Consider the following 115,343-nt stretch of genomic DNA (forward strand, 5'->3'; position numbering starts at 1 on the left):
GGTTACTAAAATGGACGGCGTATTGAAAGTTAATGTTAATTTAGCAACTGAAAAAGGAAGGGTAATGTTTGATCCTAATCAAACAAGCAAACTTATTATCCTTAATAAAATAAAAAAAGTTGGATTTGAACCGAGTATTTCTAGAAATACAAGCTATTCCACTGAATCAAAAAGAAAAGAAATGATTCGTTTAACATGGAAATTTAGCATTTCTGCGATTTTTTCGTTACCATTAATTTGGACAATGTTTTCACATATGAATCTATCACTTATACCCATTCCTGAGATTTTTCTAAATCCATTATTTCAACTAGCACTTGCCACACCTATCCAATTTATTATTGCCTATCCATTTTATGAAGGGGCATGGAGTGCAATTAAGAATCGACAGGCAAATATGGATGTATTGGTTGTCTTAAGCACCTCTGCCGCTTATTTTTATAGTCACTATTTAACTTTTACTACGACGAATAATAATGGACTTCATTATGAAACAAGTGTTTTAATCATTACATTTGTTTTATTAGGAAAATTAATGGAGGCAAAAACAAAAAGAAAGACGATGGATGCAATAAAAAAGTTGAATCAATTACAAGTAAAGTCAGCGATAAAGTTCGAGAATGGGAAAGAATCAGAAACGTTCATCCATCAAATTGTTCCAGGTGATGTACTACTCGTCAAACCGGGTGAAAAGATTCCTATTGATGGACAAGTTATTGAAGGAACATCCACAGTAAATGAAGCAATGTTAACAGGGGAAAGTATTCCCGTTGAAAAAAGTATCGGTAATAAGGTTTATTCAGGCACCATCAATGAAAACGGATTATTGAAAATTAAAGCAACGAAAAAAGAATCAGAAACATTTCTATCAAAAATTATAGGAATTGTAGAAGAAGCCCAAATTTCCAAGCCGCCAATTCAGCATATTGCAGATAAATTCACAGGAATTTTTGTTCCTATCGTAATTATTATTGCGTTGGCAACCTTCTTATTATGGTACATAAATTTAAATCCTGGCCAGGTGGGTGATGCAATAGAGAAGGCGATTGCAGTATTGATTATTTCTTGTCCATGTGCATTAGGATTGGCAACTCCAACATCGATTATGGTTGGTAGCGGAAGGGCTGCTCAATTAGGTATCCTTTTTAAAGAAGGGAAAATGATTGAACTCCTTTCAAAAAACAACATGGTTGTTCTTGATAAGACAGGTACGATTACGAAAGGTGAACCTGCGGTAACAGATATAATGGTACGAAATTTAGAAGAAAAATTATTTCTTCAATTAATTGGAGCAATTGAGAAAAACACCAATCACCCAATTGCAAAAGCGATTGTAAAAGAGGTCGAAAAACGGGTGGATGTAATCCCGAATATTGGTAGCGCAATAACGATTCCAGGTCATGGAATTAAAGCAACTGTTAATGAAAAACGAATAGTCATTGCGAACCCCTCCTATTTTAAAAAACAAGCTAATATTTCTTTAAAGGGTATTGAAAAGGAGGTCAAAAGACTAGAAGAAGAAGGGAAAACAGTAGTCCTTGTTTCAGTGGAGGACCAACTCCAAGGAATGATTGCAGTTGCGGATGAAATCAAGGAAACTTCTGAAAAGGCAATAGCAAGATTGAAAAAGCTGGGAATTTCCGTTTCTATGTTGTCTGGTGACAATAAGAATACTGCACAATTAGTAGCGAATAAAGCAGGCATTGATCATTTTCAAGCTGAAGTTACACCTCAAATGAAAGCGGAGTTAATCAAAAATTATCAGAATAAAGGACAAGGGGTAATTATGGTAGGTGATGGAATTAATGATGCACCTGCACTTACGGTTGCAAATATAGGGATGGCAATGGGAAATGGTTCAGATATTGCTGTTGATTCCGGTGATATTACGCTGTTAAACAACGATTTAAATCGAATTGCCGATTCGATTATTATTAGCAAAAAAACAATGTTAAATGTAAAGCAAAATTTTGTATGGGCGTTTATTTATAATATAATCAGTATCCCACTTGCTATAACGGGTGTATTGCCTCCATGGTTTGCAAGTGCAACGATGGCTTTCAGCTCTGTTTCCGTTGTTTTAAATTCACTTAGGTTAAGGAATATAAGAATTTAAGCCATGTAGGAACATGAATAACAAAGAAAGTTGTGGGAAATTTAAAATAGAAAGCTATTTCCTCAATGAAATAATCATAAAGCCGATTATTTCCTGTTGCAATATCGTACCGGATGTAAAATCCTAATGTTATTTAACTTCGGGGCATATTTTCGTAAGAAATTTTTACTATCTTAAATTAAAAGACTAGTTAGATAAATGTTTTCATTCAAAATAACAAAGTTTACGAAAATAACCTAAATCAAATAATTAGCATAACAAAAAGAACGATGTTATACTTGCGTTAGAATTTGTAATATTAGTTTTCATAGGAGGTTGTAATTCAATGGCAATTACACATGCAACTGATCAAAACTTTTCTTCAGAGGTTTCTGAAGGTTTAGTACTAACAGATTTTTGGGCTACATGGTGTGGACCTTGTAAAATGATTGCACCAGTTCTTGAAGAATTAGATAGTGAAATGGGAGATAAAGTCAAAATCGTTAAACTTGATGTTGACGAAAACCAAGAAACTGCAAGTAAATATGGTGTAATGAGTATCCCGACACTCATCCTAATGAAAGACGGCCAAGAAGTGGATAAAGTAATCGGCTACCAACCAAAAGAAGCATTAGTTGAATTAGTGAACAAACATCTTTAATAAGTCGCTTTGTTAAAATTCAGTTTTGGTATTGACGACAGGTTGATTGGAGTGGAAGGTACGAGACTCCTGCGGGATCAGCTGGGCAGATGAGACCCCGCAAGAGCGTAGCGATGAGGAGTTAGAAAAGTAGAGGCGGCTTGTTTATCGACGTACAAACTGGAGGGCAGCGACTGAGATAAAGGAATCACGATGAACCCAAAGGGTGAATCGATGATGACTTATCGTAAGGAGGTGACCGGAAGTTTGCTAGTCGATAGCCGCCGGAACTAGACAGGCTCATCGCCAGCCTCGTGGAAAGCGAGTACCTGTAGCGGAAATCAACAACCAAGTTTAACAAAGCTAATAAATATAATCCGAGTCTACAATGACTCGGATTTTTTAAACAATTTCTCCCCTCCAATTCCACATTCCAAAAATAACCCATCGATATTGTAATGCTGTGAAAAAGTATAATATTGTTTTTCACTATGTTGATTGGAGCGGAAGGCACGAGACTCCTGCGGGAAAAACGGTAAACGGGAGACCCCTCGTGCTAAGGTACGAGCGAGGAGGCTCCCGAACCGCCCGCGGAAAGCGAGTGCCTGCAGCGGAAATCAACATCCATGTTTAGCATTGATTTTGAAAAAGGGGTATAAGGTATGAATGAAAGAATAAAAAATAAATTAGCGATCCTTCCTGATCAGCCGGGTTGTTATTTAATGAAAGACAGACAAGGCACAATCATCTATGTTGGAAAAGCGAAAATACTAAAAAACCGTGTTAGATCCTATTTTACTGGCTCACATGATGGGAAGACCCAAAGGCTTGTTAGTGAAATTGAAGACTTTGAATATATTATTACTTCGTCTAATATTGAGGCACTCATCTTAGAAATCAATCTGATTAAAAAGCATGACCCAAAATATAATGTCATGTTAAAGGATGATAAAAGTTATCCCTATATTAAGCTTACACATGAACGACATCCAAAATTGATAACAACAAGAAAAGTAAAACGCGATAAAGGCAAATACTTCGGACCTTATCCGAATGTTCAAGCAGCAAATGAAACAAAAAAATTATTAGATCGTATTTATCCTCTCAGAAAATGTTCAACACTGCCAGATCGGGTTTGTCTGTATTACCATTTAGGACAATGTCTTGCACCGTGTGTGAATGAAGTAAAGGAAGAAACATACAAAGAAATAGTGGACGATATTGCTCGATTTTTAAATGGTGGTTATAAAGAAATTAAACAAAAGCTTACGAAAAAGATGGAAGACGCAGCAGAAAACTTAGAATTTGAACGGGCTAAAGAATATCGAGACCAAATCATAAATATTGAAACTACGATGGAAAAACAAAAAATCACCATGAATGATTACACAGATAGGGATGTATTTGGTTATGCAGTTGATAAAGGTTGGATGTGTGTACAAGTCTTTTTTATCCGCCAAGGAAAGCTAATTGAACGGGATGTTTCGATGTTTCCCTTTTATGATGAACCAGAAGAGGAATTTTTATCCTTCCTTGGTCAATTTTATTTAATGCCGAATCACTTTAAGCCTAAGGAGGTTTTACTACCAGAAAAAGTAGATTCGGATTTAGCAAATCAATTATTAGTAACAAAAGTGATTCAACCAAAAAGGGGTCAAAAAAGAGAATTAATTAAGCTTGCCGAGAAAAATGCAGCTGTAGCTTTAAAAGAAAAGTTTGCCTTGATCGAACGTGATGAAGAACGGACAATCAAAGCGGTTGAGAATCTTGGAGAAGCAATGGGAATTTATACACCACATCGGATTGAGGCATTTGATAATTCGAATATTCAAGGAACAAATCCAGTTTCTGCAATGGTCGTATTTGTTGATGGAAAGCCGGAAAAGAAAGAGTATCGGAAGTATAAAATAAAAACGGTTCAAGGCCCAGATGACTATGAATCGATGAGAGAAGTAGTTAGAAGAAGATATGGCAGGGCATTGCGTGAGGAGCTGCCGCTTCCTGATTTAATTATTATTGACGGTGGTAAGGGTCAAATAGAAGCCGCACGGGATATTCTGGAGAATGAACTTGGGTTAATGATTCCGCTTGCTGGATTGGCAAAGGATGAAAAACATAAAACATCTCAGCTATTGTCTGGGAATCCATTGGAGATTGTTCCGCTTGCAAGAAACAGTCAGGAATTCTATCTTTTACAAAGAATACAAGATGAAGTGCATCGATTTGCCATTACATTCCATCGTCAGCTTAGAGGGAAAAATGCTTTTCAATCGATGTTGGATGACATTGCCGGTATCGGTCCAAAAAGGAAGAAGCAGTTACTTCGGCACTTCGGTTCGATGAAAAAAATGAAAGAGGCATCAATCGAAGAGTTTATAGAACTTGGCATTCCACAATCAGCAGCGAAAGCATTGAAAGAAAAGCTAGATTCAAAATAGTTTTGTGACAATAATCCGAAAACAGTGGGAATTAAGTATAGTCAGGTAGATTTTATTATGATATAATAACTGAAAATTAAATCTAACTTTTATTTTAAAATAAGGGTAGAGGTGCGAAACTAAAGAGTAGAGGCTTGGAGAAGTATGAGATTCTATGAAGAGCTTTGAAAGGGAGTTTTGCCGAAGTGAAAACAAGGCTCATTCCTGTTTTTGCTGGTCTATGCATTTAAGAAATGCTGGACTGTCAAGGTGGATGATTCATCTTGGAGAGCTATCTCGCACAAGGCTATTCGTAATCTCTATATTACGTCTCCTAAAGCAATGAGGTAGGTATCTCATTGCTTTTTATTATGCAAAAAGCGCGGGTAGCAGTAAAAACATAATTATGAAAGAAGGCGAAATTAGTGGCACGAATAGTACTTAAATTTGGTGGAACGTCAGTTGGGGATACAGATCGAATTAAAAATACAGCAAACCGCATTATAGATGAAAAAAAGAAAGGAAATCAAGTAGTTGTTGTTGTCTCGGCAATGGGGAAGACAACGGATCAGCTTGTGAACCTCTCTAAAGAAATTTCGGCCTATCCAAGTAAAAGAGAAATGGATATGTTACTTTCGACAGGTGAACAAATTACTATTTCTCTGTTGTCAATGGCTCTTGCTGAACAGGGACATCCTGCTATATCCTTCACTGGTTGGCAGGCAAATATCCAAACAGAAAATATACATGGCAATGCTCGAATCATTGATATTAACCCGAAAAAAATTACAAATCATTTGCAAAATGATCAAATAGTTATTGTAGCAGGATTTCAAGGTGTCACGAATGATAGCGAAATTACCACATTGGGAAGAGGGGGATCAGACACGACAGCAGTTGCATTAGCTGCTGCTCTCAAAGCAGATAAATGTGTAATATATACGGATGTGACTGGGGTGTATACTTCTGATCCACGATATATTCCTCATGCTCGAAAATTGGGGGCAATTTCCTATGACGAAATGTTAGAACTCGCAAACCTTGGAGCGGGGGTTTTGCATGCTAGAGCCGTAGAATTTGCTAAAAATTATCAAATACCGTTAGAAGTTTGTTCAAGCTTAGTAAGAGAATCTGGAACAATCATTGAGGAGGAAGTAACAGTGGAAAAAAGTTTAATTGTTCGTGGTGTAGCTTTTGAAGATCAGATTACAAGAATCACTATTTTTGGGTTGAAAAATGGATTTAAAAATTTGTCATCAATTTTTACAAAATTAGCTAAACAAAATATTAATGTAGATATTATTATTCAAAATCAAACGGAAGGGGAAAATACCTATCTTTCGTTTTCAATAAAAAACGATGATTTACGAGATACGATTGAGATATTGGAGCAAAATCAAGAATCTTTAGGTTTTGATAATTTTGAATATGAATCCGGTCTTGCAAAGGTATCAATCATTGGTTCAGGGATGATTTCAAATCCAGGAGTGGCAGCTAAAATGTTTGACATTTTATCCATGAATAATATTGAAATTAAAATGGTCAGTACGTCGGAAATTAAAGTATCTACGGTAATAGAAGAAAAATATATGATTCAAGCGTCACAAGTTTTACATACCGCATTTGAACTTGATAAAGTTGAACTAGATGTAAAATAATTAGAAAAGCCTAGGAACTCAGGTCCTAGGCTTTTCTTAAATATCGGTATCTTTTAGATCCCATTGCACGATAATTTTAATTTTTTTATGGCGTTTTACGATTTCCTCATATGCTTCTGTTCTTACTTTTCTTTGTGATTGGATTTGTTCAGCCAGAAAACCTGCCTCAAGTTTAAAACTTGATTCTGTTTTCAATTCAAATTGCCGGCTAATTAATGGACTGGTTAATTCCAATTCCATTCCTTTTTTTTCTTCTTTTATTATGCGAAGGTCGCCCCAACCAGCTTCATCAAAAAAAGATATGATTTCATTTAATGACATTAATGGAAATTTTCTAGCTAGAAGCTTTCCTGACCAATATAAAATATCTGGAGTTTCTTTCCCTAATATTTCAGGTAATAATATATCACGAATCAATTCATATCCGAATGCTGGAATGGAAAGTTCACTGTTTTCGGTATTTACTTCTAATTCTGCAGAAGATTTCACGTAATTCCCCTCTTTCTCTATAGCTTTATTATATACAAAATTTAGTTTCAGTTTAATATAAATTTTGGTAAGTTACCTGATTTAAATTTTTTCGGAAAATTTGAGACAAACTATATATTAGAGAAATTTAATGCATTATCAATGATTTATATGTTTTAAACAGCAAAAAAGCATCTCTGTTTTTGTCGAATTTATGTATCCGTTTCCTTGACGCTTACCTAGAGCGGGAGTAAAATGGATATGTCACATAAATGTTATAAAATTTGCATGGTGTTCAAAATCTTATTTTGAATAATTTTGCTATGCACACGCTTTTATTATTAAGGGGGGTAAAATGTGGCCGGAAATCGTGAGTTTTTAAATCGCAGATTGCATTCATTACTAGGTGTTGTGCCAATTGGAATCTTTCTAATTGTCCACTTAGTTGTGAACCATTTTGCTACAGGCGGAGAGGAATCATTTAACAATGCCGTAGGCTTTATGGAAAGTCTTCCATTCCTTATTTTTGTTGAAATTATTGTTATTTATTTACCTTTGCTGTTCCACGCAATTTATGGATTATACATTGCATTCACAGCAAAAAACAATACGAGTCGATTAGGTTATTTTCGAAATTGGATGTTTTTATTCCAACGAATTTCTGGTGTAATTGTTTTGATCTTCCTTGCATGGCACGTTTATGAAACTAGAATTCAAGCAGCTTTAGGAAATGCTTCTCTTGATTTTAGTTTAATGGAGAGTGTTTTCTCTAATCCTTGGATGATCGCATTTTACATAATTGGCCTAATTGCAACAACATTCCATTTCTCTAATGGATTATGGTCTTTCTGTGTTAGCTGGGGAATTACCCAATCACCACGTTCACAACAAATAGCATCATATGTCGTGTTAGTTGTATTTGTTGTACTATCAGTAATCGGTATTCGTGCAATCTTCGCTTTTGTTTAAGACAAAAGCGAAACAATCATGTTCGTAAACATGTTTAAAGAAGGAGTGAGTCTTGAGTGAGTAAAGGAAAAATCATCGTAGTCGGTGGAGGCTTAGCCGGCTTGATGTCAACTATAAAAGTAGCAGAAGCAGGAAAACAAGTGGACTTATTTTCATTGGTACCAGTAAAACGTTCTCACTCTGTTTGTGCACAAGGTGGAATTAATGGTGCAGTGAATACGAAAGGTGAAGGAGATTCACCATGGATTCACTTTGATGATACAGTTTATGGTGGGGATTTCTTAGCAAACCAACCGCCGGTTAAAGCTATGTGCGATGCTGCACCAGGAATCATTCATTTATTTGACCGAATGGGTGTAATGTTTAACCGTACACCAGAAGGTTTACTTGATTTCCGTCGTTTCGGTGGAACACAACATCACCGTACTGCATTTGCTGGTGCAACGACTGGACAACAATTATTATATGCACTTGATGAACAGGTTCGTCGCCATGAAGTAGCTGGACTTGTTAATAAGTTTGAAGGCTGGGAATTCTTAGGTATTGTTCAGGATGACGAAGGAGTTTGCCGCGGAATTGTAGCGCAAAATCTTACTTCCATGGAAATTAAATCTTTTGAAGCTGACGCGGTTATTATTGCTTCAGGTGGTCCTGGAATCATCTTTGGTAAATCGACTAACTCTATTATAAATACTGGATCAGCTGCATCTATTGTTTACCAACAAGGTGCAACATATGCAAATGGTGAATTCATTCAAATCCACCCAACAGCCATTCCTGGTGATGACAAACTACGCTTAATGAGTGAGTCTGCACGTGGTGAAGGTGGACGTGTTTGGACATACAAAGATGGTAAGCCATGGTATTTCTTAGAAGAAAGATATCCTGCTTACGGAAATCTAGTACCTCGTGATATCGCTACACGTGAAATATTTAACGTATGTGTAGATATGAAACTTGGTATTAATGGTGAAAATATGGTTTATCTTGATCTTTCTCATAAAGATCCGCATGAGCTTGATGTAAAACTTGGTGGAATCATTGAAATTTACGAAAAATTCGTTGGTGAAGATCCACATAAAGTACCGATGAAAATCTTCCCAGCAGTTCACTACTCAATGGGCGGATTATGGGTTGACTATAAACAACATACAAAAATCCAAGGACTATTTGCAGCGGGTGAGTGTGATTATTCACAACACGGGGGTAACCGTTTAGGTGCAAACTCATTATTATCTGCTATATATGGCGGAATGGTTGCTGGTCCTGAAGCAGTTAATTACATTGATGGATTAGAAAAAAGCACAGATAGCTTATCTTCTTCAATTTTCGATAATGCTGTTAAAAAAGAAGAAGATAAATGGAATAATGTTTTATCCTTAAATGGTACGGAAAATGCATATCTTCTTCATAAAGAGCTTGGGGAATGGATGACGGATAATGTAACGGTTGTTCGTTACAATGATCGTCTTCAAAAAACTGATGATAAAATCCTTGAATTAATGGAACGTTACAATAATATTAACGTAAATGATACGGCAAAATGGAGTAACCAAGCGGCAACATTTACTCGCCAATTGAAAAATATGCTTCATCTTGCTCGTGTAATTACGATTGGAGCATTGAATCGTAATGAAAGCCGTGGTGCCCACTACAAACCTGATTTCGCTAAACGTAATGATGAAGAATGGTTAAAAACTACAATGGCTGACTTCGATGCTTCGACTAACACTCCTAAATTCAGCTACGAGGATGTTGATGTATCGTTAATTAAACCACGTGAACGTGACTATACTAAGAAGCATTAATAATTAATGTTGACCTTATAAGCCTCGTTAACTCAATAATACTTAAAAGGAAAGAGGAGAAATAAGGATGAGTGAACAAAAAACGGTAACTTTTATTATTACTCGTCAAGATAATCCAAATTCTTCTCCCTATGAAGAAGAATTTACATTACCTTATCGACCAAATATGAATGTTATTTCATCGTTAATGGAAATTCGCCGTAACCCAGTAAATTCAAAAGGCGAAAAAACAACTGCAGTGACTTGGGACATGAACTGTTTAGAAGAAGTTTGTGGCGCATGTTCTATGGTTATTAATGGGAAACCAAGACAATCATGTTCTGCACTAGTTGATAAATTAGAACAGCCGATTCGTCTTGCTCCGATGCGTACATTCCCGGTAATCCGTGATCTTCAAGTAGACCGAAGCCGTATGTTTGACTCTTTGAAAAAGGTCAAAGCATGGATTCCAATCGATGGAACATATGATCTAGGTGAAGGACCACGTATGCCTGAGAAAAAACGTCAATGGGCATATGAACTATCTAAATGTATGACATGTGGGGTTTGTTTAGAAGCTTGCCCAAATGTTAACAGTAAATCTAACTTCATTGGTCCTGCACCACTTTCACAAGTTCGTTTATTCAATAGCCATCCAACAGGTGCGATGAATAAGGATGAACGTTTAGAAGCAATTATGGGTGATGGCGGACTTGCAAACTGTGGAAACTCACAAAACTGTGTACAGTCTTGTCCAAAAGGTATACCTTTGACAACATCAATTGCGTCTTTAAACAGAGCAACGACATTCCAAATGTTCAAAAACTTCTTCGGAAGCGACCATATGGTGGACTAATTGTTAAGAAAAGCCTTCAATCTAATGATTGAAGGCTTTTCTTTTTAAATTTCTTTTAACTATTTTATATTCTCGGTATAATAGAAGGGGGATGAATGATCATTCATTTTTGGAAGGGGGAAAATTGTATGAAAAAAACTTCTTATATTGAAAATTTCCATGATTGGCAAAGGGGTTTTTCCTTTTATCATCCAGTTAAAGTTCGTTTTTCTGAAACAGATATGTATGGCCATTTAAATAATACCGTTCCATTTACATATTTTGAGGAAGCACGAATTGAATTTTTGAAAGAAATTGAATTTATGCAAGACTGGCTAAAAGAAGAAAATGAAACAATTCCAGTAGTTGCTGATTTACAATGTGATTACATTCGTCAAGTGTTTTTTGATGAGAAACTTAAAGTGTTTGTTAAAGCGAATAAAATTGGTACATCTTCGGTTGATCTTCATTATATGGCAACTAATGAGCAAAATGATGTTTGCTTTGTTGGACGGGGAGTAATGGTTCAAATATCTAAGAAAACCGGCAAATGGGTTGCCTGGTCAGAGGATGAAAAAGAAAAATTAATTCCAAATGGATATGCAACAGAAAGCTAATTGGATTCATTTATGTATAAATAACGGCAATTATATAAATAATTTGCACATTTTTGATGTTTTCTTCACTTCCTTGCCAATACGATGTCACTCTACTTATTTCTTTCACATATGATAATTTGACAATCAAAATACCCATCCCCGCGGTTTAAAGCTGGCGAAGGCAAGGAGGGTTACAATAGTTGAAGGACAACGAATTCACACACAAACCGCTGCTTACAAAAAGAGAAAGAGAAGTTTTCGAGCTGTTAGTTCAAGATAAAACGACAAAAGAAATTGCAAGCGAATTGTTTATTAGTGAAAAAACGGTTCGAAATCATATTTCCAACGCCATGCAAAAGCTTGGAGTCAAGGGGCGTTCTCAAGCTGTGGTTGAACTTCTTCGCATGGGAGAGTTAAAGCTTTAGCCGGAAACCGACTGCTATATAAGCAGTCGGTTTTGTCATACTTAATAAGATTATTATTATTGCAAAACAAATCATGCTTGAATTTTTTATAAAAAAAGGTGACAATATTTTTAGTGGACTTAAAATAAAACCATCGTATAAATTTAAGAGGCCAATGAAGTTAGATTTTTCTTTTAAGAAATATGAGAAATTGGATTTCGCCATTTTCTTCAAATCCAACCTCTAACCTCTGACTTCTAACTGATAGGGGGTTCTTCATTAATGAATAATGAAGGAAATGTACAACTGCACGCAGCAGAGGATGTAGCAGCTATCGAAAAAGATTTGCGGTATATAGCAGCTATCGTCAAACAAAAAGGAAGAGAACTTTTAAGCGAATATACAATTACACCTCCTCAATTTGTCGCTCTTCAATGGTTATTTGAGGAAGGGGATATGACCATTGGTGAGTTGTCTAATAAAATGTATTTAGCTTTTAGCACGACTACTGATTTGATTGACCGTATGGAAAAAAATGAACTGGTTGTTCGTGTAAAAGATCCACATGATCGAAGAGTAGTACGAATTCACCTATTGGCAAAGGGCGAAAAAATGATTGAAGAGGTCATTCAAAAACGACAAGGATACTTGCAAGACATACTAATAAATTTTTCGAATGATGAGGTTATTCATTTAAAGAAAAGCCTTGTTAAATTACATCAAGAAATGAAAGCAGAATGAGGCGAGATTGTTGAACCAACCAATAGGTATTATTGATTCAGGTGTAGGGGGACTAACGGTTGTAAAGGAAGTGCTGAAACAATTGCCGAATGAAAGCATTATATATGTCGGTGATACTGCCCGTTGTCCATATGGCCCAAGACCTGTTGATGAAGTAAAGGCATATACATGGCAAATGACAAGATTTTTGTTAAAACGAAATATAAAAATGTTAGTCATTGCATGTAATACTGCGACTGCTGTTGTTTTGGATGAAATTCGCACAGAATTAAAAATTCCCGTGCTAGGTGTTATCTATCCAGGCGCAAGAGCAGCATTAAAAAGTACTAAAGGATTTAATATCGGTGTGTTAGGGACGATTGGTACAATTAAAAGTGGTGCATATGAAAAAGCTTTAAAATCAATAAATAGGAAAGTAAATATTACATCATTAGCCTGTCCGAAATTTGTCCCACTTGTGGAGAGCGGAGAGTACAAAAGCGCCATTGCCAAAAAAATTGTTGCCGAATCATTAGCCCCAATCCAAAAAAGTGGTATTGACACTTTGATTCTAGGCTGCACCCATTATCCTTTATTAGAAGGTTTAATAAAAAATGTTATGGGTAATAACGTGAAGGTCATTAGTTCCGGAGATGAAACGGCTCGTGAAATAAGTACCATTTTATATTTTCGCCATATAATGAGTACAGACAATGCATGTCCGAAACATCAATTTTTTACAACCGGTTCGAGCAGTATGTTTTCTCAAATTGCTACTGCCTGGCTTGAGCAAGAGATTGTGAATACAGAAACCATTTATTTAGGAGACGAATAACTCCTACATAAATGGTTTTTTTTATGCAAAGAAAAAACGGTCTATTTTTTAATGAAGGCTCGTATAGATAGTAGTACAAACTGTCTTAGGAGGGTACAAAATGTCTAAAAAAACAAAGGTGACAGTAGCAGTAACTATGCTTGCATCAAGCGTGTATTTGTCGGGTTGTGGTTTATTTGGTGGTGACAAAACAGAAAAAATTGATCCGCCGAAAACGGTAAGCTCATTAAAGAAAGGGGAATCATTAACAGGAGATAAAGATAAACAAGCAAACGCTGTAGATGAAAAGAATTCGATTATGACTGAATTATATTTAATTGATAATAATGGCTATGTTGTTTCGCAAGCATTGCCGTTGCCAAATGAAAAAGGCATTGCAACAAAGGCGTTAGAATACTTAGTCGTGGATGGGCCAGGTCAAAATATAATTCCGAATGGATTTAGAGCAGTCCTGCCTGCAGATACGAAAATAAGTGTAAATGTGAAAAAAGACGGAACAGCAGCAGTTGATTTTTCAAAGGAATTTAATGATTATGATAAAAAAGACGAAGAGAAAATTTTGCAATCAATCACATGGACATTAACACAATTCGATTCAATTAAACGTGTGACATTAAGTGTGAATGGGCATCCATTAAAAGAAATGCCTGCTAATAAAACACCGATTAATCAAGAAGGCTTAACTAGGGCGAATGGAATAAATACTGATCTTACTGGCGTAATTGATATTACGAATACCCATTCGTTAACAGTTTATTATTTAGATGAAAATGATGGCAAGTCTTATTATGTTCCTGTTACGAAACGAATAAGTAATACGGAAACAAATGATGTAAAAGCAGTAGTAAATGAGTTAGTAAAAGGTCCAAATCCAAAATCGCCGCTTGTTAGTGCGTTTCAATCAGAAGTGGCATTGTTAGACGATCCGGTTATCGAAGATGGAAAAGTGACGTTGAATTTTAATGAAAATATTCTTGGAAGCTTTGAGGGGAATACGATTTCGGAAAATGTTTTAAAACCACTCGTATATTCATTAACAGAGCAAAAAGATATTAAGAGTGTCGCTATTGAAGTCAACGGTAGTACAAAGCTGTTAAACGAGGAAGGAAAACCATTATCGGAACCTGTTACTCGTCCTGAAAAGGTAAACACAGGTAGTTTTTAATAAGTAAAATTTGATATACTATAAATAATACAATTAAGAGGTAGGCTCGTATAGATGAGCCACCTCTTCTTTCTTGGCATTAAAAAGGAGGTTTACGAATGAGAGTTGACGATAGAGAAGCATTACAATTAAGACCAATACATATAGAAACAGAATACTTAAAACATCCAGAAGGATCTGTTCTCATTACCGTTGGAGATACGAAGGTAATTTGTACAGCTAGTATTGAAGATCGAGTTCCTCCGTTTATGCGAGGCAGTGGAAAGGGCTGGATAACAGCAGAGTATTCCATGCTTCCACGTGCAACTGAGCAACGTAATATACGCGAATCCTCTAAGGGAAAAGTGACTGGAAGAACGATGGAAATCCAACGATTAATCGGACGTGCTTTGCGTGCTGTCGTACAATTAGATCAAATCGGGGAAAGAACGATATGGATAGACTGCGATGTAATACAAGCGGATGGAGGAACAAGAACAGCTTCCATTACAGGTGCATTTATTGCAATGGCACAAGCTCTTTCCAAACTACATGAAAATAAAGGAATTAAAAACTTTCCAATTACAGATTATTTAGCTGCGACTAGTGTAGGCATTATACAAGATGCAGGTACCGTTCTCGATTTAAACTATGTTGAAGATAGTCAAGCATTAGTAGACATGAATGTGGTTATGACGGGAGAAGGAAAATTTGTCGAATTGCAAGGAACAGGGGAAGAAGCTACGTTTTCTCCGGAAGAGTTGCAACAATTAATAAACGCTGCTAAGCAAGGATTAGACAAGTTGTTCAGTCTTCAAAAACAAGCTTTAGGTGAAATCTCATCAAAAATAGAAAATAATCGTCGTGAGGATTAGGAATATGGAAAAACAAGTGATCATTGCAACCAAAAATAAAGGCAAGGCGAAAGAATTTGAAAAAATGTTTTCAACATTTCATATTAAGGTGAAAACGTTACTAGATTTTCCTGAAGCAATTGATGTAGAAGAGACTGGAAGCACGTTTGAGGAAAATGCAATCTTAAAAGCAGAAACGATTTCACAACAATATAATATAATGACGATTGCAGATGATAGCGGATTAGTTATCGATGCCTTAGATGGCAGACCAGGTATCTATTCTGCAAGATATGCAGGAGAAGAAAAAAATGATGAGGCAAATATAGATAAGGTTTTAGCCGAAATGATCGATATACCGAATGATGATCGAAGTGCCAAATTTTATTGTGCATTGGCTATCGCTATTCCTGGTAAAGAAACGATTACTGTTTCGGGTACATGTGAAGGTGAAATACTTCGAGAACGCAAAGGGAATAATGGTTTCGGCTATGATCCGATATTTTTTATTAAAGACAAGGGACAAACAATGGCAGAATTGCCATCAGAAGAAAAAAACCGAATCAGTCATCGTGCGAAAGCCGTAGATAAACTTCCTTCAATTTTACAAAATTTATTTTTTTTAGGTGATCAAAAATGAAGTTACTAATCGTTAGTGATAGTCATGGGTTACGGGAAGAATTAAAACGGCTGAAAGAAGAATATGAAACTAAAGTCGATGCGATGATTCATTGCGGTGATTCAGAACTTATGGCAAATGATGAAGAAATAAACGGGTTTTTAGTCGTCAGAGGAAATTGTGATTATGACCGACAATTTCCGCTAGATATTAAAGAAAAAATTGATGGAAATAAAATATTTGTTACACATGGTCACCATTATAATGTGAAAATGACGCTTATGAATCTTTCATATAAAGCAAAAGAAGTGGATGCGGATTTTGTCTTTTTTGGTCATTCGCATATGCTCGGTGCTGAGATGATTAATGGCACCTTATTCTTAAATCCTGGTAGCTTTCTAATGCCGCGAGGTCGTAAAGAAAAAACATATGCCATCGTTGAAAAAAATAATCATTCGATCACAACGAAATTCTTTTCAGATCTTCATGAAGAATTGGTTGACTTGCGTCAAACATTTACATTGTAGGTATTTTAAATTGCAGTCTAACTTCAGACTGCAATTTAAAATAAAAAAACAAAAAACTGTTGACAGAGTAAAACAACCCATATATAATTAAAAATGTCCTCGATGAACGAAGCGATTCATTAAATCGAGAATACATAAATAATGTCCCAGTAGCTCAGCTGGATAGAGCAACAGCCTTCTAAGCTGTGGGTCGGGGGTTCGAATCCCTCCTGGGACGTCATACAAAAACAAAAAGCTTACATTCGTGTAAGTTTTTTTGTTTTTTCACTAGTTAATGAACGAATCACTAGTGTTTTTGTTTTGGAAATAAAAACATGCTAAACTTAAACTTGTCATTACTTCATGTTGGCTTAGAAACACATCGGAAAAGGCGGACTTATGATGGAGAAAAACAAAAAAGAGAATAGTGATCAAAAAATTGTGCTTTTTCCTGGGGTAAAGGATCGTCTCATGGAAATGGGAATAGCTCATCTAGATAACCATCAATTTGCTGAAGCAGTGAATTTTTTAGGCCAAGCGAATGAAATAGATCCCGAAAATCCCGAAATTGGCACAGCATATTTAATTGCATTATATGAAAGTGGCAATTATGAAAAGGCGAAAGAAGTATGTCATTATTTATTGCATCAAGGTATAGGGAACTATTTTGAAATTATTGATGTATACTTAATGATTTTGATACAACTTAGTAATCATGAAGAAATCATACATACAATTACTACTTTAATAGATGAAAATGAAGTTCCTTTAGAAAAAATTGAGCATTACAAAAAACTACTGCAATTTAGCCAAAATAGAGTTGGGACAGAAAACCAGCAGCCAGTACTGAAAATGGATGAGCCAAAGACTCCATTATTTTCATCGGAAGATATAAAAGAAAACATATACAAACTTGCACAGCTTTCTAATCAAAATATATATCCATATATGGATGAACTAATAAAATACATAGGGAAAAGGGAAGCCCACCCATTTTTAAAAACGATGATTGTGAATATTTTAAGTGAACATGGTGTTGAAAAAGAAATTCATTTAGAAAAATTTAATAATAATGGGACTTTTATCCCGGTAAAGTTACCATCCATTTTTGAAACATCTTTTTATATAGTATTACTTGAAACATTAAAAAACGAGTTAGAAAACAATAATCCGACATTATATCAACAAATGAAAGATATAGTGGATCGCCATTTTTTCTTACTCTATCCCTTTGAACTTATGCCAGAGAATCCCAGATTATGGTCTTTAGCCTATCAATGTTTTGGACAAGAGTTATACGGAGAAACAGTAGATTTAGAAAAAATAGCTATAGAGAATCAAGTAAATATTGCAAGTCTAGTAAAAGCTATTAACTTTCTAAAAAAACTCGAAGAAATTTCTTTACCGATTATATAGCTCCTTCTTGAAACAGAAAAAACGTATGTTATAATGAAAGGGTTGTAATGTGTTTTTATTTAAATTAGTAATGGCAATCATTAAAAGTGTTATCTATTACATCTGTTCATTACACTATCAAAATATAGATTGTTGGAGGGAAAGGTATGTCAGCAAAATGGGAAAAGCTTGAAGGAAATCAAGGAGTATTAACAGTAGAAGTTGATGCTGAAACTGTAAAAACTGCTTTGGATGGTGCCTTCAAAAAAGTTGTAAAACAAGTAAATGTTCCAGGCTTCCGTAAAGGTAAAATGCCACGTGGTATGTTCGAACAACGTTTTGGTGTAGAATCTTTATACCAAGATGCATTGGATATTCTTCTTCCAGATGCATATGCACAAGCAATTGAAGAAACTGGAATTGATCCAGTAGATCGTCCAGAAATTGATATTGAGCAAATGGAAAAAGGAAAAGAGCTTATCTTCAAAGCTACAATTACTGTTAAGCCTGAAGTTAAACTTGGGGAATACAAAGGTTTAGAAGTTGAAAAGTTCAATACTGAAGTAACAGATGAAGATGTTGAAAATGAATTAAAAACATTACAAGAACGTCATGCAGAGCTAGTTTTAAAAGAAAACGGAGCTGCTGAAAATGATGACACAGTTGTAATCGATTTTGAAGGTTTTGTTAATGGCGAAGCATTCGAAGGCGGTAAAGCAGACAACTATTCACTAGTTCTTGGATCTAATAGCTTCATTCCTGGTTTTGAAGAACAATTGGTTGGCGCAAAGGCTGGCGAAGAAAAAGATGTAGAAGTTACATTCCCAGAAGAATATCATGCTGCTGAATTAGCGGGTCAACCAGCTACATTTAAAGTAACTGTACATGAAATCAAAACAAAAGAGCTTCCTGAATTAGATGATGAATTTGCAAAAGATGTAGATAGTGAAGTAGAAACAATCGCAGAACTAAAAGAAAAAACAAAAGCGAACTTAAAGCATTCTAAAGAGCATGAAGCAGAACATGCGATTCAAGATGCTGTTGTAGAAAAAGCTTCTGAAAATGCTGAAATCGATATTCCTGAAGCGATGATCAATACTGAAGTGGATCGTATGATGCAAGAATTCGAACAACGTTTACAAATGCAAGGAATGAATCTTGAATTGTACTTCCAATTCTCAGGTCAAGACGAACAAGCACTTCGCGACCAAATGAAGGAAGATGCAGCGAAACGAGTTCGTATGAATCTAACTTTAGAAGCTATTGCTGAAACTGAAAAAATTGAAGTATCAGACGAAGAAGCTGAAGAAGAAATTAATAAAATGACTACAATGTATAATATGTCTGCGGACGATATTAAACAAGCACTTGGCGGATTAGACACAGTTAAAAGAGACGTAAAAATTCGCAAAGCAGTTGAATTTCTTGTGCAAAACAGCAAGACTATAGAATAAAATAAAATAATAGATATAAAAATAAAACAAGGCACGACTTATTCGTGTCTTGTTTTATAAAATACATAACTTTTTAAGACAAAATAAAAAAATATATACATATGAAGAATATAAAACTTATTTTCGGGAAAGTCTTGAGTAAGTAGGAAAATAAACAATCCATGGCGAAATAAATATGTAAGCTTTAAAATTTCCTGTCCAACATAGAAATATGTTACAATCCAATACATAACAATTTTTTAAGTGTTCCGACATAGCCAATTTCTTGAAAAGTATTAAATTAATGGTTTTGTCCTTCGGTGTAGGGTAAAACAATTGATAAAAGGATTTTTTTGCAAAAGATAGAATGTCTTTACTTAATCTTTTTTTTTGAAATTGCGGTCAATTATTCGAAAGTTTTTAATAAGGGGTGAATCTCATTGTTTAAATTCAACGATGAAAAACAACAATTAAAATGTTCGTTTTGTGGTAAAACACAAGATCAGGTTCGTAAATTAGTAGCAGGACCAGGTGTTTATATATGTGATGAATGTATTGAACTTTGTACAGAAATTGTAGAAGAAGAGCTCGGTACAGAAGAAGAGGTTGAATTTAAAGATATTCCAAAACCATTGGAAATTAGGGAAATATTAAAAGAATATGTTATTGGACAGGATCAAGCTAAGAAGTCACTGGCAGTTGCTGTGTATAACCACTATAAACGCATCAATTCTAACAGTAAAATTGATGACGTCGAACTGGCAAAAAGTAATATTTGTTTAATTGGACCTACAGGAAGCGGAAAAACACTGCTTGCACAAACATTAGCACGGATTTTAAATGTACCATTTGCAATTGCAGATGCTACTTCATTAACTGAAGCAGGGTATGTAGGGGAAGATGTTGAAAACATCTTATTAAAATTAATACAAGCTGCAGATTATGATGTAGAGAAAGCAGAAAAAGGAATTATCTATATTGATGAGATTGACAAAGTGGCACGTAAATCTGAAAATCCATCGATTACTAGAGATGTATCTGGAGAAGGTGTCCAACAGGCCCTATTAAAAATCCTAGAGGGAACTGTTGCCAGTGTTCCTCCACAAGGTGGACGGAAACATCCACATCAAGAATTTATTCAAATTGATACGACAAATATTTTATTTATTTGTGGTGGTGCATTTGATGGGGTTGAACAAATTATTAAACGTCGTCTTGGCCAAAAAGTAATTGGATTTGGCGGTGAGAACAAAGGCGCAGATATCGATGATAAAAAACTGCTATCTAAAATATTGCCAGAAGACTTACTTAGATTTGGCTTAATTCCAGAGTTTATCGGTCGTCTTCCGGTTATTGCAAGCCTTGAACCACTTGACGAAGAAGCACTTGTTGAAATTTTAACGAAACCAAAAAATGCTCTTGTTAAACAATATCGAAAAATGCTTGAGTTGGATGAGGTGGATTTAGAATTTGAAGAGGATGCCTTAAGAGAAATTGCAAAACGTGCAATTGAAAGAAAAACAGGTGCCCGTGGCTTACGTTCAATTATTGAAAGTTTAATGTTGGATGTGATGTTCGAACTTCCATCACGAGATGATATTAAAAAGTGCATTGTTACGAAGGAAGCTGTTCTTAACAATGAACCGCCAAAATTGGTTTTAGAAGATGGAACCATTATCGAGGGAGACGAGCAATCGAAAACTGCTTGACCTTTAAAGCCTAGTAGACATGTCTTGTCTACTAGGCTTTTGAAATTTCTGAGTGCTATTTGCTCTCTTAGGGCATGGGCCTTCCACAAAAAAATGGTTTATTCCCTTTAACTCCAGGAGATACTAAATTTATAATGAATCAAGCATCTTGGAGGGAATTCGATGAGTTGGACAGGGATAGCATTATTAATTCAATTATTTTTTGGAGTGATTATCGGTTTATATTTTTGGAATCTGCTTAAAGGGCAGAAAACGCAAAAAGTATCTATAGACCGAGAATCTCGTAAAGAAATGGAACAATTAAGGAAAATGCGTTCCATTAAATTAACAGAACCACTTGCAGAACGTGTACGTCCATCGAACTTTCAAGATATTGTTGGGCAAGAAGATGGTATTAAGTCATTGAAAGCAGCCCTTTGTGGACCTAATCCACAACATGTTATTGTTTATGGACCACCAGGAGTGGGGAAGACTGCTGCAGCAAGATTAGTATTAGAAGAGGCTAAAAAGAATAGCAAATCACCTTTTAAGCAGACATCTGTATTCATAGAGCTAGATGCAACGACAGCGAGATTTGATGAACGTGGGATTGCTGATCCACTTATTGGCTCTGTACATGATCCAATTTATCAAGGAGCGGGAGCAATGGGACAAGCAGGTATCCCACAACCAAAACAAGGTGCTGTTACAAATGCACACGGTGGTGTTCTTTTTATTGATGAGATTGGTGAACTACACCCGATACAAATGAACAAGCTTTTAAAAGTGTTGGAGGATCGTAAAGTATTTTTAGATAGTGCGTACTATAGTGCCGAAAATTCTCAAATTCCTTCGCATATTCATGACATTTTCCAAAATGGATTACCCGCTGATTTTCGCTTAATTGGCGCAACTACTAGAACACCTAATGAAATTCCGCCCGCAATTCGATCAAGATGCATGGAAGTATTTTTCCGGGATCTTGAGCAAGAGGAAATTGCTAAGGTTGCCAAAAAGGCCGCTGAAAAAGTAAGTTTAACTCTTTCAGACTCAGGAACGCATATTTTAGCTTCCTATGCGAGGAATGGTCGTGAGGCGGTAAATATGGTCCAAATAGCTGCGGGGCTTGCGATTCAAGAAGAGCGCTCCTTTATTAGTGATGCAGATATTGAATGGATTATTCAATCAAGTCAATTAACACCAAGGCTTGAAAGGAAAATCGGTGAGAAAGCTACTGTAGGGCTAGTAAATGGTTTAGCTGTGACAGGTCCAAATAGTGGAATACTGCTTGAAATTGAAGTAACCGTAATTCCTGCTAAGGAGAAAGGATCCATTAATATTACGGGAATTGTCGAAGAGGAAAGTATTGGCGGACAAGGAAAATCGATTCGCAGAAAAAGTATGGCAAGGGGATCCATTGAAAATGTTATAACGGTTTTAAGAACAATGGGTGTGCCAGCGGATCAATATGATATACATGTGAATTTTCCGGGTGGGATTCCTATAGACGGACCATCTGCGGGAATTGCCATGGCAACAGGGATTTACTCGGCGATATACAAAATTCCAGTTGATCATTCCGTTGCAATGACAGGGGAAATAAGCATTCACGGAAATGTTAAACCGGTTGGCGGCGTGTTTGCTAAAGTGAAGGCAGCAAAACAAGCGGGTGTGAAAACGGTTATTATTCCGGCAGAAAATATGCAATCGATATTAAATGAAATAGATGGCATTACGATTATACCCATTCATCAATTTGAAAACGCAATTGAGTTAGCATTAATAAATCATTTCGAAGAGGAATCACCTTTTGCCACTCCAATCGAAGAAATGGACAAAAAAAGTGTATAATAATCTAATCTGAATCGATTTGGTTCATACCAAATCGATTTCTTAAATAGGTTTAATAGTATAAAAATGTGATTAACGTATTCTACAAAATGGACACGATTATTTAAATACGTTAGAATTGAAAAAAGATTCGACGTTTCGCATTATATTTGTGAATAGTTCTTTACTTGTCATTTTTTGGAGGTGCACGATATTGACAAAGAAAATAGAGAACACCGTTCCTCTGTTACCACTCAGAGGATTGCTTGTGTACCCTACGATGGTCCTGCATCTTGATGTAGGACGCGAACATTCTGTTCAAGCATTGGAACAAGCAATGATGAACGATCATCTCATCTTTTTAACAACACAAAAGGATGAAAGTATAAATGAACCAAACGAAGATGACCTTTTCCGTATGGGAACTCTTACACGGGTAAAACAAATGCTTAAATTGCCAAACGGAACGATCCGAGTATTAGTTGAAGGGTTACATCGGGCAGAAATAGAAAACTTTTATGATAAAGAATCTTATTATGCAGTTTCTTTAAAGTCGTATGAAGGTAATGAACAAACTGACGTTGAGACCGAAGCATTAATGAGAACGATGCTTGAATACTTCGAACAATACATAAAGCTTTCTAAGAAAATTTCTGCGGAAAACTATGAAACGGTGGCAGATATTGAAGAACCGGGAAGAATGGCTGACATAATCGCTTCACATTTACCATTGAAATTAACACATAAACAAGAAGTTCTAGAAACAGTTGACATTAAGCAACGTTTAAATAAAGTCATTGAAATCATTCATAATGAAAAAGAAGTGCTTAATTTAGAAAAGAAAATCGGTCAACGTGTTAAAAAATCAATGGAACGAACACAAAAAGAATACTATTTACGTGAACAAATGAGGGCGATTCAGAAGGAGCTTGGAGATAAAGAAGGTAAAACTGGTGAAGTAGCTGATTTCTCTGAGAAAATAGAAAACGCTGGAATGCCAGAACATGTAAAGAATACCGCTTTAAAAGAATTAGATCGTTATGAAAAAGTCCCAACCACCTCTGCGGAAAGTTCGGTCATTCGCAACTATTTGGATTGGCTCATCTCCCTTCCATGGACAAAAGCAACAGATGATGATTTAGATATTATAAAAGCCGAAAAAATATTAAATCGAGACCATTATGGACTGGAAAAGGTGAAGGAACGTGTACTTGAATATTTAGCAGTGCAAAAATTGACCCAAGTTCTAAGGGGACCAATTCTTTGTCTTGCCGGACCTCCCGGAGTCGGAAAAACAAGTTTAGCTCGATCGATTGCTGAATCGTTAGGGAGAAAGTTTGTAAGAATTTCACTAGGTGGCGTTCGGGATGAATCCGAAATACGTGGACATCGAAGGACATATGTCGGTGCAATGCCAGGCAGAATTATTCAAGGGATGAAAAAAGCGGGGACTGTTAACCCTGTATTTTTACTCGATGAAATAGACAAAATGTCTAACGATTTTCGAGGAGATCCTTCTGCAGCCATGCTTGAAGTGTTGGATCCAGAACAAAACCATAATTTTAGTGATCATTATATTGAAGAAACCTATGATCTTTCCAAAGTCATGTTTATTACAACCGCCAACGATCTTTCATCCATTCCGGGACCTTTACGGGATCGAATGGAGATTATTTCTATACCTGGCTATACCGAACTTGAAAAAATTCATATAGCAAAGGATCATTTACTGCAAAAAGAAATGCAAGAGCATGGCTTGTCAAAAGGACAATTACAAGTAAGGGATGATGCATTCCAATCCATCGTCCGGTATTATACACGTGAAGCGGGAGTAAGAAGTTTAGAACGAGAAATTGCATCGATTTGCAGAAAAACGGCAAAAATGATTGTTTCCTCTGAAAGAAAACGTCTTATCGTTACCGAAAAAAATCTCGAAGAATTTCTAGGTAAGAAACGATTCCGTTACGGCCTAGCAGAAGTGGAAGATCAAATCGGTGTTGCTACTGGATTAGCCTATACAACCGTTGGTGGCGATACATTACAAATTGAAGTTTCCCTTTCTCCAGGTAAAGGCAAGCTCGTCTTAACGGGTAAATTAGGAGACGTGATGAAGGAGTCCGCTCAAACTGCATTTAGTTTTGTGCGATCTAAAGCTACAGAATTAAAATTGGAAGAAAATTTTCACGAAAAATATGATATACACATCCACGTTCCGGAAGGGGCCGTACCGAAGGATGGGCCATCAGCAGGTATTACGATTGCCACTGCCTTAACTTCAGCCTTAACCGGCATCCCTATTCGTAAAGAAGTTGGTATGACAGGAGAAATAACACTACGGGGCAGGGTCCTGCCAATCGGCGGTTTAAAAGAAAAAACATTAAGTGCCCATAGAGCCGGGCTAACAACAATTATTTTACCTAAAGACAATGAAAAGGATATTGATGACATTCCTGAAAGTGTAAGAAATGATTTGAAGTTAATACCTGTTTCACATATGGACGAAGTCTTAAAGGTAGCATTAAGCAGGTGAAATCGGAATGAAAGTAAATAATGCAGAACTAGTGATAAGTGCAGTTAGGCAAGAACAATACCCTGATGAACGATTACCGGAATTTGCTTTAGCAGGTCGTTCGAATGTAGGGAAGTCTTCTTTTATTAATAAAATGATTAATCGAAAAGCGTTAGCAAGGACCTCTTCCAAACCGGGAAAAACACAAACACTTAATTTTTACAAAATTGAAGAGTCACTATTCTTTGTCGATGTTCCGGGATATGGATTTGCAAAAGTGTCGAAAACTGAGCGCGAAGCATGGGGGAAAATGATTGAAACGTATATTACAACTAGGGAACAGCTTTGCGCTGTCATCCAAATTGTTGATTTACGTCATCCTCCTACGAAAGATGATGTATTGATGTATGATTTTTTAAAGCATTATCAAATTCCTTGTGTAATTATCGCAACGAAAGCAGATAAAATTCCTAAAGGAAAATGGCAAAAACATTTGAAAATTACAAAAGAAACACTAAATTTTGATCCTCAAGACGATATTGTTGTATTCTCATCAGAAACTGGTGAAGGAAAAGACAAAGTATGGGGAATATTAAAAAAGTGGATGTAAATATTAAGACCCATAATGAATTTGTTCATTAATGGGTCTTTTTCTATTTACGTTTGAAAAACAATAAATACAATCCAAGTGCAATCAATAGAAAGGGCCAAAAATTTATAATCGAAGCAGCTCGATTTTCCAATAAACCCATCCATTTTAATACTTCATCATAGAATAGAAGAATAATAGAAATGAATAGAAAGAGAATTCCGTGGAACAAGCCATTTCCAGTTTTTTGATAACGTAATAGAAAACCTAATGAAATAATTAAAATAAAAACTCCTATATGATCTGGCCATATGGAAAGTTTCCCTGAAATATGAAAATGGAGACCAAATCCAACGAGAATTACACCAGGTAAAATGGATTCAGCATTCTTTCCGCCGTAACCCTGCCCCAAAAAGGCGATTCCCACAATAATTAATAATGTTGGCCATGTTAAGTATTCTTTAAACATTGTGACATGATTATTCTGTGTCAGAAAAAAATACAAACCAAAACCAAGTAAAATAATTCCCGGGAATATTTTTTGATTTTTCATAAACAACCTACTTTCAAACCGTATACTTGATTCCCCGTCCTTTTTTTGTTAATGTACTTATGGACTATTAATTTGATGCCTAATTTATAATTAATATAACATAAGTTTCATTATCTTTTCACATTTATTAAGAGTAGATGAAATTGGACATGATATAATAAGAAATAGGGAAAGAAATTCGAAAGGGAATTCTTTTTTATTAATTTTGGGGGTGCCATCTTAAAATGTACATCATAGCTGTTGGTTTAAATTATAAAACAGCCCCTGTAGAGATACGTGAAAGGCTGTCTTTTAATGAAGCGGATTTATCCGATGCAATGGCAGCGTTAAAAAATAAAAAAAGCATTTTAGAAAATGTGATTGTTTCTACATGTAATCGCACAGAGGTATATGCAGTTGTTGATCAATTGCATACAGGACGGTATTATATTAAAGATTTTTTATCTGAATGGTTTCAAATCGATAAAGATGAGTTTACATCTTATTTGTCAATTTTTGAGCAAGATGGAGCGATTGAACATTTATTTAAAGTTGTTTGTGGATTGAATTCAATGGTTCTCGGAGAAACTCAAATTTTAGGACAAGTGAAACATAGTTTCTTTATTGGTCAAGAAGTTGGTTCAACCGGCACGATCTTCAATCAGCTCTTTAAACAAGCAATTACAACTGCAAAAAAGGCTCACTCCGAAACAGAAATCGGATCGAACGCGGTTTCAGTCAGTTATGCTGCTGTAGAACTGGCAAAGAAAGTGTTAGGGAACTTGAAAAATAAACATGTCCTCGTTGTGGGCGCCGGAAAAATGGGGAAACTAGCGATTGAAAACTTATATGGAAGTGGAGCAACGAAAGTTTCTGTTATAAATCGTACGTTCAAAAAAGCACAAGATTTGGCAAAAGAATTTAACGGCCAAGCAAAGACATTACAAGAACTTCAATGTGCAATCGTTGAAGCGGATATATTAATAAGTTCTACAGGTGCAAAAGGCTACGTTATTACAAAAGAAATGATGATTGATATTGAGGCGATGAGAAAGAAACGACCATTATTTATGGTTGATATTGCGGTTCCACGAGACCTAGATCCTAAAATCGCAGAGCTTGAAAGCGTCTTTTTATATGATATTGATGACTTAGAAGGCATAGTTGAAGCCAATTTGGCAGAACGTAAAAAAGCTGCTGAAAAAATTATGATAAATATTGAAATGGAAATGGTTCATTTTAATGAATGGCTAAATATGTTAGGTGTCATTCCTGTCATTACAGCTTTACGTGAAAAAGCGTTATCGATACAAGAAGAAACAATGAAAAGCATCGAACGAAAAATGCCTAGTCTTTCAGAGCGGGAACGGAAAATTTTAAGTAAACATACAAAAAGTATCGTCAATCAATTATTGAAGGATCCAATTTCACAAGTGAAAGAAATTGCGGCACAGCCGAATGCGGCTGAACAAATTGACTTATTTAAGAAAATTTTTAATGTGGAAACTGAAATAGAGCAGCAAGTAAAGATAAACAAAAAAACTCCTTCTGTTCAATTGAATGTTCAGCCTATATAAATATATAGAAATAATTTTTATTCGTAGGAAAAAGGTGGGAAATGAATATTTTTCCACCTGAAATTCTTACCTTTTTAGAGAGGTTGAATGTTCACATGTTCGATATTGTCATGTCTAGGCTGCATGAGGTAATGATTGTTTTATACGCAATAAGTATTTTATTATATTTTATCGATTTCTTACATCAAAATAAGAAAGCAAATCAATTCGCTTTTTGGTTACTTGCAATTGTTTGGGTTCTTCAAACAATTTTTTTGTTTATGTATGTATTTCAAACAGGAAGATTTCCAGTACTCACATTATTTGAAGGTCTTTATTTTTATGCATGGGTATTAATTACACTTTCACTTGCCATAAATAAAATTTTAAGAGTTGATTTCACCGTTTTTTTTACCAATATCATCGGCTTTATTTTTATGGCAATTCATACATTTGCTCCAGTTCAAATGTCGAATGTGGCAATGTCGGAAAGATTAATTTCTGAGTTGTTATTTATACATATTACGATGGCAATCCTATCCTACGCAGCCTTTTCACTATCATTCGTCTTTTCATTAATGTATTTACTGCAATATACATTACTTAAGAAAAAAAGGTGGGGCCATCGTCTTTGGAGGTTGAATGATTTATCTAAACTTGAAAAGATATCTTATGTATTAAATGCCATTGGTGTACCCATGCTGTTGCTAAGTTTAATCTTAGGATTGCAATGGGCATTAATTAAATTATCAACATTCCATTGGTATGATTCGAAAATAATCAGTTCATTTATCCTTTTAATTGTTTATAGTCTAATTCTCTACCTTCGAAACAAGAAAAGTATGTTCGGAAAATCATTAGCCTTATGGAATATTGGAGCATTTCTAGTTGTTTTAATTAATTTCTTTTTATTTAGTCGTCTATCGGCGTTTCATTTTTGGTATTCGTAGGAGGGTATTTCAGTGAGAAAAATAATAATCGGTTCAAGAAGAAGTAAACTAGCGTTAACACAAACAAATTGGGTGGCAGATCAATTAAAAAAATTAGGCGTACCTTTTGAATTTGAAGTGAAAGAGATTGTGACAAAAGGCGATAAAATCTTAGATGTCACTTTATCAAAAGTTGGCGGAAAAGGTCTTTTTGTAAAAGAAATCGAACAAGCCCTATTAAATAAAGAAATTGATATGGCTGTACATAGTATGAAAGATATGCCTGCAATCCTTCCACAGGGACTTACAATTGGCTGTATTCCACCGCGAGAAGACTATAGAGACGTCATTATATCAAAAGGGCATATGACATTAAGGGATCTTCCTAAAGGTGCTAAAGTTGGAACAAGCAGTTTACGCCGAAGTGCCCAAATTCTTGCTGAATGTCCTGATTTAGATATTAAATGGATTCGAGGTAATATCGATACTCGATTGCAAAAGTTGGAAAGTGAAGATTATGATGCCATCGTTTTGGCAGCAGCAGGACTTTCACGCATGGGCTGGAGCAGTGATGTCGTGACAGAATACTTGGAACCGCAAATTTGTCTACCTGCTGTCGGCCAAGGTGCATTAGCGATTGAATGTCGCGAAGATGACAAAGAACTATTAGAACAATTAGCTAAGTTAACTTGTGAAGAAACAAAAGAAACAGTGACTGCGGAAAGAGCATTCCTTCATAAAATGGAAGGCGGCTGCCAAGTGCCAATAGCAGGTTTTGCTAAATTAACTGATGATAAACAAATCTCATTAACAGCGTTAGTTGCTGATCCAAATGGGAAACAGATTTTTAAAGAAACAGTCATTGGAAAAGATCCGATGATCGTTGGTGAGCAAGCAGCTGATTTGCTGACACAACAAGGTGCAAAAGAACTAATTGATCGTGTTAAGCGGGAGTTAGATGAATCATGATTGAACATTTGCCATTAGATGGCAAAAAAAGGCATTTACCATTAGATGGCAAAAAAGAGCATTTGCCATTGGATGGCAAAAAAGGGCATTTGCCATTAGATGGCAAACATGTGTTAGTTACACGTGGTGGGGAAAAAGGAAAAAAACTTGCCGGGGAAATTATTGATTTAGGTGGGGTTTCATATGTTACTCCTCTAATCGATTTCCAAGAAAATGAGGATTCGAATGCACAAACCTATGTGGAAAAATTGCATGAATACGAATGGATCATCTTTACAAGCCAAAATGGTGTTGATTATTTTTTCAAAGAGTTAAATAGATTGAAGCCAAAACTTAAACTTGAAAACCTGACAAATCGTATTGCTGCTGTTGGAAGTAAAACGAAAGAGGCAATTGAAAAATACAATATAAAGGTAGAGTTTTTTCCAAAACAATTCAGTGCTACTGATTTTATTGAGGAATTTATAAAAGAAAAGGAAGTAGCTGGTCCCGTTTTGCTTCCAAAAGGAAATCTAGCAAGCAAAACGATTGCAAAGGGTTTAGAAGAAAAACGAATCCATGTAGATGAATGGATTATTTATCAAACCTTCTTGCCGCCGAAAAGCGTTGATAAACTAGTCACAATCGTGAACGAAAATGAATTGGATTACGCAATGTTTACTAGTCCGTCTTCATTTCATCATTTTATGAACATCGTCAAAGACTATTCTTTGCAAAATAAAATACAAAAAATTGAGTTAGTTACAATTGGTGATGTAACGAAGAAAGCAGTAGAGGAATATGGATATAAGGTTGTAGCTAGTCCTGCAATCTATACGATTGAATGTATGCTTGAAAGCTTGTGCAAGCTACAGATCGCGAAGGAGGAACCAAAATGAAAGATTTACAATTTAAACGTCATAGAAGATTACGTAATTCTGCGAACATGAGAGCTCTAGTTCGAGAAACACATTTACATGTAGAAGATTTTATTTACCCGATCTTTGTTGCTGAAGGTCAAAATATTAAAAATCCTATTGCATCAATGCCCGGGATCTATCAATTATCCCTCGATCAATTAAAGGTCGAAATGGATGAAGTAGTAGAATTAGGCATTAAATCAGTTCTTTTATTTGGAATTCCTTTACATAAAGATGCGGAAGGGTCAGGTGCATTCCATAACCATGGTATCGTCCAAGAGGCTACCCGATTTATTAAAAAAAATTATCCAGAAATAATTATTATTGCAGATACTTGCCTTTGTGAATATACGGATCATGGACATTGTGGTGTGATTGAATCTGGAAAAATTTTAAATGATCCGAGTCTTGAATTATTAGCAAAAACAGCAGTAAGTCAGGCGGAAGCCGGTGCAGATATTATTGCCCCATCTAATATGATGGACGGCTTTGTGGCAGCCATTCGTAAAGGATTAGATGAGGCGGGATTTGAAGATATTCCAATTATGTCTTATGCGGTTAAATATTCCTCCGCTTTCTATGGCCCGTTCCGTGATGCGGCAGGAAGTGCCCCACAATTTGGCGATCGTAAAACCTATCAAATGGATCCGGCAAACCGTCTTGAGGCTTTTAGAGAAGCACAGTCAGATGTTGATGAAGGTGCAGATTTCTTAATTGTTAAACCGACTTTATCTTATCTTGATATTGTACGGGATGTAAAAAATGAATTTAATTTACCTGTTGTCGCTTACAATGTAAGCGGTGAGTATTCAATGGTGAAGGCGGCTGCACAAAATGGGTGGATTGATGAAAAATCAATTGTTCTAGAAATGTTAACGAGTATGAAAAGAGCAGGTTCTGATTTAATTATTACTTATTTTGCTAAAGATGCAGCTAAATGGATCGCTGAATAAAAAATTATTTAATCTATCATTAAGAATATAACCTTATGGGGGTTGTTAAAATGCGTTCATATGAAAAATCTAAAAAGGCATTTCAAGAAGCGCTAAGCTTGATGCCAGGTGGAGTTAATAGCCCAGTACGTGCCTTTAAATCAGTAAATATGGATCCAATCTTTATGGAAAGAGGAAAAGGCTCTAAAATTTATGATATTGATGGAAATGAATATATCGATTATGTATTATCGTGGGGACCGCTAATTTTAGGTCATACCAATGAGCAAGTTGTAAATGCCTTAAAAAAAGTGGCTGAAAATGGGACGAGTTTTGGTGCGCCAACACTTGCAGAAAACAAATTGGCAAAGCTTGTACAGGAAAGAGTGCCATCGATTGAAATTATTCGCATGGTTTCGTCAGGCACTGAAGCAACTATGAGTGCATTACGTTTAGCTCGTGGATATACAGGACGCAGTAAAATTTTGAAATTTGAAGGTTGTTACCACGGGCATGGGGATTCCCTTTTAATTAAAGCAGGTTCTGGTGTTGCTACGCTGGGCTTGCCAGACAGTCCTGGTGTTCCTGTTGGTATTGCCAGTAATACAATTGCTGTTCCTTATAATGATTTGGAAAGCGTGAAACTTGCTTTTGAACAATATGGGGAAGATATCGCTTGTATCATAGTCGAACCTGTAGCCGGTAACATGGGAGTTGTACCTCCTCAACCTGGCTTCTTAGAAGGTTTACGTGAAATCACAAGTAATTATGGTTCACTACTAATTTTTGATGAAGTAATGACTGGCTTCCGTGTTGACTATCATTGTGCCCAAGGATATTTTGGAGTAACTCCTGATTTGACATGTCTTGGAAAAGTTATCGGGGGAGGACTTCCAGTGGGTGCTTTCGGTGGGAAAGCAGAAATCATGGAAAAGATTGCACCAAGTGGTCCAATCTATCAAGCTGGAACTTTATCTGGTAATCCATTAGCAATGACTGCCGGATATGAAACATTAGTACAATTAACTCCAGATACGTATAAGGAGTTCATTAAAAAGGCAGATAAGCTAGAAAAAGGATTGCACGAGGCGGCTGTTAAATATAGCATCCCTCATACAATAAATCGTGCCGGTTCGATGATTGGTATTTTCCTAACGAATGAAAAGGTAATTAACTACGAAACAGCAAAAACATCTGATTTAGAACTTTTTGCTGCTTACTACCGCGAAATGGCAAACAACGGGGTATTTCTACCACCATCCCAGTTTGAAGGATTATTCCTATCAACTACGCTTACAGATGAGGACATTGACCATACAATTGAAGCGGTCGAAAAAACATTTAAAACGATTCGCGGATAAACATACTCAACCACACCTAATCTTTTTAGGTGTGGTTTTTTGAATGGTCCGTTCCTTTCCGCTGCAGGAGCTTGCTTTCCGCAGGGAGGAAGTCGAGCCTGTCTAGTTCCGGCGGGCGGCTATCGACTAGCGAACTTCCGGCAGTGAGGCACGAACGAGGAGGCTCACAACTCACCCGCGGAAAGCGTAGTGTATTCAGGCTGCGGGTTCGATTAATTATTAATTACATCTATTAGAAATGTACCTTTGCACAAAGAAAACTAACATAAATTCCTTCCTTTGTTCATAAAGTGTAAATGACATAGTCAGTTTGATTGAAAGGGAGGAATCCACCTTGTCTCAAAGTCAATCGTCCTTACGATTTTCATTAGAAGAGTCCATCTGGTTTAAAAAAGGACAGGAAGTAGATGAACTTCTATCCATTTCATTGGATCCAGAAATTACTATACAAGAGCAAGAACAATACATCCAAATTATCGGGAACTTACAATTGTCTGGAGAATACAAAGGAAAGGAAGAAGTAGAGCAGGAACAAGAACTCGATTTGCATGGAAAATTTGCTCATCATGTTGAATACCGTACAACAGATGAAGTATTTTATTTTGAACATCAGTTTCCAGTTGATGTCACAATTCCGAAAAGCAGAATTGATCAAATTGCAGATATTGATGTAAATATTGATTCCTTTGATTATTTACTGCCTGAAAAAGGAAATTTAAAACTTAACGCGGATCTTTCCATATTGGGGATACGTAACGAAGAAACGTTTACAGAGGAAGAAAAACAAGAAATTCCTATTTCCGTTTCACAAAGAAATTCACTACAAGAAGAAACTTCCGAAGAATCATTCGATAATGTTGATGAAGAGGAGTCTCTTGAATTGTCAGCAGAATTAAATGAGTGGCATTTAGAAAATGACGAAGAGCAGGAATCAGATGATCAAGTACCAAGATTTTTAACAACAACCAATGAATCAACAGAACAGGAATCATCAGTGCAAGAGGAATTCTTTCAACCTTTTACAGTAGAAGCACGTAAAATTCAACCGGAAGAGGAAATTCCAATCAATATAGAAAATAAAAATGATGAACCAACGATAAATCTTCATTCCTACGATGAAGAGGATATAAAAGATGAACTTCTACAGTTTTCTCGTCAAGAGACAGAATCATCAGAGGACATTGAAGTTGAATCACCTGCAGATGTGGACGAAGAACAAGAAGAACAGGAAGTAGAAGAAACGGAAAATAAGAAAAAGAAGAAATTTGGAAAATATGAATCTATCTCATTAGCTGATTTTTTTGCAAGAAAGACAGATGAAAAAGCAGCAAAATTAAAAGTTTGTATTGTCCAGCAAGGGGAAACACTCGATGTTTTAGCTGAAAAATATGACATTAGTGTTCAACAAATTTTAAGGATGAACCATTTAGAAATAAATCAAGATGTATATGAGGGGCAAGTATTATATATTCCATCATATGCAACGACATTAAAAAGTAAAATTGAATAACCGTTGATTGTCTATCTTTCGTACCTATTGAAAAAAGTCAGGAATACAGAATTTAAATTTGGAGGCAGTAAAGGGCACCCAAGCAGGTGATAAGATGGATAAGAGTACACAATCAGAAATAAAAATGATTGTAAAACAATACGGTCTAAAAGTTAATTTTATCGAAAAGTATGGTAAGACCTATAAAATTGTTACGAAAGATGGAAATTTTGCCCTAAAACGAATTTCTCCTCAATTAGGAACAGATTTTGTTCGAAATGTTCAAATGCTCTATCATCGTGGTTATAATCGGATTGTTCCAATCTATCCAACGATGGATGGAAGGTATGCTGTGCTTAATGAGCACTATTTATATTATTTAATGCCATGGCTGCCGAATGAAGAAAAAGAGGATCGCAATGAAAAGCATCAAAAGATGTTCAGAGAATTGGCTCGGCTCCATACATTATCAGTTAAGGACATACCTATAGCAAGCGAAGAAAGAAAGGAACATTTTGAGCTAACGAATACACAATGGGAAAGGGAAACCGAATTTTTTGAGGAATTTCTTGAACGTAGTGAAAAGAAAGTGTATATGTCTCCTTTCGAATTATTATATTGTTCATTTTATCAAGACATCATTCAGGCACTTGATTTTTCAAAGCAGGAGATAAAGCAATGGTATGAAGTATCTAAAGAGCTCGAAAAAGGAAGAACCGTAGTCGTACACGGCAAAATTTCTACGGAACATTTTCTATATGATGAACGTGGGTATGGGTATTTTACAAATTTTGAAGATTCTAAAGTCTCTTCACCGATTCATGATTTGCTTCCTTTCTTGGCAAGGACACTAACTACCTATCCAAAGAGATGGGATGATTGTGTAGATTGGGTCTATACTTATTTATCACATTTCCCATTTAGAGAAGATGAAAAGCATCTATTTCTTAGTTATTTAGCACATCCTGGTCACATGCATAGAATCGTTAAAGAATATTTCCTGAAGAATACGAAGAAGCCGGAAATAAGATATGTAAAGCAATTGCAAAAACAATACTGGCTATTAAAAAATACCGAATATGTCGTCATGCGGATACGCGAAATGGAAAATCAATCTAAAGGTACACAAAACAACGGCCCTTCCTAATAAATTTCGGGAAGGGCTTCTTATTTTTTAAATCCACTCATTCTGGAATGCAAAAGCAATTAAGATAAAGATGGCTAGTAATAAAACATCGAAGGCAGTAGGTAATAAGATCGTTCGTATTGCTTGAAAAATGGTAAATGGAATAATTAGTTGCCTTCCAACACCTTTAAATGTTTTAAACCAAGTTTGTATCGTATATTGATTAAACTTTTTTTTCATTCCTTTCACCTACCTATTCTCTGGATCCTTATATAATAATGTATGGGATATGGGTGAATAGGTGTCAATCCAGCATAAGCCGAATATTTTTTAAAATAATCGGTAATAATGATTGACGAAACGTGTTTATTTTAGATACTATAATAAGTAAATTACATGAAAATAAAATGCAGTGATTGGGAAAAGTACGATGGGATACTGCTTAGATAAGCTGATAAATATTCAAGCTTATATTCAGAGAGGGAAATCAATAGCTGAGAGATTTCCTAAGAGTGAACATTGGAAGGTCGCCCATGAGTAGCTTCTGTGAAACATGTAAATGGAGTAGTTGAAGCCGGTGAAGAGCCGTTATCATATTTAAGTGCCAGACTTTAGTGTAGGTTAAAGCTATTGTCTGTGAAAAAAGGTGGTACCGCGAAAATCGCTCCCTTCGTCCTTTTGACGAGGGGAGTTTTTTATTTGTTTGGCTTTGTTAAAGTTCAGTGTTGATATTAACGCCATGTTGATTGGAGCGGAAAGTGAGTACCTGCAGCGGAAATCAACAACCCAGTTTAACAGAGCCATAATCAGGTATCAAAAGTAAAGTAGGATAATGGAAAGCGAGGAAAATAGAATGGAAACACAAGAAATTCAAATGTCTACAAAATATGATCCGAATACGATTGAAAAAGATCGCTATGATTGGTGGGTAAAAGGGAAGTTTTTTGAAGCGAAAGATGACCCTAAAAAAGAACCTTATACAATTGTTATTCCACCTCCAAATGTAACTGGTAAATTGCATTTAGGTCATGCTTGGGATACGACATTACAAGATATTTTAACAAGAATGAAACGTATGCAAGGCTATGATGTATTATGGTTACCTGGTATGGATCATGCGGGGATTGCCACACAGGCAAAAGTAGAAGCAAAATTACGCGAAGAGGGCATATCAAAATATGATCTAGGCAGGGATAAATTTGTCGAAGAAACATGGAAATGGAAAGAAGAATATGCTGCGTTTATTCGTAAACAGTGGTCGAAAATTGGCTTAGGATTAGATTACTCCCGAGAACGTTTTACTCTTGATGAAGGATTATCAGATGCTGTACGTAAAGTGTTTGTTACCCTTTATAAAAAAGGATTAATCTACCGCGGTGAATATATTATAAACTGGGACCCAGCTACAAAAACTGCTTTATCCGATATTGAGGTAATTTACAAGGATGTTCAAGGTGCATTCTATCATATGAAATATCCGTTAGCTGACGGAACAGGGTCAATTGAAATTGCGACAACTCGCCCAGAAACAATGCTTGGTGACACGGCTGTTGCTGTTCATCCGGAAGATGAAAGATATAAGCATTTAATCGGAAAAACAGTGATTTTACCTATTACTGGTCGTGAAATTCCGATTGTCGGTGATGATTATGTAGATATGGAATTTGGGTCTGGAGCGGTTAAAATTACGCCGGCACACGATCCTAATGACTTTGAAATTGGCAATCGTCATAATTTAGAACGAATATTAGTGATGAATGAAGACGGGACAATGAATGAAAAGAGCGGAAAATATGAAGGCATGGATCGCTTCGAATGCCGCAAGCAAATTGTTAAGGATCTTCAAGAACAAGGTGTATTATTTAAAATAGAAGAACATATGCATTCAGTAGGACATTCAGAAAGAAGTGGTGCGGTAGTTGAACCATATTTATCCACACAATGGTTTGTAAAAATGGCACCATTAGCTGAAGCAGCCGTTTCGATGCAAGGTACAGATGCAGGTGTTCAATTTGTGCCTGATCGATTTGAAAAAACGTATTTACGCTGGATGGAAAATATTCGTGATTGGTGTATTTCCCGTCAGCTATGGTGGGGACATCGTATTCCGGCTTGGTATCATAAAGAAACAGGAGAAATACATGTAGATATCGAACCGCCTAATGATATTGAGAATTGGGAACAAGATAATGATGTATTAGATACTTGGTTTAGTTCTGCTTTATGGCCTTTTTCTACAATGGGTTGGCCAAACACAGACGCAGAAGATTACAAACGATATTATCCAACAAATGCATTAGTTACCGGATATGACATTATCTTCTTCTGGGTAGCACGGATGATTTTCCAAGCGAAGGAATTTACAGGGCAAATTCCTTTTAAAGATGTGCTCATTCATGGTCTTGTGCGTGATGAACAAGGAAGAAAGATGAGTAAATCTCTTGGTAATGGTGTTGATCCAATGGATGTCATCGATAAATATGGTGCAGATTCTTTACGCTATTTCTTATCGACGGGCAGTTCACCTGGGCAAGACTTACGATTTAGTATGGAAAGAGTTGAATCCGTTTGGAACTTTGCAAATAAAATTTGGAATGCTTCCCGCTTTGCCTTGATGAATATGAACGGATTAACATACGAGGAAATTGATTTAACAGGTGAAAAATCTGTAGCGGACAAGTGGATATTAACAAGATTAAATGAAACAATTGAAACAGTTACAAAACTTGCTGATAAATATGAGTTTGGTGAAGTTGGTAGAGCGCTTTATAACTTCATTTGGGATGATTTCTGCGATTGGTATATTGAAATGGCTAAGTTACCGCTATATGGTGATGATGAAGCGGCAAAACTTACGACTCGTTCAATATTAGCTTATGTTTTAGACAACACAATGAGATTACTGCATCCATTTATGCCGTTTATAACCGAAGAAATTTGGCAAAACCTGCCTCATAAAGGGGAATCCATTACTGTTGCGTCTTGGCCAGTAGCAAATAATGAGTTGCATGATGAAGCAGCAGCTGGAGAAATGAAATTATTAGTTGAAATTATTCGTTCAGTACGGAATATTCGCTCAGAGGTAAATACACCACTAAGCAAAAAAATTAAGCTCATGCTAAAAGCAAAAGACAATCAAGTACTGGATTCTCTTAAAAAGAATCAAACTTACATTGAGCGTTTCTGTAATCCAGATGAACTCACCATTGCTACTGACCTAGCTGCACCAGATAAAGCCATGACAGCAGTAGTAACAGGTGTTGAGTTGTTCCTTCCATTAGAAGGTTTAATCAATATTGATGAAGAAATTGCACGACTTGAGAAAGAACTAGAAAAATGGACTAAAGAAGTTGATCGTGTTCAGAAAAAATTAGGAAATGAGAAATTTATAAGTAAAGCACCACAAGCTGTGGTCGATGAAGAACGAGCAAAAGAAACAGATTACTTAGAAAAACAGGCAACTGTTAAAGCAAGAATTGAAGAATTAAAACATCATTAATTAAAAACTATGGGAGGCGAATTCGAATAATGAATTCGTCTTCCTACATAAAGAGGTCATGAAAATGCAAACGTATGAAGATGCAATTAACTGGATTAATTCCAGATTGAAGTTTGGAATCAAGCCTGGGTTGGAACGAATGGAATGGATGATGGAAAAATTAGGGTCACCAGAAAAAAAGTTAAAAGTTATACATATTGGAGGAACCAATGGAAAAGGTTCTACCGTTACTTATTTACGATCGATACTTAATGAAGCCGGATATCGTGTCGGGACATTTACTTCACCATATATCGAAACATTTAATGAACGAATAAGTGTGGATGGTTTTCCGATTACAGATGAAGAAATTGTTCAATTAGTTGCGCACATTCAACCATATGTTGAGGAAATAGAAACGACCAATTTAGGATCTCTGACTGAATTTGAAGTGATAACGGTAATGGCCATTTATTATTTTGCTTATATAAATCCGATGGATATAACAATATTTGAAGTTGGATTAGGTGGTAGATTGGATTCAACAAATATTTTACAGCCTATTTTAAGCATAATCACAAACATTGGAATGGACCATGTAAATATACTTGGCCACACTGTTGCAGAAATAGCTTTTGAAAAAGCAGGAATCATTAAAAATGAGACACCAGTTATTACAGGAGCAAAACAAAGAGAAGCATTAAAGGTAATAACAAACAAATCAAAGGAAATGAACGCGAAACTTTCCATTAGTAAAGATGATTATAGAATTGAAAATGTTCGTACACGTGAACGAGGAGAACAATTTACTTTTTCCTCTGCAGAAGTTCAATTTCAAGATGTAGTTATAAATATGTTAGGGAAGCATCAAATAGAAAACGCGGTTTTAGCAATAGGAGCAGCAATCTTTTTACAAATTGACGAACCGATGATTCGAGAAGGTTTGCGGAAAGCGTCTTGGCCGGGAAGAATGGAAATAGTAAGTGAACAACCATTTGTTATCTTGGATGGTGCACATAATCCAGAAGGAATCACCTCTTTAATTAACACAATTCAAGAACATTTTCCATACAAAAAAAAGAAAATGATATTTGCGGCCTTACATGATAAAGACTTAACGAACATGATCCAGCCTTTAGCGAAATTAGATGCAGAAGTATATTTTACTGAATTTGATTTTCCTAGAGCGGCATCAGCAGAGGAGTTGTTTTCACTCCGTTTACTCCCACACGCGAAAATAAATAAAAATTGGAAAAAACTATTGGGAGAATTGTCACATGCGTTAGAGGAAAATGAAATGCTCATTGTGTCCGGTTCTTTATATTTTATTAGCAATGTAAAATCGTATTTAAAGGAGTTTCCGCAATTCTAAAAAAACTAGTGATTTAGAAAATTTAATAGGAAAAAAGTAATGACAAGAAAATTTTGGTTTGGTAAAATATTTTAGAAGATTATGACTTATTAACTATAATCAGGGGGATTAAAATGGAACATCGTGCTACTAAAATGAAGCTTCTTTTCATATGTTGGTTACTGTTTGTTCCGACAGGAATTATAGTAGCTTATCAGTTTTACCCTTCTGAGCCAATGGTACCTTATTTAATAGTAGCTTTTCTAGTTTTTGCGGGAATTGTCTCATATTTTCCGATTATTATTAATGAAACTCCTATTTTTTTGACTCAATGGATTACATTAGTTGCTTTTTTATTACATGGATTATTTTATGAAATACTCTTTTTACAATTTTCTATCATCATGTTGATGTTTTCGCTAAAAATAAAAAAAGATGAACTATATCGCTATTTTTTAAATTCAGTTATGTTTTTAATCGTCTCCTTAGTAAGTGGGATTACCTTCTATGCTGTTGGAGGGGAAATTGGGAACAATACATTTTCCGATTTGATCGTACCGCTCATTGTTTATCAAATAGTGAATTTTATCGCGAATCAAATACTTTACCACTGGACCGGGATTTTTTTAGGAAAAAAAGAGCGTTTCTTTGCTAAAAATATGCTGTGGGATTTCTTTACTCTAACCATGGTTTTCCCGCTCGGAGTTGGTCTATATTTCTTGTTTAACAATATAGGATATGTTGCCTTTTTAATCATTGGTATTCCTTTTATTAGTTTCGCCTATGTTTTACGAATGTACAATTCTTCCGAAAGAATCAATGAATATTTACAAAGAGCTGCTGAAATAGGGCATCAATTAACAGAACGTTTACAAGTTAATGAAGTGCTTGATTTATTTATCCAGAAAATATCCCAAGTGCTCCCCGTTGATTATGCCTATATTCTCGATGTAATGAACGATGAACTCGTTCTTTTAAGAGGGGTCGAAAAAGGGGAACAAAACTTAGATATCATGCCAGCAATTAAGAGAAACCAAGGAATAAGTGGTGTTGTATGGGGAACGGGAAAGGCCGTTCTCTATAATGAAAAAACGGAATGGGAAAATGAATCATATGGATATATGCCGGAAGGTGCTGAAAGCATTTTATGTGTCCCCATTTTTAGACGGAAAAAGGTAGAAGGTGTTTTATTTTTAGTATCAACTAAAAAAAAGCAATATGAGAAATTTCAGATTCCAATGATTGATATATTATGTTCGTACTTCATTGTAGCTATTCAAAATGCAAAGCATTATGAAAAAACGAAAATGATGAGTGAGCATTGTCAACTAACGAAATTATATAATTACCGCTATTTCGAGGAACTTCTCTCACATGAATTTGATTTATTATCTAAAGGACAGAGAAATGGACTTTCGTTAATAATGCTTGATATTGATTATTTTAAAAGTGTAAACGATACGTATGGACATCAAAGTGGGAATGAAATTCTTGTCCAAATGGCTAAAAGGATTAAAAGTTTAATAGGTAATCGGGGGACCGTTGCACGCTATGGGGGGGAGGAATTTGTTATACTCCTGCCTGATACGAATAAGCAATCAGCACTTCGATTAGCAGAAATCGTCCGCTTAACAATTGCCAATCGTCCATTTGCAACACAAAATTTTTTAGATATAGGTGTCAAGCATGAAAGCATTTCTATTACAGTTAGTATAGGTGTCGCAACCGCACCACAGGATGCCGATGATTCACTTGCACTTATCAGACATGCGGATCGAGCACTGTATATTGGGGCAAAACGGGCCGGGAAAAATAGAGTAGCAGAATATGTGAAATAAAAATGGTTGATTCAAAAAATCAACCATTTCCTATAGAAATAGTATTAAAGAACTATGTATCATGCTATTATTAAATTACTAATCTACTAATTAAATTAGTAAAAAGAGGAGATAAAGATGCGCACAATATTTAAAAAAATTCACTTGCTATTTTTTGTAGTAGTTATTTCCTTCTGTGCCTCAAATATAAATCCTACACCTACGAATGCATCAACAACAAGTCCTTCAGTAGATTTTTCTGTTCGTCCATCCGCCAATGAATACATAAAGCCAACAGACGGTAATGCAGAAGGCCGTTTAGATATTAGCCTTCTTCCAAAAGGTAAAGCGACAAATGAACAGAGAAAACCCATTGATGTCTTTTTTGTCCATGATACTTCAGGATCAATGAAAGAAACACTGGAAGGTGAAAGAAAAGATACAAGTGCGAAAAATGCATTAAACAAAGCTATCGATTTTTTTAGTCAAAATGCTCAATCAAAAGATGGTTTTTACTTTATTCCATTTGATTCAAAAATAAGCAATAAATGCCAATCTAATTATTGGTATTGTACTTCTAAAACCATTAAAGAAACGACAGGACTCAATAATATTAAAAACATGATTTCTGACTTAGATAAGGTAAGTGGAGGCGGTACAAACTATATACAGCCACTCGAATCCGTAGTTTCAACCAGTATTATGAAAAATGCTGAAACTGGAAGTGGAGATAGAAAAAAATATGTCATATTCTTAACAGATGGGGAACCAACCTCCTTAATTTACAATAGTAATTTATACGAAATATCAACTGCTGATACTTGTATAAAAAATGGTAATTCAAATAGATGTACTGAAATTAATGGAGTAAATGGTCTGAAAAAGCTAATCAAATCAGCCGTACTTGATACATCCGATAACATAGGAAAAAACGATATTACAATGTATAGTATCGCCTTTGCAAAAGAGGGGGATGTAAACTATCAACTTCTTGATACGATGTCTGGAAAAACTGGCGGATTTGCTACCCAAAGTAATTCGAACAGTTTAACTGAATTATTTACAAATATTTCATCACAATTTGATTCACCATCTATAGATGGTGATGTGACAATTGATCTTAAACCATTTAAAGGGACGGTAAAAGTAAAAGATGGTGCGAATGCCTATGTCGATGAAAATAATGTGGCACATGTTAAATTTAATTTTAGTTACCCTATCAATGCAAATCCATCACCGAATGAAATAAATACATCCTTACCACTTGAATTTACGAAAACAGGTGTTTATTCTTTTGAAACTATCAAAATAAACTATAAGGATCTAAACGGGAAAGTAGTCCAAAACATCCATTCTCCCGTTACGATAACAATTAAAGATGATACAGCACCAACTTTTACAAGCAGTGTCGACCTTATCGGTAATGCATTATATTCGCCAGACAGCTTAGTAAAAATAGGTACAAGCGATTCGGAAAGCAATCAATTTTCGGCAAAGTATACAATAACCCCATCAGGCTTAGTCAATAGCTTCGCAAACGGGTCATTAACAGGATTGAAAATTATTCAACCGTTACCGGACGGTATAACATTGGCGAATTCACAATTGACGATCACTAGTGGACAGGATTTCATGTCCAATGCATCTGTTAAAGAAATTATTACTGAAGACAATAAACATAAAATTCAAATTGACATTCCTAAGCCGATTAGTTATTCAAAAGGTAATTTTAATGTGAAGGAATTTTCATTTTCGATAAAATTAAAGGCGATGTGGGCTCTTTCATATACATCTTATCCAATCGCAACTATCCAATATAATGATAGTCGATTTGGATCACAATCTGTTACCACCTCTACATTGTCAAAGAAAATTGGAATGAAGGTTCGCTTGGATACTGATAATACCGATAAATATTATTACGTCGGAGATGCAGTTGGTAAGATTCAAAAAATTAATAAGAACAGCGAAGAGGTTGTAGCCGAAACAGATTTAACGGCCAATTCTTTGCCGAACAAACCGGTTATGGGATTGGAACTACAAAACAATGGCAAAAAAATTGAAATTACTTACTATGATAACTCAAAAGCATATTTATATTTGAAAACGAATTTTGAAATGAAAGAGAATGGAACAGGAAAAATTTTAATCAATGGATCATCGACAGCCGGACCGGTACAATTTTATGTTACAGATTTTGTATTAGGTAAAGATGTGAAATACGAATATCAACTTGAATCAAAAAAGGGTACGACCGATTGGTTAGTGTTTGATCCTAAACAACCTGTACAAATACCAGGAAATTATAGTGGAGAAGTCAAAATAAACGTCCGAACTCTGGGTGGTTTTTCCAGTGATTCAAACGCTGTGACAAAATCAGTTGTTATCACGAAGAACATCCAATCAATTACTGTAACGCCAAACCCAATTGAAGTTGATGTCCTTAAATCGGTGGACTTTACGATTAAAATTGAACCGGAAGATGCATTGAACAAACAATTGCAAATATCAATCGAAAATCCGGAAGGACTTACTGTTGCCGAATTAGTTGACGGTGATAATAATCGCATCCTTGGCGTTCATGAAGGAAGTGCAAAGTTAGTTATTAAAAGTCTTGATGGCTCTAATATTCGGGTAGAGATTCCGATCAACGTAATAAATCCTTATGTCGCGCTGAAAGAATTACATTTTACGAAGGCAAAATACACGATAACACCTGGTTCAATGATTTCGATTTATCCTAAACTAATCTTTAATCCTGAAAATGCAACAAATAAAAAAATCAAAAATATTTTTTCAACAGATGAGGATATAGTTGAAGTTGTTCAAGGGGCAGATGGTGCATGGTATGTTAAAGCGAATAAAATAGGCTATTCCACGATAACGGTCATTTCAGATGATAATCCAGCCATAAAAGATACAGCAGTATTTGAAGTTCATGATAGCACAGATGATAATGGAACTGGAAATGATAATCAATCAATCGACGGTAAATGGTAATAAAGAAAGGAATGATTCCTTTGCTTCATTGAAGCAAGGGAACCATTCCTTTTCTTTCTATCTCACTATTAAGTTATCAGGATATACAGTAATTGTTTCGACTTTTGGCAATGCTTCAATTCGCTTAAGTAATACATCTTTATCATAATCAACGATAAATCGAGAAAACTTCCCTTGTTGAATTGTAGCGTTCATATTTTTGACATTGTCAATCTTCGTAACTTTTCCCCGGACCGAATTGATCTCTAATTGGCTATCTTCAGGATTGGGCGTATTCCCCTTAGCGAATAGCCCGCCTTTTATATAAAATAATGAACCAACACCGTAAAGCTCCGCATTTTGCTCAGTGTAAAAAAATGCTTGTAACGGTTTTATATTCTCTTCTTCTGTTGGAACTCCATTTTTCCCTTTTGTTTCATCATCATTTTGATAATTATTAAATTCGTTCATCCGAGTGATTGTAAGTTTTCCTCCACATAGGAGTATCAGTTCTTTTTCATTATTATCTGCACCAAGTATATTGATGTTTGATATGGTAGCTCGTCCTCTAGCATAAATGACAGAATCGAAAATTGCCTCGTCATCCTCTTTATCATGATCAGTGCTGTCTCCGATAATATTTAAATTCCCGTTTGATAACATATCACCCGTAAGAAGAAGTGAAGAATTGATTGATTTAATTAAAAGATTCCCCGAAGCGTATATATTTCCGGTTATTCTCGAGTTTTTTTCACTTTTAACTGAAATGTTATCACCTGAAATAAGATCTCTCGCAATTTCTAACGCACCGGAATTATCAATTTCGAGCTTATCTCCAATTAATAAATCCTCTGAAAAAGTAGCGGAACCGTAGTTTTTAAAACTGAATGAATTACCGGCTATTATTCTGTTATCAGCTTCGAATGAACCCGAATTAGTCATTAGTTGCTGCCCGCTAGACATAATATCTCCAGAGATCTTAAGCTGCATCGCATTATCTATAATAATATTGCTATTGGACTTAATGCCGCCGTTGATTGTTATATTCCCCTTAGAACCAATCAAATAAATATTTCCGCTAGCATGGATATTATTAAAGGTCATTTTTTTATTCGCTAAAACAAATAAATCACCATTTACTGTTAAGTCATTAATCGTAACATCCTTATTAGTATTTGATATAACAAGATTTTCTGAAAATTCCTTTGGCTCTGCCATGTCCTTATCAATTAACTTTAAATGATAAGGTGGGGGATTATCTTCAGAGTAGCTTTCATCTTTCATACTAGGATTAGTCATTGATAATCCAAATGTATGGATAATTTGATTCTTTATAGTTGAAAGTTCATCCCCGTTTGGAGTAATAAGTCTTTTACCATTCCCTTTAAGAATGGCTTCCTCTTGTGTTTGATAGGCGTCATTAAAATCGATATCAGCAAATTGGCTATCATTCTTCAATTCTGGAACATTTCCGTTATAAAAATTTTCTTTGACCAGTCTTTTTAAAAATCTCGTTGAATTCGAATAAATATCACCTTTTATATCAGGTAGTGGGGTCGGTGCTGATAATTGATAATTTTCCGAATTGGATAACTGGTAATACGCATTTTTATCAATCATTAAATCATTTGCATATAGATTGCCGATGATAGTAGGTGAGCCATTTAAAACCAATTTTCCTCTCGTACCGACTACATATTTCAAAAAACTAGGATTTGGAGAGAGAATGATTCTTTTTGTAATCGTTCGTGTGATGTAACCTTTTGCCTTATCGGGTGTTTCTACTTTAGCGATTAAATAAATAACTCTAGTTAATGTCGTTTTTTCATCGATATTGAAAGTCGATAAATTCTTTGTGTTTTCGATACAGGAAGGATGATCATTTAATAAATAAGATGACGTTTTTCCGGTAACATTTAAAACATTTATACAAGATAACGATTTATCTTTATGTTTTTCTACTATGCCAGAAAGCAGCTTACCTAATTGACTAGTAAATAATTGTGGATTAAGTTGATCGATTTTGAATGTTTGGTTACTCGATAATTCTAGTGATAGGTTTGCGACTATATCATCAATAATTTTAATGCCGTCGTATGTAATCGTTACATCAGTTTCTCTTACACTTGTCCGTTTTGCACCATTAATCGTGGCGGCTACAATTGATAAACTAATTGTCATAATAACGATTGTAACAATCATGACATTGATTAATGTGTTTCCTTTTTGATTTACCATGCACGTTCCACCTCCTCTTATTTAAAAACCGAATTCACTTGTCAAATGAAGTACCTTATTATGTTTATCATCTTTAACTTGCAAATGAAGCTCAATAGTCCCATTGGTTTCGCAATTTTGTACATTATTATCATTTTTACAATGAATTGAGAACGTAGAACCCTCAAAATTGGAGCTGGTTTCTAGTAATTGATCGTTAATTTGAATGCCTGTAAGTGATTGGCCATTTTTTTCAAAGTTTACTAATTTAATTGTTGAAGTGATGACATCTTCATTATGTTCGTATGATTTCTGATCGAAATCATAAAAGTTAGTATTATTTTGTTTAGTAAGTGTGGTTTCTTTCGTTTCTTTAATATCGATACAGTTTTTTGTGGAACTGCCACATGAGTCCACGACATCAAAGGGCGTAGAGTAGAAGGTATTAAGAATCATAGATGTTACATAATCGGCATCATCGCGTAACTGGCCTTCAATATTTATTTTTTCATATAATTTATAACCGGTAATGAAGGCACTATATATAACGGGCAAGAAAATGGCTGAGATAGCGACAGTTACCAACAGTTCAATTAAAGTTACCCCACGTTTATCGAAGCTCTTCGCTTTTAACGGTTCCTTCAACGCTTGTCTGATATTCTTTATCATTGACTGCCCACCTCACTTCAACCTTTATTGGAATATAGTAATTACATGTGCTTTTTTTATTTTTGTTAGACTCGCTTTGATTGGGTGTTTTGCTATTTCCATTATAACAATCATCCATATTATCAGTTGAAACGAGGACCTCATAAGGAACATTATTTATCTTAATCGGTTCACAGCCCGCATTAATCTTTTCGTTTTTATACTCATACTGATTATTACAAATTTTTAAATGCAAAGAATGGTCACTTGATGATGCTTCTCCGTCGTTTATTTTTAAAAAATCATCCTTAAGTACTAGGAAATTTTGTTTCTCCATAAACATTAATGCATTTCGTGCTACGTTTACCGCCACTGTCTTTTTTTGGTTCGCATTTGTAAAGGTTCCAGCCTGTAGGAAAAAATGCATAAAAGTTAGCAAAATTATTCCTAATATTGTAATAGATAGTAAGACTTCAATTAATGTTATTCCTTCTTGATGTTGAAGTTTTTTTATAGGATTCATCGCATCACCTTCTTTTAAATTACTCGACTTTATTATACAATATATTTAATCAAAATCCGTCTTTATCCGACAATTTCTAGGATAATAGTCTTAGGAAGGGAGTTAATTAATGATTTCAATGATTATGTCCGTAATCGGGCTTATCATTCTGATACCTCTTATCTATTTCTTACCAATTGGTATACAGAAAAATGTGAAATGGATCATTGTTGTTTTTGCTGTTTTTTTAGTAGGAATAGGAAGCCTAGCATTAAATGTTATGGAGATATGGAAAATTGCACTTATTTTACTTTTATTAAGTTTAATGTTTGCTTACTTACTTGAAAAAAAGTTAGCGCATCATGTAGTAGAAGCGAATGATTTCGAAACTGACGAGGATGCATTTACAAATCAACTGCTTCACGAGGATGAAAGACCAGACGATACGTCTAGTGAGGAACTACCTATTGCAGATTATTCATTAGAAAAAGAAGAAAAAACGAGTTCATTAATAGAAACTACTGAATCAATGGTAGAAGAAGTAAGTGATGGGAAATATGAAGACGAGGAACCGGCCGAAATCGTTTTAAGTGATATAGAAAAATTGATCATGGAAGTAGAGGAAACAGATCATTACATAGAAGATCAAGATACTTTTGTAATGGAGGCAGCGGCTACCGTAGAATCCGATTTAGAGGAAATTACGCTTGATAGTGAATATGAAGTAGAGGATTCGCAAGATATTATAGAGACTGAAGAGATTGTTTCGACTAATCCGATTGATATCGCACATGAAATTGAAGAAATAGATTCAAGTGTTAGTGTTTACGATGAAATAGATGATAATCAAATGGTTGAAGAAAACAATCTTTTAAACGAACCACTAACAGAATTAACTGACATCGATGTTGAGTTACCCTTTAGCGAGGAAGTTGAAGAGGTAATTGTCGATCAACATCCCTCAAAAGAAGTAACTTTATTGCAGAAACAAGTAATATCATCCATGTTACAAGAACTTTTATTATTGAAAAATCAGTTGGGTAGCGGTCATTATGAAGAACGCATCATTCAACATCTTGACTCAAGTTTACCAGATGAAGATTACTATTCGTTTGCACATGTATTAATTGAACATTACATTTCCAATGGTGAATTTAAAAAGTTAGAACATTTTCTATTGGAGTTAGAAGATCGATTTAATCGGTACCCAGGTATTATGAAAGAATTAAACTATTTAACATCACTTGTAAATAATAAAAAAAGATAGGTGTGGGGATAAATGAAAAAAAGTATTGAAATAAAAAATTTACCAATCATTAGCATTGCCAATGGAATAGAAATTGGAAAAGTGAAAGATTTAGTCATTGATCCAGAGCAAAGTTCGGTTGATTTTTTGACGGTTGAACAGGAAAATTGGCAGGTAAGTGTAAAAGCGATTCCTTTTCGCAAAATTATCGGAATCGGTGAATATGCTGTAACGGTTGAAAATGAAAATGCGGTTATTGATTTAAATGAAATTCCTATTGCTAATCAGTTAGTGAATCGTAAAATAAAGATTATCGATACACGCTTAATGACAAGAAAAGGTCAGTTAGTTGGACAGGCAATTGAATTTTTTGTGAATGATGAAACAGGTCAAATTATTGGCGTGGAAATAAATTGGCAAGATCGAAAAGTTGTCCTTTCTTCCGAGTTCATCATCACTTTAGGAAAAGACATCATTGTTGTAACCGAAGAGGCAGTGGACCATTTTGTCGAATCAATAACAGAGTTATTAGAAGAAACCCCTATAGAAGAAGTAATTGAAGAAGCAGTTGTCGAAAATGAGGAAATCGTTGCTTTAAATCAGAAACAGACGGAAATGCTGTTAGGAAAAAGGGTAGCTGAAAATATCGTTGATTTATCAGGCAAGCAAATCATTGAGGCTGGTACGATTCTAACAGATGCTGACATTGCAAAGGCTAAAGAGGCCGGTCCTAACGTTTTTGTTAAATTAACAATGAGTATTGAATAAGTGCCGATAGAGGGGAGCGTCGAATGTGAATTATAAACGATTTTTGATCATTTTCACCACATTAATTGTATGTACGGTTTATTTATTTGCTTTTTCACATTTTGGCGCACTTGCTTACAATACCTTTTTGAATCCAACGAAATCCTTTTTAAAAGGCACCACGATTGGACCAATAAATATGGAAGGTAAGACTGCTCAAGAAGCTAAGGAATTATTAACAAGCGAGATTCAACAATGGAATGATCAGCTAAATATTACAGAAGAGTATATGGAAAAAAAAGAATCTATTCAATCATCATTTATTCTATTTGATATTAATGAGACGATCAATCGCGCAGAATCCGGAGAAAAGAACCAAATTATTGTTAGAATACCAGAAGCAAAACTTAAATCTGTTATATTGGAAGCATTTCCGGAACTTGATGAGGATTCGATTGATTTTACAAGTATTCGTCGTTATTTATCTGAACAAGCAGCAACACTTACATCTACTGATGTGAATATATCCATTGAAAACTTCATAGCTGGAGAAGCAAATAATCAAGCAGTAGTTGCAGAGTCACTTCGAAATGATACTTCCCTTACAAAGGGGTTAAAAGCATTTTGTAAACAAATTTCAACGATTGAAATTAAGAATAATACACAGTTTTCTCTTAATGATTTTTTGAAAAAGAATCAACTGAAACTTTCAAATAAGGATGTAAATATTATTTCCTCCTTATTATATGAATTAGTGTTACAAACGAATTTTCCTATCATTGAAAAAAACCAAAGTAGTAATTTACCAGATTATATCCATCTTGGTTACGAAGCTAAAGTCGATTCAGCTTTGAATCAAGATTTTATCTTTGCAAATCCCAATAAAACCACATATACATTGACATTTCAACAAATTGATAATGGGCTATACGTAGATATGAAAGGGATCCCTTTTGCCTATAAATATAATGCTGTTGTAAAAGATAAAAAAACCTTTTCACCAAAAACAATTGAGCAATACAGCGCATTATTGCCTGAAGGAACTGTAAATGTGAAAGAGATCGGTAAAAACGGTGTACTTGTGAAAATGATTCGTGAAGTACATAACCAAGCTGGAGAATTAATTAGTAGTGAAATGATTAGTGAGGATTTCTACCCACCACATCCAAGAATAGAGATTCATAGTTTACAAGCTGCTAAAAAAGATGAGACACCGGAAGATACCGCAACAATTGATGATAAAATAGACTCAACTATTGATAGCTCAGATGAATCAATTGATACAAATAATGAAGAATCTTCATCAACTTCGCCTACGAATTTAGAAGATGGCAAATCGAGTGAGACAAGTGATAAGTCAGCAAAGGATACGAAAAAAACCGATGAAATTGAAAAATCTAGCAAAAGTAGTGATGTAAAATGAAAACCGTGAAAAAACGTCTTGGTGATTTATTAGTAGAAACAGAAATGATTACCGAACAGCAATTGCAAATTGCTTTAAAAGAAAAAGGGCCAAATCAAAAACTTGGTGAGGTTTTTATTGAACGGGGCTATATTACTGAGCAACAACTTATTGAGGTGCTTGAATTTCAATTAGGCATTCCACATGTTAGCTTATTTCGATATCCATTTGATCCAAAGTTGTTCTCACTTATTTCCAAAGAGGCGGCGAAGCGAAATCTAATCATTCCATTAAGAAAAGATGCAGATAAATTATTTGTCGCGATGGCAGATCCGATGGACTTTTATGTAATCGAAGATTTACGGCTGGCAACTGGTTTTCAAATTGAGACGGCCATTGCGACAAAAGACGATATATTGCGGTCTATAAACAAATACTACAATTCCGAAGATGGGTTTGAATATATTGATGAGTTAGCTGAAAATGAGCCGGTTCAACAAGAAACAATTACTGATCAGGATTCCCCAATTGTTCGTATCGTCAATCAAATATTATCAAATGCAATTGTCCAAAAGGCCAGTGATATTCATATTGATCCGCAAGAAACAAAAATTACGGTTAGGTATCGTGTCGATGGAATATTACGTACAGAACGATCATTGCCCAAAAATATGCAAAGTATGTTGATTGCTCGATTAAAGATTATGGCTAATCTTGATATAACTGAACACCGAATCCCACAGGACGGACGGATAAAAACAACGATAGACTTCCGTCATGTCGATTTGCGGGTTGCAACCTTGCCAACCGTATTCGGTGAAAAAATAGTATTAAGAATATTAGATCTCGCAAGTTCTTTAAATGATATAAGTCAATTAGGTTTAAATAAAGTGCATTTACAACGATTTAAGCAATTGATTGAAAAACCGACTGGAATTGTTTTAATTACAGGTCCTACTGGATCCGGTAAATCTTCAACGCTTTATGCAGCTTTAAATCATTTGAATAATGAAGAAGTGAATATTATTACCATCGAAGATCCGGTTGAATATCAGCTTGAAGGAATTAACCAAATTCAAGTGAACCCAAATGTTGGGATGACGTTTGCTGCCGGTTTGCGTTCAATTTTACGTCAAGATCCAAATATTATCATGGTAGGGGAGATTCGTGATCGCGAAACGGTTGAAGTTGCTGTAAGAGCTTCATTAACAGGTCATTTAGTATTAAGTACAATCCATACCAATGATTCGCTTAGCACAATCACAAGATTATTGGATATGGGTGTGGAGCCATTTTTAGTTGCCTCTTCAATTAGCGGCATTATTGCACAGCGCCTTGTTCGAAGGGTGTGTCGGGATTGTGCATCGGAACATCCTCCGACTAAGCGGGAAATTGAAATATTTGCAAAACGGAATATGACCATTGATAAAATCATTCGCGGACGAGGCTGTTCATCATGTAATATGACAGGTTATCGTGGACGAATGGCGATTCATGAGGTTCTCATGTTTAATGATGAAATGAAACAGGTCATTATGAATAATGAACCATTTTCGAATTTACGCAAAATAGCAATCAAGCATAAAACAATCTTCCTAATTGATGATGGCCTGCTTAAAGTGAAGCAAGGCTTAACAACTACAGAAGAAATATTACGTGTGGCAGTTACGGAGTAGGGGATGAAATGAAAGATAAAATTGAAAATTTACTTCGTGCAGCGTTTGAATTAAAAGCTTCCGATATTCATTTAACAGTTGGAACACCACCAATTGTAAGAATAAATGGTGAGTTAAAACGCTATGGAAAAGAAATGTTAAGACCCGCTGATACGGAGGAAATGGCGAAAGCAATTATTCCTGATTATTTATGGACAACATTAAAGGAGCAAGGAGAGTTGGATTTCTCTTATGGAATTCCTGGTGTGTCCCGATTTAGGATTAACGCGTTTCACCAACGTTCATGCATTGCGATGGCGGTAAGAATTGTTCCTACCAAAATTCCTACAATTGATGAATTGGAGCTTCCGTCAATATTGAAGAAGATTGCTGAAAAGCAACAAGGGCTCGTTCTCGTTACGGGTCCAACTGGAAGTGGAAAATCAACGACGTTAGCAGCAATGATTGATTATATGAATGCAACGATGCGAAAGCATATTATTACTCTTGAGGATCCAATTGAATATCTACATAAGCACCGACTGTCCATTATCGATCAGCGAGAAGTTGGCTTTGATACGAGGAATTTTGCGAATGGACTAAGAAGCGCTCTTCGTCAAGATCCGGATGTAATTTTAGTCGGAGAAATGAGAGATTTAGAGACAATTCATACCGCAATCACGGCGGCTGAGACTGGACATCTTGTGTTAGGGACGTTGCATACATCCAGTGCAACATCAACGATTGATCGGATTGTTGATGTTTTTCCACCTTCACAGCAAGCACAAATTAGAATTCAGCTTGCATCTGTATTAGTAAGCATCATCTCACAAAGACTGTTTCCAACAGCTGATAAGAAGGGGCAAAAGGCGGCGATGGAAATTTTGATTAATAACTCAGCTATCGCAAATCTAATAAGAAGCGAAAAAGTCCATCAAATTCCTAATGTGCTGCAAACATCAAAAGGAAGTGGCATGCAATTGCTTTCATCTAGCGTAAAAGACTTAGTTCAAGCCGAACAAATTGCAAGAGAAGTGGCTTTACCATATTTAATGGAGCAGGATTTGTAAAATGGCGAGGTTTAAATATTCTGGACGCGATCGTTTAGGGAAAAAGACTGGTGTTCTCAATGCGGATTCCAAACGTGAGGCAATGATTCAGCTGAAAGCACAAGGAATTCGTGTGATTGATATTGAAGAAGTACCACAAACACTATTAACAAAAGATATTACAATTGGTAAACCTGTTAAGCTTCAGCATATCGTCATATTTTTACGTCAGTTTTCTACCTTAATCCAAGCAGGTGTAACGATTGTTGATGCGACGAAAATATTGGCTGAACAAACAGAAAGTAAATATTTAAGTAAAGCATTAGCCGATATTGAAACAGAATTAAGAGAAGGAAAGCCCTTTTCAGATGCTTGTGCAAAGCATACGAAAATTTTTGAGCCGTTATTTGTCAATATGATAAGAGCGGGTGAAGCATCCGGTAGTTTAGATGAAACACTGGAAAGATTAGCTGTCCACTATGAAAAACAGCATCATACACGGCAAAAGGTCGTATCTGCACTCGCCTATCCAATCGTTGTTGCAATTATTGCGATTGGGGTTGTTATCTTTTTACTAGTGGCAGTTGTTCCTACTTTTGTTTCCATGTTTGAAGATTTTGGCGGTAAATTGCCGGCTATTACTCAATTAGTTTTAAATGCCAGTAATTTTATGCAGAAATATTGGTATTTAGTTATATTAATACTTATTTTACTAGTGATGGGTATGATGGCATTAAGAAAAAATAAAGCAACGAAATACTATTTTGATTATTTCTTATTAAGAATCCCATTCTTTGGTTCAATTATGAAAAAGGCAATTATTGCGCAAATGACAAGAACATTAAGTTCTATGTTTACGAGCTCTGTACCGATTTTGCAAGCATTACTAATGGTTGAAAAAATTGTTGAAAATGAAGTGTATGTGAGAGTCATTCGACAATCTTATGATTCTTTAGAAAAAGGACAGTCACTGTCAGAACCGATGAAAAAACATTGGGCCTTTCCGCCGCTCGTCTCGCAAATGATTGCTATCGGGGAGGAAACAGGATCACTAGATTCCATGCTCGGAAAGGTTGCCGACTTTTATGAAAAGGAAGTAGAAGCAGCAACCGATCGCTTAAAATCACTGATTGAACCATTAATGATCGTTGTCCTCGCAGGATTAGTAGGAACGATTGTCACAGCCATTATTGTGCCGATGTTTGACATCTATAATAATGTTCAAACGTACGAATAAAATTTTTGTAAAACTACCAATTTTTATGTCGATATTTACTAGACCATCGGATATAATGATTTCAATAAGACTTTATTACTAGTTTAATAGAAAAATGGAGGGAAAAACGTGTTAAAAAAAATCGGTCAAAAGTTAAAAGAGCAAAAGGGGTTAACACTAATTGAATTACTAGCAGTTGTTGTTATCTTGGGGATTATCGCGGCTATTGCGATACCTAGTATTGGTGGGTTAATTGACAACTCGAAGAAAGATGCACATGTTGCGAATGCACAACAGATGATTAATTCTGCGAAGACTTGGGTTACGGGAAATGCCGAGGAGTTTACTGATTCAGATGGAAAAGCTATAACTCAAACTCTGTATTTGAAAGATATGATTAAAGATAATTTAATTGATCCTATGAAAGATCCGGATAAAGGTAATTATGATACAGAGAAATCATTTGTTTTAATAGAAAAAAGCGGTAGTGGTTATAAATATACAGTAACATTAATTAATGGTACTAGAGGTATTAAAGCCAAAACTTCCGATGAACTTAAAAGAAAAAATGTTGAAGATATAAAATAGTAGGGATAATAAGTGAATTTAATTATTTTCCTTTACGCCCTCCTCCTCGGCTCCTTCTTCAACGTCGTAGGACTGAGGGTACCGGTAAATCAATCAATCGTAAAACCACGGTCAGCATGTTCACATTGTCATCGGACATTATCGGCAATGGAATTGATACCTGTTTTTTCATATTTAATCCAAGGGGGGAAATGTCGTCACTGTAAAGGGCGGCTTTCTCCGCTTTATCCATTAGGCGAGCTGATAACAGCTATACTTTTTGTATTTGCCTATATACAGATTGGCTGGAATTTCGAAGTCATTATTGCTTGGACATTAATATCACTAATTATTATTATTTTCATCTCAGATATTGCCTATATGATAATTCCTGACAAAATACTTTTAGTATTTACAGGTATTTTTTTTATCGAAAGATTACTTTCCCCGCTTGATCCATGGTGGGATTCACTGCTCGGCGGAGCAATTGGTTTTCTGCTTCTTCTAGCAATCGCTTTTGTAAGCAAAGGCGGAATGGGTGGCGGAGATATTAAACTATTTGGTGTCCTCGGTTTCGTGTTAGGGTTAAAATTCGTCCTTCTTTCATTTTTTCTAGCAACATTATTTGGTGCTGTAGTTGGGATTATCGGTCTGAAGTTTGGAATCTTTAAAAAAGGGAAACCCATCCCGTTTGGTCCTTTTATTGGTCTTGGGGCACTTGTCACCTATTTCTATGGTCAAATAATCATAGATTGGTATCTTTCACTATTAACATAGTAGTTTTTAAAGGAGTTTTAGTAATGGGGCTGCGATTTATGCAACGTGATCAAAAAACAATAAATTTTATTTTTACCGATCATGCGATCCGATATTTAGAGGTAAAGCAGCGTTCACCACTTATTGTCCAACAGTATGGGGAGCGTCTCCTTGATAGTGGAATTATTAAAGATGGCCGCATCATCGATAAACAGCATTTAACCCTCATTTTACAAAATATTGTTGATGAACTGGGTGTGAAAAAGAGACCGGTACGCTTTATCGTACCTGATTCTACAATCGCAATCCGTAAGCTCACTATTCCTTCGGATATTCGTGATGATGAAGTAAAGGGATATATCTTTTTAGAAATTGGCACGACGATTCATCTTCCATTTGAAGAACCAAATTTCGATGTTGTGATTTTACCCGGAAAAAATAAGAAAAAGGAAGTACTTCTCGTAGCTACAGAGGAAGAAGTCATTCAATCTTATTTAAGTTTGTTAGAAGATGTATCATTAAAGCCGGAGGTTGCGGATGTTTCACCACTATCACTTTACCGCCTCTATTATAAAAATAATTTTATCCATGAGAATGATCATGTCATGCTGCTTCATTTTGATGAATCATTATTGACGATATCGATTTTTCATCAGCATATTCCTCTTTTTATGAGACCGATCGCCATTAATGAGGATGAAGATGTTTCCCTATCATCTTTAACACAGAATTCAGTGGAAAATAATGAAATCTATCAACTAGATGAAATCGTAAAAGATATTGGTCAGATCATGTCCTTCTATCAATTTACGATCCAAAAAGGGGAGCATCAGGTTAATCGAATATTATTAAGTGGGGATCATTCCCAACGTAATATGATTAGAGAGTATTTAACGGATCGTTTGGAAATAAGCATTGATCAATTGCCTTCAGAAGTTTTTCAACCATCATCGGATGTGACAATACCAAGGTCTTATAGTATTGCTCTTGGCTTAGGGTTAAAAGAGGTGCACTAATGTTAGTCGAAATTAATCTTATTCAAAAAAAAGAAACAAAATCACGAGCGCCTTTTTATATAATTATAGGGATTATTTTCGTTGCCGTAATTTTAAGTGTTCTCTTTATCATGCAAATTAATAATAAACATGGACAGATCAAACTACTTGAATCGCAAATTAAGAAAACAGAGGAATTTCGGATAGATGCGGAGCAAAAGCTGACTAGCTTTGAAAGTAATGATGCATACAAGCAATTAAAAACGTCTGTAGATTGGGCAGAAACTGTACCTGTTGATACAGTTACATTATTAAAGCAACTTGTATCATATTTACCGGAAAGAGGCTTTTTTCAAACTTTTTCATATAATGAGGATGGCTCAGTTAATATGACAATCCAATTTGATACGAGTAATGACGCAGCCTACTATTTGAGTAGATTAACTAGTGCTAAATGGGTTGAAAATGCTGAAATAACCGAAATTACAACAAACGATATTGAAAAAACGGATAATAAAGATACCCAAGTCCAAGAAGAAATAGCTGAACAAGAAAATAACGTGTTACCAAGATACATCGTTTCATACACGATAACGATTGATAAGCAATCCATTAACAAGCTGACAGAGGAAGAAACAGAAGATCAATCTAAAGGGGGGAACGGTCCGTGACCCTTCATTTTAATAAAAAACAAGCGGCAACGATTTTGTCTGTTTTCATAATAACTGCTTTAATCTTGCTTTTTCTTTACTTTAAATATTATCAACCTGCTGTTCAGCAGTTGGAAATGAAAAAAACGGAGCTACATTCAGATGAAAAAGGATTAGCGATGCTTCAACAGAAAGTAAATCAAATGGGTGAAAAAACATTTGAAAGCACGATTTCTTTGCAAAAAAAAGTACCTGTTAAACCATTAACCGATCAACTCCTTTTGCAATTAGATAAAGCGGAGACTGTGTCAGGTTCAACAATTAAGTCTATAAATTTTCTTACAGGTGAGGCAGCAAAAGGACAAGCAGAGACAACTTTAGAGGATTCAAATGAAACTAAATCAAATCAAAATTCGAAGAAAACGGTAGCCTTACCAACAGGTGTAAAAAGCACAACTGTAACAATCGCTGTCGAATCCCCGAGTTATTTTGAACTGGAAGAGTTTATCAAGCAGTTGCAGTCATTGCCAAGAATTATCGGGATTGAAAAAATTGATGTTAATGGTCCTACCGAAATGACAACGGATGATCAAGAAAAACAAACGATTGCGGTGACTATTACGGCGTCTGCATTTTATATGCCGGAGCTGCAAAGTTTGGCTGATCAGCTGCCAAAATTGGAAGTGCCATCAGCTAGTGACAAACTAAATCCATTTGTTCAATTCCCTGATACACAGCAAAATAATGATCAAACTCCATAACCTTTCAGAAAGGCACGTATTCATTATGAAGGTACTTAAAGGAAAGACTTTGTTGATTAGTGCTGAAAGCGAGCGCCAAGTGCGGAAATCAATACGTAGAGCCAACGAAAAAGGTTTTACATTAATTGAACTGTTAGCTGTTGTTGTCATATTAGGAATCATTGCACTGATTGCAGTGATTTCGATAGGTGGTTTAATCGAAAGAGCAAAAAAAGATGCATTTGTCCACACAGCGTACACACTAAAGGAAGCTGCAGAATATTATGCGAAAGATCAACACGTCCAAGAACAATCACTTTCAAAGATAACTTATCAATTACTATATAAAGAAAATATGATTGAAAAGATAAAAGATCCCTTTTCAAAAGCTTACCTTGATCCCGATACGAATGATTCATACATAATCGTTGAAGGACTATCAGCGAAATCCGTTTGCTTAATAGGTTCTACGAAAAATATCTGTTCAAATGGGGAAGGAAATTCTGAAGAATATCCAGTTCCATTTGATGATCTTTCTATTAACAATGTACAAGAAAATAAGTAGAAATTTGACGAAATCCTTTACAGGCAAGACGACAAAAGTCTTGTTCTTTTTTTTTGTCCTTATGTTAGCATATAACAAATATCGCGAACGGAAAGGGGACAAAAATGGACAAGCATCCGCAAAACCAGAAAATTAAAATTAAAATAAACGGAAAAGAACGTCCAATCAATGAGGATATGACGATACATGATTGGAAATCGGCAAAAGAAGAAACAGCCGTAGGAGCGGAGACAAAAGATGAACAGTTCGACTGGATACTACCCGACATTGATGAAAATCAAATTCAAGAATTCAAGAAAATCAATTATACAAAGAAAAGTACGGCATCATTTCCAAATAAACTGAGAAAAAATCCAAATAAACAAGTGACAAAATTATTTCTCTCGATTATAACAGCCGTTAGCATTGGGGTACTAATTGGTTTATTTATGTTAAAAGTAGTTATTTATCAGAGTAATATTACTCAAAAAGCACATTCAACAAGCACGCAAAACGAAAATCCCACACAAAAAAATAATTCAGGTAAAACTGCTTACATTCAAATTCCGGCACTTACAGCAGCAGTTATTCAAGGAGGGATATACAAAAATCCTGAACCAATCGTCCAATCGATTAAACAAAAGGGATTGCCCGCCGTTGTTTTGCCAATTTCCAATCAACAATATATTTATATCGGTGTAGCGGGCGATCTCCAGTCGGCAAAAAATTTAGCTAAACAGTATGAAAAAAAAGGAGTAGCTGTGTTCGCTAAGGAATTAACAATTGAGGGAAAAAGCATTCCTATTCAATCAAACGATGAGAAAAAGTTCATTTCTGCATCGATTCCCCTCTTTCAATTACTTAGCAAGGAAATTGCTAATTCATATCTTACTGGGGATACTGACAAAGATGCGTTTGGAGCGCTGAAAACAAAGCTAACCGAAATTACAAATTTGAAAGATATAAAAAATAAACAGTTGGAACTAATGAAAAATATCCAAATTCAAAGTTTTCAAACCTTAACAGCTTTTCAAAGCAACCAAGATAAGCAGGAATTAATAAAAGCGCAAACTTCCTTACTATCCTATCTTCAAGAAATAAACAAGCTAGAATAAAAGTAATGGCTGATACAATCGTGTCAGCCTATTCGAGATTATTTCGCCAATTTTCGCTTAATTTCGTTGTGTACGTACATTTTTTTTGCTACGATTAATATGTATCTCCTATTTCTTCTGAAAGGTTAAGGTGGATTATGCCAGATTTAATTTTAGCTTCAGGTTCTCCTCGCAGAAAAGAACTTCTTGCCAAACTACAAATCCCTTTTACGAGTGTAGCAAGTAATGAAAACGAAGATTTTCAACCAAACGCATTACCCCATGAAGTAGTTGTTGAATTAGCTTTAAGAAAAGCGAAATCAGTTTCAAAAGATTATCCGGATGCAGTCATTATTGGTGCAGATACGATTGTTGTTCTTGAACAAGATATACTCGGAAAACCAGTGAATCGCGAGCACGCAAAACAAATGCTTGAACGTTTATCCGGAAGGACTCATGCCGTTTTAACTGGTGTAGCCATTGTTTTTGAAGAAAGAATTCATTGTTTTTACGAAAAAACAGATGTGACATTTTGGAAGCTGACACCTCATGAAATTGAACATTATTTAACTAGCGGGGAATCTTTTGACAAAGCTGGGGCATATGGCATCCAAGGGCTAGGGTCGTTATTCGTTCAATCTATTCAAGGTGACTACTTTTCAGTCGTTGGTCTGCCTATTTCCCGGTTAAACAGAGAACTGAATAAAATGATGCTATTTAAATAATGATTTGCTGCATGCCTACTAAATGCACATCTAGTAGGAGGTATGTTAGAAATGGAAAATTTAATGATACGTGATTATCCGGCCGATGAACGGCCACGAGAACGGCTCGTAAAAAATGGAGCAAAAAGTCTGTCCAATCAAGAACTGCTTGCAATTTTACTTAGAACGGGTACGAAAGAAGAATCCGTTATTCAAATGGCCAACAAACTTTTAAATAACTTTGAAGGTTTACGATTGCTAAAAGATGCATCATTAGAAGAAATTATGGCTGTTAAAGGAATTGGCTATGCAAAAGCCGTTCAAATTCTTGCAGCAGTTGAAATAGGCCGTAGAATTGGCAACTTAACCTATCAAGACCGGTATGTCATCCGCAGTCCTGAAGATGGCGCGAATTATGTAATGAATGATATGCGTTTTTTATCTCAGGAACATTTCGTATGTTTATACCTTAACACGAAAAATCAAGTCCTTCATCAACAAACCATCTTTATCGGCAGTCTTAACGCTTCCATTGTACATCCCAGGGAGGTGTTCAAAGAAGCATTCCGCCGTTCCGCAGCCTCTATTATTTGTCTCCATAACCATCCCTCAGGAGATCCTGCACCATCTAGGGAAGACATTGAAGTAACTAAAAGATTGGTTGAATGTGGAAAATTAATTGGGATTGATATTCTTGATCACATTATTATCGGAGATAAAAAATTTGTCAGTTTGAAGGAAAAAGGGTATTTATAACACTATGATTTTTGCTCGTCTTACGATATAATAATGTTTATGATTTTTGCAGTGACTAAAGGTTTGCTAAATTAAAAGCTTTGTTAAAGTACAGCGTTGATTTTGACGCCCTGTAGTTTAGAAATCAACAATTTCTGTATAACAAAGCCAAATTAAAAATATAATTTCACTTCAAAATACACATGCTAAAAAAATAAATATTGGCTATTGAATGCTAAAATAGGACATGCCTTCTGAAGCATTTCAGAATAGAAAGGGAGATACATGAATGTTTGGTAGTAGAGATCTTGGGATCGATCTGGGTACAGCAAATACACTCGTATTTATTAAAGGAAAAGGAATTGTAGTTCGTGAGCCTTCCGTTGTGGCGATACATACGGATACAAAGCAAATCGTAGCAGTTGGTAATGATGCGAAAAACATGATTGGTCGGACACCAGGGAATATTGTTGCGACCAGACCGATGAAAGATGGCGTTATTGCCGATTATGAAACAACAGCAACAATGATGAAATATTACATTAAACAAGCAACAAAAAATAAGGGCGGTAGTTTTTCGCGAAAACCATATGTAATGGTATGTGTACCATCCGGTATTACTTCTGTTGAAGAAAGAGCAGTCATTGATGCGACTAGACAAGCAGGAGCACGTGATGCTTTTCCTATCGAAGAACCATTTGCAGCTGCTATAGGTGCTAACCTGCCTGTATGGGAGCCAACTGGAAGCATGGTAGTTGATATCGGCGGTGGTACGACAGAAGTAGCTATTATTTCACTTGGAGGTATTGTGACTAGCCAGTCTATTCGGGTTGCCGGAGATGAGATTGACGAATCCATAATTAGTTATATACGTAAAACGTATAATTTATTAATTGGTGATCGAACAGCGGAAGCAATCAAAATGGAGATTGGATCTGCTGGAGAACCTGAAGGAATCGAACCAATGGAAATTCGCGGTCGTGACCTGTTAACCGGATTACCAAAAACAATTGAAATAACCGCTGAAGAAATATCGATGGCACTGCATGACACCGTTCATGCTATAGTGGACGCAGTTAAAGGAACATTAGAACAAACACCGCCTGAACTTGCAGCGGACATTATGGACCGTGGAATTGTTTTAACTGGTGGGGGAGCGTTGCTTCGTAACCTTGATAAGGTCATTAGCAAAGAAACCAATATGCCAGTTTTAATTGCTGAAAATCCTCTTGATTGCGTGGCGATTGGTACGGGAAATGCATTAGAGCATATCGATTTATTCAAAAATAAAGTTAAAGAAAAATAAGTAGGGCGGGGCAATTTGCCCCTATCCCTATTTTTTTGAAACTAAAAATGACCAAGTATCGTCATACTATAGGACGGAAAAAAATAATCAAAATACGTAATTGGATTTTGTTAATGGGGTGGACAACATGCCACAATTCTTTTTAAATAAACGGTTAATCATTTTGCTAATCAGTATCATCTTGCTCGTGGCATTAATTGGATATTCATTACGTGATCGTGAAAATGTTTCAAAGCCAGAACAATTTGTAAGGGATATCGTCGGATTTGGTCAATCCATTGTCGCATTTCCAGCACATGGCATTTCAAATTTTATTGATAGCGTCAAGGATATTCAAAATACATATACTGAAAACAAAAAGTTAAAAGCGCGATTAGATGAGCTTCCAAAGATTACTGGTGAAATAGCTGATTTAAAAAGTGAAAACGAAGAATTGAAAAAAATATTGAAAAAACAAGACGATTTAAGAAACTATTCATCCATTCAAGCGACAATTGTTTCTCGAAATTCGGATCAATGGTATGAGAATATTACGATTAGTAAAGGTTCATCAAGTGGAGTTAAAAAAAATATGGCAATCATGACATCTAAAGGCCTATTAGGGAAAGTGATAAGCACGTCTCCTTCTTATTCAACCGTTGAATTATTAAGCTCCTCAAATCCGAAAAATCGAATTTCTGCTGAAGTGCTTAGCAAGAAGAAGGAATACGGATTAATTCAAGGATATGATGAGGAACATAAAGTATTATTATTAAAAACGATTGATTACGATGTTAGTGTTAAAAAAGGTGATATCGTAAATACCTCTGGATTAGGCGGAGTATTCCCAAAAGGCTTGCCGATTGGAACAGTTGAAAAATTAGTACCCGATGAAAACGGGCTAACACAAACGGCATGGGTGAAGCCTTATGCGGACTTTTATGATATCGAAAATGTGCAAATTATTGAACGGACCACTGTAAATCCAGATGAGGAGGGAGAATAATGAAGCGCATTGTTCTTCCTCTTATTTTAAGTCTGAGCTTTATTTTTGAAAGTATCTTTGTACAGTATTTTCCTCATCAAGCATTTGGCGGACGGTATACAATCGTCCCGCATTTTCTTTTAGTAGTTTTATTATTAATGGGTATTTATTATATTCGAAATCGCACAATACTTTATGCCTTTATTTTCGGATTATTATTTGATATAAATTATACGGGTATCTTAGGTGTCTATATGTTTTTATTTCCGTTTATGATTTATTTGACATCGAAGATGATGAAAATCCTCCAAGCAAATATTTTTGTTGCAGGACTTATAGTACTTGTTGATATTATCATTGTTGAATTTCTTGTTTATGAGTTGAATATTTTAATTAATCATGTCACGATGTCCATGGTGGATTTTTTATACGTTAGACTTATCCCAACTTTAGTCCTTAATCTAATCTTTTTTATCATTTTTTCCTATCCGATGAAAAAATGGCTGGAGAAAAGGAAAAAAGAAGTGTTGGATGAATAAAAAATTTATCGTTTCTCACTTTGAAAAGAGGAAAATCGTTGACTATTGTCGAATATTATAGCCACTGAGGTGAGCAATTTGCGATGAAAAAAAGACAAAATGTCATGATAAAGGGTACAAAGGATGGGTTAGTTCTCAGCTTAAATGATCAGTGCTCTTATCCTGAATTATTAGACGAACTAGAGGAAAAACTTTTAATTCATCATGTAGAAAGTGAAGATAGCCCGCTGATTACCGTTAGAATTCAAGTGGGAAATCGTTTTATATCGCTAGAACAAGAGGAAGAATTAAAGGAATTAGTGAGAAATAAGAGAAATTTAGTCGTTGAGGAAGTTCAAAGTAATGTAATTACAAAAAAAAGAGCGCAACAAATTCAAGAAGAAGAACAAATTTACTCGGTTGCATCGATTATACGCTCCGGACAAGTTCTTGAAGTTCCGGGTGATCTCTTATTAGTTGGTGATGTAAATCCCGGCGGTACCGTCATTGCCGGAGGAAATATTTATATCATGGGAGCATTAAAGGGAATTGCACATGCCGGATATGGGGGCAAAGAAGAGTCTATCGTTGCTGCATCATTAATGCTACCAGCACAAATTAGAATTGCCGATTGTATTACTAGGGCTCCTGATCAATACGGTAAACAAGAGCAGCATGAAATGGAATGTGCTTACATAGATGATACCAATCAAATTGTTATTGATCGTATACAAGCATTAAAACATCTTAGACCAAATATTACTAGTTTTAAAGGGGGATACTAATCATGGGTGAGGCAATCGTTATAACTTCCGGTAAAGGTGGAGTCGGAAAAACGACCACATCTGCCAATTTAGGCACTGCACTGGCCCTCCAAGGAAAGAAAGTGTGTCTTGTTGACACTGATATCGGACTTCGAAACTTGGATGTCGTGTTAGGCTTAGAAAATCGAATTATTTACGATTTGGTAGATGTTGTGAATGGCCGTTGTAAAACCCATCAAGCATTAGTAAAGGATAAAAGATTTGAAGATAAGCTATTTCTTCTCCCTGCCGCTCAAACAAGTGATAAATCAGCGGTAAATCCTGAGCAAATGAAAAAACTAATTGGTGAGTTAAAACAAGAATATGATTATATTATAATTGATTGTCCAGCCGGCATTGAACAAGGTTACAAAAATGCTGTTGCGGGGGCAGATAAAGCAATTGTAGTTACGACACCAGAAGTATCTGCCGTGCGTGATGCCGATCGAATTATTGGTTTACTAGAAAAAGAGGAACAAGTCGAGCCACCAAAATTAGTCATAAATCGGATTCGAAATCATATGATGTCAAGTGGTGATATGCTCGATATTGATGAAATTACTAGTCATCTTTCGATTGATTTAATTGGAATCGTTTTAGATGATGAGGAAGTTATTAAATGTTCCAACCAAGGGGAGCCAATCGCATTAAATCCTAATAGTAAAGCATCAATAGCTTATCGAAATATTGCTCGAAGAATTCTTGGTGAATCTATTCCGCTGCAACAATTGGAAGAACATAAACCAGGAGTTTTTGCGAAAATTAAAAAGCTTTTCGGTGTAAAAGCTTAATATTATTTAGACCTTCCAGTATTATTGGAGGGTCTTTTTTTGAAGATAAGAATATCTTTTCAATGCTGTCCAGCATTCTGACCCCGCGTTTTTCTCATTAGAAGAAAAATAGATAGCTTGTCATATCCCATAAATACTCATCATAGAATGGTACAAACTGTTTAAGGGAGAATGGTGATCGGATGGGAAATCGTGCGGATGAAATACGGCGGCAAATGGCTAAAAAAAGGAAAACAAAATCATATCCACGAAAAAAAGAGAGTCATCTAAGTTCTTCTATTCCCCACAGGGATGAGTTTGATGATTATCCGATTTTTGAGGCAGATCCTCCTAGTAAAATACATCCTTTGTGGAATAAAGAACTATTCTTATTTAAAATATTAGCTTCAGCGGTTTTAGTACTTTTTGTGGCAATTGTGTTTAAAAGTTCGATTCCAAAGCTTGATCAAGTAAAAAGCTTTGTGAATAATACGATGACATCAGAGTTTCAATTTGCAGCCGTTTCCAACTGGTATGAAAAACAATTTGGAAAGCCTTTAGCATTATTTCCTACTAAAAATAATGCTAAAGACAATACTTCAACCGTTAAGGAAGATTACGTTATGCCTGCATCTGGTAAGGTTCTTACGAATTTTTCCGCGGATGGACGTGGTGTAATGATTGAAACGAAATCTGATGAATCAGTTGATGCGATGGATGGAGGAAAAATAATCTTTGCCGGCAAAAAGGCGGATCTTGGTAAGACAGTCATCATACAACATCCTGATATGACTGAATCATGGTATGGAAAATTAGAAACGATTCAAGTGAGGGAATATGAAGAAGTGAAAACAGGCAAAAAGGTCGGTACTGTTTCGAATACGGAAGATGGTCTATCTGGTGAATTCTACTTTGCAATTAAGCAAGGGAAAAAGTTTATAGACCCGATACAGGTGATAAAATTTGAATAATTTCTTAGGGCTGTTACGAAAAATTCATATTCATCCACTATTTTGGATCATTGTAGGAATTGCTGTCTTAACTGCCCGTTTTCAGGAATTATTAGTATTGTTTAGTATTCTTTTAATCCATGAAATGGGACATAGTATCATGGCCCATTTTTTTTCTTGGAGAATCAAGAAAATTTCCATATTGCCTTTCGGTGGTGTAGCCGAAATGGATGAACACGGGAATAGACCGCTGAAAGAAGAATTGCTTGTCGTGCTCGCGGGACCGTTTCAACATGTTTGGCTAACACTATTGATGTTTATGTTATTAAAAGTAGAGGTTATATCGGTAAGCTTCTTTCAGACATTCATGGATTATAATCTAATGATATTATTATTCAATTTATTGCCGATTTGGCCATTAGACGGTGGGAAACTATTGCATCTTTTAATTTCGGTCAATAAGCCATTTTTGCGGGCAATGCGAATAACTATTCTGAGCTCCTTGTGTTGTTTACTATTTTTCCATTTAATTAGTATGATATTTACACCTTTAAATTTAAATATTTGGATTGTCGTCATTTATTTATATATTTCCTTATGGGCTGAATGGAAACAAATGAATTTTGTTTTTATGAGATTTCTATTAGAACGCTATTATGGAAAGAAAATGGATTTTAAGCGATTACGCCCTCTTAATGTAAATGGCGATGAGTTCCTCTATGAAGTGTTGGAAAAATTCCAACGCGGCAGAAAGCATCCCCTTTTAATTATGAAAGATGGGAAAGAAATCGGCAATCTTGATGAAAATGAAGTATTGCATGCTTACTTTGCAGAAAAACAAATTGATGCCAAAGTGAAGGACCTTATGTACAGCTATTAAAAGGGTGTTTCTTGACGAATCATTTAAACCTATTTAAAGTTATAACTAGCCTGCCAATGAGCGGGCTTTATTTGCTTATTAAGGGTAGGTGCAAGATGATGAATGAAATAATTATTAATTATAAAACATCAGAAAAAAGATTTGCTACGATAGAAAACGGCAAAGTCACAAAAATATTTATAGAACAGCCACAAGATGAGACGAAAGTCGGAAATATATATATTGGAAAAGTTACTGATGTGAAAAATGGAATGAATGCTTGTTTTGTTGATATCGGAACGGAAAAGCACGGTTATATCCATCGTGATCAACTTCCATCCTTTGTACAAAATGAGGACCCAAATAAACAATATCATCCGATTTCGAAATTTGTTCAAAAAGGCGAAAAGCTTATCGTTCAAGTAAAAAAAGATGAGACAACGATAAAAGGCCCTTTGCTAACGGCCATTATTGAACTTTTCGGTGAGAAAATGATATATATACCTGAAGGCGGTTATATTGCTGTTTCTAAAAAAGGTGATGAACGAAGTCGAAGTAACTGGCGAGACTTGGCACAGAAACATCAAATGTATCATGAAGGATTTATTATACGAACCGGTGCACTACATTCAAGTGAAGAAGAGTGGCTTTCAGAACTAAACATACTTAGGCAAAAATATGAGCACATCATCAAAGAATCTCATACTCAAAAACCACCTTCATTACTAGAAAAATCTTCAATGTTTGAAAGAGAACTAGTAAAAGAGTTAGCCCATTTAACTAATGGGAGGATCATTTCAGATGACCAGCAGCTATTGCAACGTTTAAAACAAAATCACCATTCATCGGAATGGAAACTTTCCCTTCATTTGGCTGATGAAAACATTTTTTCGACCTATAAAATTGATTCGGAAATAGAGAAATCTTTAAGGAGAGTAATATGGCTTGAAAATGGTTCGTATTTAGTTATTGATGAAACGGAAGCCCTTGTTAGTATTGATGTGAATACAGGAAAATTTTCCGGTACAAAAGACTTTCAAGATACTGTCCTACAAACGAATATTTTAGCTGCTAAGGAAATGGTCAGGCAATTAATTATTAGGGACTACGGTGGAATAATATTAGTTGATTTTATAGATATGAGAAATGAAAACCATCGTCAACTCGTTCAAAAAACGATTCAAGAGGAAGTAAAGAAGGACCCTAAATATACAAGACTAGTTGGGTTTACATCACTCGGGATCTTCCAAATGACTCGCAAAAAAACAAAGAAATCACTTTCTGAAACACTTTTAATACAGTGTCCGGTTTGTGCAGGAAAAGGGAAGGTTGAAAGCCCTGAAACAATGGCTTTTCGATTAGAAAGAGAGCTTTGGGAGAAGCCATTTAAAGAACATGAAGCAGTCTTAATAGAGTTGACGGATGATGTGAAAACCATTTTTTGTGGGGAAAAAAATGAGCATTTGATGAGGCTTGAACAAACCTTAAATGTTAAGATCTTTTTATTAACATTATCTTTTTCACGTCCAAACTATTACATAAGACAATTTGGAACGGTTAAAGAATTATCAGCTAAGTTTTGAAACTCGTTATTGACATAAGCGTCTCATTTTGATAAGATTTTTATGTTATGTTTGTAGCACCCGTGCTACAACCGCACAATACAGGTTTTAAGTGTTTGCCAATTGGCAAAACGCCTGCTTTTGGCGAGTCTGAGTTTATTAAGGAGGTGCAAGTATGTACGCGATTATTGAAACTGGTGGAAAACAAATCAAAGTTGAAGAAGGCCAAGCTATCACAATCGAAAAATTGAATGTTGCTGAAGGTGAAACTGTTACTTTCGACAAAGTTCTTTTCGTAGGTGGCGACTCTGTAAAAGTTGGAAGTCCTCTTGTTGCTGGAGCAACTGTAACTGCGAAAGTTCAAAAACAAGGACGTTCTAAGAAATTGGTTGTTTTCAAATATAAGCCAAAGAAAAACTATCACAAAAAACAAGGTCACCGTCAACCATTTACACAAGTTGTAATTGAAAAAATCAATGCATAAGGGTGACTGTGCATGATACATGTTCAAATCCGGCAAACATCTGATCAGAAAATTTCATCCTTTACGATGAAAGGTCATGCAGATTTTGCTACGAAAGGCCAAGATATCGTTTGTGCAGGTGCTTCTGCCGTATCATTCGGTGCGATTAATGCGATTATGGAATTGACTAAGATCGAGCCTTTGATTAAACAATCAAATGGTGGCTTTCTTGAATGCACGATTCCTGAGCAGTTATCTGCGGATGAGGATGAGAAGGTACAATTGCTGTTACAAGGTATGGTCGTTTCATTACAAACGATTGAACGAGATTATGGTAAATATATTAAAATAACCTTCGGGTAGGAGGTGGAACAAATGTTAAGATTAGATCTTCAATTTTTCGCATCTAAAAAGGGAGTAGGTTCTACAAAGAACGGTCGTGACTCTATCGCAAAGCGTTTAGGCGCTAAGCGTGCAGATGGTCAATTGGTAACTGGTGGATCCATTCTTTACCGTCAACGCGGTACAAAAATCTATCCAGGTGAGAACGTTGGCCGTGGCGGTGATGATACTCTTTACGCAAAAGTTGATGGTATCGTACGTTTCGAACGTATGGGCCGTGACAAGAAAAAAGTGAGCGTATATCCTGTTGCACAAGAAGCTTAATATGACGATTAAAAAACTCTAATCGATCCTATCGGTTAGAGTTTTTTTTAATTCAGGAAATGCAATAAATAGTTACTTTTGATATACTATCAAAAGAAAGATATGAATGTAATAGGAGAGTCAATTAAATGGAAAAGTGGACGATTGTTGAAGTGCTTCGACATGCACGCCATGACTGGATGAACCAGCTTCAGCTTATAAAAGGAAATATCGCATTGAATAAACTAGACAATGTCAATCGAATAATGGACGAAATGATAGTAGAAGCACAACAGGAATCAAGACTATCGAATTTAAAACTCCCTCATTTTGCTGAAATCCTTCTTACATTTAACTGGGAACCCCATCCATTTCAAATCGATTATGAAATAGTAAGTGAAAATGGAGCGTTAACTGTTGATGACCAAACGTTATCAAATTGGATTCAATCATTTTTCCTCACTTTAGAAAAAGTAGTAGTACCTTTTCAAGAAAATAATTTATTCATTTCATTTGAACAATATCAGGACCAAACACGTTTTGATTTTGAATTTAATGGAACAATAAAAGAAAATGGTCAGGAATTATTAAGAAAATGGTTGGTCGATCAAGAAAAAATGATTAAGAATGTAAACATAAATGAAATAAATCTAACCTATTTTTCTTTTGAAATATTTATGTAGCACACATTGATAAATTTGTATTATTAACTATAAGGGTGGTACTTCTATGTTTGTAGATCAGGTGAAAATATTCGTTAAGGGTGGCGATGGCGGAAACGGCATGGTCGCTTTCCGAAGAGAAAAATATGTTCCTAAAGGTGGTCCCGCTGGTGGTGATGGCGGAAGGGGAGCGAACGTAATATTTGTCGTTGAAGAAGGACTAAGAACATTAATGGATTTTCGCTATCAACGACATTTTAAAGCGAATCGCGGGGAACATGGCATGTCCAAAGGGCAGCATGGCCGAGGAGCGGAAGATATGGTAGTGAAAGTTCCGCCAGGTACAGTCGTTATTGATGATGACACAAAAGAAATTATCGCTGATTTAACCGTGCATGGTGAGCGTGCTGTTGTAGCCAAAGGTGGTCGTGGCGGTCGTGGAAATATTCGCTTTGCAACACCAGCAAACCCAGCACCGGAAATATCAGAAAATGGTGAACCAGGACAAGAACGATATATCGTTCTTGAATTAAAGGTTTTAGCTGATGTCGGTTTAGTCGGATTTCCAAGTGTTGGGAAATCAACCCTTTTATCAATCGTTTCAGCGGCGAAACCTAAAATAGCTGAATATCATTTTACGACGATTGTTCCTAATTTAGGAGTAGTCGAGACAGAAGATGGTCGCAGCTTTGTAATGGCTGATTTGCCAGGATTAATAGAAGGTGCCCATGAAGGGGTCGGACTTGGTCATCAATTTCTCCGTCATATCGAGAGAACAAGAGTAATCGTCCATGTGATAGATATGTCCGGACTTGAAGGAAGAGACCCATATCAAGATTATGTTACGATTAATCAAGAATTAAAAGAATACAATCTACGATTGATGGAAAGACCCCAAATTATCGTAGCAAATAAGATGGATATGCCAGAGGCAGAAGAAAATCTTGCTAAATTTAAAGAGCAACTGAAAGAAGACTATCCAATTTATCCAATTTCCGCGATTACTAGACAAGGCTTAAGAGATTTATTATTTGCGATTGCAGATTTACTTCAAACAACACCGGAATTTCCATTACATGAACTTGAAAAAGAAAAAGAAGAAGAAAAACGGGTTGTATATAAGTATGAAAAACAGGAACAAGAATTTGATATTACACGGGAGCCGGATGGAAGCTTTGTTGTTACGGGAGATAAATTAGAAAAGTTATTCAAAATGACTAATTTTTCACGAGAAGAATCTGTTCGAAGATTTGCTCGACAATTACGTTCAATGGGTATCGATGATGCACTTAGACAACGTGGTGCGTCAAATGGAGATATTGTGAAGATCATGGATTATGAATTCGAATTTGTTGATTAATTTTTCAATAAATAAATAGCAATTGGATATTAGATAGTCTATTAGCTAGTTCCAATTGCTATATTTTTCGATAGATCGTTTTGTATTTTGTATTGGGGGAAAGGACATTGGGGAGAAAAGAAATAGACTATAAATTTATTTTAGTCCGGGAAGATGTACTGCCTGAAGCGATGAAAAAAACATTAGAAGTAAAAGAGCTTCTAGAGCGTGGGAAAGCTGAATCAGTAGCAGACGCAGCGCAAAGCGTTGATCTTAGTCGCAGCGCCTTTTATAAATACCGGGACACAGTGTTTCCTTTTCATTCAATAGTGAAAGAAAGAATGATTACTTTGTTTTTCCATTTAGAAGATCGATCAGGGACACTTTTTGAATTACTTGGCGTTATCGCTAATCATTCGTGTAATGTATTAACTATCCATCAAACGATTCCAATTCAAGGACGTGCTAATGTGACAATTACATTAGAGGTAACAGATATAACGATAGATCTTGATGAATTATTATCAAAACTACGTCGCTTGGATTTTATCGATAAAGTGGAAATTTTAGGTTCCGGCGCATGATCAGGTAGAGCGAGAGGGGGGAATTTAGATGAAAGCAGGATATTTAGGTCCAAAAGCCACTTTTACAGATATAGCCGTCCAAAATGCGTTTCCTGACGCTGAAAGAATAGGCTATACAACGATTCCGGATTGTTTCAAGGCTGTTATTAATAATGAAGTCGATATGGCTGTAGTCCCTTTTGAAAATGCGTTAGAAGGGTCGGTGCACTTAACGACGGATTATTTATTTCATGAAACAAATCCTCCAATAAGAGCGGAAATTATCGTTCCTATTCAACAACATTTAATGGTTCATCCGATGCAATATAATAAGTGGAATGAGGTTGAACGTATTTTATCCCATCCACATGCTCTTGCTCAATGTCATAAATTCTTACATAATCAATTTCGTGGTGTAACCTTGGAACAACTGACTTCAACAGCTGCCGCCGCTAAATATGTCAGTGAGCATCCAGAATCGAATATAGCCGCTATTGCAAATGAATTAGCGGCTGAAAAATATAATCTAAAAATTGTGAAAGAAAATATACATGATTATGATTTTAATCATACTCGTTTTATCGTTTTAGCGCATAGTCATACAGAAATACTACCTTCGCTTACATCTACATATGAAAAAACAACAATTATGGTAACTCTGCCTTCAGATAGGGCAGGTGCTTTACACCAAGTACTATCTGCCTTCGCATGGCGGAGAATAAATTTAAGTAAAATTGAATCGAGACCATTAAAAACGGGTTTAGGTCATTATTTCTTTATGATAGATATTAATCAATCAATCGAAGATCAGTTAGTAAAAAATGCAATCGAGGAAATTGAATCACTCGGCTGTCATGTGAAAATATTAGGAAGTTATTTTTCCTATCATACACAAAAATAAATCCAACAGCCTGTTGGATTTATTTTTTATTCATTTAAATTCATTAAAAACCCTGCATTATTTAATGCCTTTTCGACATCTACAAGCTGTTGTTTACTTTTTGCAACAATGGTATGGATATGAACGCCATGAGTTAAATTTGATAAGTAGATGGCTTTCGTTGCTTGAATTTTTTCAACAAACTGTTTTACTTCTCTTCGGTTAGATACCATAATTGATGCAGTTAGGTCACCATATACAGGATGCTCAATTTTTACATCTTTTACTGTAACACCATGATCAACAATGAGGTTTAGCTCACTTTCTGCCTGTTCCGGAGTGTGATGGCATGCAATTGTTTTTTCATATTGATCCGCAACTTTTGGTTGTCGAAGATATAAATAGCCTTGACTTGTCGCTATTATTGGCTCATTTTTAGCTTTTAATAGGGTTATATCATTCACTATTACTTGACGACTAACATTTGCTAGTTTTGCTAATTCTCCTCCAATAATAGGTTCACTACTTTCTTTAAGCAACTGTAAAAGAAATTCGCGCCTGTTTTCACCGAGTAATTTTTTCTCTTCTGACACTCAGATAGACTCCCTTCAGCTTTACTCCTATTTGGATTCTAACATAAAGCTTGCATTGTACCAACTAATTGGTATATGCCAAATTTTCCTCAGCAATTTTATTTAATAGATCGGCGAGCGCTTTTACATTACACTCATCTGTCTTATTTCCCATTGATATTCGAACAAACTCTTGCGATTTAGAAGGTTGAATTCCCATAGCTTTCATTGTGTTTGATTGCTCCTGCTGACCAACATGACAAGCATTGCCCGTAGATATGGCGAAACCGTTACGGTTGCATTCAAGCATGACATATTGTCCTTCGATTCCGTTTATCCCTAATCCGATTATGTGGGGGAGTTGACATTCGATAGCTGTAGACTGATAGAGAGTAATGTGGTCGTTATTGATCAATTCGAGAAATAACAATCGAAGTGATTGATACTTTTTTATTTTTTCCTGTTTTAGTGCCTTTTTAGTGGATGCTACAAATCCTGCAATTCCTGGTAAATTAACTGTTCCCCCGCGAAACCCATTCTCATGGTGAAATCCGGAGAAAACTGGTTTTACATGGTTAGAAGGGTTGATATAGATGGCACCAACGCCTTTTGGACCGTAGATTTTATGACTAGAAATGGTTAAACAATCGACATAAGGGAGTACTTCCTTCATGTCCAATTTTCCAAATGATTGTACACAATCACAATGAAAAATAATCTTTTGACCTTGAATCATATGAAATACTTCTTTTATTGGTTGAATCGTTCCAATTTCCGAGTTAACATGCTGCAAACTAATCAATATAGTATCTTCCCGGATATTTTCTTGTAATGTGAACAAATCAATCATCCCATCGGCGGTAAATGGGATTTTGCTGATTTCAAAGCCAATTTCCTCCAAAAATGTCATTGCGGAGTGTACAGAAGGATGTTCGGCAATCGAAGTAATAATATGTTTTCCGAGGTGGGAATGACTTTTTGCTAAAGAAATAATACTAAGCAGATTACTTTCCGTTCCGCCGGAAGTAAAATAAATCGATTCTGCTGAAACATCCAAAATGTCTGCAAGCTCTTTGCGGCACACTTGTAAAATATGATCCGCCTCTGATCCGATATCATGTAAACTGCTTGTATTTCCAAATACATGGGAAGAGATTTGTTGATATACCTCTAATGCTTCTTCATCAATCGGTGTCGTAGCGGAATAATCGAAATATATCATTCTATATCCTCCTTGATAGACAAATAAAAAATTTTCTTGCCTTTATCATAAATCTATGTAAATATATGTGTCAAGACACCTGTTGATACAGGAGGAGTACTTTCATGAAAAATTCAGATGTAATTATTATTGGTAGTGGAATTGCAGCAATGCAACTTGCACACAACCTTTCTTCGTCGTTATTTGTGAGATTAATCACAAAGTCAACCCTGAGCAATAGTAATTCATATTTTGCACAAGGAGGCATTGCTGCAGCAGTTTCAAGTGATGATAACTATCGTTTACATTATCAAGATACGATTGAAGCGGGGGAAGATTTCCATACTAATGAGAAAGTATTGGATTTGGTGAAAGAAGCGCCAAATCTAATCAATCGATTAATAAATTCAGGCGTACAATTCGATAGCGATGAACACGGCACAATCCTATTAGGAAAAGAAGGTGCACATTGTCGCAATCGAATTTTACATTGTGGCGGGGATGCAACGGGAAAATATCTTATGGATCATTTTCTTAAAAAAGTTCCGAAAAATATTAATATGATTGAAAATGAATTCGTTTACGAATTAATCATCCATCCGAATGTGAACAAGTGTATAGGGGTTAAAACGAGAAATAGTAAAGGCGAGGCAAATATATATTTCGCATCACATATTATTCTAGCTGTTGGTGGAGTAGGTGGACTATACGCTTACACATCAAATGCCTCTTCGGTTGCTGGTGATGGTGTAGCCTTAGCGTATATGGCAGGTGCAAAGCTTACTGATTTGGAATTTATTCAATTTCATCCGACGCTTCTTACGATAAACGGAAAAGCCTGTGGGTTAGTTTCTGAGGCTGTTCGTGGGATGGGAGCCGTTTTGATAAACGATGCAAATGAACCCATTATGGCAGGTAAGCACCCTTTAAATGATCTGGCACCGAGACATATTGTTGCCCAAGAAATATATTTTGAAAGGTCAAAAGGAAATGAAGTTTACCTAGATATTCATATGATTAAACATTTCAAAGAAAAATTCCCAACGATTACTGCGATGTGTGAAAACTATCAAATTGATCTTTCAAAAGGGAAAATTCCAGTAGCACCGGGCTGCCATTTTTTTATGGGGGGCATCGTTATAGATGAAGTTGGGAGAACATCGATTAACGGATTATATGCAATCGGTGAAACAGCTTGGAGTGGTGTTCATGGTGCCAATCGATTAGCCAGTAATTCACTATTGGAAGGACTATATTATGGAGAAAAACTAGCAAGCTACTTAAATGAACAGACGAATAATAATGTCGATCATTCATTGCATATCCAGATAAATAATCAAACAAAAAAACGTAAGGTACATCTCCCCAATAAATTAGAACTGCAAAATAAATTGATGGACTGTGCTGGTATTATTCGTTCAAAGATGAAGCTTGAAGAGTTGAAAATCTGGCTGGGAAACTACGAAATTATTAAACATAAAAATCTACATTTAGATCAGTTTGAAACTGAAGATATTCAAATGATTTTTATGTTGATTACGGCAAAGTTAATTACTGAAGCAGCACTATTAAGAACGGAAAGTCGCGGCGGTCATATTAGAGAAGATTTTCCATTAAAAGATCCAGAATGGGCAAGAAAACACATATTTCATACAAAACATAGCACGGAAGTGAGGAGTAACGCACATGAATACAGTCAAATTAAGATCCATGCTTAAAGATTTTTACAATGAAGATATAGGGGATCGCGATATAACAAGTGAAAGTTTATTTTCTTCAGTAGAAATAGGTGAATTAACCTTTATTACTAAACAATCGGGTGTATTTTGCGGCGAGGATATTATAAGAGAAGGATACAGAACAATAGATTCAACAGTAGAGGTTAACATTATCAAAAATGATGGAAGTTTTGTTGACGCTGGAGATATTATAGCCATTGCACGAGGTTCTGTTCAAAACATCTTAAAAGGGGAAAGAGTAATTCTAAATCTCATACAAAGGATGAGCGGAATTGCAACATTAACTGCAAATGCAATGAAGTGTATAAAGGGGACAGGGACAAGGGTTTGTGATACAAGAAAAACAATGCCCGGTATTAGAATGCTTGATAAATATGCTGTTGTTACAGGTGGTGGTGTTAATCACCGCAATGGATTATATGACGCTGTGATGATTAAAGATAATCATATTTCGTTTGCAGGATCAATTGAAAATGCAATAAGAAAAGTTAGAGAAAAAATTGGTCACACAGTAAAAATTGAAGTAGAGATCGAATCGAAGGAACAATTAATCGAAGCTGTAGAACATAAGGCAGATATTATTATGTTCGACAACTGCACCCCAGACCAAATAAAAAACTGGCTTTCACTTGTTCCCGATTGGATTGCGACAGAAGCATCGGGAAATATTACATTAGATAATTTGCTTAGTTATGCAAATACAGGCGTTCAATATATATCATTAGGTTGTTTAACACATTCAGTATCAGCATTTGATATTAGTGCAAGGGTGAAAATAAATAATGAGATTTGATTGGGGGAATTGGAATGTCGTTTTTAGATGTCTTAAATAAAAATCAATTTATCCTTCCGGAGCGTTATAAAAATACGGCTAAAAACGTGATGGAGCAAAAAGTAGCGGAAATCAAAAAATTATTGGGAAAAGAATTATTTATTCCCGGACATCACTACCAGAAGGATGAAGTTATCCAGTTTGCCGATACGACAGGGGATTCTTTGCAACTTGCACAAGTATCGGCCAGAAATAAAGATGCTAAATATATTGTTTTCTGTGGTGTACATTTTATGGCCGAAACAGCAGATATTCTAACAAGTGCTGCTCAGCAGGTGCTATTGCCGGATATGCGTGCTGGATGCTCCATGGCTGATATGGCAACGATTCATCAAACAGAAAGAGCATGGGCAGAACTTCAGAGCCTATTTGGTGGAACGATTTTGCCATTAACGTATGTCAATTCAACAGCGGCTATTAAAGCTTTTGTAGGGAAACATGGCGGTGCAACTGTCACATCTTCAAATGCGCATGCAATGGTGAATTGGGCGTTTGAAAAAAAGGAACGCATTCTATTTTTACCTGATCAACATCTAGGACGAAATACGGCTTTTGATATAGGCATTCCATTATCACAAATGGCGGTTTGGGATCCAATTCAAAATGAGCTGATCTATGAAGGGGATATAGAAGGAGTTAAGGTAATTTTGTGGAAGGGACACTGTTCAGTCCATGAAAAATTCACGGTTGATAATATCGCACATATACGAAAAATGCACCCGAAAATGAAAATCATTGTTCATCCGGAATGTAGTAGAGAAGTCGTTTCATTATCCGATGACAACGGCTCTACAAAATATATTATTGATACGCTAATAAAAGCAGAACCAGGAAGTGAATGGGCAATAGGAACAGAAATGAACCTAGTAAATCGACTTATTAAAGAACATCCGACTAAAAAAATTGTTTCTTTAAATCCACATATGTGTCCATGCCTAACAATGAATAGAATTGATCTCGAACACTTACTATGGAATTTAGAATGTATCATTGAGGGGTCACCAATTAATAGAATAAAGGTGGACGAGGAAACAACAAAATATGCTGTTTTAGCATTAAACCGTATGTTAAACCGCGTATAATTTATATATCTATAACCTTTATTATTGAAATATCATTGCTTTCTTCCTGTGGGAGAAGGCATATTTTTATGGTAAGAAACATAAATTTTTTTTGAAGAACATTAGCACTTTGCCCATTTTGACATAGACTATATGGACTTATGCCTGAGGAGGGGAACTTTAGTGAAGATCCATATTGTTCAAAAAGGCGATACCCTTTGGAATATTGCTAAAAAATATGGCGTTGATTTTGAAGAACTAAAGAAAATGAATGCCCAATTGTCTAATCCGGAAATGATTATGCCTGGTATGAAAATAAAAGTACCTACAACCGGAGGAACAATTAAGAAAGAAGTGGTAATGCCTAAGAAGGAAATGCCAAAGGCTGTACATCCATATAAAGAACAGCCTGTGCCAACAATGCCCGTGCACAAAGAAATCATTAAGGAGGTTCCGAAAAAGGAAACCATCTATACTCCTATTATGCCGCAGCCAGTCATCCCGGAGATTGATATAAACAACTATTATTCGATGCACATGTCGCAAATGCAGGCGCAAATGCAAGCGCCGCCTCCAGTAAAAGAAGAAAAAGTAGAAAGTATCGAATCCCCTGTTGAAATGCCCATGATGCCAGTTCAAGAGGAGTGTTTTGAAGTGTATCCAACCGTACCTTGTATGCCAATAGCTGATTGTGGATGTGGGCCAACACCTTATCCTTATGGGTATCAAGCACCAATGGGACAATTTCCAATGCAACAAGGATTTCCAATGGGATATAACACACCAGTTATGCCGGAGGTCCAAGGATCAGCAATGTCCTATGCACCTGAAAATTATTATTATGGCCAAGGAGCATACCCAACACAAGTTCCTGAATATGGAGGCTGGATGCATGAAGAGGAGGAATCATCTTCGATGCCGATGATGGCGAATCATTCTGTACCACAGCAAGGCGTATTTATTCAATCTCAAGACGCTCAGTTTCAAGGAATGCATTCCATGCCAAATATCCAACAAGGTGCGTACCTACCTGCACCAGATGGCCAATACTCTGGAATGCCATATAACCCGTATGGCCAATTTGGAAATATGCCGCAGCAAGGTGTTAACATGAATTTTCCAGAAAGACCCGATCAACACTATGGAAATCACCATGAATACCATCATCACGATTACCAACAAGGACATGGCTACGGCCATGATCAAGGACATGGCTACGGTCATGATCAAGGACATGGCTACGGTCATGACCAAGGACATGGATATGGTCATCATTACGGACATAATCCGTATGGACAATATGGTCATTATGGATATCATCCGTATAGTCATTTTTACGGTGTCCCACAAGGTTGGTATCCGGGATTCGGAAACCCTTATATGGGGTATGGTCAAGGTTATCCGGGTTACCCAGGTTACCCGGGCGGTTATTTCGGAGGTTATCCAAGACAGGAAGAAGATTGTGATGACTGCTAATAGAAGAAGTTCCGGAGACGAATTCGAACATCGTCTCCTTCTTTATTTAACCTCGTTAACGGGAGAAAAGTTTTTATATGTAAAAAAAATCAAAAATGGTGTTTGGTTTTGCAAAACAGTTAAAAACACCTGGGTGTTAAAAGAGTTTCCAACTAGGGAAAAGGTCGAAAACCAACTATCCTTAATAAATCTTCTATTTACAAATGGCTTTCATCTGACCTATCGATTTCATCCAATCCATGCTAAAAAAGTTTGCTTTTTTGAGAATAAAATATACGGGTTAATTGAATTTATAAAAAAAGGGTCATCATTTTCGTATCAAACAAAAAATAACAGAATTCAAGCAATTGAATTATTATCGAAATTCCATAAGACAACGCAATTATTTGTTAATGAATTTTCGACTAAATTATCGTTGTTTGATCAAATTGAAAAATGGGAAGCAAGATTAAAGGAGTTTAATTCTAATATTCCTCAGTTAAAAAAGTTTATGCCCCCATATTACATTGAGGTCTATGTTGAATGGGCAAAATGGTCTTTACATAAGCTAAAACAAAATAAAAGTTATTTTGACCAACAAGAAAAATGTGTTATTCATGGTGATGTTGCCCATCACAATTTTATTTATAATTTTGATCAACAACTTTTTTTGATTGATTTTGATTTAATTCACGTGGGTAGTCCGGTTATTGATTATTTACAATTCACCAATCGAATCTTACCTTTTATTGAATGGTCAAGTCATGAATTACAGCAGATGGGGATAATTAAGAACTTGCTAAATCGTAAAGCTTTTGTAATTGCCCTTATTTATCCAACAGATGTCCTAAGAGAATGGAATCGATTTATCAAAACAATAAACACGAAAGAGGATAAGATTCAATCATTAACTTATTTAAAGGAAATTACTATTAATCAATTTGAACAAAGGAAATCTTTTGTAAATGAAATGATAAACAGAATATAAGGGACTTTTAGGTGAAATAACCAGTAATAATCGGAATAGAATGAACTCCACCTCACAAAATATGAATGAGCAAAAAAATGCTCTAGGAGTAATGTTAGGGGGAGTACTGTTTTGAGAAAAATACTTTTAGCAGCACCTATCTCACTCTTGATGGTATCGGGTTTGGCGGCATGTGGAAGTAATCAAAATGCCGATAATGATCGATCAACAAACAATTTCCAACAAGTCGGATATCATACAAACGATGTAAACATGGTTGACCACGATGGACCTGTTCGGGAACTAATGGATTACTCGCTTGGAAATGTAGATTATGTGAAAAAAAACAATAATCTTTTGCCATCAGGGTATGTTGATGATTATGATCATCCGATTAAATCACCATTTACAGAATATAATACAAATAATCGGGGAGTGAATAAAAACAGAATTCTCCGAGACATTAATTATCACGGTCATTTAAATCATCATGATGCGAAAGGAAAATCTTCCTACTACACTGCTTATGAGGGTGCGCTTGCTCAAAAGTTATCCGATGTGGCAATAAAAGTACCAAATGTTTCAGATGCACGTGCGCTAATTGATGGAAATACAGTGATAGTAACAACCGTTCTTAAAAATGACAAAGACAGTACTAAAACAAAAGCAAATGTTGAGCGTGCTATACGTCCATTTTTAAATGGAAGACAATATTTAATTACTACAGACGCTGGAACCTATTATCAAGCAAGGGATATAGATAATGATTTAAAAGACGGCGGTCCACGTGACACGATCAAAATGGATTTGAAAAATATGATCAAATTACAAAAAAATCAACAATAATTTTTGATTGATGGAGAATGGAAAATCTGTTCTCCATTTTTTCTTTTCACAAGAATTTGTTAAAGTCCCAATGTTTAATACCAGCCTAGCGAAAACAACAATCTAGTTTTTAATATGGATATTTTTGTGAAATAACGGTCACACTAAGTATACGTACTAAAAAACGTATATAGAGGTGACACAGCTATGAGATTTTTTGTTCGAATCGTCTTCATCGGCATATTCGTATTAGGAGCTTTCTATATTACTTTTTTACAAGATGATAACGAACAAGCAGAAGAATCGAAGACAACTCGTGAACCTGAATCAATTGAAGTATCATCTACACCAAATAAGAAAACAATTATTCTCGAAAGGGTTTATGTAGATGGCGAAGTAAGTGAAGAAATCCTTTATGAAAATGTTCATAGCATTCAGTCGGTGAAAAATAAATATCAAGATTGGCAAATCGTACAAATGGATGAAGAACAAATTGTACTGCAAAAGAAAATCAATGATATTTCTCCTCTTCTTAAGGCGAATGGATATTTTGGTATCAGTGATGATGGAACGATATCCATTTTTAACGGAAAACCGAATAATGCAGATATCATCCAATCGTTTTTCCAAATTGATATAAAAAAGTTGGAAGGAAAGAAACATGAAGAACTGAAAAAAGGTATACCAATCAAGTCGAAAGAAGACTTTGATAAAGTATTAGAAACCCTTAAACCCTATTCCATACAAAAACAGCAAACATTAACCGGTTCATGAGACCGGTTTTTTGTATGAGGATTTACCCAACTTTTCATAGAGTATGGTACAATGGAAGTTATGAATGTTGTTTTATATATAGGGAGAGAACTGATTTGTACGAGTATATTAAAGGGACTATCGAAATGGTGACTCCGGAATATGTTGTCGTTGACAACAATGGCATTGGTTACCAAATATTCACACCGAATCCATTTGTTTTTACAGTTAATCAAAATACTTCGGAGAAAATATTCATCTACCAACATGTCCGCGAAGATGCAATTTCGCTCTTTGGATTTCACACACTTTCGGAAAAAACCTTATTTAAAAAATTACTTAATGTTTCGGGAATCGGACCAAAAGGTGCATTAGCAATTCTTGCATTTGGTGAACCTAGTCAAGTGATTGAAGCAATTGAAAATGAAAATGAAAACTTTTTAACTAAATTTCCCGGCGTCGGAAAAAAGACTGCGAGACAAATGATACTTGATTTAAAAGGGAAGCTACAAGATATTGTTCCCGATTACTTTCCGAATCTATTTAATACTGATAAAGTGGAACTAATTGCCCATACTTCCGCGCAATTTGATGAAGCAATTTTGGCATTAAAGGCTTTAGGTTATTCTGATAAAGAAATAAAGAAAATATCAGCAGATCTACAAAAAGAAAAATTAACTACCGATCAATATATTAAAGCCGCACTTAAAAAGTTAGTAAAATAAAAATTTTTCGCACATGTAACTAGATCTTCGACAAAGGAGGGAGTTAAATGGAGGAGAAGGAGAGGATGGTTTCAGGGGAAGCAACTGAACTCGAGGAAACGTTTGAATTAAGTTTACGTCCGCAAACCTTACAGCAGTATATTGGTCAAGATAAGGTGAAGAATAATTTAGAAATTTTTATTGAAGCTGCAAAACAAAGACATGAAACGTTGGATCATGTATTATTATACGGACCACCTGGACTAGGAAAAACGACGTTAGCAACCGTTATCGCGAATGAAATGGGAGTAAATATTCGAACGACTTCCGGTCCGGCTATTGAGCGACCGGGAGATCTGGCTGCTATTCTCACTGCATTGGAGCCTGGTGATGTATTATTTATCGATGAAATTCATCGTTTACCACGCTCAATTGAAGAAATTCTTTACCCTGCAATGGAGGATTTTTGTTTGGATATTGTAATTGGAAAAGGACCGAGTGCCAGATCCGTTCGTTTGGACTTACCACCTTTTACTCTAGTCGGTGCTACAACGAGGGCAGGTGCCATTTCAGCTCCTTTAAGGGATCGTTTTGGGGTATTATGCCGACTAGAATATTATACTGAACAGCAACTTACAGATATTGTAGTTAGAACGGCGGAAATATTAAATACTAAAATTGAAACGATTGGAGCCAGTGAGGTTGCGAGACGCTCGCGGGGAACTCCAAGGATTGCCAATCGGTTGCTGCGACGTGTCCGAGATTTTGCTCAGGTGCGGGGAAATGGTGTAATTACAATGTCTTTAGCCGATCATGCGCTAGAACTGTTGCAGGTCGATCGTTTAGGACTTGATCATATTGACCATAAATTATTAAAAGGGATAATTGAAAAATTCCGTGGTGGGCCAGTTGGACTTGAAACGATTGCCGCGAGTATCGGTGAAGAACCGGAAACGATTGAAGATGTTTATGAACCATATTTACTTCAAATTGGATTTTTACAACGAACTCCGAGAGGTAGAATTGTTACTAATCTTGTATATCATCATTTTCAAATGGAAGTTCCGACAATATGAAAGATTAAACATTTTTCAATATTCAACAATCTAACAATAATAAATGAAGGTGACATCAGTGAAAGTTGATTTATTTGATTTTAATTTACCAGAATCTTTAATTGCTCAAACACCGTTAAAAAACCGTTCAGATAGTCGTTTAATGGTATTAAATAAGGAAACAGGTGATCTTGAACATACCGTTTTCAAAAATATTACCGACTATTTACAACCAGGTGATTGTTTAGTATTGAATGATACGAAAGTATTACCTGCAAGGCTGTTTGGTATAAAAGAGGATACGGGGGCAAAAATAGAAGTTTTATTATTAAAACAAATCGAAGATGATCGATGGGAAACACTTGTTAAACCGGCAAAACGCATTAAAATCGGTTCAGAAATCGTCTTTGGGGATGGAAAGCTTAAAGCAACCTGTATCGAAGAAAAGGAACATGGCGGAAGAATCCTTCAATTTCAATACGAAGGTATTTTTTATGAAGTACTGGACGCACTTGGTGAAATGCCATTACCACCCTATATTAAGGAACAATTAGATGATCGGGATCGCTACCAAACGGTCTATGCGAAAGAGAGCGGTTCAGCCGCGGCTCCAACTGCTGGGTTACATTTTACAGAAGCTTTGCTTGAAGAAATTAAAAATATGGGTGTCCATATCGCATTTATAACTTTACACGTTGGTCTTGGTACTTTTCGCCCTGTTAGTGTAGAAGATGTTGATAATCATTCCATGCATGCTGAATTTTATCAAGTAAACGAAGAAACAGCTGAGCTTATTAACAGCGTGAAACAGCGGGGAGGAAGAATTATTTCAGTTGGGACTACATCAACGAGAACTTTAGAAACGATTGCCAGTGCAAATGACGGGCAAATTGTATCTACAAGTGGCTGGACAGACATTTTTATTTTCCCAGGCTACGAATTTAAAGGGATTGATGGAATGATCACAAATTTCCATTTACCTAAATCAACGTTAATCATGCTTGTTAGTGCATTAGCAGGGCGAGAACATGTTCTTCATGCATATGAAGAAGCAGTGAATCAAAAATATCGTTTCTTCAGTTTTGGAGATGCGATGTTGATTATTTAGCCCCTTTTCTAGAAGATTGTTGGAAGCAATATTTACGCACAGAGTGGATTGCAGCGGAAAGGAACGGTTCATTCCCAAAACAACAAACTTTACATATGCTTTATAGATTGGAAGGAGAATTATCTTTGACGGCAATTAAATATGAATTAATTAAGACATGTAAACAAACCGGTGCTCGTCTTGGGAAAATCCATACTCCACATGGATCCTATGATACGCCTATGTTTATGCCTGTAGGGACATTAGCAACTGTAAAAACGATGTCCCCTGAGGAATTGAAGGAAATAGGTTCAGGCATTATTTTAAGTAATACGTACCATCTTTGGCTAAGGCCTGGTCATGAGATTGTTAAGGAAGCTGGTGGATTACATAAATTTATGAACTGGGATCAAGCAATTTTAACTGATTCCGGTGGATTTCAAGTATTTAGTTTAAGCCATTTTCGAAAAATTGAAGAGGAAGGTGTATTTTTCCGCAATCACTTAAATGGCGACAAGTTATTTCTTTCGCCAGAAAAATCAATGGAAATTCAAAATGCACTTGGTTCAGATATTATGATGGCTTTTGATGAATGCCCTCCATTTCCTGCTACACATGAGTATATGAAAAAATCAGTAGAAAGAACATCTCGCTGGGCGGAACGTTGTTTATCTGCGCATTCTCGTACAGAGGATCAAGGTTTATTCGGTATTGTTCAAGGTGGAGAATATGAGGATTTAAGAAAACTTAGTGCAAAGGATCTAACTTCACTTGATTTTCCTGGCTACGCTGTTGGGGGGTTATCCGTAGGGGAACCTAAGGATGTAATGAATCGAGTGTTAGAATTCACTACACCATTACTTCCAACAAATAAGCCAAGATACTTAATGGGCGTAGGATCACCTGATTCACTCATTGATGGAGCCATTCGAGGCATTGATATGTTTGATTGCGTTTTGCCGACACGAATTGGTCGCAATGGAACATGTATGACGAGCACAGGGAGATTGGTCGTGAAAAATGCGAAGTATGCAAGAGATTATAGACCGTTGGATGAAAATTGTAATTGTCATACGTGTCAAAATTACTCGCGTGCCTATATACGACATTTAATAAAATGTGACGAAACTTTCGGAATTAGGCTTACAACTTACCATAATCTCCATTTTCTGATACAATTAATGCAACAAGTCAGACAAGCTATTAAAGAAGACAGACTTGGTGATTTCAGGGAAGAATTTTTTGAGCAATATGGATTTAACTGTCCGGATGCGAAAAACTTCTAAAAGGAAGGAGGGGAAATAATGCAAAGTTTAGGTGGATTACTACCCATTTTGTTAATGTTTGTCTTATTTTACTTTTTGCTCATTAGACCAAATCAAAAGAGACAAAAGAATGTTCAAATGATGCAAAACAACTTATCAAAAGGGGATAAAATAGTTACAATCGGTGGTTTACATGGTATAGTTGATGCCATTGATGAAAGACAAATTGTTATCAAATGTGGCGATGGCAGCCGTCTAACATATGATCGTTCTGCTATCAGAGAGGTAGTGGAGTCAGCTGCATCTACTGTTACTACTCAAACTGCTGAGTAATTAAAGAAAAGGAGAAGCACCTATTGGTTTTGCTTCTCCTTTATCTTATTAAAAGTAATTTTATGCTTTTCTCGTATGATCACTCATAATATTAACTCCTAATACGCCACCCATCATAGCCGTTGCAATGTAACAAATATGATAGACCATTTGTTCTCCAGAAAAAATATTACCATATCCTAAAAACTGAAAAAGAAAAATAATTAATGTATAAGTAATACCGGTAAGACTTCCTGAAATCCATCCTTTTTGTTGTCCTTTTCCGCCGCAAACAAAACCCCCTACGAATAATGCAATAAATGAAATTATTGTTACTAGTAATTTAATGGAATTCTCTTGAACATCTGAAAATCGCAAAACGGTAGACAAGATTAGGCTAGATATCGTAATTAAAACAAAAATAGTCAATATTCCGTATAAAATACTAGTTCCTAACTTTTTTGTTTCGATTGTTCATCTCTCCCCTCATAAAATAGTTCTGTCCCTTAGTACAAGCATATTCACAACTTTTTAATTTAGAATATTTTATTTTAAGGATTTCTTTTTACAAAATGTAAGAAGGTATAAAACTTTTTGAGGTTAATATTCTTGAAAAAGTATCTGCTTTGTCTAGCTCCAGCGCCTATCGACTAGAAAACTTCAGGACTTTTCCCTACGATAAGTCAACATCGATTCGCCTTGCATCACCCGCGTTTCCTTTATCTCAGTCAAAGTCCTTCCAGTTTTTACGTCGATGAGCAAGGCGCTTCCGCTTTTCTTATGCTAACAAGCTTTTCCAAAATGTTAATAGGAAATATGGTCATACTAAGGGCGAGTGAATGTGTATAGGAGGATATTGGATATGGATTTTTATCACTATTTTACAATTGGCTGGAAAACCGTTGTTTTATATCTTGTCATATTGGTTATTTTTAGACTAATGGGCAAGCGGGAGATTGGAGAATTAAGTGTATTGGATCTTGTTATTTTCATTATGATCGGTGAACTAGCTGCTGTTGCGATTGAAAATCATAAAGAACCGATTGCACATACAATCGAACCAATGGTTATATTACTTGGAATTCAGGTGATGTTTGCACTTATTTCATTAAAGGTTCCTAAATTTCGTCAAATAATTGATGGCACTCCATCAATTATTATTCGAAAAGGAAAAATTGATGAAAAGGCAATGAAAAAACAGCGTTATAATTTTGATGATTTATTAATGCAATTAAGACAAAAGGATATTAACAATATTACTGATGTGGAGTATGCGATTTTAGAAACATCTGGTGAACTATCCGTTATTAAAAAGGATAATAAAAAGAAACAGCAGAAAACATATACATTACCATTTATTGTTGATGGTGAAATTTCACAAGAAAATTTGGCAAATCGAAATGTTTCAGAAATATGGTTACGGCGTGAGTTAAGAAAAAGGGGATATAAGGATCTTAATCAAATTTCATTTTGCAGTTTCCAAGACGGGGAGTTCTTTATTGATTTAAAAGATGAATAAGTGTTTTCATTAAGAAATTTCTGCAAACTTTGTTTAATGATCAGTATGGAGATGATTTCCGCTCCAGGGTGCTCGCTTTCCGCGGGGCGGGCGGTGAGCCTCCTCTACGCTTCGCGTTTGCGGTGTCTCACCTATCCCGCTGATCCCGCAGGAGTCTCGCACCCTTCCGCTCCAATCAGTTTTCTTAACGGAACTTTAAGTGGAAAAAATTGAGAAAAGATATTCAATAGATCGTTGTATTTAACAAATATGAAACGCAGAGTGGATTGGAGCGAAAGGAACCCGACTCCTGCGGGATGCAGAGGAAAGGTCGAGACCCCACAGGCGGTACGCCGAGGAGGCTCGACTTCCTCCCCGCGGAAAGCAGGTTCCTGTAGCGGAAAGTAACGGCCACCTCACTTACCTCACTCCAAAAACAGCTTTCATAAAGAAGGGGAAAAGTTGAAATTTTTCCCTTCTACAAAAACTTTCTAATAAACGGGATATATGTTAAGTCGGATCTTTTTATAAGTTTTGTAGCAAGCATTAGCACAAGGTAAATGAAAATTGTTAAAAGGATCCCGATAACTAATTTAATAAATATACTATCATGTAATAAATAGTGTTCCTTCCACCAATAAACAATTAATCCTGTTAATACTGTGCCGAAAATAAATTTTACATACTCACGTACATAAATAGTAAATTGTATTTTCTTAATTACAGTGGCGAAATGGAGTAAAGTAACTAATAAAGTACTGGTCATTATTCCTAATGCTGCTCCAGTAATTCCGAAGTCGGGCTTTGATGCAAGTACAAAAATTAGTCCAAGCTTGACAACAGCACCAAGTAAACTATTAATCATTGCTGCCCTTGCAAGGTCTAAAGCCTGTAATGTCGCTTGTAAAGGGCCTTGATAATATTGGAAAATAAAAAATGGAGCCATTAGTTTAACTAAGTTGGTACCATTTGTAGATCCATACATCATTTGCATTAATGGTTCGGCAAAGAGATATAAAATAACAACGGATATTCCCCCTGCAAGAAGTGCAAATCGAAGGGCTTGCTGAAGTCGATGTTCGACTAAATGAAAATTTCGTTGCGATGTTGCTTCACTTATTGCTGGAACAAGTGCGGTTGAAAGTGAATGGGTGACAAAGGATGGAAGCATAAGTAAAGGCATTGCAAAACCTGTCAAGACACCATATTCTTTTGTAGCAAGGGTGGCAGTTAATCCTGCGATAGCAAGAGCATGTGAGACGACAATAGGTTCAAAAAACCATGAAATATTCCCAATAAAACGACTTCCTGTTGTTGGCAATGCAACTCTCATTAGTTCATGAAACGTTTCTTTTCCTGCACTTACCGCTTGAAAAAATTTCTTACGCACTTTGAATTTCTTCCGTAGTTTGAACATCGTAAACATATAGGCAAGTGAAGCAAGTTCACCGATAATGGAAGCAATCATGGCTCCTGCAGCGGCATATTCAATGCCATATGGTAAAAATGCTGTTGTTAGGACCGCAATCAAAATAATTCGTACAGTTTGTTCAAGTACTTGCGATATAGCGTATGGCTTCATATTTTGCATCCCTTGAAAATATCCTCTTAAAACAGCAGAAACCGCTACGATTGGAATTATTGGTGAGATAGCCACTAATGGATAATAGATGCGTGGGTCTGTAAATAATGTTTTCGTTAAATACGGCGCAGATAATATAAGTCCTGGCGTAAAAATTAGTGATAATGAAATCGTAATCGATAAAGAAACTGCAAGAATTTTTTTTGTTTTTTGACGATCCCCGATGGCGGCTGCTTCAGCAATACATTTTGAAATAGCTACAGGAAGTCCCAGTTGTGTTATTGTAATAACTAGCATTAAGGTAGGAAAAGCCATCATATAAAGACCTACACCTTCTCCACCAATAAAGCGTGCGATCACCATGCGATTTATGAATCCTAAGACCCTCGTAAAAAGTCCGGCAATTAATAAGATCATTGTTCCTTTTAAAAACTTTGACATCCATGTTTACCTACCTTCTCAAATACAGGATTTTCATATACAATAAAATGTATATGCAACATAGTGGACAAAGCATGACAAGTTCATTTTTTTGAAGGGGCGAAAGGGGATGCAGGAAGTCGATCAATTGTACGATAAATATTTTATTCTGTTAGAACCAGCATTAAAAAGTAAATTAGATGAGTTGGATTTTATGGGCTACGAACATGTATCAATGGAAGAATTGTGGAAGTATTTAACAAAGAAAAAATGGAAAAAAAGAAAAAGTGAAATTCATATTCACGAGCTCGTTTCCGATATTCTTGCATTAAAAGCAGGGGATTTTATGAATTTCGCTGCAATTGAAGCCTATCGTTCACCAAATTGGTTTGCGGAATTGAATGAAGATGAATTGCAAGAATTATTGAAGCCAAATGATTAATACATTTTCGATTTTCATAAATTTGCGAAATATCCACAAATAAAAAGAAAAATTGACACATTTTTTTTTCTGATTCATAATGTTAATAACTGTTTTTTTATAAGTGTACAAGCTACATATAAGTTGTGGTGCTTTTCTAATTTGCTAGGGAGGATTTACATAATGGTAAAAAGAAGTCGTATCGTCGCCTTTTTCTTAATAGTTTTACTATTTGCGGGATTAATGGGCGGAACAACTAATAAGATTTTGAAAAATATTAATCTCGGTTTGGATTTACAAGGCGGATTTGAGGTTCTTTATAAAGTAGAGCCAGCCAAAAAAGGCCAAAAAATTACTAACGATGTGTTAAAGAACACTGTAGAGGCTTTGGACCGCCGTGTCAATGCCCTAGGGGTAAATGAGCCGATTATTCAAATTGAAGGGAAAGACCAGATTCGTGTTCAACTTGCTGGTGTCAAAGACCAAAAAGAAGCCCGCGACATATTAGCTACAACTGCTAATATATCTTTCCGAGATGTCAATGACAAGAAATTAATGGATGGAACTGATTTAGTAGAAGGGAAAGCGAAACAATCCTATACTGATACAGGGAAACCGAATGTTGTCTTACAAGTGAAAGATCGAAAAACATTTCACGATGTAACGAAGAAAATAGTAGATATGGCCCCAAATAACCAATTGATTATTTGGCTGGATTTCGAAGAAGGCAAAGATTCTTATAAAAAAGAAGTAACGAAGAAAGATCCTAAATTTCTTTCAAATCCAAATGTAAATGAAGTATTTAATACAGATACTGTCACGATCGAAGGGAACTTTACGGTAGAGGAAGCGCAAAACCTTGCATCATTATTAAAAGCAGGTGCCCTTCCTGTGAAACTAGTAGAAACGTATTCGACATCAGTCGGTGCGAAATTTGGTGAACACGCTTTAAATAAAACGGTTGATGCAGGCATTATCGGAGTAGCCATTGTATTCTTATTCATGTTACTTTATTATCGCTTCCCAGGTTTTATTGCCATTGTAACACTTGCAATTTATATTTATTTAACATTGCTTGTATTCCAATTAATTCACGGAGTATTAACTTTGCCGGGAATTGCCGCATTAATCCTCGGGGTCGGGATGGCTGTCGATGCGAATATTATTACCTATGAGCGGGTCAAAGAGGAATTGAAAGTTGGCCGATCGGTAAAGGCCGCCTTTGCAGCGGGTAATAAATCCTCATTTATGACGATTTTTGATGCGAATATTACAACGATTTTAGCTGCTGTTGTCTTATTCGTTTATGGGTCAAGCTCTGTAAAAGGATTCGCAACCCTTTTAATTATTAGTATTTTATTAAGCTTTGTCACAGCTGTTTACGGTTCAAGACTATTATTAGGCTTATGGGTAAATAGTAATATCTTTAAGAAAAAACCAAGCTGGTTTGGTGTAAATAAAAAAGATATTCATGATATAACGGAAAATATGGATGCACACAAGCTTTCAACACGTTTTGACCGCTTTGATTTTGTAAAACACCATAATAAATTTTTTGTGTTTTCAATTGTGTTGACGATTATAGGAATCATCGCATTATCGGTTTTCCGCCTGAATTTAAGTATTGATTATACTAAAGGAACCCGTGTAGAAGTGCTGTCAAAACAATCTTTAACAACATCACAATTACAATCTGATTTGAAAACATTAAAATTAACTCCAGAAGATATTGTTATGTCTGGGAATAAAAATGAGATCGGTGTTATGCGATTTAAAGATACTTTTAATAAAGCAGAAGTAGCGCATATCACTGATTATTTCACAAAAAAATATGGTCCAACAAATGTTAGTACAGTTTCTCCAACAGTTGGGAAGGAACTTGCAAAAAATGCGTTTATTTCACTTATTCTTGCTGCAATCGGAATCATCATTTATGTAGCTATCCGGTTTGAATGGCGGATGGGTGTTGCGGCTATCATTGCGTTATTACATGATGCATTTTTAATGGTAACTTTCTTTAGTATTACTAGACTGGAAGTTGATTTAACATTTATTGCGGCAATCTTGACCATTATTGGTTACTCGATTAATGATACAATCGTTACGTTTGACCGTATTCGGGATCATTCAAGGTTTAAAGGCCGCTTTAAAACAGCTGAAGATATTGCAGAAGTTGTAAATGTTGGTTTACGCCAAACAATGACACGTTCAATTAATACTGTATTAACCGTTGTAATTACGGCTGCCGCATTATTTATATTCGGTAGTGAATCAATTCAAAACTTTTCAATTGCCTTGCTTGTTGGTTTGATTATGGGTTGTTATTCTTCAATTTTCATTGCAGCTCAACTTTGGTACGTATTTAAAAAGCGTGAATTAAAGAAAAAAGGACCAATCAAAACAGTAAAAGAAAAACGCAAATGGTCTGATGAACCTCAAGTATAATCAATAAAAAAAGCTATCTGATGAATCAAAGTCAGATAGCTTTTTTGTTGTACAGTGTACTGTTAAATATATTGCGAAATTCTAATCGCATTGAACATTAGTGACAGCTAGTTTTGTAAATTGTATAATAGGAAAGGTTGAAGGGGTGGAAATATGTTAAAGTCAAAGACCCGTTGGATTGTACAGAAAACAGATGAAAATGCAATAGAACATCTCGTAAAAGAGTTAAACATTACTCCGCTAGTAGCCGCATTATTGGTTAATCGTGGAATGACTGAAATAGAAGAAGCCCGTAACTTTATATTCAGTGAAGGGGAGGATTTTCATGATCCTTTTCTCCTTCATAGTATGGAAAAAGCAGTTAAAAGAATTCGCCAAGCAATTGATGAAGGCGAACAAATTTTGGTATATGGCGATTATGACGCAGATGGTGTGACAAGTACTTCTGTTATGATAACTGTGTTGCGTGATTTAGGTGCGAATGTTGATTTTTATATACCAAACCGATTTACGGAAGGCTACGGTCCAAATGAAGAAGCATTTCGCTGGGCTTCATCGATTGGAATTAAGCTTATTATAACGGTCGATACTGGAATAGCAGCTATACATGAGGCAAACATTGCAGAAGAACTAGGTATAGACTTAATCATTACGGATCATCATGAACCAGGTCCAATCTTGCCAGGTGCCTTGGCAATCGTTCATCCGAATCACCCCGAAAGCATCTATCCATTTAAAGAACTAGCTGGTGTCGGTGTGGCGTTTAAAGTTGCACATGCACTATATGGACGTGTTCCGGAACATTTGGTAGATTTGGCTTCAATAGGAACAATCGCAGATTTAGTTCCTTTGCGGGGAGAAAACCGGTTGATCGTTAAACATGGTCTAAAAAAATTAGCCGTAACTGAGCGGCCGGGATTACAGGCATTATTTGAAATTACCAAAACAAAGCAATCAGATATAAATGAGGAAACAATCGGATTCGTCATCGGTCCACGCTTAAATGCTGCAGGTAGATTGGATAGTGCTGATCCTGCTGTAGAATTACTTTTGAGTAATGAGCAACAAGAAGCATTAAATATTGCAAAAGAAATTGATGAAATGAATAAAGAACGCCAGGCTATCGTCAATGAAATAACGAATGAAGCGATAGAAATGGTTGAAAATGACCCTGATTTAAAAGATAGTCATGTATTAGTAATCGGTAAAGAGGGCTGGAATGCAGGGGTTATCGGAATTGTTGCATCCCGATTAGTTGATAAGTTTTATCGTCCAACTATCGTATTGAGTTATGATCGAACCACGAATTTGGCAAAGGGGTCCGCACGCAGTATTGCAGGATTTGATTTGTTTAGAAATTTATCTACCTGTCGCGATATTTTACCCCACTTTGGTGGGCACACGATGGCAGCTGGAATGACGTTAAATATAGATGATGTTGGTGATTTGCGTTTGCGTTTAAACGAGTTAGCACGTGAAATCCTAACGAAGGAGGACTTTGTACCTTTAACTGCAATTGATGCTGTTATTCCGTTAGAAGATATTCATCTTGAATCGATTCAACAACTACGATTGCTTGAACCATATGGGATGGCAAATCCTAAGCCGAAAGTATTAGTTGAGAATGTGTCAATCCAGCAAATTCGCCAAATTGGTGCAGATCATAAACATTTAAAAGTTATTCTTGAAAAGTCAGGTATCCAATTGGATGGAGTTGGATTTGGGTTAGGCAATTATGTGCAAGATATTTCTCCACTAGCTACCGTTTCCGTAATAGGTGAATTAGCCATCAATGAATGGAATAATAATCGAAAACCGCAAATCTTTTTAAAAGATATACAAATAAACGAGTGGCAACTTTTCGATGTTCGCGGGAATAGACCATTGAAAAAATGGATTAAAGATGTTCCAGATACAAATAGCTTCTTTATTGTTTTTAATGAAGAAACAATAAGCAAAATTCCTAATGACGAAATAAATGGTAAGGTAATTCATTTGACCGATTTAGATGAGGCAGGAATGGATGATATGAGTGGTGGAAACATCGTCTTACTTGATTTCCCACCTAATAAAGAAAAAATAGAAGCATTAATTAAAAAATATAATCCATCCAGAATTTATACCTATTTCTACCAAAGGCAAAACCACTTTTTTAGTACGATTCCGACTCGAGATCATTTTAAATGGTTCTATGCTTTTTTGAGGAAGCGTGGGCCATTTAATGTCCAAAAGTTTGGGAAAGAATTAGCGGCGCATCGTGGTTGGTCGTTAGAAACAATTGATTTTATGTCAAAGGTGTTTTTTGAATTAGATTTTGTTACAATAAAGAATGGGCTTATTTCACTAAATCCCACTACATCGAAAAGGGACTTATTGGAATCTACAACCTATCAAGAAAAGTTAGAAAAAATTAAGTTGGAAAATGAATTGTTATTTTCATCCTATCAAGACCTAAAATCATGGTTCGATGAAAGAATGACGTGTTCTGAGAAGCTTGAGGAGGAAACAAAGCAATGGACTTAAAACAATATGTTACTATTGTTCCGGATTGGCCAAAAGAAGGCATTGTATTTAAAGATATAACCACTTTAATGGATAATGGACAAGCATACAAATACGCGACAGACCAAATAGTGGAATATGCAAAAGAAAGAGAGATAGACCTTGTAGTAGGACCTGAAGCAAGAGGTTTTATTATTGGCTGTCCCGTTGCTTATGCACTTGAGGTTGGATTTGCACCTGTAAGGAAACCTGGAAAACTCCCTCGTGAAACAATCCAAGTGGAGTATGGTTTAGAGTATGGCAAGGATTCTTTAACAATTCATAAGGATGCCATTAAACCTGGTCAACGTGTTTTGATTACTGATGATTTACTTGCCACTGGCGGTACAATTGAAGCGACGATTAAATTAGTTGAGGAGCTCGGAGGGGTTGTTGCGGGTATCGCATTCCTAATTGAACTTTCATATCTTGATGGTAGACAAAAACTTGAAGGTTATGATGTTTTGACATTAATGAAATACTAATTTTTTTAGTTAGGAAGCACTCTTTGTGAGTGCTTTTTATCATATTAATTAGAATAAAAGACAATAATTGTTAGTTAATCGACAATAATTTGTTATTTTCGAGAAAAATCTATCACAACTACTTTACTTTATTCATTTTTTTTTCAATAATAGTAATTATAATCATTTTAAAAATGGACTTATTATTTATTCCATTCATACTAATTTTACACTACTAATTCAAAGGTGATTTTATATATGGCGAAGGATCAAATATTATCCGCCGAACAAGTGATTGAAAGAACAACTGAATATCTAAATGAGGAACATGTTTCATTAGTCCGAAAAGCTTTTGAATTTGCTGAACAAGCACATAAAGAGCAGTTTCGAAAATCGGGTGAGCCGTATATTATTCATCCTGTGCAAGTAGCAGGAATTTTAGCCGATTTAGAAATGGATCCTTCTACTGTTGCTGCGGGTTTTTTGCATGATGTCGTTGAAGATACTGATGTGACATTAGATGAGCTTAGTGAAGTATTTAATGAAGAAGTAGCGATGCTTGTTGATGGTGTGACAAAGCTTGGTAAAATTAAGTATAAATCACATGAAGAACAGCAAGCAGAAAACCATCGGAAAATGTTTGTTGCTATGGCACAAGACATTCGTGTAATCTTGATCAAGCTTGCTGACCGTCTTCATAATATGAGAACCCTAAAACATTTACCTATTGAAAAACAACGCAGAATTGCGAACGAAACACTTGAAATCTTTGCACCTCTTGCACATCGACTTGGGATATCGAAGATCAAATGGGAACTAGAAGATACTGCATTGCGTTATTTAAATCCGCAGCAATATTATCGAATTGTAAATTTGATGAAGAGAAAGCGTGCTGAACGTGAGCAATATTTGGATGACGTCATTGAGGAAGTAAATGAAAGACTTGAAGATGTATCGATTAAAGCCGAGATTTCAGGTCGTCCGAAACATATTTACTCCATTTACCGAAAAATGGTTCTTCAGCATAAACAATTTAATGAAATTTATGATTTATTAGCTGTGCGAATTATTGTAAACAGCATAAAGGATTGTTATGCGGTATTAGGAATAATTCATACGTGTTGGAAGCCGATGCCTGGAAGATTTAAAGATTATATTGCGATGCCTAAGCCAAATATGTATCAATCCCTTCATACTACTGTAATTGGTCCGAAAGGTGATCCTTTAGAAGTACAAATTCGGACCATCGAGATGCATAGAATTTCCGAATACGGGGTTGCTGCCCACTGGGCCTATAAAGAAGGGAAAACGGTCAATAGCCAAACTTCTTTTGAAAAAAAATTATCCTGGTTTAGAGAAATATTGGAATTTCAAAATGAATCGGAAAACGCCGAAGAATTTATGGAATCGTTAAAGATAGATTTGTTTTCTGATATGGTATATGTTTTTACTCCAAAAGGTGATGTTATTGAGTTGGCATCAGGATCCGTTCCAATTGATTTTGCTTATCGGGTCCATTCGGAAATTGGCAATAAAACAATTGGTGCGAAAGTAAACGGGAAAATGGTTACCCTTGATTATAAATTAAAGACTGGCGATATTATTGAAATTTTAACCTCTAAGCATTCTTATGGTCCTAGTCAAGATTGGGTTAAGATGGCTCAAACATCTCAAGCGAAAAATAAAATTCGCCAATTTTTTAAACGTCAGCGAAAAGAAGAAAATATTATTAAAGGCAGAGAACTAGTAGAAAAAGAAATAAAAAATATGGATTTTGAGTTAAAAGAAATCCTTACTAGTGAAAATATTAAACGAGTTGCTGAAAAGTTTAATTTTATGAATGAAGAAGATATGTATGCTGCCGTTGGATATAACGGAATCACTGCGTTACAAATCGCCAACCGTTTAACGGAAAAATTAAGACGAAAACGTGACCAAGAAGAAGCGGTGAATGAAATCGTTTCTGAAATGAAAACACCTACAAAGCCAAAGAAACGGGATACTGGTGTAACGGTTAAAGGGATTGATAATTTACTCATTCGTTTATCCAGATGCTGTAATCCGGTGCCGGGTGATGAAATTGTCGGTTTTATTACAAAAGGACGTGGCGTTAGTGTTCATCGAACAGATTGTCCGAATGTTACTTCCGAGGATTTACAAAATCGATTAATTGCAGTTGAATGGGAAACAGATGCTACTAACAGTAAAGAATACAATGTTGAAATTGAAATATCGGGTTATGACCGTCGCGGTTTATTAAACGAAGTGCTTCAAACCGTTAATGAAACTAAGACAAATATTACAGCTGTTAGTGGACGGTCAGATAGAAATAAAATGGCAACGATTCTAATGTCCATTTCTATACAAAATATTAGCCATCTTCATAAAGTTGTTGACCGAATTAAACAAATTCCTGATATTTATGCTGTGCGACGGATAACGAGTTAAAGGGGATTATGTAGTAATGAGAGTCGTTTTACAAAGAAGTAAACAAGCAAACGTCAAAGTTGACGGTGAAATTGTCGGAGAGATTACAAACGGTTTTGTATTGCTTGTAGGAATTACCCATAATGATACAGAAGCCGATGTTAAATATCTTGCGGATAAAATCGTTAATTTGCGCGTCTTTGAAGATGAGAATGAAAAGATGAACTTTTCATTACTTGATGTAGGCGGGCAAATCCTATCAGTTTCACAGTTCACGTTATATGGTGATTGTAGAAAAGGGAGACGCCCCAATTTTATGGATGCAGCGAAACCTGAAAAGGCAGAAATTTTATACAATCTTTTTAATCATATGCTAAGAGACAAAGGTGTTTTTGTTGCTACAGGGCAATTTGGCGCAATGATGGATGTGTCTCTTATAAATGACGGACCGGTAACTTTAATTGTGGAAAGTTAAAGAGAGAGCAAGTAGTATTATTCCTTATGAAGAAATAATACTATAATGCTCTCTCTTTTATTTAAGCTGTTTATCAAAAGATTGTTAAAATTAAAGAATAATTAATATTGAAACGCAGAGTGTATTGGAGCGGAAGGGTCGAGACTCCTGCGGGATCAGAGGGACAGGTGAGACCCCTCAGACGCGAAGCATCGAGGAGGCTAACCGCCCGCCCCGCGGAAAGCGAGCACCCTGGAGCGGAAATACGCTTCGAACTAAAGTTTGCGAAAACAGCCCTTATCTAAAATATTCTTCTAATCCATTATAAATTCCAGTTGTAATCGATTCCTGGTAATCCTGACTATTGATTGCTATTTCTTGTAAAGGATTACTTAAATATCCTAGCTCTAAAAGTACGGCAGGCTGAGTATTTTCACGAATAACATGGAAGTTTCCAAACCGAGTGCCACGGTCATATATATTCGTTTCATTGGAAATGCCGCGATTAATCTTTTGGGCTAGTATTTTTTGCACCGAATGATAATAATAGCTCGTATGTCCGGTAATACTTTGATCATCAATACTATCGTAATGAAGACTGATAAATGCATCCGCATGATTGATTTTGGAAACACTTACCCTTGAAGGCAGCGATACGTATCGGTCATCATCTCTAGTTAAAAATACATTAGCCCCAGCATTTCTTAGTTTATCAGCTAAAATTTGAGCTGTTCTTAATGTTATATTTTTTTCAAGTGTGTTGGTGATTCCAATCGTGCCTGAATCCCTTCCACCATGTCCCGGATCAATGACGATTGTTTTCCCTTTTAATCCTTTTGAAATCACCTTACTAGATTTGGTCCGATTCATTTTTACGGTAGATGAAACGACCCATGAAGCTACATAAGCAGTATTTCCCTCGTGAAGTTTAATTTTATACCAATCATTTACCTTTTCGATGACAGAAAAAGTTTCCCCACTATTTGCTATTTCAACAATACTAGACTCAATCGAAGGTTGACTACGTAAATTTGTTCCATTGTTTGAAATAGTAATCATTTCCCCGTTACTTGAAACCGAACTTTTGTGAGTCAATTGAATATATTTATTACTTACCCAGCCCGTAGTACCTTTCAGTGAGATTTTAAACCATTCATTATTTGTTTCAAAAATTTGGACATGCTCACCCTTCTGGAGCTTTTGAATAATAGTACCTGATAGTTCAGGAGAGGTACGCACGTTTAAATCGTTAACAGTTACGATTCCTGCTGTGTTTTTTAATTGACTATTAACGGATACTAGCCAACTAGCCACCCACCCTTTTTTTTCATTAGACAGCTGCACCTCACACCAATCATTCTTCGTTTGTAACAGTGTAAAGCGATCTCCTGCTTTTCCTTTTTGTAATACCGGATAAGAAAGGCCGGGACCACTCCGTATGTTTAAAATATCGGCATTTACTGTTATTTGTTGTGAATCGGCGTATGCCTTCGGTTTGGAAGTTATAATTGCCCCTAGTAGAAAAAAAACGATTAACACGAAAAAGCATTTCTTCAATTGTTTTATACACCACCTTTTGAAACTCTTTGTAGGTAAACTTATGTCCTTTTCTTATTTCTCGAAAATATTAAAAACTCCTTTTTTTAAGAAAGAAAAAATGGTTGTTTGGATACACTAAAAATAAGACAACATTAGATAGTTCTAGTTAATTTTTGAGATGTTTCTCATTTATTCGACGTATTGAATATAAGCTTAATAAAGCTGATTTATGGAGTTTTCACTCGAAATGTGGAGAAAAAAACAGCTGATTTTATCGATAAAAAAGTTAGGAGAATGAAAATGCGTGCTAATGAAAAAAACCGATTAGTTTCAGACGGAAGTAATCAAATATTTGGAACTAATTTACATGAGTTTATTCAAAAAGAAAACCAAGTTTCATCCATGGAACTTGCGTCCGAATTCGGACTTTCATTAGGAGATGTTAAATTATTGAAAAAGAAATTAGAGCGATCATGAAATTTTTTGCAAAGCTTATCTTGACAATGCGGAAGGAGCCTCGTATTATTATATAAATAAATTAAATTTACAAAATAACCAATGATAAAGCATAGTAATTAAGAAACACATGAAAAGAGAAGAAATGTCTTAGGCTGAAAGCATTTCTACATGATGCCTTAATGAACGAACACTTTGTAGGTTTTATCCTGAAAGGATTTGTCTTAATAGGGATGAACGTAGAACAGGCGTTAACTGTTTCGAGTGGAAGCATTTTATTTTGCTTCAATTAGGGTGGCACCACGGGAAACAACTCTCGTCCCTTGTATTAATACAAGGGATTGAGGGTTGTTTTTTATTTTAGGCTCTTTTCGCAAATCTTTGCTATTGATCAGTATGAAGGTGATTTCCGCTCCAGGGTGCTCGCTTTCCGCGGGGCGGGCGGTGAGCCTCCTCGACGCTTCACGTCTGCGGGGTCTCACCTGTCCCGCTGATCCCGCAGGAGGCTCGACTTCCTCCCCGCGAAAAAGCAGGTTTCTGTAGCGGAAAGTAACGGTCTATGTTCCCAAAAATAACAAGGAGGAATGTACTTTTTTCCTCACAATCTTTACGCAAAGAGCCTTACATATAAAAAGGAGGAGCCAATTATGTCAATTCAAATTCCTCGCGGTACCCAGGATATTCTGCCTGGAGAAGTTGAGAAATGGCAGTTTGTAGAAGATACGGCGAAAGAAATTTGCAGAACTTATCAATATAAGGAAATCCGTACACCGATTTTTGAACATACAGAGCTCTTTCAAAAAGGTGTCGGAGATACGACGGACATTGTTCAAAAAGAAATGTATACATTTGAAGATCGTGGTGGGAGAAGTTTAACATTACGACCCGAAGGTACAGCTTCTGTTGTCCGCTCATTTACCCAACATAAAATGTTTGGCCAACCGAATCAACCAGTGAAACTATTTTATAATGGTCCAATGTTTCGATATGAAAGACCGCAGGCAGGTAGATTCCGTCAGTTTGTTCAATTTGGAGTGGAAGCACTAGGTAGTGAAGATCCAGCATTGGACGCAGAAGTGATCTCATTAGCGATGGCCCTTTACAAAAAATTAGGATTAAAGTCGTTGAAACTTGTAATTAATAGTTTGGGTGACAAAGAAAGCAGAATATCTCACCGGACAGCCTTAATTAACCATTTTCAACCTAGAATTGAAGAGTTTTGTTCTGATTGTCAAAATCGACTCGAGAAAAATCCGCTTCGTATTTTAGATTGTAAAAAAGACAGAGAACATGAGCTGATGAAATCGGCTCCTTCCATTTTAGATTATTTAAATAGTGAATCAAAAGCTTATTTCGATAAAGTTTTATTGTATTTAAAAGAATTAGGAATCGAATATGAAATCGATCCAACGCTTGTAAGAGGGTTAGATTATTATAATCACACCGCATTCGAAATTATGAGCAATGCAGAAGGCTTTGGTGCAATTACAACACTTTGTGGTGGTGGTCGCTACAATGGATTAGTTCAAGAAATGGGTGGGCCCGAAACACCTGGAATCGGTTTTGGTTTAAGTATTGAACGCTTACTTGCTGCGTTAGAAGCAGAAAATATTGAACTACCATATGAAAATCCAGTTGATTGTTTTATCGTTGCATTAGGTGAAGAAGCGAAGCATAAAGCAGTCGTATTATTACAACAACTTAGACAGCGCAGTTTTTCAGCGGATATGGATTATCTTGATCGAAAAATGAAAGCACAGTTTAAAGCAGCTGACCGTGTTCACGCAAAATATGTTGCCATTTTAGGGGAAGATGAGCTTCAAAAGGGCATTATTAATTTAAAAAATATGGAAACTGGTGAGCAACAGGAATTGGCTATATCTGATTTTGTACAACAATTTATACAGCTATGTAAATAGGGGGCTAAAAAATGTTTGGACGAACGTATTATTGTGGAGAAGTAACAGAGCAGCATATTGGTGAAAGTATTACATTAAAAGGTTGGGTACAAAAACGAAGAGACCTTGGTGGATTAATATTTATTGATTTACGTGATCGAACAGGAATTGTCCAAATTGTCTTTAACCCTGATATTTCCGCGGAAGCTCTTGCTGTAGCAGAAAAAATCCGCTCTGAATATGTATTGGATGTTAAAGGTTCTGTCGTAGCTAGAGATGCTGCAACAGTGAATGAGAACTTAAAAACCGGGAAAATTGAAATTAAAGTCGATCAAGTGACAATTATAAATGAAGCAAAAACACCACCATTTATGATTGAAAATAAAACGGAGGTTGCTGAAGATGTTCGTTTAAAATACCGTTATCTTGATTTACGTAGACCTGTTATGTATGAAACATTTAAAATGCGCCATGATGTGACAAAAACCATCCGTCATTTTTTAGATGAAGAAGGATTCTTGGATGTTGAAACACCAATATTAACAAAAAGCACTCCTGAAGGAGCACGTGATTATTTAGTGCCAAGCCGAGTACATCCGGGTGAATTTTACGCATTGCCACAGTCACCGCAAATTTTTAAACAGTTATTAATGGTTTCCGGCTTTGATAAATACTATCAAATTGCACGTTGTTTCCGTGATGAGGATTTACGTGCAGACCGTCAGCCGGAATTTACACAAATTGATATTGAAACAAGTTTTTATAGTCAAGAAGACATCATGGATATGACGGAAAAAATGATGGCCCGATTAATGAAAGATGTAAAAGGAATGGACATTACTACTCCGTTACCAAGACTAACATATGATGAAGCGATGAATCGATATGGATCAGATAAACCCGATACACGATTTGAAATGGAACTTGTAGACTTGTCTGAAATTGTTAAAGAATCAGGATTTAAAGTATTTACAGCTGCTGTTACGAACGGCGGTCAAGTGAAGGCAATCAATGTAAAAGGCGGAGCGGCAAAGTATTCCCGAAAAGATATTGATGGTCTAACCGAATTTGTATCACGTTATGGTGCCAAAGGATTAGCATGGCTTAAGGTGGAAGAGGATGGATTGAAAGGTCCGATTGCAAAATTCTTTTCTGAAGAGGAGCAACAACAGTTCAAATCAATATTAGAAACATCTACAGGTGACTTATTATTATTTGTAGCAGATAAAACTTCTGTCGTTGCAGATGCATTAGGTGCCTTAAGATTAAAACTTGGAAAAGAATTAGGGTTAATTGATGAATCCAAATTTAATTTCTTATGGGTAACAGACTGGCCATTGCTTGAGTATGACGAAGAAGAAGGACGCTACTATGCAGCTCATCACCCATTCACGATGCCATTTAGAAAAGATATTGAAAAACTTGAAAGTGATCCGAAAAATGTGAAGGCCCAAGCTTATGACTTAGTTCTAAATGGCTATGAGTTAGGTGGTGGATCCTTACGTATTTTTGAAAGAGATATTCAAGAAAAAATGTTTAAGGTTCTTGGATTTACAGAGGAGCAAGCAAGGGAGCAATTTGGCTTTCTTATGGACGCATTTGAATACGGAACACCTCCACATGGTGGAATCGCTTTAGGATTGGATCGAATCGTCATGCTTTTATCTGGACGTACGAATTTACGTGATACAATTGCTTTTCCAAAAACAGCAAGTGCAAGTTGCTTGTTGACTGAAGCACCAGGTGCTGTAAGCGATCTGCAATTACAAGACTTACATCTTGCTCTAAATCTTAAAGAAAATAAATAATGAGAATTTTGTCAAATATCGTATGATTTTTCCAACTATAGTAATATTGAAAAAGGATATTTCCTATGATACTATTTAAATAACAAGATAAGTCCTGATGTGTTCGTTTTTGTACCTATTCGTTTTGACCGAACATATTACCTACGGGAGTTTGGCGTTTTCATGCAGCATACATGCCTTTTAAAAGGACGTATAAAGCTGAAACAGAACACCCACCTGCCAAGTGCGGGTTCAAAACACTAGGATTTTGCGACGGCATGATTGGGGCTTATCCTTCTAATTGTTTAAACTACAACTCTCTATTTTAGAGGGTTTTTATTTTTGTACAAAGACGGACAAATATTGATTTTAGGCGATAAATTGTTTATCCTTATTCAAGGAAGATAAAGTAGAATTTTGGAGATGATACATGTGCTTCACCAGTTTTCACGAAATGAATTAGCTATAGGGATAGAAGGAATAGAGAAATTAAAAAATAGTACGGTTACCATCCTTGGTATCGGGGGAGTTGGATCGTTTGCTGTTGAAGCATTGGCACGATCTGGCGTCGGAAAATTAATTTTAGTTGATAAAGATTCTGTAGATATTACAAATATAAATCGACAGTTGCCTGCATTGCTTTCTACCATCGGACAACCGAAAGCAGATATAATGAAGGAGCGAATCAAGGATATTAATCCGGAATGCGAAGTCGTCTCCTTGAATATGTTTTATACAGAAGAAACATATGAGCAGTTTTTTGCAGAACAACCGGATTTTATCGTTGATGCATCCGACACGATTTCTTATAAAATTCATTTAATTAAGGAATGCTTAAAACGTAACATTCCGATAATTTCAAGCATGGGTGCAGCGAATAAAATGGATCCTACAAGACTGAAAATAGCAGATATTTTCAAAACGCATACAGATCCTATTGCTAAAGTCATTCGTACGAGACTACGTAAAGAAGGAATCCGTAAAGGAATTCCTGTTGTATTTTCAGATGAAAGTCCAATCGTTATTCGCGAAGATGTTAGAAAAGTAGTTGGAAATGATGATGCGGAAATTCGTAAAGCAAAAATGCCGCCTTCATCGAATGCTTTTGTTCCATCAACAGCTGGATTATTCATGGCAAGCTATGTTGTACAAGAAATAGTAAAAGATATACCACTTAAGCGTGTAAAAGATAAATAAGTAATTAAATGACCGCCATTGTGCGGTTTTTTTTGTTGTATAAGCGATTTTATGAGCTTATATACAATAAAGTGAAAGATTACCAAAAAAAGTATTGACAGTATGTTTTGTGTTAGTGTACTATTTTTGTAGTACACTAATACACTTTCAAGTGGGGGTAAACATGTCTTCGTTTATTGGTTTATTAAAGAAAGATTTATCTATTTCTAGATACTTGTTTTTTACTTGGTTAGGAGGAGTAAACATTTTATTTATGATTGGTTCATTTATAGTAGCTAACTATATTGATGAACCGATAACACCACTTGGATGTTTAGTCATGCTAATTCTGTTACATACCATATTCATACCAATATTAGTATTAGCTTCATTAAGGGTAGAAGGGAAAACACAAATCTGGTTGTATAATCCCCAAAGCAGTGCTGTGCTACTTTATTCTAAAATTGCCGCTGCATTTATTTATCAATGTATTTCTCAATGTTTAGTTTGGATATTCGGATTAATTGCATTTGCTCATGTTGGAATGCCAACGAAATTTCCTATAACTGAAATGATTTCATCTTCAATTTTACTAACTGCAATAGGACTTTATATTGCTTGTTGGATCATTTTTTATTGGTCTATTTATCATTCATTAGGAAAGTACCCGAAAATAATGAGATTACGATGGGTATTTATCCTTGTTATTTTTATCATCTTAAATATCATTGAAACACAGTTATTAAAAATTAAAGTGTTCAAAGACTTTATAAATTCTTGGTCATTTCCTTTAGACATTAATCCTTCGTTTAATTACACAAGTCATGCTTGGTCGGTGCATACGACTGCTGTCGATATACCAATCATACCTATCTTTTTATATGTAATAATAGCAATTATTTTACTTACAATTTCAAGTTGGTTATTGGACAGAAAAGTTGAGGTGTAGTTCATGACAGAAGAATTTCTAGCAACGAAACCCATTTATTTGCAAATTGCAGATCGGATTTTTCAACAAATAGTTAGAGGAGAATTATGTCCCGGTGATAAATTAGCTTCAGTTCGTGAAATGGCCATTCAAACAGGTGTGAATCCTAATACAATTCAACGAACATACGGGGAGATGGAGAGGATGGGAATTGTGGAAACTAAACGTGGTCAAGGAACATTCGTTACAGAAAAAACAGAAGTCCTCGATCATTTAAGAAATCGTATGCAAACGGAAATTGTTCAAACTTTCGTGGAAAGTATGCGGAAAATTGGAATAACGAAAGACGAAATGGTAAATGGGCTTGAACAGTATTTAAGGTGGGAAGACGATGGCTATTGAATTGGAAAATGTTACTAAAAAATATGGGAAGGATTTTTCCTTGAAAAACACGACTATTACCTTTAAAAAAGGAAGGATTTATGGGCTTCTTGGTCCTAATGGAAGTGGTAAATCCACAATCTTAAAAATGATTTGTGGTTTAGTTTATCCAGATACAGGAGAAATCCTAGTGGATGGTGAAAAGGTAACAAGGAAGATTTCAAGAAGTGTTGCCTATTTAACGGAATCAGATATGTTTTATGATCCTTTTACTGTGAATGATATGATTATGTTTTATCAATCTCAATTTAATGATTTTGATATTGAAAAGGCGAATCTGCTTTTGATAGAAATGAAATTAGACCCGTTGAAAAAAATTAAGCAACTTTCGAAAGGTAATAGGGGCAGGTTAAAACTTGTATTAGCACTTGCTCGAAAAACACCTGTTTTATTGTTGGATGAACCATTTTCTGGCCTAGATCCGATGGTAAGAGATTCGATTGTCAAAAGCTTATTATCATACATTGATTTTGAAACTCAAACAGTTATTATGGCCACTCATGAAATACATGAAGTTGAGCATTTACTAGATGAGGTAGCAGCAATTTATAATGGAATGGTGTTTGGGCATAAGAATGTTGAAGATTTACGAGAAAATGAAGGATTATCTGTTTTGAAATGGTTTAAAAAAGAAATGGAACAAATTGAAACGAATGGGGGAACAGAATAATGAACGCTGCAGTTGAATTAAAAAATGTAACAAAAGTGATTAAAGGCAAAAAAATTATTGATAATTTAACGTTTACGATAAATGAAGGTGAAGTATTCGGTTTTTTAGGACCGAACGGCGCAGGGAAAACAACGACAATCCGTATGATTGTAGGACTAATGGGGATTACATCAGGTGATATCGTCATTTGTGGAAAGAATGTAAAAAATGAATATGAGGAAGCATTAAGAAATGTCGGCGGAATTGTTGAAAATCCGGAAATGTATAAGTTTTTAACTGGATATCAAAACTTAATGCAATATGCGCGGATGATAAAAGGGATTACGAAAGAAAAAATAAATGAGGTCATCGAACTTGTCGGCTTAAAAGATCGTATTAACGACAAAGTCAAAACCTATTCATTAGGTATGAGACAACGGTTAGGATTAGCACAAAGTCTGCTGCATGATCCGAAAGTAATGATCCTTGATGAGCCGACTAACGGCCTTGATCCGGCAGGAATAAGGGAGATTAGGGACCACTTAAGAAAATTATCAAAAGAAAAAGGGATGGCGGTTATCGTTTCCAGTCACCTTCTATCAGAAATGGAAATGATGTGTGATCGAATTGCGATTATCCAAAAAGGCAAATTAATCGATGTGCAAAACGTTCACGATTTTGTCTATGAAGATCAGAAGCAAAAGTATTTTGTAGAAATAGATAATGGTGCAGCACTTGAATCAATTAGCGGCTATTCATTTACCCAAATTGAACACGGAATTGAAGTAGAATTAGAAAAAGAACAGGTTCCGGATTTCATTCAAACACTTGTTTCAACAGGAATACGAATCTATGAAGTAAAACTCGTTTCTAAATCATTGGAAGATCGTTTCTTAGAAATTACAAAGGAGGAAGTAACACATGCTTAATCTTGTCTATAATGAATGGATTAAAATATTCAAGCGTGCCGGTTCCTATGTGATGATAGGCTTAATCATCTTAGGGGTCATCGGCAGTGGGGCATTAACAAAATATTATGAAGGAAAAGTAGATACAGGCTCCAAAAAAGATTGGAAAACAGAAGTAACAGCACAAATCAAAGCGGATGAACAGCAGATTAAAGATATGCCGACAACGGCGGCTAGTACAAAGAAATTTTATGAAAAAAATATTGAAATAAACAAATATCGTCTTGCACATAATATGGCACCATCCGATCAATCGAGCGGTTTTTCATTTATTAAAGATAATACGATGTTTATTTCTTTCGTTGGTTTATTCACAATTATTATTGCGGCGGGCATCGTAGCAAGCGAATTTAGTTGGGGGACAATTAAACTATTATTAATCCGTCCATTAAAAAGATCAAAAATATTACTATCGAAATATTTAACCGTCATCGTATTTGGTATTTTCATGTTAGCAATCCTATTTGTCACTTCAGCCATTGTTGGATTTGTCTTGTTTGGTTCCGGCAGTGGGGATAATGTTCATCTTGCTTATACTGATGGACATGTCGTTGAACAAAACATGCTATGGTATTTAATCAAAACGTATTTATTATCTTCCATTGATGTAATTATGTTAATCACAATGGCCTTTATGATTTCCGCTGTATTCCGTAACAGTTCTTTAGCAATAGGGATTTCCGTATTCCTGCTACTCATGGGCGGAAACATAACCCAGCTTCTAGCATCAAAATTTGATTGGGCAAAATTCATTCTATTCGCCAATACTAATTTAATGCAATACTTTGACGGTATACCACTTGTAGAAGGAATGACACTCGGATTTTCCCTTATCATGCTGCTCGTATATTTTATTATTTTTATCGTACTGGCATTTGGGGTATTCATGAAGAGGGATGTAGCAGCATAATAGAGAAAAGGGATGTTAATTATTAACATCCCTTTTCATTTTATTAGGCGTATCAATTTTCATCCCACCGCTTTAAAGTTATAATTGATATTAAATATTTGTTTGGGGGCTTAAGACGTGTACGGTGAACCACTTGCTTTTCGAATGAGACCTACGACAATTGATGAAATTGTTGGTCAAAAGGAAATAATCGGCAAACAAACAAGCCTTTATAAAATGGTAAAAAATGGATATGTTCCATCTATGCTGTTATACGGAGAGCCTGGCATTGGAAAAACATCGATAGCACATGCGATTGCGGGCACAACTAAAATTCCTTTTATTGCATTGAACGCCACAACATCTGGAAAAAAAGATGTAGAGATGGTGGTTGATGAAACAAGAATAACTGGAAAAGTGATTTTATTTTTAGATGAAATCCACCGTTTTAATAAAGCGCAGCAAGATTATTTATTGCCACATGTGGAGAATGGTTCGATTATCTTAATCGGTGCGACAACTGAAAATCCATTTCATGATGTCAATCCAGCGATTCGCAGTCGCTGCGGGCAGATTAAGCAATTAACTAGACTAACATCAGAAGATATCTATGAGTTATTACAGCGTGCGATACATGATGAAAAAAAAGGACTTGGTAAATTATCAATTCAAATATCAGATGACCAATTAAGTAAAATCGCCTCTGGCTCCGGTGGCGATGCGCGGAAATCATTAACTCTTCTTGAATCAATTGTATATTCATCCAATAAAGAAAATGATACATATATTATAGTGGATGAAATTATTGATGACTTAATCGGAAATGTAGGTGTTTACGGAGATAAAAAAGGGTCTAACTTTTATAATCTACTCTCAAGCCTGCAAAAAAGTATTAGGGGCAGTGATGTGGATGCGTCAATCTATTATTTAGCACATTTATTGGAAACGGGTGATTTAGTTGCAGTCAATCGCCGTTTACTGGTTATAGCATTTGAGGATATCGGGTTAGCCGATACATCTGTCGGTGCAAACGTATTAGCCGCTGTTACAGCCAGCGAGAGATTAGGGCTTCCGGAAGCACGCATCCCACTATCGGTTGCAGTTGTGGAAATGTGCTTATCTTCTAAATCCAATTCTGCGTATATAGCTTTAGATAAAGCAATATCGGATATCCGTAATGGAAAAGTTGGAGAAATTCCAAAGCATTTACGTGACGGACATTATGCTGGATCAAAAGTCCTAGGTCATGTCGGATACAAATATCCACATGATACACCAATCGGAACATTCGGAGGTTGGGTGGATCAAGAGTATCTTCCAAGTAATCTAAAAGGCACAAAATATTATGAGCCAGTTGAAGCAGGAGAAGAAAAACGTTTAGCCGCGATTTATCGGCGACTTGAGGATTTTAAAAAAGGTAAATGAATCAAGCTGACTAAAAACCAACCAGTTTGGTTTGCTTTCATTCAATTCGTCACATATTTATGCTATAATGTCAAAAGCCTTAATAAATAAGAAAGTGGGGGAATGGGGAAATTGAATAATCATTATCAAATTGGATTTCGCTTTTTTATTTTTTGTATAGGCTTACTCATTATGGCATTCGGTCTAGATTTATTAATTATTGCAGACCTTGGAGTAACACCATGGGATGTATTGCACATCGGCTTATTTAAACAAATCGGACTGACAATTGGTTCATGGTCAATCATTGTCGGATTTTTTGTGTTAGGGATTTCAGCAATCATCATGCGAAAAATTCCTAAAATCGGTGCTTATTTAAATATGCTGTTGGTTGGACTATTTATGGATATGTTTTTACATTTCTTGTCTAATGTTGAGATGACTTCAATAATTGAAAAAATTATTGTACTTATATTAGGAATCATTATTAATGCAATTGGTATGGGGATCTATATTTCTGCTCAATTAGGCGCTGGCCCAAGAGACAGCTTTATGCTTGCTGTTACCTCGAAAACAGGCTGGAAAATTTCTCATGTCCGTCGAGGAATGGAAGTTATCGTCCTAATTATTGGCTGGTTATGTGGGGGTCCTGTATTTATCGGTACTATTATTTTTGTACTATCTATCGGAACACTTGTCGGTATTGCGTTGCCGCTATGTCAATCATTCACAAATAAATTCCTTAAAAAGTTTGAAAAAAACAGAGAAGAAATAAATCGAGGTGCAAGTCTATGAAAATTTCTACAAAAGGTCGGTACGGTTTAACCATCATGATTGAGCTTGGGAAAAGATATGGAGAAGGGCCGACGTCATTAAAAACCATTGCCCAAATGCATGATTTATCGGAGCATTATTTAGAACAATTAATTGCTCCTTTAAGAAATGCTGGACTTGTTAAAAGTGTCAGAGGTGCATACGGTGGTTATACACTTGCTTCAGATCCAGCCAAAATAACAGCAGGTGATATCATTCGTGTTTTAGAAGGTCCGATCAGTCCGGTTGAAGGGATTGAAGAGGAAGAACCTGTTAAACGGTCACTTTGGATAAAAATTCGTGATGCTGTAAAGGATGTTTTAGATAACACAACAATTGAAGACCTTGTAAACTATAAAGACGATGGGGAAACCGATTCTTACATGTTTTATATATAGTATAGAATTTTTTGCTAGGATTAACCATCTGTAGAGGTGAAGAAAAAAATGGAACGAATTTATCTCGATCACTCGGCAACATCGCCCGTTCATCCGCAAGTGATTGATACAATGATTAATGCACTAAACCAATCATTTGGAAACCCTTCAAGTATCCATTCATATGGACGAGAAGCAAGAGCACTTCTTGATGAATCAAGAACGATCATTGCAGGAAGCATTGGCGCACATTTTAATGAAATCGTGTTTACTAGCGGCGGTACAGAAGCGGATAATTTTGCGATTTTAGGTATTGCTGAAGCAATGAAAGAAAAAGGAAAGCATATTATCACATCAAAAATTGAACACCATGCGGTTCTTCATTCATGTGAGTATCTTGAAAAACATGGATATGAAGTCACTTACCTTGATGTTAACGAAAAGGGACAAGTTTCTGTAGAAAATGTAAAAGCGGCTCTTCGTGAAGATACCATCCTTGTAACAATTATGTACGGAAACAATGAGGTAGGCACGATTCAGCCAATCAATGAAATCGGTCTTCTATTAAAAGATCATCAAGCATACTTCCATACCGATGCCGTGCAAGCATATGGAGTAGTCAAAATCAATGTTCATGAATTAAACGTTGATTTATTATCTGTATCCTCACATAAAATTAACGGTCCAAAAGGAATTGGTTTTCTATATATAAATGCAGGTACAAGGATCGTCAATCGTTCCCACGGTGGAGAACAAGAACTGAAACGTCGTGCAG

Annotated in this window: 106 protein-coding genes, 1 tRNA gene, 1 other RNA gene, 1 riboswitch and 3 other annotated features (2 of these 112 running past the window's edge); of the genes, 97 read left to right on the top strand and 11 right to left on the bottom strand. The window is 35.8% G+C overall.

The features are described from left to right. The 4 genes from I5776_RS07150 to I5776_RS07165 all read left to right on the top strand — a co-directional run. Positions 1–2,116, top strand: the 3' portion of a protein-coding gene (locus I5776_RS07150; RefSeq protein WP_202779780.1) for a heavy metal translocating P-type ATPase. The gene continues 71 nt to the left of window position 1, outside the view; only the last 2,116 of its 2,187 coding nucleotides appear in the window; the start codon falls outside the window, past its left edge; it ends in the stop codon at positions 2,114–2,116. Positions 2,117–2,441: 325 nt separating this feature from the next. Continuing rightward, a complete protein-coding gene (gene trxA / locus I5776_RS07155; RefSeq protein WP_202779781.1) occupies positions 2,442–2,756 on the top strand; it encodes a thioredoxin in 315 nt (104 codons plus the stop codon). A gap of 641 nt (positions 2,757–3,397) precedes the next feature. Next, a complete protein-coding gene (gene uvrC, locus I5776_RS07160) occupies positions 3,398–5,173 on the top strand; it encodes an excinuclease ABC subunit UvrC (protein WP_202779782.1) in 1,776 nt (591 codons plus the stop codon). Positions 5,174–5,271: 98 nt separating this feature from the next. Then, a riboswitch (Lysine riboswitch) is annotated at positions 5,272–5,455 on the top strand. A gap of 122 nt (positions 5,456–5,577) precedes the next feature. Further along, positions 5,578–6,810: an aspartate kinase gene (locus I5776_RS07165; RefSeq protein WP_202779784.1), complete on the top strand. Its 1,233-nt coding sequence runs from the start codon at positions 5,578–5,580 to the stop codon at positions 6,808–6,810. 36 nt (positions 6,811–6,846) lie between these two features. Here the strand turns inward: I5776_RS07165 and I5776_RS07170 are convergent, their stop codons facing one another. Next, positions 6,847–7,299, bottom strand: coding sequence for a YslB family protein (locus tag I5776_RS07170; RefSeq protein WP_202779786.1), 453 nt, complete (start codon positions 7,297–7,299; stop codon positions 6,847–6,849). Positions 7,300–7,635: 336 nt separating this feature from the next. On the opposite strand from I5776_RS07170, the gene I5776_RS07175 reads away from it, so the two are divergent. The 18 genes from I5776_RS07175 (at position 7,636) to yihA (ending at position 26,015) form a co-directional block, all read left to right on the top strand. Then, on the top strand, positions 7,636–8,247 hold the full coding sequence (locus I5776_RS07175; protein WP_202779788.1) for a succinate dehydrogenase cytochrome b558 subunit: 612 nt from the start codon (positions 7,636–7,638) through the stop codon (positions 8,245–8,247). Positions 8,248–8,303: 56 nt separating this feature from the next. After that, on the top strand, positions 8,304–10,055 hold the full coding sequence (gene sdhA / locus I5776_RS07180) for a succinate dehydrogenase flavoprotein subunit (protein ID WP_202779790.1): 1,752 nt from the start codon (positions 8,304–8,306) through the stop codon (positions 10,053–10,055). A gap of 67 nt (positions 10,056–10,122) precedes the next feature. Continuing rightward, positions 10,123–10,890, top strand: coding sequence for a succinate dehydrogenase iron-sulfur subunit (sdhB, locus tag I5776_RS07185; protein WP_202779792.1), 768 nt, complete (start codon positions 10,123–10,125; stop codon positions 10,888–10,890). Positions 10,891–11,018: 128 nt separating this feature from the next. Beyond that, the gene (locus tag I5776_RS07190; RefSeq protein WP_202779794.1) at positions 11,019–11,486 is read left to right on the top strand and encodes an acyl-CoA thioesterase; all 468 of its coding nucleotides are present in this window, start codon (positions 11,019–11,021) and stop codon (positions 11,484–11,486) included. A gap of 182 nt (positions 11,487–11,668) precedes the next feature. Beyond that, positions 11,669–11,893: a helix-turn-helix domain-containing protein gene (locus tag I5776_RS07195; protein WP_055739090.1), complete on the top strand. Its 225-nt coding sequence runs from the start codon at positions 11,669–11,671 to the stop codon at positions 11,891–11,893. 261 nt (positions 11,894–12,154) lie between these two features. Then, complete coding sequence (locus I5776_RS07200) at positions 12,155–12,613, top strand: MarR family winged helix-turn-helix transcriptional regulator (RefSeq protein ID WP_202779796.1); 459 nt, start codon at positions 12,155–12,157, stop codon at positions 12,611–12,613. Positions 12,614–12,623: 10 nt separating this feature from the next. Then, positions 12,624–13,427 carry a glutamate racemase gene (racE, locus tag I5776_RS07205; protein ID WP_202779798.1) on the top strand — a complete coding sequence of 268 codons (804 nt, stop codon included), beginning with the start codon at positions 12,624–12,626 and terminating at the stop codon, positions 13,425–13,427. Positions 13,428–13,527: 100 nt separating this feature from the next. Next, positions 13,528–14,592: a GerMN domain-containing protein gene (locus tag I5776_RS07210; RefSeq protein ID WP_202779802.1), complete on the top strand. Its 1,065-nt coding sequence runs from the start codon at positions 13,528–13,530 to the stop codon at positions 14,590–14,592. A 98-nt stretch (positions 14,593–14,690) separates the two neighbouring features. Further along, positions 14,691–15,446 carry a ribonuclease PH gene (gene rph / locus I5776_RS07215; RefSeq protein ID WP_202779803.1) on the top strand — a complete coding sequence of 252 codons (756 nt, stop codon included), beginning with the start codon at positions 14,691–14,693 and terminating at the stop codon, positions 15,444–15,446. 4 nt (positions 15,447–15,450) lie between these two features. Beyond that, on the top strand, positions 15,451–16,065 hold the full coding sequence (locus I5776_RS07220) for an XTP/dITP diphosphatase (protein ID WP_202779805.1): 615 nt from the start codon (positions 15,451–15,453) through the stop codon (positions 16,063–16,065). Then, a complete protein-coding gene (locus I5776_RS07225) occupies positions 16,062–16,571 on the top strand; it encodes a metallophosphoesterase (RefSeq protein WP_202779807.1) in 510 nt (169 codons plus the stop codon). Before I5776_RS07220 ends, I5776_RS07225 begins: the two co-directional genes overlap by 4 nt. 143 nt (positions 16,572–16,714) lie before the next feature. Continuing rightward, positions 16,715–16,788 (top strand) — tRNA-Arg (locus I5776_RS07230). A 164-nt stretch (positions 16,789–16,952) separates the two neighbouring features. Then, positions 16,953–17,966, top strand: coding sequence for a tetratricopeptide repeat protein (locus I5776_RS07235; protein WP_202779809.1), 1,014 nt, complete (start codon positions 16,953–16,955; stop codon positions 17,964–17,966). A 146-nt stretch (positions 17,967–18,112) separates the two neighbouring features. Beyond that, positions 18,113–19,399 (top strand): trigger factor, encoded by a 1,287-nt coding sequence (tig, locus tag I5776_RS07240; protein WP_202779811.1) that lies wholly within the window; start codon positions 18,113–18,115, stop codon positions 19,397–19,399. Between the two features lie 419 nt (positions 19,400–19,818). Next, the gene (gene clpX / locus I5776_RS07245) at positions 19,819–21,087 is read left to right on the top strand and encodes an ATP-dependent protease ATP-binding subunit ClpX (RefSeq protein ID WP_202779820.1); all 1,269 of its coding nucleotides are present in this window, start codon (positions 19,819–19,821) and stop codon (positions 21,085–21,087) included. Between the two features lie 162 nt (positions 21,088–21,249). Next, positions 21,250–22,917 (top strand): ATP-dependent protease LonB, encoded by a 1,668-nt coding sequence (gene lonB, locus I5776_RS07250; protein ID WP_202779823.1) that lies wholly within the window; start codon positions 21,250–21,252, stop codon positions 22,915–22,917. Positions 22,918–23,110: 193 nt separating this feature from the next. Next, positions 23,111–25,426 carry an endopeptidase La gene (lon, locus tag I5776_RS07255; protein ID WP_202779824.1) on the top strand — a complete coding sequence of 772 codons (2,316 nt, stop codon included), beginning with the start codon at positions 23,111–23,113 and terminating at the stop codon, positions 25,424–25,426. Positions 25,427–25,433: 7 nt separating this feature from the next. Further along, complete coding sequence (gene yihA / locus I5776_RS07260) at positions 25,434–26,015, top strand: ribosome biogenesis GTP-binding protein YihA/YsxC (RefSeq protein WP_202779825.1); 582 nt, start codon at positions 25,434–25,436, stop codon at positions 26,013–26,015. Positions 26,016–26,058: 43 nt separating this feature from the next. On the opposite strand, the gene I5776_RS07265 is transcribed toward yihA, so the two are convergent. Then, complete coding sequence (locus tag I5776_RS07265) at positions 26,059–26,547, bottom strand: LiaI-LiaF-like domain-containing protein (RefSeq protein ID WP_202779826.1); 489 nt, start codon at positions 26,545–26,547, stop codon at positions 26,059–26,061. A gap of 224 nt (positions 26,548–26,771) precedes the next feature. Between I5776_RS07265 and hemA the strand changes: the two genes are divergently transcribed. From hemA to ysxE, 8 genes are all read left to right on the top strand, one after another. Continuing rightward, positions 26,772–28,103 (top strand): glutamyl-tRNA reductase, encoded by a 1,332-nt coding sequence (hemA, locus tag I5776_RS07270; RefSeq protein ID WP_202779827.1) that lies wholly within the window; start codon positions 26,772–26,774, stop codon positions 28,101–28,103. 95 nt (positions 28,104–28,198) lie between these two features. Continuing rightward, positions 28,199–29,032 carry a cytochrome c biogenesis protein gene (locus I5776_RS07275; RefSeq protein ID WP_202780726.1) on the top strand — a complete coding sequence of 278 codons (834 nt, stop codon included), beginning with the start codon at positions 28,199–28,201 and terminating at the stop codon, positions 29,030–29,032. A 12-nt stretch (positions 29,033–29,044) separates the two neighbouring features. Beyond that, positions 29,045–29,980: a hydroxymethylbilane synthase gene (gene hemC, locus I5776_RS07280; protein WP_202779837.1), complete on the top strand. Its 936-nt coding sequence runs from the start codon at positions 29,045–29,047 to the stop codon at positions 29,978–29,980. Then, on the top strand, positions 29,977–30,858 hold the full coding sequence (locus I5776_RS07285; protein ID WP_202779839.1) for a uroporphyrinogen-III synthase: 882 nt from the start codon (positions 29,977–29,979) through the stop codon (positions 30,856–30,858). Before hemC ends, I5776_RS07285 begins: the two co-directional genes overlap by 4 nt. Continuing rightward, positions 30,855–31,832 carry a porphobilinogen synthase gene (gene hemB, locus I5776_RS07290; protein ID WP_202779841.1) on the top strand — a complete coding sequence of 326 codons (978 nt, stop codon included), beginning with the start codon at positions 30,855–30,857 and terminating at the stop codon, positions 31,830–31,832. The genes I5776_RS07285 and hemB overlap by 4 nt, the downstream gene beginning before the upstream one ends. 50 nt (positions 31,833–31,882) lie before the next feature. Then, complete coding sequence (gene hemL, locus I5776_RS07295; RefSeq protein ID WP_202779843.1) at positions 31,883–33,172, top strand: glutamate-1-semialdehyde 2,1-aminomutase; 1,290 nt, start codon at positions 31,883–31,885, stop codon at positions 33,170–33,172. A gap of 334 nt (positions 33,173–33,506) precedes the next feature. Further along, positions 33,507–34,682, top strand: coding sequence for a stage VI sporulation protein D (spoVID, locus tag I5776_RS07300; protein WP_202779845.1), 1,176 nt, complete (start codon positions 33,507–33,509; stop codon positions 34,680–34,682). Between the two features lie 94 nt (positions 34,683–34,776). Then, entirely contained in the window at positions 34,777–35,808 is a 1,032-nt protein-coding gene (ysxE, locus tag I5776_RS07305; protein WP_202779847.1) for a spore coat protein YsxE, read from the top strand. Positions 35,809–35,835: 27 nt separating this feature from the next. Here the strand turns inward: ysxE and I5776_RS07310 are convergent, their stop codons facing one another. Beyond that, positions 35,836–36,027, bottom strand: coding sequence for a hypothetical protein (locus I5776_RS07310; protein ID WP_202779848.1), 192 nt, complete (start codon positions 36,025–36,027; stop codon positions 35,836–35,838). A 163-nt stretch (positions 36,028–36,190) separates the two neighbouring features. Further along, positions 36,191–36,468 (top strand) — a binding site (T-box leader). A gap of 172 nt (positions 36,469–36,640) precedes the next feature. Between I5776_RS07310 and I5776_RS07315 the strand changes: the two genes are divergently transcribed. From I5776_RS07315 to I5776_RS07330, 4 genes are all read left to right on the top strand, one after another. Then, positions 36,641–39,286, top strand: a complete 2,646-nt coding sequence (locus I5776_RS07315) for a valine--tRNA ligase (protein WP_202779851.1) — start codon at positions 36,641–36,643, stop codon at positions 39,284–39,286. Between the two features lie 64 nt (positions 39,287–39,350). Further along, entirely contained in the window at positions 39,351–40,637 is a 1,287-nt protein-coding gene (locus I5776_RS07320; protein WP_202779853.1) for a bifunctional folylpolyglutamate synthase/dihydrofolate synthase, read from the top strand. Between the two features lie 113 nt (positions 40,638–40,750). Further along, positions 40,751–42,454, top strand: coding sequence for a sensor domain-containing diguanylate cyclase (locus I5776_RS07325; RefSeq protein WP_202779855.1), 1,704 nt, complete (start codon positions 40,751–40,753; stop codon positions 42,452–42,454). Positions 42,455–42,571: 117 nt separating this feature from the next. Next, positions 42,572–45,433 (top strand): VWA domain-containing protein, encoded by a 2,862-nt coding sequence (locus I5776_RS07330; protein WP_202779857.1) that lies wholly within the window; start codon positions 42,572–42,574, stop codon positions 45,431–45,433. Positions 45,434–45,490: 57 nt separating this feature from the next. Here the strand turns inward: I5776_RS07330 and I5776_RS07335 are convergent, their stop codons facing one another. From I5776_RS07335 to I5776_RS07345, 3 genes are read right to left on the bottom strand one after another with little or no spacing between them, the layout of a single operon-like run. Then, entirely contained in the window at positions 45,491–47,650 is a 2,160-nt protein-coding gene (locus I5776_RS07335; protein ID WP_202779859.1) for a hypothetical protein, read from the bottom strand. 21 nt (positions 47,651–47,671) lie between these two features. Then, on the bottom strand, positions 47,672–48,298 hold the full coding sequence (locus I5776_RS07340; RefSeq protein WP_202779860.1) for a PilW family protein: 627 nt from the start codon (positions 48,296–48,298) through the stop codon (positions 47,672–47,674). Then, complete coding sequence (locus tag I5776_RS07345) at positions 48,240–48,800, bottom strand: type IV pilus modification PilV family protein (RefSeq protein ID WP_202779861.1); 561 nt, start codon at positions 48,798–48,800, stop codon at positions 48,240–48,242. The genes I5776_RS07340 and I5776_RS07345 overlap by 59 nt, the downstream gene beginning before the upstream one ends. Before the next feature lie 109 nt (positions 48,801–48,909). Between I5776_RS07345 and I5776_RS07350 the strand changes: the two genes are divergently transcribed. The 30 genes from I5776_RS07350 (at position 48,910) to pheA (ending at position 75,184) form a co-directional block, all read left to right on the top strand. Continuing rightward, a complete protein-coding gene (locus tag I5776_RS07350) occupies positions 48,910–50,046 on the top strand; it encodes a hypothetical protein (protein WP_202779862.1) in 1,137 nt (378 codons plus the stop codon). Positions 50,047–50,058: 12 nt separating this feature from the next. Next, complete coding sequence (locus tag I5776_RS07355) at positions 50,059–50,793, top strand: PRC-barrel domain-containing protein (RefSeq protein ID WP_202779867.1); 735 nt, start codon at positions 50,059–50,061, stop codon at positions 50,791–50,793. Between the two features lie 25 nt (positions 50,794–50,818). Next, positions 50,819–52,195 (top strand): VanW family protein, encoded by a 1,377-nt coding sequence (locus tag I5776_RS07360; protein ID WP_202779872.1) that lies wholly within the window; start codon positions 50,819–50,821, stop codon positions 52,193–52,195. Beyond that, positions 52,192–53,850 (top strand): GspE/PulE family protein, encoded by a 1,659-nt coding sequence (locus tag I5776_RS07365; RefSeq protein WP_202779874.1) that lies wholly within the window; start codon positions 52,192–52,194, stop codon positions 53,848–53,850. The genes I5776_RS07360 and I5776_RS07365 overlap by 4 nt, the downstream gene beginning before the upstream one ends. A gap of 8 nt (positions 53,851–53,858) precedes the next feature. Further along, positions 53,859–54,899 carry a type IV pilus twitching motility protein PilT gene (locus I5776_RS07370; protein ID WP_202779875.1) on the top strand — a complete coding sequence of 347 codons (1,041 nt, stop codon included), beginning with the start codon at positions 53,859–53,861 and terminating at the stop codon, positions 54,897–54,899. 1 nt (position 54,900) lies between these two features. Then, positions 54,901–56,115, top strand: a complete 1,215-nt coding sequence (locus I5776_RS07375) for a type II secretion system F family protein (protein ID WP_202779876.1) — start codon at positions 54,901–54,903, stop codon at positions 56,113–56,115. Between the two features lie 108 nt (positions 56,116–56,223). Continuing rightward, positions 56,224–56,682, top strand: coding sequence for a type II secretion system protein (locus I5776_RS21570; RefSeq protein WP_281397294.1), 459 nt, complete (start codon positions 56,224–56,226; stop codon positions 56,680–56,682). 12 nt (positions 56,683–56,694) lie between these two features. Next, on the top strand, positions 56,695–57,438 hold the full coding sequence (locus I5776_RS07385; RefSeq protein ID WP_202779877.1) for a prepilin peptidase: 744 nt from the start codon (positions 56,695–56,697) through the stop codon (positions 57,436–57,438). 23 nt (positions 57,439–57,461) lie between these two features. Further along, positions 57,462–58,433: a type IV pilus biogenesis protein PilM gene (pilM, locus tag I5776_RS07390; protein WP_202779878.1), complete on the top strand. Its 972-nt coding sequence runs from the start codon at positions 57,462–57,464 to the stop codon at positions 58,431–58,433. Next, positions 58,433–59,083 carry a PilN domain-containing protein gene (locus I5776_RS07395; protein ID WP_202779879.1) on the top strand — a complete coding sequence of 217 codons (651 nt, stop codon included), beginning with the start codon at positions 58,433–58,435 and terminating at the stop codon, positions 59,081–59,083. The genes pilM and I5776_RS07395 overlap by 1 nt, the downstream gene beginning before the upstream one ends. Next, complete coding sequence (locus I5776_RS07400) at positions 59,080–59,823, top strand: hypothetical protein (RefSeq protein ID WP_202779880.1); 744 nt, start codon at positions 59,080–59,082, stop codon at positions 59,821–59,823. The genes I5776_RS07395 and I5776_RS07400 overlap by 4 nt, the downstream gene beginning before the upstream one ends. Before the next feature lie 79 nt (positions 59,824–59,902). Further along, positions 59,903–60,367, top strand: a complete 465-nt coding sequence (locus I5776_RS07405) for a type II secretion system protein (RefSeq protein ID WP_246483946.1) — start codon at positions 59,903–59,905, stop codon at positions 60,365–60,367. 104 nt (positions 60,368–60,471) lie between these two features. Beyond that, positions 60,472–61,461, top strand: coding sequence for a hypothetical protein (locus tag I5776_RS07410; protein WP_202779883.1), 990 nt, complete (start codon positions 60,472–60,474; stop codon positions 61,459–61,461). Positions 61,462–61,598: 137 nt separating this feature from the next. Further along, a complete protein-coding gene (locus I5776_RS07415) occupies positions 61,599–62,165 on the top strand; it encodes a Maf family protein (RefSeq protein WP_202779885.1) in 567 nt (188 codons plus the stop codon). Between the two features lie 51 nt (positions 62,166–62,216). Further along, on the top strand, positions 62,217–62,900 hold the full coding sequence (radC, locus tag I5776_RS07420; protein ID WP_202779887.1) for a RadC family protein: 684 nt from the start codon (positions 62,217–62,219) through the stop codon (positions 62,898–62,900). A gap of 268 nt (positions 62,901–63,168) precedes the next feature. Then, complete coding sequence (locus tag I5776_RS07425) at positions 63,169–64,185, top strand: rod shape-determining protein (protein WP_202779889.1); 1,017 nt, start codon at positions 63,169–63,171, stop codon at positions 64,183–64,185. A 127-nt stretch (positions 64,186–64,312) separates the two neighbouring features. Beyond that, on the top strand, positions 64,313–65,170 hold the full coding sequence (mreC, locus tag I5776_RS07430) for a rod shape-determining protein MreC (RefSeq protein ID WP_202779891.1): 858 nt from the start codon (positions 64,313–64,315) through the stop codon (positions 65,168–65,170). Beyond that, the gene (mreD, locus tag I5776_RS07435) at positions 65,170–65,688 is read left to right on the top strand and encodes a rod shape-determining protein MreD (protein ID WP_202779893.1); all 519 of its coding nucleotides are present in this window, start codon (positions 65,170–65,172) and stop codon (positions 65,686–65,688) included. Before mreC ends, mreD begins: the two co-directional genes overlap by 1 nt. An 83-nt stretch (positions 65,689–65,771) precedes the next feature. Then, the gene (gene minC, locus I5776_RS07440) at positions 65,772–66,452 is read left to right on the top strand and encodes a septum site-determining protein MinC (RefSeq protein ID WP_202779895.1); all 681 of its coding nucleotides are present in this window, start codon (positions 65,772–65,774) and stop codon (positions 66,450–66,452) included. A 2-nt stretch (positions 66,453–66,454) separates the two neighbouring features. Further along, entirely contained in the window at positions 66,455–67,261 is an 807-nt protein-coding gene (gene minD, locus I5776_RS07445) for a septum site-determining protein MinD (RefSeq protein WP_202779897.1), read from the top strand. Positions 67,262–67,443: 182 nt separating this feature from the next. Next, on the top strand, positions 67,444–68,211 hold the full coding sequence (locus tag I5776_RS07450; RefSeq protein ID WP_202779899.1) for a M23 family metallopeptidase: 768 nt from the start codon (positions 67,444–67,446) through the stop codon (positions 68,209–68,211). Then, positions 68,204–69,070 carry a M50 family metallopeptidase gene (locus I5776_RS07455; RefSeq protein WP_202779901.1) on the top strand — a complete coding sequence of 289 codons (867 nt, stop codon included), beginning with the start codon at positions 68,204–68,206 and terminating at the stop codon, positions 69,068–69,070. Before I5776_RS07450 ends, I5776_RS07455 begins: the two co-directional genes overlap by 8 nt. Positions 69,071–69,168: 98 nt before the next feature. Continuing rightward, entirely contained in the window at positions 69,169–70,632 is a 1,464-nt protein-coding gene (locus tag I5776_RS07460) for an Rne/Rng family ribonuclease (protein ID WP_246483947.1), read from the top strand. A gap of 59 nt (positions 70,633–70,691) precedes the next feature. Beyond that, positions 70,692–70,773, top strand: a sequence feature (ribosomal protein L21 leader region). Between the two features lie 13 nt (positions 70,774–70,786). Continuing rightward, the gene (rplU, locus tag I5776_RS07465; protein WP_066227221.1) at positions 70,787–71,095 is read left to right on the top strand and encodes a 50S ribosomal protein L21; all 309 of its coding nucleotides are present in this window, start codon (positions 70,787–70,789) and stop codon (positions 71,093–71,095) included. Between the two features lie 12 nt (positions 71,096–71,107). Further along, positions 71,108–71,437: a ribosomal-processing cysteine protease Prp gene (locus I5776_RS07470; protein WP_202779905.1), complete on the top strand. Its 330-nt coding sequence runs from the start codon at positions 71,108–71,110 to the stop codon at positions 71,435–71,437. Positions 71,438–71,449: 12 nt separating this feature from the next. After that, the gene (rpmA, locus tag I5776_RS07475) at positions 71,450–71,740 is read left to right on the top strand and encodes a 50S ribosomal protein L27 (protein WP_058002044.1); all 291 of its coding nucleotides are present in this window, start codon (positions 71,450–71,452) and stop codon (positions 71,738–71,740) included. Positions 71,741–71,868: 128 nt separating this feature from the next. Continuing rightward, positions 71,869–72,402, top strand: a complete 534-nt coding sequence (locus I5776_RS07480) for a Spo0B C-terminal domain-containing protein (protein ID WP_202779906.1) — start codon at positions 71,869–71,871, stop codon at positions 72,400–72,402. Between the two features lie 46 nt (positions 72,403–72,448). Next, a complete protein-coding gene (gene obgE / locus I5776_RS07485) occupies positions 72,449–73,741 on the top strand; it encodes a GTPase ObgE (RefSeq protein WP_202779907.1) in 1,293 nt (430 codons plus the stop codon). 170 nt (positions 73,742–73,911) lie between these two features. Beyond that, positions 73,912–74,304: an ACT domain-containing protein gene (locus I5776_RS07490; protein WP_246483994.1), complete on the top strand. Its 393-nt coding sequence runs from the start codon at positions 73,912–73,914 to the stop codon at positions 74,302–74,304. 28 nt (positions 74,305–74,332) lie between these two features. After that, a complete protein-coding gene (gene pheA, locus I5776_RS07495; protein WP_202779909.1) occupies positions 74,333–75,184 on the top strand; it encodes a prephenate dehydratase in 852 nt (283 codons plus the stop codon). Between the two features lie 26 nt (positions 75,185–75,210). On the opposite strand, the gene I5776_RS07500 is transcribed toward pheA, so the two are convergent. Both I5776_RS07500 and I5776_RS07505 read right to left on the bottom strand, forming a co-directional pair. Beyond that, the gene (locus tag I5776_RS07500; RefSeq protein ID WP_202779910.1) at positions 75,211–75,756 is read right to left on the bottom strand and encodes a transcription repressor NadR; all 546 of its coding nucleotides are present in this window, start codon (positions 75,754–75,756) and stop codon (positions 75,211–75,213) included. Between the two features lie 64 nt (positions 75,757–75,820). Then, on the bottom strand, positions 75,821–76,957 hold the full coding sequence (locus I5776_RS07505; protein WP_202779911.1) for an IscS subfamily cysteine desulfurase: 1,137 nt from the start codon (positions 76,955–76,957) through the stop codon (positions 75,821–75,823). A 104-nt stretch (positions 76,958–77,061) separates the two neighbouring features. On the opposite strand from I5776_RS07505, the gene nadB reads away from it, so the two are divergent. The 12 genes from nadB (at position 77,062) to yajC (ending at position 89,012) form a co-directional block, all read left to right on the top strand. Then, the gene (gene nadB / locus I5776_RS07510) at positions 77,062–78,654 is read left to right on the top strand and encodes an L-aspartate oxidase (RefSeq protein WP_202779913.1); all 1,593 of its coding nucleotides are present in this window, start codon (positions 77,062–77,064) and stop codon (positions 78,652–78,654) included. Further along, on the top strand, positions 78,623–79,468 hold the full coding sequence (gene nadC, locus I5776_RS07515) for a carboxylating nicotinate-nucleotide diphosphorylase (RefSeq protein ID WP_202779915.1): 846 nt from the start codon (positions 78,623–78,625) through the stop codon (positions 79,466–79,468). Before nadB ends, nadC begins: the two co-directional genes overlap by 32 nt. Positions 79,469–79,482: 14 nt before the next feature. Beyond that, on the top strand, positions 79,483–80,589 hold the full coding sequence (nadA, locus tag I5776_RS07520; RefSeq protein ID WP_202779917.1) for a quinolinate synthase NadA: 1,107 nt from the start codon (positions 79,483–79,485) through the stop codon (positions 80,587–80,589). A 162-nt stretch (positions 80,590–80,751) separates the two neighbouring features. Next, positions 80,752–82,044, top strand: coding sequence for a SafA/ExsA family spore coat assembly protein (safA, locus tag I5776_RS21575; RefSeq protein ID WP_281397295.1), 1,293 nt, complete (start codon positions 80,752–80,754; stop codon positions 82,042–82,044). Next, positions 82,034–83,011 carry a phosphotransferase gene (locus I5776_RS07530; RefSeq protein ID WP_202779920.1) on the top strand — a complete coding sequence of 326 codons (978 nt, stop codon included), beginning with the start codon at positions 82,034–82,036 and terminating at the stop codon, positions 83,009–83,011. The genes safA and I5776_RS07530 overlap by 11 nt, the downstream gene beginning before the upstream one ends. Before the next feature lie 111 nt (positions 83,012–83,122). Then, positions 83,123–83,836, top strand: a complete 714-nt coding sequence (locus I5776_RS07535) for a YhcN/YlaJ family sporulation lipoprotein (RefSeq protein ID WP_202779921.1) — start codon at positions 83,123–83,125, stop codon at positions 83,834–83,836. Positions 83,837–84,022: 186 nt separating this feature from the next. After that, on the top strand, positions 84,023–84,589 hold the full coding sequence (locus tag I5776_RS07540; protein WP_202779929.1) for a BofC C-terminal domain-containing protein: 567 nt from the start codon (positions 84,023–84,025) through the stop codon (positions 84,587–84,589). Positions 84,590–84,684: 95 nt separating this feature from the next. Next, positions 84,685–85,293 (top strand): Holliday junction branch migration protein RuvA, encoded by a 609-nt coding sequence (ruvA, locus tag I5776_RS07545; RefSeq protein WP_202779931.1) that lies wholly within the window; start codon positions 84,685–84,687, stop codon positions 85,291–85,293. 47 nt (positions 85,294–85,340) lie between these two features. After that, the gene (ruvB, locus tag I5776_RS07550; RefSeq protein WP_202779934.1) at positions 85,341–86,348 is read left to right on the top strand and encodes a Holliday junction branch migration DNA helicase RuvB; all 1,008 of its coding nucleotides are present in this window, start codon (positions 85,341–85,343) and stop codon (positions 86,346–86,348) included. Positions 86,349–86,406: 58 nt separating this feature from the next. Then, positions 86,407–87,435 carry a tRNA preQ1(34) S-adenosylmethionine ribosyltransferase-isomerase QueA gene (gene queA, locus I5776_RS07555; RefSeq protein ID WP_202780728.1) on the top strand — a complete coding sequence of 343 codons (1,029 nt, stop codon included), beginning with the start codon at positions 86,407–86,409 and terminating at the stop codon, positions 87,433–87,435. Between the two features lie 125 nt (positions 87,436–87,560). Next, on the top strand, positions 87,561–88,700 hold the full coding sequence (tgt, locus tag I5776_RS07560) for a tRNA guanosine(34) transglycosylase Tgt (protein ID WP_213085695.1): 1,140 nt from the start codon (positions 87,561–87,563) through the stop codon (positions 88,698–88,700). Positions 88,701–88,718: 18 nt separating this feature from the next. Continuing rightward, entirely contained in the window at positions 88,719–89,012 is a 294-nt protein-coding gene (yajC, locus tag I5776_RS07565; RefSeq protein ID WP_202779945.1) for a preprotein translocase subunit YajC, read from the top strand. 60 nt (positions 89,013–89,072) lie between these two features. Here the strand turns inward: yajC and I5776_RS07570 are convergent, their stop codons facing one another. After that, on the bottom strand, positions 89,073–89,420 hold the full coding sequence (locus I5776_RS07570; RefSeq protein WP_246483948.1) for a TIGR04086 family membrane protein: 348 nt from the start codon (positions 89,418–89,420) through the stop codon (positions 89,073–89,075). A gap of 433 nt (positions 89,421–89,853) precedes the next feature. Here I5776_RS07570 and I5776_RS07575 point away from each other — a divergent pair, with 433 nt between their 5' ends. Further along, positions 89,854–90,510 (top strand): DUF421 domain-containing protein, encoded by a 657-nt coding sequence (locus I5776_RS07575; protein ID WP_202779947.1) that lies wholly within the window; start codon positions 89,854–89,856, stop codon positions 90,508–90,510. A gap of 457 nt (positions 90,511–90,967) precedes the next feature. Here the strand turns inward: I5776_RS07575 and spoVB are convergent, their stop codons facing one another. Continuing rightward, a complete protein-coding gene (gene spoVB, locus I5776_RS07580) occupies positions 90,968–92,512 on the bottom strand; it encodes a stage V sporulation protein B (protein WP_202779949.1) in 1,545 nt (514 codons plus the stop codon). A gap of 109 nt (positions 92,513–92,621) precedes the next feature. Between spoVB and I5776_RS07585 the strand changes: the two genes are divergently transcribed. The 6 genes from I5776_RS07585 (at position 92,622) to dtd (ending at position 101,264) form a co-directional block, all read left to right on the top strand. Continuing rightward, on the top strand, positions 92,622–92,933 hold the full coding sequence (locus I5776_RS07585) for a post-transcriptional regulator (RefSeq protein ID WP_202779951.1): 312 nt from the start codon (positions 92,622–92,624) through the stop codon (positions 92,931–92,933). Positions 92,934–93,095: 162 nt separating this feature from the next. Next, positions 93,096–95,357 carry a protein translocase subunit SecDF gene (gene secDF / locus I5776_RS07590; protein ID WP_202779953.1) on the top strand — a complete coding sequence of 754 codons (2,262 nt, stop codon included), beginning with the start codon at positions 93,096–93,098 and terminating at the stop codon, positions 95,355–95,357. A 153-nt stretch (positions 95,358–95,510) separates the two neighbouring features. Then, a complete protein-coding gene (gene recJ / locus I5776_RS07595) occupies positions 95,511–97,880 on the top strand; it encodes a single-stranded-DNA-specific exonuclease RecJ (protein ID WP_202779955.1) in 2,370 nt (789 codons plus the stop codon). Then, positions 97,871–98,383, top strand: a complete 513-nt coding sequence (locus tag I5776_RS07600; RefSeq protein ID WP_202779957.1) for an adenine phosphoribosyltransferase — start codon at positions 97,871–97,873, stop codon at positions 98,381–98,383. The genes recJ and I5776_RS07600 overlap by 10 nt, the downstream gene beginning before the upstream one ends. Before the next feature lie 237 nt (positions 98,384–98,620). Next, on the top strand, positions 98,621–100,810 hold the full coding sequence (locus I5776_RS07605; protein WP_202779958.1) for a RelA/SpoT family protein: 2,190 nt from the start codon (positions 98,621–98,623) through the stop codon (positions 100,808–100,810). A gap of 16 nt (positions 100,811–100,826) precedes the next feature. Further along, positions 100,827–101,264, top strand: a complete 438-nt coding sequence (gene dtd, locus I5776_RS07610; RefSeq protein ID WP_202779960.1) for a D-aminoacyl-tRNA deacylase — start codon at positions 100,827–100,829, stop codon at positions 101,262–101,264. Positions 101,265–101,540: 276 nt separating this feature from the next. On the opposite strand, the gene I5776_RS07615 is transcribed toward dtd, so the two are convergent. Further along, positions 101,541–102,800 (bottom strand): N-acetylmuramoyl-L-alanine amidase family protein, encoded by a 1,260-nt coding sequence (locus I5776_RS07615; RefSeq protein ID WP_202779962.1) that lies wholly within the window; start codon positions 102,798–102,800, stop codon positions 101,541–101,543. A gap of 183 nt (positions 102,801–102,983) precedes the next feature. On the opposite strand from I5776_RS07615, the gene I5776_RS07620 reads away from it, so the two are divergent. From I5776_RS07620 to I5776_RS07685, 14 genes are all read left to right on the top strand, one after another. Then, positions 102,984–103,259, top strand: a complete 276-nt coding sequence (locus tag I5776_RS07620; protein ID WP_202780899.1) for a hypothetical protein — start codon at positions 102,984–102,986, stop codon at positions 103,257–103,259. Positions 103,260–103,331: 72 nt separating this feature from the next. Next, positions 103,332–103,565: a binding site (T-box leader), on the top strand. 320 nt (positions 103,566–103,885) lie between these two features. Further along, a complete protein-coding gene (gene hisS / locus I5776_RS07625) occupies positions 103,886–105,157 on the top strand; it encodes a histidine--tRNA ligase (protein WP_202779964.1) in 1,272 nt (423 codons plus the stop codon). An 11-nt stretch (positions 105,158–105,168) separates the two neighbouring features. Beyond that, positions 105,169–106,944, top strand: a complete 1,776-nt coding sequence (aspS, locus tag I5776_RS07630) for an aspartate--tRNA ligase (RefSeq protein ID WP_202779966.1) — start codon at positions 105,169–105,171, stop codon at positions 106,942–106,944. An 88-nt stretch (positions 106,945–107,032) separates the two neighbouring features. Then, positions 107,033–107,216: non-coding RNA, 6S RNA (gene ssrS / locus I5776_RS07635), on the top strand. 139 nt (positions 107,217–107,355) lie between these two features. Continuing rightward, positions 107,356–108,120 carry a tRNA threonylcarbamoyladenosine dehydratase gene (locus I5776_RS07640; RefSeq protein ID WP_202779967.1) on the top strand — a complete coding sequence of 255 codons (765 nt, stop codon included), beginning with the start codon at positions 107,356–107,358 and terminating at the stop codon, positions 108,118–108,120. Positions 108,121–108,283: 163 nt separating this feature from the next. Beyond that, positions 108,284–109,048, top strand: a complete 765-nt coding sequence (locus I5776_RS07645; RefSeq protein ID WP_202779968.1) for a hypothetical protein — start codon at positions 108,284–108,286, stop codon at positions 109,046–109,048. Between the two features lie 3 nt (positions 109,049–109,051). Further along, positions 109,052–109,429, top strand: coding sequence for a GntR family transcriptional regulator (locus I5776_RS07650; protein ID WP_202779969.1), 378 nt, complete (start codon positions 109,052–109,054; stop codon positions 109,427–109,429). Continuing rightward, positions 109,419–110,138, top strand: coding sequence for an ABC transporter ATP-binding protein (locus I5776_RS07655; RefSeq protein WP_202779970.1), 720 nt, complete (start codon positions 109,419–109,421; stop codon positions 110,136–110,138). The genes I5776_RS07650 and I5776_RS07655 overlap by 11 nt, the downstream gene beginning before the upstream one ends. After that, complete coding sequence (locus tag I5776_RS07660; protein ID WP_202779971.1) at positions 110,138–111,046, top strand: ABC transporter ATP-binding protein; 909 nt, start codon at positions 110,138–110,140, stop codon at positions 111,044–111,046. Before I5776_RS07655 ends, I5776_RS07660 begins: the two co-directional genes overlap by 1 nt. Next, entirely contained in the window at positions 111,039–111,995 is a 957-nt protein-coding gene (locus I5776_RS07665; protein ID WP_202779972.1) for an ABC transporter permease, read from the top strand. Before I5776_RS07660 ends, I5776_RS07665 begins: the two co-directional genes overlap by 8 nt. Positions 111,996–112,112: 117 nt before the next feature. Beyond that, on the top strand, positions 112,113–113,399 hold the full coding sequence (locus I5776_RS07670) for a replication-associated recombination protein A (protein ID WP_202779973.1): 1,287 nt from the start codon (positions 112,113–112,115) through the stop codon (positions 113,397–113,399). A gap of 111 nt (positions 113,400–113,510) precedes the next feature. Further along, positions 113,511–114,173 (top strand): YczE/YyaS/YitT family protein, encoded by a 663-nt coding sequence (locus I5776_RS07675; RefSeq protein ID WP_246483949.1) that lies wholly within the window; start codon positions 113,511–113,513, stop codon positions 114,171–114,173. After that, positions 114,170–114,589, top strand: a complete 420-nt coding sequence (gene cymR, locus I5776_RS07680; protein ID WP_202779976.1) for a cysteine metabolism transcriptional regulator CymR — start codon at positions 114,170–114,172, stop codon at positions 114,587–114,589. Before I5776_RS07675 ends, cymR begins: the two co-directional genes overlap by 4 nt. Positions 114,590–114,637: 48 nt before the next feature. Further along, positions 114,638–115,343, top strand: the 5' portion of a protein-coding gene (locus I5776_RS07685) for a cysteine desulfurase family protein (protein WP_202779977.1). It continues 452 nt past the right edge of the window; only the first 706 of its 1,158 coding nucleotides appear in the window; its start codon is at positions 114,638–114,640; its stop codon lies beyond the right edge, outside the window.

Source organism: Heyndrickxia vini, assembly GCF_016772275.1.
Lineage (GTDB): Bacteria > Bacillota > Bacilli > Bacillales > Bacillaceae_C > Heyndrickxia > Heyndrickxia vini.

What these genes read in the sequence shown, in the direction of transcription:
- trxA (WP_202779781.1), top strand. Translation starts at nt 2,442, where the DNA reads ATGGCAATTACACATGCAACTGATCAAAACTTTTCTTCAGAGGTTTCT.
- uvrC (WP_202779782.1), top strand. Translation starts at nt 3,398, where the DNA reads ATGAATGAAAGAATAAAAAATAAATTAGCGATCCTTCCTGATCAGCCG.
- sdhB (WP_202779792.1), top strand. Translation starts at nt 10,123, where the DNA reads ATGAGTGAACAAAAAACGGTAACTTTTATTATTACTCGTCAAGATAAT.
- I5776_RS07190 (WP_202779794.1), top strand. Translation starts at nt 11,019, where the DNA reads ATGAAAAAAACTTCTTATATTGAAAATTTCCATGATTGGCAAAGGGGT.
- I5776_RS07200 (WP_202779796.1), top strand. Translation starts at nt 12,155, where the DNA reads ATGAATAATGAAGGAAATGTACAACTGCACGCAGCAGAGGATGTAGCA.
- I5776_RS07210 (WP_202779802.1), top strand. Translation starts at nt 13,528, where the DNA reads ATGTCTAAAAAAACAAAGGTGACAGTAGCAGTAACTATGCTTGCATCA.
- rph (WP_202779803.1), top strand. Translation starts at nt 14,691, where the DNA reads ATGAGAGTTGACGATAGAGAAGCATTACAATTAAGACCAATACATATA.
- I5776_RS07220 (WP_202779805.1), top strand. Translation starts at nt 15,451, where the DNA reads ATGGAAAAACAAGTGATCATTGCAACCAAAAATAAAGGCAAGGCGAAA.
- I5776_RS07225 (WP_202779807.1), top strand. Translation starts at nt 16,062, where the DNA reads ATGAAGTTACTAATCGTTAGTGATAGTCATGGGTTACGGGAAGAATTA.
- I5776_RS07235 (WP_202779809.1), top strand. Translation starts at nt 16,953, where the DNA reads ATGGAGAAAAACAAAAAAGAGAATAGTGATCAAAAAATTGTGCTTTTT.
- tig (WP_202779811.1), top strand. Translation starts at nt 18,113, where the DNA reads ATGTCAGCAAAATGGGAAAAGCTTGAAGGAAATCAAGGAGTATTAACA.
- lonB (WP_202779823.1), top strand. Translation starts at nt 21,250, where the DNA reads ATGAGTTGGACAGGGATAGCATTATTAATTCAATTATTTTTTGGAGTG.
- yihA (WP_202779825.1), top strand. Translation starts at nt 25,434, where the DNA reads ATGAAAGTAAATAATGCAGAACTAGTGATAAGTGCAGTTAGGCAAGAA.
- I5776_RS07265 (WP_202779826.1), bottom strand. Translation starts at nt 26,547, where the DNA reads ATGAAAAATCAAAAAATATTCCCGGGAATTATTTTACTTGGTTTTGGT.
- hemA (WP_202779827.1), top strand. Translation starts at nt 26,772, where the DNA reads ATGTACATCATAGCTGTTGGTTTAAATTATAAAACAGCCCCTGTAGAG.
- I5776_RS07275 (WP_202780726.1), top strand. Translation starts at nt 28,199, where the DNA reads ATGTTCGATATTGTCATGTCTAGGCTGCATGAGGTAATGATTGTTTTA.
- I5776_RS07285 (WP_202779839.1), top strand. Translation starts at nt 29,977, where the DNA reads ATGATTGAACATTTGCCATTAGATGGCAAAAAAAGGCATTTACCATTA.
- hemB (WP_202779841.1), top strand. Translation starts at nt 30,855, where the DNA reads ATGAAAGATTTACAATTTAAACGTCATAGAAGATTACGTAATTCTGCG.
- hemL (WP_202779843.1), top strand. Translation starts at nt 31,883, where the DNA reads ATGCGTTCATATGAAAAATCTAAAAAGGCATTTCAAGAAGCGCTAAGC.
- ysxE (WP_202779847.1), top strand. Translation starts at nt 34,777, where the DNA reads ATGGATAAGAGTACACAATCAGAAATAAAAATGATTGTAAAACAATAC.
- I5776_RS07310 (WP_202779848.1), bottom strand. Translation starts at nt 36,027, where the DNA reads ATGAAAAAAAAGTTTAATCAATATACGATACAAACTTGGTTTAAAACA.
- I5776_RS07315 (WP_202779851.1), top strand. Translation starts at nt 36,641, where the DNA reads ATGGAAACACAAGAAATTCAAATGTCTACAAAATATGATCCGAATACG.
- I5776_RS07320 (WP_202779853.1), top strand. Translation starts at nt 39,351, where the DNA reads ATGCAAACGTATGAAGATGCAATTAACTGGATTAATTCCAGATTGAAG.
- I5776_RS07325 (WP_202779855.1), top strand. Translation starts at nt 40,751, where the DNA reads ATGGAACATCGTGCTACTAAAATGAAGCTTCTTTTCATATGTTGGTTA.
- I5776_RS07330 (WP_202779857.1), top strand. Translation starts at nt 42,572, where the DNA reads ATGCGCACAATATTTAAAAAAATTCACTTGCTATTTTTTGTAGTAGTT.
- I5776_RS07335 (WP_202779859.1), bottom strand. Translation starts at nt 47,650, where the DNA reads ATGGTAAATCAAAAAGGAAACACATTAATCAATGTCATGATTGTTACA.
- I5776_RS07340 (WP_202779860.1), bottom strand. Translation starts at nt 48,298, where the DNA reads ATGATAAAGAATATCAGACAAGCGTTGAAGGAACCGTTAAAAGCGAAG.
- I5776_RS07345 (WP_202779861.1), bottom strand. Translation starts at nt 48,800, where the DNA reads ATGAATCCTATAAAAAAACTTCAACATCAAGAAGGAATAACATTAATT.
- I5776_RS07350 (WP_202779862.1), top strand. Translation starts at nt 48,910, where the DNA reads ATGATTTCAATGATTATGTCCGTAATCGGGCTTATCATTCTGATACCT.
- I5776_RS07355 (WP_202779867.1), top strand. Translation starts at nt 50,059, where the DNA reads ATGAAAAAAAGTATTGAAATAAAAAATTTACCAATCATTAGCATTGCC.
- I5776_RS07365 (WP_202779874.1), top strand. Translation starts at nt 52,192, where the DNA reads ATGAAAACCGTGAAAAAACGTCTTGGTGATTTATTAGTAGAAACAGAA.
- I5776_RS07370 (WP_202779875.1), top strand. Translation starts at nt 53,859, where the DNA reads ATGAAAGATAAAATTGAAAATTTACTTCGTGCAGCGTTTGAATTAAAA.
- I5776_RS07375 (WP_202779876.1), top strand. Translation starts at nt 54,901, where the DNA reads ATGGCGAGGTTTAAATATTCTGGACGCGATCGTTTAGGGAAAAAGACT.
- pilM (WP_202779878.1), top strand. Translation starts at nt 57,462, where the DNA reads ATGGGGCTGCGATTTATGCAACGTGATCAAAAAACAATAAATTTTATT.
- I5776_RS07395 (WP_202779879.1), top strand. Translation starts at nt 58,433, where the DNA reads ATGTTAGTCGAAATTAATCTTATTCAAAAAAAAGAAACAAAATCACGA.
- I5776_RS07410 (WP_202779883.1), top strand. Translation starts at nt 60,472, where the DNA reads ATGGACAAGCATCCGCAAAACCAGAAAATTAAAATTAAAATAAACGGA.
- I5776_RS07415 (WP_202779885.1), top strand. Translation starts at nt 61,599, where the DNA reads ATGCCAGATTTAATTTTAGCTTCAGGTTCTCCTCGCAGAAAAGAACTT.
- radC (WP_202779887.1), top strand. Translation starts at nt 62,217, where the DNA reads ATGGAAAATTTAATGATACGTGATTATCCGGCCGATGAACGGCCACGA.
- I5776_RS07425 (WP_202779889.1), top strand. Translation starts at nt 63,169, where the DNA reads ATGTTTGGTAGTAGAGATCTTGGGATCGATCTGGGTACAGCAAATACA.
- mreC (WP_202779891.1), top strand. Translation starts at nt 64,313, where the DNA reads ATGCCACAATTCTTTTTAAATAAACGGTTAATCATTTTGCTAATCAGT.
- mreD (WP_202779893.1), top strand. Translation starts at nt 65,170, where the DNA reads ATGAAGCGCATTGTTCTTCCTCTTATTTTAAGTCTGAGCTTTATTTTT.
- minC (WP_202779895.1), top strand. Translation starts at nt 65,772, where the DNA reads ATGAAAAAAAGACAAAATGTCATGATAAAGGGTACAAAGGATGGGTTA.
- minD (WP_202779897.1), top strand. Translation starts at nt 66,455, where the DNA reads ATGGGTGAGGCAATCGTTATAACTTCCGGTAAAGGTGGAGTCGGAAAA.
- I5776_RS07450 (WP_202779899.1), top strand. Translation starts at nt 67,444, where the DNA reads ATGGGAAATCGTGCGGATGAAATACGGCGGCAAATGGCTAAAAAAAGG.
- I5776_RS07460 (WP_246483947.1), top strand. Translation starts at nt 69,169, where the DNA reads ATGAATGAAATAATTATTAATTATAAAACATCAGAAAAAAGATTTGCT.
- rplU (WP_066227221.1), top strand. Translation starts at nt 70,787, where the DNA reads ATGTACGCGATTATTGAAACTGGTGGAAAACAAATCAAAGTTGAAGAA.
- I5776_RS07470 (WP_202779905.1), top strand. Translation starts at nt 71,108, where the DNA reads ATGATACATGTTCAAATCCGGCAAACATCTGATCAGAAAATTTCATCC.
- rpmA (WP_058002044.1), top strand. Translation starts at nt 71,450, where the DNA reads ATGTTAAGATTAGATCTTCAATTTTTCGCATCTAAAAAGGGAGTAGGT.
- I5776_RS07480 (WP_202779906.1), top strand. Translation starts at nt 71,869, where the DNA reads ATGGAAAAGTGGACGATTGTTGAAGTGCTTCGACATGCACGCCATGAC.
- obgE (WP_202779907.1), top strand. Translation starts at nt 72,449, where the DNA reads ATGTTTGTAGATCAGGTGAAAATATTCGTTAAGGGTGGCGATGGCGGA.
- I5776_RS07490 (WP_246483994.1), top strand. Translation starts at nt 73,912, where the DNA reads ATGAAAAAAACATTAGAAGTAAAAGAGCTTCTAGAGCGTGGGAAAGCT.
- pheA (WP_202779909.1), top strand. Translation starts at nt 74,333, where the DNA reads ATGAAAGCAGGATATTTAGGTCCAAAAGCCACTTTTACAGATATAGCC.
- I5776_RS07505 (WP_202779911.1), bottom strand. Translation starts at nt 76,957, where the DNA reads ATGATATATTTCGATTATTCCGCTACGACACCGATTGATGAAGAAGCA.
- nadB (WP_202779913.1), top strand. Translation starts at nt 77,062, where the DNA reads ATGAAAAATTCAGATGTAATTATTATTGGTAGTGGAATTGCAGCAATG.
- nadC (WP_202779915.1), top strand. Translation starts at nt 78,623, where the DNA reads ATGAATACAGTCAAATTAAGATCCATGCTTAAAGATTTTTACAATGAA.
- nadA (WP_202779917.1), top strand. Translation starts at nt 79,483, where the DNA reads ATGTCGTTTTTAGATGTCTTAAATAAAAATCAATTTATCCTTCCGGAG.
- I5776_RS07530 (WP_202779920.1), top strand. Translation starts at nt 82,034, where the DNA reads ATGACTGCTAATAGAAGAAGTTCCGGAGACGAATTCGAACATCGTCTC.
- I5776_RS07540 (WP_202779929.1), top strand. Translation starts at nt 84,023, where the DNA reads ATGAGATTTTTTGTTCGAATCGTCTTCATCGGCATATTCGTATTAGGA.
- ruvB (WP_202779934.1), top strand. Translation starts at nt 85,341, where the DNA reads ATGGAGGAGAAGGAGAGGATGGTTTCAGGGGAAGCAACTGAACTCGAG.
- yajC (WP_202779945.1), top strand. Translation starts at nt 88,719, where the DNA reads ATGCAAAGTTTAGGTGGATTACTACCCATTTTGTTAATGTTTGTCTTA.
- I5776_RS07575 (WP_202779947.1), top strand. Translation starts at nt 89,854, where the DNA reads ATGGATTTTTATCACTATTTTACAATTGGCTGGAAAACCGTTGTTTTA.
- spoVB (WP_202779949.1), bottom strand. Translation starts at nt 92,512, where the DNA reads ATGTCAAAGTTTTTAAAAGGAACAATGATCTTATTAATTGCCGGACTT.
- I5776_RS07585 (WP_202779951.1), top strand. Translation starts at nt 92,622, where the DNA reads ATGCAGGAAGTCGATCAATTGTACGATAAATATTTTATTCTGTTAGAA.
- secDF (WP_202779953.1), top strand. Translation starts at nt 93,096, where the DNA reads ATGGTAAAAAGAAGTCGTATCGTCGCCTTTTTCTTAATAGTTTTACTA.
- recJ (WP_202779955.1), top strand. Translation starts at nt 95,511, where the DNA reads ATGTTAAAGTCAAAGACCCGTTGGATTGTACAGAAAACAGATGAAAAT.
- I5776_RS07600 (WP_202779957.1), top strand. Translation starts at nt 97,871, where the DNA reads ATGGACTTAAAACAATATGTTACTATTGTTCCGGATTGGCCAAAAGAA.
- I5776_RS07605 (WP_202779958.1), top strand. Translation starts at nt 98,621, where the DNA reads ATGGCGAAGGATCAAATATTATCCGCCGAACAAGTGATTGAAAGAACA.
- dtd (WP_202779960.1), top strand. Translation starts at nt 100,827, where the DNA reads ATGAGAGTCGTTTTACAAAGAAGTAAACAAGCAAACGTCAAAGTTGAC.
- hisS (WP_202779964.1), top strand. Translation starts at nt 103,886, where the DNA reads ATGTCAATTCAAATTCCTCGCGGTACCCAGGATATTCTGCCTGGAGAA.
- aspS (WP_202779966.1), top strand. Translation starts at nt 105,169, where the DNA reads ATGTTTGGACGAACGTATTATTGTGGAGAAGTAACAGAGCAGCATATT.
- I5776_RS07645 (WP_202779968.1), top strand. Translation starts at nt 108,284, where the DNA reads ATGTCTTCGTTTATTGGTTTATTAAAGAAAGATTTATCTATTTCTAGA.
- I5776_RS07650 (WP_202779969.1), top strand. Translation starts at nt 109,052, where the DNA reads ATGACAGAAGAATTTCTAGCAACGAAACCCATTTATTTGCAAATTGCA.
- I5776_RS07655 (WP_202779970.1), top strand. Translation starts at nt 109,419, where the DNA reads ATGGCTATTGAATTGGAAAATGTTACTAAAAAATATGGGAAGGATTTT.
- I5776_RS07660 (WP_202779971.1), top strand. Translation starts at nt 110,138, where the DNA reads ATGAACGCTGCAGTTGAATTAAAAAATGTAACAAAAGTGATTAAAGGC.
- I5776_RS07665 (WP_202779972.1), top strand. Translation starts at nt 111,039, where the DNA reads ATGCTTAATCTTGTCTATAATGAATGGATTAAAATATTCAAGCGTGCC.
- cymR (WP_202779976.1), top strand. Translation starts at nt 114,170, where the DNA reads ATGAAAATTTCTACAAAAGGTCGGTACGGTTTAACCATCATGATTGAG.